103 protein-coding genes, 2 tRNA genes, 2 rRNA genes and 2 riboswitches are annotated in these 115,343 nt (G+C 55.2%); of the genes, 82 read left to right on the plus strand and 25 right to left on the minus strand.

Going from position 1 to position 115,343, the window contains the following annotated elements:
* From DFG60_RS04620 to ligA, 22 genes are all read left to right on the plus strand, one after another.
* Window positions 1-1,333 (plus strand): 23S ribosomal RNA (locus tag DFG60_RS04620); the annotation flags it as partial.
* Window positions 1,334-1,382: 49 nt separating this feature from the next.
* A 5S ribosomal RNA gene (rrf, locus tag DFG60_RS04625) occupies window positions 1,383-1,498 on the plus strand.
* A gap of 78 nt (window positions 1,499-1,576) precedes the next feature.
* Window positions 1,577-1,774 (plus strand): NETI motif-containing protein, encoded by a 198-nt coding sequence (locus tag DFG60_RS04630; protein ID WP_114570575.1) that lies wholly within the window; start codon window positions 1,577-1,579, stop codon window positions 1,772-1,774.
* Window positions 1,775-1,921: 147 nt separating this feature from the next.
* Window positions 1,922-2,023: riboswitch (purine riboswitch) on the plus strand.
* Window positions 2,024-2,114: 91 nt separating this feature from the next.
* Window positions 2,115-2,606 (plus strand): 5-(carboxyamino)imidazole ribonucleotide mutase, encoded by a 492-nt coding sequence (gene purE / locus DFG60_RS04635; RefSeq protein WP_114570576.1) that lies wholly within the window; start codon window positions 2,115-2,117, stop codon window positions 2,604-2,606.
* Window positions 2,603-3,706 carry a 5-(carboxyamino)imidazole ribonucleotide synthase gene (gene purK, locus DFG60_RS04640; protein ID WP_114570577.1) on the plus strand — a complete coding sequence of 368 codons (1,104 nt, stop codon included), beginning with the start codon at window positions 2,603-2,605 and terminating at the stop codon, window positions 3,704-3,706. The genes purE and purK overlap by 4 nt, the downstream gene beginning before the upstream one ends.
* Window positions 3,703-4,998 carry an adenylosuccinate lyase gene (gene purB / locus DFG60_RS04645; RefSeq protein WP_114570578.1) on the plus strand — a complete coding sequence of 432 codons (1,296 nt, stop codon included), beginning with the start codon at window positions 3,703-3,705 and terminating at the stop codon, window positions 4,996-4,998. The genes purK and purB overlap by 4 nt, the downstream gene beginning before the upstream one ends.
* A gap of 69 nt (window positions 4,999-5,067) precedes the next feature.
* Window positions 5,068-5,775 (plus strand): phosphoribosylaminoimidazolesuccinocarboxamide synthase, encoded by a 708-nt coding sequence (gene purC, locus DFG60_RS04650; RefSeq protein ID WP_114570781.1) that lies wholly within the window; start codon window positions 5,068-5,070, stop codon window positions 5,773-5,775.
* On the plus strand, window positions 5,772-6,020 hold the full coding sequence (gene purS, locus DFG60_RS04655; RefSeq protein WP_114570579.1) for a phosphoribosylformylglycinamidine synthase subunit PurS: 249 nt from the start codon (window positions 5,772-5,774) through the stop codon (window positions 6,018-6,020). Before purC ends, purS begins: the two co-directional genes overlap by 4 nt.
* Window positions 6,017-6,700 carry a phosphoribosylformylglycinamidine synthase subunit PurQ gene (gene purQ / locus DFG60_RS04660; protein ID WP_114570580.1) on the plus strand — a complete coding sequence of 228 codons (684 nt, stop codon included), beginning with the start codon at window positions 6,017-6,019 and terminating at the stop codon, window positions 6,698-6,700. The genes purS and purQ overlap by 4 nt, the downstream gene beginning before the upstream one ends.
* Complete coding sequence (gene purL / locus DFG60_RS04665) at window positions 6,681-8,888, plus strand: phosphoribosylformylglycinamidine synthase subunit PurL (RefSeq protein ID WP_114570581.1); 2,208 nt, start codon at window positions 6,681-6,683, stop codon at window positions 8,886-8,888. The genes purQ and purL overlap by 20 nt, the downstream gene beginning before the upstream one ends.
* Window positions 8,873-10,303: an amidophosphoribosyltransferase gene (gene purF, locus DFG60_RS04670; RefSeq protein ID WP_114570582.1), complete on the plus strand. Its 1,431-nt coding sequence runs from the start codon at window positions 8,873-8,875 to the stop codon at window positions 10,301-10,303. Before purL ends, purF begins: the two co-directional genes overlap by 16 nt.
* Window positions 10,300-11,334, plus strand: coding sequence for a phosphoribosylformylglycinamidine cyclo-ligase (gene purM, locus DFG60_RS04675; RefSeq protein WP_114570583.1), 1,035 nt, complete (start codon window positions 10,300-10,302; stop codon window positions 11,332-11,334). The genes purF and purM overlap by 4 nt, the downstream gene beginning before the upstream one ends.
* A complete protein-coding gene (purN, locus tag DFG60_RS04680; protein ID WP_114570584.1) occupies window positions 11,331-11,906 on the plus strand; it encodes a phosphoribosylglycinamide formyltransferase in 576 nt (191 codons plus the stop codon). The genes purM and purN overlap by 4 nt, the downstream gene beginning before the upstream one ends.
* A complete protein-coding gene (gene purH, locus DFG60_RS04685) occupies window positions 11,903-13,420 on the plus strand; it encodes a bifunctional phosphoribosylaminoimidazolecarboxamide formyltransferase/IMP cyclohydrolase (protein ID WP_114570585.1) in 1,518 nt (505 codons plus the stop codon). Before purN ends, purH begins: the two co-directional genes overlap by 4 nt.
* A 16-nt stretch (window positions 13,421-13,436) precedes the next feature.
* The gene (gene purD / locus DFG60_RS04690) at window positions 13,437-14,684 is read left to right on the plus strand and encodes a phosphoribosylamine--glycine ligase (protein WP_114570586.1); all 1,248 of its coding nucleotides are present in this window, start codon (window positions 13,437-13,439) and stop codon (window positions 14,682-14,684) included.
* 172 nt (window positions 14,685-14,856) lie between these two features.
* On the plus strand, window positions 14,857-16,596 hold the full coding sequence (locus tag DFG60_RS04695) for an adenine deaminase C-terminal domain-containing protein (RefSeq protein WP_114570587.1): 1,740 nt from the start codon (window positions 14,857-14,859) through the stop codon (window positions 16,594-16,596).
* A gap of 69 nt (window positions 16,597-16,665) precedes the next feature.
* Window positions 16,666-16,980: a YerC/YecD family TrpR-related protein gene (locus DFG60_RS04700; protein WP_114570588.1), complete on the plus strand. Its 315-nt coding sequence runs from the start codon at window positions 16,666-16,668 to the stop codon at window positions 16,978-16,980.
* Between the two features lie 36 nt (window positions 16,981-17,016).
* Window positions 17,017-18,396 (plus strand): TrkH family potassium uptake protein, encoded by a 1,380-nt coding sequence (locus DFG60_RS04705; protein ID WP_114570589.1) that lies wholly within the window; start codon window positions 17,017-17,019, stop codon window positions 18,394-18,396.
* Between the two features lie 11 nt (window positions 18,397-18,407).
* A complete protein-coding gene (locus DFG60_RS04710; RefSeq protein WP_114570590.1) occupies window positions 18,408-18,632 on the plus strand; it encodes a hypothetical protein in 225 nt (74 codons plus the stop codon).
* Between the two features lie 83 nt (window positions 18,633-18,715).
* Window positions 18,716-19,399: a heptaprenylglyceryl phosphate synthase gene (gene pcrB, locus DFG60_RS04715; RefSeq protein ID WP_456298204.1), complete on the plus strand. Its 684-nt coding sequence runs from the start codon at window positions 18,716-18,718 to the stop codon at window positions 19,397-19,399.
* A 41-nt stretch (window positions 19,400-19,440) separates the two neighbouring features.
* Window positions 19,441-21,651: a DNA helicase PcrA gene (pcrA, locus tag DFG60_RS04720; RefSeq protein WP_114570592.1), complete on the plus strand. Its 2,211-nt coding sequence runs from the start codon at window positions 19,441-19,443 to the stop codon at window positions 21,649-21,651.
* A gap of 19 nt (window positions 21,652-21,670) precedes the next feature.
* A complete protein-coding gene (ligA, locus tag DFG60_RS04725) occupies window positions 21,671-23,662 on the plus strand; it encodes an NAD-dependent DNA ligase LigA (RefSeq protein ID WP_114570593.1) in 1,992 nt (663 codons plus the stop codon).
* Window positions 23,663-23,740: 78 nt separating this feature from the next.
* Here ligA and DFG60_RS04730 read toward each other — a convergent pair whose 3' ends face one another.
* Complete coding sequence (locus tag DFG60_RS04730) at window positions 23,741-25,171, minus strand: bifunctional metallophosphatase/5'-nucleotidase (RefSeq protein WP_114570594.1); 1,431 nt, start codon at window positions 25,169-25,171, stop codon at window positions 23,741-23,743.
* 68 nt (window positions 25,172-25,239) lie between these two features.
* The gene (locus DFG60_RS04735) at window positions 25,240-25,827 is read right to left on the minus strand and encodes a class D sortase (RefSeq protein WP_114570595.1); all 588 of its coding nucleotides are present in this window, start codon (window positions 25,825-25,827) and stop codon (window positions 25,240-25,242) included.
* A gap of 145 nt (window positions 25,828-25,972) precedes the next feature.
* Between DFG60_RS04735 and DFG60_RS04740 the strand changes: the two genes are divergently transcribed.
* The 5 genes from DFG60_RS04740 to DFG60_RS04760 all read left to right on the plus strand — a co-directional run bounded on the left by DFG60_RS04740 (window position 25,973) and on the right by DFG60_RS04760 (window position 31,708).
* Entirely contained in the window at window positions 25,973-27,151 is a 1,179-nt protein-coding gene (locus DFG60_RS04740) for a CamS family sex pheromone protein (RefSeq protein ID WP_114570596.1), read from the plus strand.
* Between the two features lie 159 nt (window positions 27,152-27,310).
* Window positions 27,311-28,207 carry an N-acetylmuramic acid 6-phosphate etherase gene (gene murQ, locus DFG60_RS04745; RefSeq protein ID WP_114570597.1) on the plus strand — a complete coding sequence of 299 codons (897 nt, stop codon included), beginning with the start codon at window positions 27,311-27,313 and terminating at the stop codon, window positions 28,205-28,207.
* 3 nt (window positions 28,208-28,210) lie between these two features.
* A complete protein-coding gene (locus DFG60_RS04750; RefSeq protein ID WP_114570598.1) occupies window positions 28,211-29,641 on the plus strand; it encodes a PTS transporter subunit EIIC in 1,431 nt (476 codons plus the stop codon).
* 32 nt (window positions 29,642-29,673) lie between these two features.
* The gene (locus tag DFG60_RS04755; protein ID WP_114570782.1) at window positions 29,674-30,528 is read left to right on the plus strand and encodes a MurR/RpiR family transcriptional regulator; all 855 of its coding nucleotides are present in this window, start codon (window positions 29,674-29,676) and stop codon (window positions 30,526-30,528) included.
* 13 nt (window positions 30,529-30,541) lie between these two features.
* Entirely contained in the window at window positions 30,542-31,708 is a 1,167-nt protein-coding gene (locus tag DFG60_RS04760) for a M20 metallopeptidase family protein (protein WP_114570599.1), read from the plus strand.
* A gap of 65 nt (window positions 31,709-31,773) precedes the next feature.
* On the opposite strand, the gene DFG60_RS04765 is transcribed toward DFG60_RS04760, so the two are convergent.
* Complete coding sequence (locus DFG60_RS04765) at window positions 31,774-31,968, minus strand: YwbE family protein (RefSeq protein ID WP_114570600.1); 195 nt, start codon at window positions 31,966-31,968, stop codon at window positions 31,774-31,776.
* A 224-nt stretch (window positions 31,969-32,192) separates the two neighbouring features.
* Here DFG60_RS04765 and DFG60_RS04770 point away from each other — a divergent pair, with 224 nt between their 5' ends.
* From DFG60_RS04770 to glsA, 3 genes are all read left to right on the plus strand, one after another.
* Window positions 32,193-33,062 carry a DnaJ C-terminal domain-containing protein gene (locus DFG60_RS04770; RefSeq protein WP_114570601.1) on the plus strand — a complete coding sequence of 290 codons (870 nt, stop codon included), beginning with the start codon at window positions 32,193-32,195 and terminating at the stop codon, window positions 33,060-33,062.
* 2 nt (window positions 33,063-33,064) lie between these two features.
* Window positions 33,065-35,638 (plus strand): ATP-dependent chaperone ClpB, encoded by a 2,574-nt coding sequence (gene clpB / locus DFG60_RS04775; protein WP_114570602.1) that lies wholly within the window; start codon window positions 33,065-33,067, stop codon window positions 35,636-35,638.
* A gap of 188 nt (window positions 35,639-35,826) precedes the next feature.
* Complete coding sequence (gene glsA, locus DFG60_RS04780; RefSeq protein WP_114570603.1) at window positions 35,827-36,759, plus strand: glutaminase A; 933 nt, start codon at window positions 35,827-35,829, stop codon at window positions 36,757-36,759.
* Here the strand turns inward: glsA and DFG60_RS04785 are convergent.
* Window positions 36,756-37,526: a CHAD domain-containing protein gene (locus tag DFG60_RS04785; RefSeq protein WP_114570604.1), complete on the minus strand. Its 771-nt coding sequence runs from the start codon at window positions 37,524-37,526 to the stop codon at window positions 36,756-36,758. The two genes, glsA and DFG60_RS04785, sit on opposite strands and share 4 nt — an antisense overlap.
* A gap of 66 nt (window positions 37,527-37,592) precedes the next feature.
* Between DFG60_RS04785 and DFG60_RS04790 the strand changes: the two genes are divergently transcribed.
* The 5 genes from DFG60_RS04790 (at window position 37,593) to DFG60_RS04810 (ending at window position 44,769) form a co-directional block, all read left to right on the plus strand.
* Window positions 37,593-38,951 (plus strand): MATE family efflux transporter, encoded by a 1,359-nt coding sequence (locus tag DFG60_RS04790; protein WP_114570605.1) that lies wholly within the window; start codon window positions 37,593-37,595, stop codon window positions 38,949-38,951.
* Window positions 38,948-41,503, plus strand: coding sequence for a bifunctional lysylphosphatidylglycerol flippase/synthetase MprF (mprF, locus tag DFG60_RS04795; protein ID WP_114570606.1), 2,556 nt, complete (start codon window positions 38,948-38,950; stop codon window positions 41,501-41,503). The genes DFG60_RS04790 and mprF overlap by 4 nt, the downstream gene beginning before the upstream one ends.
* A 71-nt stretch (window positions 41,504-41,574) precedes the next feature.
* Window positions 41,575-42,720 carry an N-acetylglucosamine-6-phosphate deacetylase gene (gene nagA / locus DFG60_RS04800; protein WP_114570607.1) on the plus strand — a complete coding sequence of 382 codons (1,146 nt, stop codon included), beginning with the start codon at window positions 41,575-41,577 and terminating at the stop codon, window positions 42,718-42,720.
* Window positions 42,720-43,475, plus strand: a complete 756-nt coding sequence (gene nagB / locus DFG60_RS04805; protein WP_114570608.1) for a glucosamine-6-phosphate deaminase — start codon at window positions 42,720-42,722, stop codon at window positions 43,473-43,475. Before nagA ends, nagB begins: the two co-directional genes overlap by 1 nt.
* Window positions 43,476-43,653: 178 nt before the next feature.
* A complete protein-coding gene (locus DFG60_RS04810; protein WP_114570609.1) occupies window positions 43,654-44,769 on the plus strand; it encodes an LCP family protein in 1,116 nt (371 codons plus the stop codon).
* Between the two features lie 56 nt (window positions 44,770-44,825).
* On the opposite strand, the gene DFG60_RS04815 is transcribed toward DFG60_RS04810, so the two are convergent.
* Window positions 44,826-45,539, minus strand: a complete 714-nt coding sequence (locus tag DFG60_RS04815) for a GntR family transcriptional regulator (RefSeq protein WP_114570610.1) — start codon at window positions 45,537-45,539, stop codon at window positions 44,826-44,828.
* A gap of 142 nt (window positions 45,540-45,681) precedes the next feature.
* On the opposite strand from DFG60_RS04815, the gene DFG60_RS04820 reads away from it, so the two are divergent.
* From DFG60_RS04820 to DFG60_RS04880, 13 genes are all read left to right on the plus strand, one after another.
* Window positions 45,682-46,827, plus strand: coding sequence for an alanyl-tRNA editing protein (locus DFG60_RS04820; RefSeq protein ID WP_114570611.1), 1,146 nt, complete (start codon window positions 45,682-45,684; stop codon window positions 46,825-46,827).
* Window positions 46,824-47,261 carry a GNAT family N-acetyltransferase gene (locus DFG60_RS04825; protein WP_114570612.1) on the plus strand — a complete coding sequence of 146 codons (438 nt, stop codon included), beginning with the start codon at window positions 46,824-46,826 and terminating at the stop codon, window positions 47,259-47,261. Before DFG60_RS04820 ends, DFG60_RS04825 begins: the two co-directional genes overlap by 4 nt.
* 116 nt (window positions 47,262-47,377) lie before the next feature.
* Complete coding sequence (locus DFG60_RS04830) at window positions 47,378-48,580, plus strand: argininosuccinate synthase (protein WP_114570613.1); 1,203 nt, start codon at window positions 47,378-47,380, stop codon at window positions 48,578-48,580.
* Complete coding sequence (gene argH / locus DFG60_RS04835) at window positions 48,577-49,947, plus strand: argininosuccinate lyase (protein ID WP_114570614.1); 1,371 nt, start codon at window positions 48,577-48,579, stop codon at window positions 49,945-49,947. Before DFG60_RS04830 ends, argH begins: the two co-directional genes overlap by 4 nt.
* 70 nt (window positions 49,948-50,017) lie before the next feature.
* Window positions 50,018-50,194: riboswitch (Lysine riboswitch) on the plus strand.
* A 115-nt stretch (window positions 50,195-50,309) separates the two neighbouring features.
* Window positions 50,310-51,509: an aspartate kinase gene (locus DFG60_RS04840; RefSeq protein WP_114570615.1), complete on the plus strand. Its 1,200-nt coding sequence runs from the start codon at window positions 50,310-50,312 to the stop codon at window positions 51,507-51,509.
* 12 nt (window positions 51,510-51,521) lie between these two features.
* The gene (locus DFG60_RS04845) at window positions 51,522-52,511 is read left to right on the plus strand and encodes an aspartate-semialdehyde dehydrogenase (RefSeq protein WP_114570616.1); all 990 of its coding nucleotides are present in this window, start codon (window positions 51,522-51,524) and stop codon (window positions 52,509-52,511) included.
* A gap of 37 nt (window positions 52,512-52,548) precedes the next feature.
* Window positions 52,549-53,430, plus strand: a complete 882-nt coding sequence (gene dapA / locus DFG60_RS04850; RefSeq protein WP_114570617.1) for a 4-hydroxy-tetrahydrodipicolinate synthase — start codon at window positions 52,549-52,551, stop codon at window positions 53,428-53,430.
* Complete coding sequence (dapB, locus tag DFG60_RS04855; RefSeq protein ID WP_114570618.1) at window positions 53,427-54,170, plus strand: 4-hydroxy-tetrahydrodipicolinate reductase; 744 nt, start codon at window positions 53,427-53,429, stop codon at window positions 54,168-54,170. Before dapA ends, dapB begins: the two co-directional genes overlap by 4 nt.
* Window positions 54,157-54,864, plus strand: coding sequence for a 2,3,4,5-tetrahydropyridine-2,6-dicarboxylate N-acetyltransferase (dapD, locus tag DFG60_RS04860; protein ID WP_114570619.1), 708 nt, complete (start codon window positions 54,157-54,159; stop codon window positions 54,862-54,864). The genes dapB and dapD overlap by 14 nt, the downstream gene beginning before the upstream one ends.
* A 20-nt stretch (window positions 54,865-54,884) precedes the next feature.
* Window positions 54,885-55,814: a branched-chain amino acid transaminase gene (locus tag DFG60_RS04865; RefSeq protein ID WP_232818627.1), complete on the plus strand. Its 930-nt coding sequence runs from the start codon at window positions 54,885-54,887 to the stop codon at window positions 55,812-55,814.
* 2 nt (window positions 55,815-55,816) lie between these two features.
* Entirely contained in the window at window positions 55,817-56,869 is a 1,053-nt protein-coding gene (gene alr / locus DFG60_RS04870) for an alanine racemase (RefSeq protein ID WP_232818628.1), read from the plus strand.
* 13 nt (window positions 56,870-56,882) lie between these two features.
* Window positions 56,883-58,190, plus strand: a complete 1,308-nt coding sequence (lysA, locus tag DFG60_RS04875; RefSeq protein WP_114570621.1) for a diaminopimelate decarboxylase — start codon at window positions 56,883-56,885, stop codon at window positions 58,188-58,190.
* Window positions 58,190-58,717 carry a GNAT family N-acetyltransferase gene (locus tag DFG60_RS04880; RefSeq protein ID WP_114570622.1) on the plus strand — a complete coding sequence of 176 codons (528 nt, stop codon included), beginning with the start codon at window positions 58,190-58,192 and terminating at the stop codon, window positions 58,715-58,717. The genes lysA and DFG60_RS04880 overlap by 1 nt, the downstream gene beginning before the upstream one ends.
* Before the next feature lie 47 nt (window positions 58,718-58,764).
* Here the strand turns inward: DFG60_RS04880 and DFG60_RS04885 are convergent, their stop codons facing one another.
* From DFG60_RS04885 to DFG60_RS04895, 3 genes are all read right to left on the minus strand, one after another.
* Complete coding sequence (locus tag DFG60_RS04885; RefSeq protein ID WP_114570623.1) at window positions 58,765-59,766, minus strand: LysM peptidoglycan-binding domain-containing protein; 1,002 nt, start codon at window positions 59,764-59,766, stop codon at window positions 58,765-58,767.
* A 261-nt stretch (window positions 59,767-60,027) separates the two neighbouring features.
* Window positions 60,028-60,228, minus strand: a complete 201-nt coding sequence (locus DFG60_RS04890) for a hypothetical protein (protein ID WP_114570624.1) — start codon at window positions 60,226-60,228, stop codon at window positions 60,028-60,030.
* A gap of 116 nt (window positions 60,229-60,344) precedes the next feature.
* Window positions 60,345-60,884 carry a gamma carbonic anhydrase family protein gene (locus tag DFG60_RS04895; protein ID WP_114570625.1) on the minus strand — a complete coding sequence of 180 codons (540 nt, stop codon included), beginning with the start codon at window positions 60,882-60,884 and terminating at the stop codon, window positions 60,345-60,347.
* 123 nt (window positions 60,885-61,007) lie between these two features.
* On the opposite strand from DFG60_RS04895, the gene ade reads away from it, so the two are divergent.
* Both ade and DFG60_RS04905 read left to right on the plus strand, forming a co-directional pair.
* On the plus strand, window positions 61,008-62,735 hold the full coding sequence (ade, locus tag DFG60_RS04900; RefSeq protein ID WP_114570626.1) for an adenine deaminase: 1,728 nt from the start codon (window positions 61,008-61,010) through the stop codon (window positions 62,733-62,735).
* Between the two features lie 200 nt (window positions 62,736-62,935).
* Window positions 62,936-63,202, plus strand: coding sequence for a hypothetical protein (locus DFG60_RS04905; RefSeq protein WP_114570627.1), 267 nt, complete (start codon window positions 62,936-62,938; stop codon window positions 63,200-63,202).
* A 77-nt stretch (window positions 63,203-63,279) separates the two neighbouring features.
* On the opposite strand, the gene DFG60_RS04910 is transcribed toward DFG60_RS04905, so the two are convergent.
* Together DFG60_RS04910 and DFG60_RS04915 are read right to left on the minus strand one after the other, a co-directional pair.
* Entirely contained in the window at window positions 63,280-64,911 is a 1,632-nt protein-coding gene (locus tag DFG60_RS04910) for a peptide ABC transporter substrate-binding protein (protein WP_114570628.1), read from the minus strand.
* Window positions 64,912-65,014: 103 nt separating this feature from the next.
* Window positions 65,015-65,698, minus strand: coding sequence for an MgtC/SapB family protein (locus tag DFG60_RS04915; protein WP_114570629.1), 684 nt, complete (start codon window positions 65,696-65,698; stop codon window positions 65,015-65,017).
* 120 nt (window positions 65,699-65,818) lie between these two features.
* Between DFG60_RS04915 and DFG60_RS04920 the strand changes: the two genes are divergently transcribed.
* Window positions 65,819-67,213 carry a basic amino acid/polyamine antiporter gene (locus tag DFG60_RS04920; protein WP_114570630.1) on the plus strand — a complete coding sequence of 465 codons (1,395 nt, stop codon included), beginning with the start codon at window positions 65,819-65,821 and terminating at the stop codon, window positions 67,211-67,213.
* A 25-nt stretch (window positions 67,214-67,238) separates the two neighbouring features.
* Here the strand turns inward: DFG60_RS04920 and DFG60_RS04925 are convergent, their stop codons facing one another.
* Window positions 67,239-69,269, minus strand: coding sequence for a putative bifunctional diguanylate cyclase/phosphodiesterase (locus DFG60_RS04925; protein WP_114570631.1), 2,031 nt, complete (start codon window positions 69,267-69,269; stop codon window positions 67,239-67,241).
* 217 nt (window positions 69,270-69,486) lie between these two features.
* Here DFG60_RS04925 and DFG60_RS04930 point away from each other — a divergent pair, with 217 nt between their 5' ends.
* From DFG60_RS04930 to nagE, 4 genes are all read left to right on the plus strand, one after another.
* Window positions 69,487-70,695: an ornithine--oxo-acid transaminase gene (locus tag DFG60_RS04930; protein WP_114570632.1), complete on the plus strand. Its 1,209-nt coding sequence runs from the start codon at window positions 69,487-69,489 to the stop codon at window positions 70,693-70,695.
* 127 nt (window positions 70,696-70,822) lie between these two features.
* Window positions 70,823-71,017 carry a CsbD family protein gene (locus DFG60_RS04935; RefSeq protein ID WP_114570633.1) on the plus strand — a complete coding sequence of 65 codons (195 nt, stop codon included), beginning with the start codon at window positions 70,823-70,825 and terminating at the stop codon, window positions 71,015-71,017.
* A gap of 139 nt (window positions 71,018-71,156) precedes the next feature.
* Window positions 71,157-71,315 carry a hypothetical protein gene (locus DFG60_RS13620; protein ID WP_157964481.1) on the plus strand — a complete coding sequence of 53 codons (159 nt, stop codon included), beginning with the start codon at window positions 71,157-71,159 and terminating at the stop codon, window positions 71,313-71,315.
* Window positions 71,316-71,513: 198 nt separating this feature from the next.
* Window positions 71,514-73,019 (plus strand): N-acetylglucosamine-specific PTS transporter subunit IIBC, encoded by a 1,506-nt coding sequence (gene nagE / locus DFG60_RS04940; RefSeq protein ID WP_114570634.1) that lies wholly within the window; start codon window positions 71,514-71,516, stop codon window positions 73,017-73,019.
* 15 nt (window positions 73,020-73,034) lie between these two features.
* Here the strand turns inward: nagE and DFG60_RS04945 are convergent, their stop codons facing one another.
* The 4 genes from DFG60_RS04945 to yhfH form a co-directional block, all read right to left on the minus strand.
* The gene (locus tag DFG60_RS04945; protein ID WP_114570635.1) at window positions 73,035-73,916 is read right to left on the minus strand and encodes an EamA family transporter; all 882 of its coding nucleotides are present in this window, start codon (window positions 73,914-73,916) and stop codon (window positions 73,035-73,037) included.
* A gap of 102 nt (window positions 73,917-74,018) precedes the next feature.
* On the minus strand, window positions 74,019-74,651 hold the full coding sequence (locus DFG60_RS04950; protein ID WP_232818629.1) for a YkyA family protein: 633 nt from the start codon (window positions 74,649-74,651) through the stop codon (window positions 74,019-74,021).
* A 14-nt stretch (window positions 74,652-74,665) separates the two neighbouring features.
* Window positions 74,666-75,526 (minus strand): polysaccharide deacetylase family protein, encoded by an 861-nt coding sequence (locus DFG60_RS04955; RefSeq protein ID WP_114570636.1) that lies wholly within the window; start codon window positions 75,524-75,526, stop codon window positions 74,666-74,668.
* A gap of 157 nt (window positions 75,527-75,683) precedes the next feature.
* Window positions 75,684-75,827, minus strand: a complete 144-nt coding sequence (yhfH, locus tag DFG60_RS04960; RefSeq protein ID WP_114570637.1) for a protein YhfH — start codon at window positions 75,825-75,827, stop codon at window positions 75,684-75,686.
* Window positions 75,828-76,060: 233 nt separating this feature from the next.
* On the opposite strand from yhfH, the gene DFG60_RS04965 reads away from it, so the two are divergent.
* A tRNA-Val gene (locus DFG60_RS04965) sits at window positions 76,061-76,133 on the plus strand.
* 86 nt (window positions 76,134-76,219) lie between these two features.
* Here the strand turns inward: DFG60_RS04965 and DFG60_RS04970 are convergent.
* On the minus strand, window positions 76,220-76,774 hold the full coding sequence (locus DFG60_RS04970) for a YdhK family protein (protein ID WP_114570638.1): 555 nt from the start codon (window positions 76,772-76,774) through the stop codon (window positions 76,220-76,222).
* 134 nt (window positions 76,775-76,908) lie between these two features.
* On the opposite strand from DFG60_RS04970, the gene DFG60_RS04975 reads away from it, so the two are divergent.
* Together DFG60_RS04975 and DFG60_RS04980 are read left to right on the plus strand one after the other, a co-directional pair.
* Window positions 76,909-77,679 carry an alpha/beta hydrolase gene (locus tag DFG60_RS04975; protein ID WP_114570639.1) on the plus strand — a complete coding sequence of 257 codons (771 nt, stop codon included), beginning with the start codon at window positions 76,909-76,911 and terminating at the stop codon, window positions 77,677-77,679.
* Window positions 77,676-78,227 carry a histidine phosphatase family protein gene (locus tag DFG60_RS04980; protein WP_114570640.1) on the plus strand — a complete coding sequence of 184 codons (552 nt, stop codon included), beginning with the start codon at window positions 77,676-77,678 and terminating at the stop codon, window positions 78,225-78,227. The genes DFG60_RS04975 and DFG60_RS04980 overlap by 4 nt, the downstream gene beginning before the upstream one ends.
* Before the next feature lie 46 nt (window positions 78,228-78,273).
* On the opposite strand, the gene DFG60_RS04985 is transcribed toward DFG60_RS04980, so the two are convergent.
* On the minus strand, window positions 78,274-79,746 hold the full coding sequence (locus DFG60_RS04985) for a phytoene desaturase family protein (protein WP_114570641.1): 1,473 nt from the start codon (window positions 79,744-79,746) through the stop codon (window positions 78,274-78,276).
* A 17-nt stretch (window positions 79,747-79,763) separates the two neighbouring features.
* Window positions 79,764-80,300, minus strand: coding sequence for a methyltransferase family protein (locus tag DFG60_RS04990; protein ID WP_114570642.1), 537 nt, complete (start codon window positions 80,298-80,300; stop codon window positions 79,764-79,766).
* A gap of 171 nt (window positions 80,301-80,471) precedes the next feature.
* On the opposite strand from DFG60_RS04990, the gene DFG60_RS04995 reads away from it, so the two are divergent.
* The gene (locus DFG60_RS04995; protein ID WP_114570643.1) at window positions 80,472-81,269 is read left to right on the plus strand and encodes a D-alanyl-D-alanine carboxypeptidase family protein; all 798 of its coding nucleotides are present in this window, start codon (window positions 80,472-80,474) and stop codon (window positions 81,267-81,269) included.
* Between the two features lie 139 nt (window positions 81,270-81,408).
* Window positions 81,409-84,120 carry a cation-transporting P-type ATPase gene (locus DFG60_RS05000; RefSeq protein WP_114570644.1) on the plus strand — a complete coding sequence of 904 codons (2,712 nt, stop codon included), beginning with the start codon at window positions 81,409-81,411 and terminating at the stop codon, window positions 84,118-84,120.
* A gap of 66 nt (window positions 84,121-84,186) precedes the next feature.
* On the opposite strand, the gene DFG60_RS05005 is transcribed toward DFG60_RS05000, so the two are convergent.
* Window positions 84,187-87,276, minus strand: coding sequence for an efflux RND transporter permease subunit (locus DFG60_RS05005; protein ID WP_114570645.1), 3,090 nt, complete (start codon window positions 87,274-87,276; stop codon window positions 84,187-84,189).
* A 183-nt stretch (window positions 87,277-87,459) separates the two neighbouring features.
* Between DFG60_RS05005 and DFG60_RS05010 the strand changes: the two genes are divergently transcribed.
* The 4 genes from DFG60_RS05010 to DFG60_RS05025 all read left to right on the plus strand — a co-directional run bounded on the left by DFG60_RS05010 (window position 87,460) and on the right by DFG60_RS05025 (window position 90,627).
* A tRNA-Val gene (locus tag DFG60_RS05010) sits at window positions 87,460-87,532 on the plus strand.
* A 175-nt stretch (window positions 87,533-87,707) separates the two neighbouring features.
* Window positions 87,708-89,378 carry a DUF262 domain-containing protein gene (locus DFG60_RS05015; RefSeq protein WP_114570646.1) on the plus strand — a complete coding sequence of 557 codons (1,671 nt, stop codon included), beginning with the start codon at window positions 87,708-87,710 and terminating at the stop codon, window positions 89,376-89,378.
* Window positions 89,379-89,423: 45 nt separating this feature from the next.
* Entirely contained in the window at window positions 89,424-89,939 is a 516-nt protein-coding gene (locus tag DFG60_RS05020) for a GNAT family N-acetyltransferase (protein WP_114570647.1), read from the plus strand.
* A gap of 97 nt (window positions 89,940-90,036) precedes the next feature.
* Window positions 90,037-90,627 carry a zinc ribbon domain-containing protein gene (locus tag DFG60_RS05025; RefSeq protein ID WP_114570648.1) on the plus strand — a complete coding sequence of 197 codons (591 nt, stop codon included), beginning with the start codon at window positions 90,037-90,039 and terminating at the stop codon, window positions 90,625-90,627.
* Between the two features lie 53 nt (window positions 90,628-90,680).
* Here DFG60_RS05025 and DFG60_RS05030 read toward each other — a convergent pair whose 3' ends face one another.
* A complete protein-coding gene (locus DFG60_RS05030; RefSeq protein ID WP_114570785.1) occupies window positions 90,681-91,682 on the minus strand; it encodes a PTS transporter subunit IIC in 1,002 nt (333 codons plus the stop codon).
* A gap of 365 nt (window positions 91,683-92,047) precedes the next feature.
* On the opposite strand from DFG60_RS05030, the gene DFG60_RS05035 reads away from it, so the two are divergent.
* The 5 genes from DFG60_RS05035 (at window position 92,048) to DFG60_RS05055 (ending at window position 97,412) form a co-directional block, all read left to right on the plus strand.
* Window positions 92,048-92,782, plus strand: a complete 735-nt coding sequence (locus DFG60_RS05035) for a metallophosphoesterase family protein (protein WP_114570649.1) — start codon at window positions 92,048-92,050, stop codon at window positions 92,780-92,782.
* Window positions 92,783-92,919: 137 nt separating this feature from the next.
* A complete protein-coding gene (locus tag DFG60_RS05040) occupies window positions 92,920-95,055 on the plus strand; it encodes a malate synthase G (protein WP_114570650.1) in 2,136 nt (711 codons plus the stop codon).
* Between the two features lie 12 nt (window positions 95,056-95,067).
* A complete protein-coding gene (locus DFG60_RS05045) occupies window positions 95,068-95,361 on the plus strand; it encodes a hypothetical protein (protein WP_114570651.1) in 294 nt (97 codons plus the stop codon).
* 52 nt (window positions 95,362-95,413) lie between these two features.
* Window positions 95,414-96,691, plus strand: coding sequence for an isocitrate lyase (aceA, locus tag DFG60_RS05050; RefSeq protein ID WP_114570652.1), 1,278 nt, complete (start codon window positions 95,414-95,416; stop codon window positions 96,689-96,691).
* Between the two features lie 157 nt (window positions 96,692-96,848).
* On the plus strand, window positions 96,849-97,412 hold the full coding sequence (locus DFG60_RS05055; RefSeq protein WP_408608652.1) for a sterol desaturase family protein: 564 nt from the start codon (window positions 96,849-96,851) through the stop codon (window positions 97,410-97,412).
* A 44-nt stretch (window positions 97,413-97,456) separates the two neighbouring features.
* Here the strand turns inward: DFG60_RS05055 and DFG60_RS05060 are convergent, their stop codons facing one another.
* A complete protein-coding gene (locus tag DFG60_RS05060; RefSeq protein ID WP_114570654.1) occupies window positions 97,457-98,419 on the minus strand; it encodes a quinone oxidoreductase family protein in 963 nt (320 codons plus the stop codon).
* Between the two features lie 112 nt (window positions 98,420-98,531).
* Here DFG60_RS05060 and yidD point away from each other — a divergent pair, with 112 nt between their 5' ends.
* Window positions 98,532-98,816 (plus strand): membrane protein insertion efficiency factor YidD, encoded by a 285-nt coding sequence (gene yidD / locus DFG60_RS05065; protein ID WP_232818630.1) that lies wholly within the window; start codon window positions 98,532-98,534, stop codon window positions 98,814-98,816.
* A 47-nt stretch (window positions 98,817-98,863) separates the two neighbouring features.
* Here the strand turns inward: yidD and DFG60_RS05070 are convergent, their stop codons facing one another.
* Complete coding sequence (locus DFG60_RS05070) at window positions 98,864-100,333, minus strand: aldehyde dehydrogenase family protein (protein ID WP_114570656.1); 1,470 nt, start codon at window positions 100,331-100,333, stop codon at window positions 98,864-98,866.
* A gap of 166 nt (window positions 100,334-100,499) precedes the next feature.
* Between DFG60_RS05070 and DFG60_RS05075 the strand changes: the two genes are divergently transcribed.
* From DFG60_RS05075 to DFG60_RS05100, 7 genes are all read left to right on the plus strand, one after another.
* Window positions 100,500-101,738, plus strand: coding sequence for a DUF2254 domain-containing protein (locus tag DFG60_RS05075; RefSeq protein ID WP_114570657.1), 1,239 nt, complete (start codon window positions 100,500-100,502; stop codon window positions 101,736-101,738).
* Window positions 101,739-101,753: 15 nt separating this feature from the next.
* Window positions 101,754-102,236, plus strand: coding sequence for a DUF456 domain-containing protein (locus DFG60_RS05080; RefSeq protein WP_114570658.1), 483 nt, complete (start codon window positions 101,754-101,756; stop codon window positions 102,234-102,236).
* A 172-nt stretch (window positions 102,237-102,408) separates the two neighbouring features.
* Window positions 102,409-103,743, plus strand: coding sequence for a hemolysin family protein (locus tag DFG60_RS05085; protein WP_114570659.1), 1,335 nt, complete (start codon window positions 102,409-102,411; stop codon window positions 103,741-103,743).
* A gap of 172 nt (window positions 103,744-103,915) precedes the next feature.
* Window positions 103,916-105,223 (plus strand): branched-chain amino acid transport system II carrier protein, encoded by a 1,308-nt coding sequence (brnQ, locus tag DFG60_RS05090; RefSeq protein ID WP_114570660.1) that lies wholly within the window; start codon window positions 103,916-103,918, stop codon window positions 105,221-105,223.
* 130 nt (window positions 105,224-105,353) lie between these two features.
* Complete coding sequence (locus DFG60_RS05095; RefSeq protein WP_114570661.1) at window positions 105,354-105,791, plus strand: Ohr family peroxiredoxin; 438 nt, start codon at window positions 105,354-105,356, stop codon at window positions 105,789-105,791.
* A 13-nt stretch (window positions 105,792-105,804) separates the two neighbouring features.
* On the plus strand, window positions 105,805-105,975 hold the full coding sequence (locus DFG60_RS13725) for a hypothetical protein (protein ID WP_198661547.1): 171 nt from the start codon (window positions 105,805-105,807) through the stop codon (window positions 105,973-105,975).
* A gap of 29 nt (window positions 105,976-106,004) precedes the next feature.
* Window positions 106,005-106,514: a type 1 glutamine amidotransferase domain-containing protein gene (locus DFG60_RS05100; RefSeq protein ID WP_114570662.1), complete on the plus strand. Its 510-nt coding sequence runs from the start codon at window positions 106,005-106,007 to the stop codon at window positions 106,512-106,514.
* A 60-nt stretch (window positions 106,515-106,574) separates the two neighbouring features.
* On the opposite strand, the gene mce is transcribed toward DFG60_RS05100, so the two are convergent.
* Window positions 106,575-106,982 (minus strand): methylmalonyl-CoA epimerase, encoded by a 408-nt coding sequence (mce, locus tag DFG60_RS05105; RefSeq protein ID WP_114570663.1) that lies wholly within the window; start codon window positions 106,980-106,982, stop codon window positions 106,575-106,577.
* 251 nt (window positions 106,983-107,233) lie between these two features.
* Here mce and DFG60_RS05110 point away from each other — a divergent pair, with 251 nt between their 5' ends.
* From DFG60_RS05110 to DFG60_RS05130, 5 genes are all read left to right on the plus strand, one after another.
* Window positions 107,234-108,598 (plus strand): murein hydrolase activator EnvC family protein, encoded by a 1,365-nt coding sequence (locus DFG60_RS05110; RefSeq protein ID WP_114570664.1) that lies wholly within the window; start codon window positions 107,234-107,236, stop codon window positions 108,596-108,598.
* 197 nt (window positions 108,599-108,795) lie between these two features.
* Window positions 108,796-110,031, plus strand: a complete 1,236-nt coding sequence (locus tag DFG60_RS05115; RefSeq protein WP_114570665.1) for a murein hydrolase activator EnvC family protein — start codon at window positions 108,796-108,798, stop codon at window positions 110,029-110,031.
* 98 nt (window positions 110,032-110,129) lie between these two features.
* Window positions 110,130-110,543 (plus strand): hypothetical protein, encoded by a 414-nt coding sequence (locus DFG60_RS05120; RefSeq protein ID WP_114570666.1) that lies wholly within the window; start codon window positions 110,130-110,132, stop codon window positions 110,541-110,543.
* A 116-nt stretch (window positions 110,544-110,659) separates the two neighbouring features.
* Window positions 110,660-111,499, plus strand: a complete 840-nt coding sequence (gene zupT / locus DFG60_RS05125; protein WP_114570667.1) for a zinc transporter ZupT — start codon at window positions 110,660-110,662, stop codon at window positions 111,497-111,499.
* Between the two features lie 76 nt (window positions 111,500-111,575).
* Entirely contained in the window at window positions 111,576-111,941 is a 366-nt protein-coding gene (locus tag DFG60_RS05130) for an ArsR/SmtB family transcription factor (protein ID WP_114570786.1), read from the plus strand.
* 55 nt (window positions 111,942-111,996) lie between these two features.
* On the opposite strand, the gene DFG60_RS05135 is transcribed toward DFG60_RS05130, so the two are convergent.
* Both DFG60_RS05135 and DFG60_RS05140 read right to left on the minus strand, forming a co-directional pair.
* Window positions 111,997-112,608: a hypothetical protein gene (locus tag DFG60_RS05135; protein ID WP_157964482.1), complete on the minus strand. Its 612-nt coding sequence runs from the start codon at window positions 112,606-112,608 to the stop codon at window positions 111,997-111,999.
* 70 nt (window positions 112,609-112,678) lie between these two features.
* On the minus strand, window positions 112,679-115,309 hold the full coding sequence (locus tag DFG60_RS05140; RefSeq protein ID WP_114570669.1) for a putative bifunctional diguanylate cyclase/phosphodiesterase: 2,631 nt from the start codon (window positions 115,307-115,309) through the stop codon (window positions 112,679-112,681).
* Window positions 115,310-115,343 lie beyond the last annotated feature (34 nt).

Raw genomic sequence — 115,343 nt, forward strand, 5'->3', positions numbered from 1 at the left:
GGGACGAAGGTCACGATTTCACACTGCCAAGAAAAGCCTCTAGCGAGGTGGAAGGCGCCAGTACCGTAAACCGACACAGGTAGGCGAGATGAGAATTCTAAGACGCGCGGGATAACTCTCGTTAAGGAACTCGGCAAAATGGTCCCGTAACTTCGGGAGAAGGGACGCTCCGCCTCAGGCGGAGCCGCAGTGAATAGGCCCAAACGACTGTTTAGCAAAAACACAGGTCTCTGCTAAATCGCAAGATGACGTATAGGGGCTGACGCCTGCCCGGTGCTGGAAGGTTAAGGGGATGGGTCAGCGCAAGCGAAGCTCTGAACCGAAGCCCCAGTAAACGGCGGCCGTAACTATAACGGTCCTAAGGTAGCGAAATTCCTTGTCGGGTAAGTTCCGACCCGCACGAAAGGCGTAACGATTTGGGCACTGTCTCAACGAGAGACCCGGTGAAATCATAGTACCTGTGAAGATGCAGGTTACCCGCGACAGGACGGAAAGACCCCATGGAGCTTTACTACAGCCTGATATTGGGGCTTTGTGCATGATGTACAGGATAGGCGGGAGACGTCGAGCCCGGAGCGCCAGCTTCGGAGGAGTCACCCTTGGGATACCGCCCTTCATGCATAGAGTCTCTAACTCGCAGCCGTGATCCGGCTGGAGGACCGTGTCAGGCGGGTAGTTTGACTGGGGCGGTCGCCTCCTAAACAGTAACGGAGGCGCCCAAAGGTTCCCTCAGAATGGTTGGAAATCATTCGAAGAGCGCAAAGGCAGAAGGGAGCTTGACTGCGAGACCTACAAGTCGAGCAGGGACGAAAGTCGGGCTTAGTGATCCGGTGGTTCCGCATGGAAGGGCCATCGCTCAACGGATAAAAGCTACCCTGGGGATAACAGGCTGATCTCCCCCAAGAGTCCACATCGACGGGGAGGTTTGGCACCTCGATGTCGGCTCATCGCATCCTGGGGCTGGAGTAGGTCCCAAGGGTTGGGCTGTTCGCCCATTAAAGCGGTACGCGAGCTGGGTTCAGAACGTCGTGAGACAGTTCGGTCCCTATCCGTCGTGGGCGCAGGAAATTTGAGGAGAGCTGTCCTTAGTACGAGAGGACCGGGATGGACGCACCGCTGGTGTACCAGTTGTTCCGCCAGGAGCATCGCTGGGTAGCTACGTGCGGACGGGATAAGTGCTGAAAGCATCTAAGCATGAAGCCCCCTCCGAGATGAGATTTCCCTTTGAGCAATCAAGAAAGACCCCTCAGAGACGATGAGGTAGATAGGTCACGGGTGGAAGCATGGCGACATGCGGAGCTGAGTGATACTAATCGGTCGAGGCTTTGATCTAATCGATGTTGTTGTTGATGGCTTCAGTTTTGAGGGCGCGAGCCCGATCGTCTGGTGGCGATGGCCAGGTGGCCACACCCGTTCCCATGCCGAACACGGAAGTTAAGCACCTGAGCGCCGAAAGTAGTTGGGGGTTTCCCCCTGTGAGGATAGGACGTTGCCAGGCAAACGGTGGTTCTGGAGCATACGCTCAAGGGCCGCCGCTTTTTTGTACACTTTTTTGCACCGGGAAGGATTGTGAGATATGTCGAAGAAAAAGAAGCTACGGATTGCTGTTGAAGAACAGGAGACGATTAGCGAATGCTTGGACAGAATCGAGGCAATGGGTTACAGACCCACGGCGCGCCGCGAAGAACCGTTGTTTGGTCTTGATGCGAACGGCGAACCTTATCCGGTAAAGCAACAGATCGTCTTTGATTGTGTACCTAAAGCAACTGAATGATTTTGAGCTAGTTCAAGCGCACTCCGAAAGAGGGCGCTTTTTTATTTTCAAAAATCATTTGAAAACCGAACGTTAAATTTTCAGATAATTAAATTGTTCGCCTTTGATTGACTTGAGCTGTTTTCTCTTGTTAAGATGAAGGCGTGACAAGTGGACAATTTCACACCTCGTATAATAGCAGGGATATGGCTTGCAAGTTTCTACCCGACGACCCTAAATCGTTGGACTATGGGGTATATGGATGTTCGCCAGGCGTTATTTGGCGCACCTTTTTATACCCTAAGCCACCCTTTTAGATGTGGTTTGGGTTTTTTTTATGTGAAAAAAGGAGGAGAAACGCATGAGTACCATTCAAGTAGGCATCATCATGGGGAGCAAATCGGATTGGGTGACGATGAAAGCAACGTGCGAAGTTCTTGATAAACTGGAAATCGGTTATGAGAAAAAAGTCGTTTCAGCTCACCGTACACCGGACTTGATGTTCCGTTATGCTGAGACGGCACGTGATCGCGGCTTGAAGGTAATCATCGCAGGCGCCGGCGGAGCGGCTCATTTACCAGGAATGGTCGCAGCCAAGACGACGCTTCCTGTCATCGGCGTACCGATCGAGAGCAAGGTGCTCAAAGGGCTCGATTCTCTGTTGTCGATCGTCCAGATGCCTGCAGGTGTACCGGTCGCGACGGTCGCGATCGGAGAAGCCGGGGCGAAGAATGCGGCACTGTTCGCGGCTCAAATCCTCGGGACAGTCGACAATCAAATCGCTCGTAAACTTGACCACGCACGTGTCGAACTCGAGGGTCAGGTCATCGAGTCGGAGGAGACGTTGACGTGAAGCATATCGGAATACTCGGGGGCGGGCAACTCGGACGGATGATGGCACTGTCGGCGAAGCAGATGGGTTGCACCGTCGCGACTCTTGACCCGACGCCGGATGCACCATGCGCGCAGGTGGCGGACCGGCACATCGAGGCGGAGTTCTCGGATGTCGAGTCGGCACGGCTACTCGCCAGTGAGTCAGATGTCGTGACGTTCGAATTCGAGAACATCTCAGCAGAGACGGCGGAGGCCATCGACGAGAAGCTTCCGCAAGGGACGGAATTGCTGTTTCAAACGCAACACCGGCTGCGTGAGAAAGCACTCTTGTCCACACATGGTCTTCCTGTCGCCCCTTATCGAAGCGTACGTTCAATGGAAGAATTACATGAGGCGAAAGAAAAACTCGGTATTCCATTCGTCTTGAAGACGGCACGCTTCGGATATGACGGGAAAGGACAACACGTCGTCAAGTCGGAGTCTGATTTCGCTAAGCTGCTCGAGACGTTCGAAGTCGACGAGTATGTTGCAGAGAAATGGCTGACGTTCGAAAAAGAGCTCTCCGTCATCGTCGTCCGCAGTGAGAAGGAAGTCAGCGTCTTCCCCGTCAGCGAGAACGTCCATGAGAACAACATCCTTCACCTCTCGATCGTTCCGGCAAGGGTCGAGGACGCGACAGCGGACGAAGCCGTCGCATTGGCGAAGAAGTTCGCGGAAGCGATCAACCTGATCGGCACGCTCGCGATCGAGCTGTTCCTGACGCAAGATGGATTGATCGTCAATGAACTGGCGCCAAGGCCGCACAACTCCGGCCATTACACGCTTGACGCATGCGAGACGTCGCAATTCGAACAACACGTGCGGGCACTGATCGGTTTGCCGCTCGGAAAAACGACGCTCCTGACGCCAGTCGTCATGGTGAACATCCTTGGAGAACACGTCACAGCGCTCGAGGAGGAATGGTCGACACTCTCTCCCCGGACGAAAGTCCATCTCTATGGAAAGAAAGACGCAAAACGAGGGCGAAAGATGGGGCACTTGAACATCCTCGCCGACTCGATACCGGAAGCGCTCAAGGAAATCGAGCGCCTCGGAATATGGAAGGAGAAGGTCAAATGATCGAACGGTATACACGACCGGAGATGAAAGCCATCTGGACGGAACAGAATAAATTCGAAGCTTGGTTGAAAGTAGAGCTCCTCGCATGCGAGGCATGGAGTGAACTCGGAGTCATTCCGAAGGAGGATGTCGCTCTTTTGTTCGAGAACGCGACGTTCGATGTGAATCGCATCAACGAAATCGAGCAGGAGACGCGCCACGACGTGATCGCGTTCACCCGTGCCGTCTCCGAGACGCTCGGTGAAGAGCGGAAATGGGTACATTACGGCCTTACCTCGACGGATGTCGTCGATACGGCGCTGTCGTACCTGCTGAAGCAGGCGAACGACATCCTCGCGGCCGACTTGGATCGCTTCATCGAGATTCTGAAGGTGAAGGCGAACGAACATAAATATACGGTGATGATGGGACGGACGCACGGTGTCCATGCGGAACCGACGACGTTCGGTCTCAAGCTCGCACTTTGGTACGAGGAGATGAAGCGTAACAAGGTCCGCTTCGAGGCAGCGCGCGAGACGGTCGAATATGGCAAGATGTCCGGAGCAGTCGGGACGTTCGCGAACATCGATCCGTTCATCGAAAAGTTCGTCTGTGAGAAGCTCGGCACGAAGCCGGCGCCAGTCTCGACGCAGACGCTTCAGCGCGACCGCCATGCCCATTACGTCTCGACCCTCGCCCTGATCGCGACGTCGATCGAGAAGATGGCGACTGAGATTCGCGGTCTGCAGAAGACGGAGACGCGTGAAGTCGAGGAATTCTTCGCAAAAGGTCAAAAAGGATCATCCGCGATGCCGCATAAACGGAATCCGATCGGCTCGGAGAACATGACCGGTCTTGCACGCGTCATCCGCGGGCATATGGTGACGGCATTCGAGAACGTCACGCTTTGGCATGAACGTGACATTTCACATTCTTCGGCTGAGCGGATCATCTTGCCGGATTCGACGGCGCTGCTCAACTACATGCTCAATCGTTTCGGCAACATCATCAAGAACTTGACGGTCTTCCCGGAGAATATGAAGCGCAACATGGACCGGACGTTCGGGGTCATCTTCTCGGGTCACGTCCTGCTCGCTTTGATCGAGAAGGGCTGGTCACGTGAAGAGGCATACGACTTCGTCCAACCTCGTGCGATGGAGGCATGGGAAGAACAGATCATGTTCCGCGACCTGCTCGCGCAGGAAGAGGAAATCAAGAAGCTCTTCACGGAAGAGGAACTCGATGCCTGCTTCGATCCGACGTATCATACGAGCCGGGTCGATGAGATATTCGAGCGTTGTGGATTGAACTGACGACCAACACGGATGGTGAGGGGGAAGGACCCTCTCCCATCTCATCTTAGGATAATGGGGGACGAATTCATGCAACCACTGTACGAGGGCAAGGCGAAACAACTTTACGCGACGCAGGATCAGGACGTGCTCCGTATCGTCTATAAGGACGAAGCGACTGCGTTCAACGGAGAGAAGAAGGCCGAGTTCGAAGGGAAGGGCATCCTGAACAACGAACTGACGAGTCATTTCTTCAAGGTACTCCACGAGGCAGGCATACCGACACATTTCATCGAGAAGACGTCGGAGCGCGAACAGCTCGTACGTCGTGTGACGATCATCCCGCTCGAGGTCGTCGTGCGAAACATCGCAGCAGGAAGCATGAGCAAGCGACTTGGCATCGCGGAGGGAACACCCCTCGAGACGCCGATCGTCGAATACTATTACAAAGATGACGCCTTAGGCGACCCGCTGTTGACGCTCGACCATATCAATTTACTGAAGATTGCGACAAGTGAGGAGGTTGCACAACTCGCCGCATACGCAAAACGGGTGAATGAAGTACTCATAGCCTACTTCAAGGCGAATGGCATCACGCTCGTCGACTTCAAGCTTGAATTCGGTAAGACGTCGGGCGGAGACATCCTTCTCGCGGACGAGATTTCGCCCGATACTTGCAGGCTCTGGGACGCTGAGACCGGACAGCATCTCGACAAGGACGTCTTCCGCCGGGGCATCGGTTCACTCATTGACACATACCAATCACTTTTTGATCGTTTAGGGGGAAAATTATCATGAAGAAGGTCATCGTATTCGCAACACTTCGGGAAAGCATCCTGGATCCGCAAGGGGTCGCAGTCAAAGGAGGACTCGCACAGCTCGGTTTCACAGGCGTAGAAGAAGTTCGGATCGGCAAGCGAATCGAGTTGCTCGTCACCGACGAGACGACGGACATGATGGTGCGGGAGATGTGTGAACGTTTGCTCGTCAATCCGGTGATGGAGGACTATGAATTTTCGATCGAAGAGGTGGCGTCCGTATGAAGTTCGCGGTCATCGTCTTCCCAGGGTCGAATTGCGACCTCGACATGTATCATGCCGTGACGGACGCCCTCGGTGAAGAAGCGAGCTATGTCTTCCACACGGAGACGTCGCTTGACGGATTCGATGCGGTTCTGTTGCCGGGCGGCTTCTCTTACGGTGACTACCTGCGGTGCGGTGCGATCGCCCAGTTCTCCCCGATCATGGAGGAGGTCAAGCGTTTCGCTACGGAAGGAAAGCCTGTCCTTGGCGTCTGCAATGGATTCCAGGTACTCGTCGAAGCGGGTCTGCTGCCGGGCGTGCTGCTCCGCAACAAGGAACTGAAGTTCATGTGCCGCACGACGCGGCTCAAGGTAGCGAATGCCTCGACATGCTTCACGTCGGACTACGCGGACGGGGAAGTCATCGACATCCCGATCGCCCACGGGGAAGGCAATTACTACTGTGACGATGCGACATACGCGATGCTGAAGACACATGGTCAGATCGCCTTCACGTACGTCGACAATCCGAACGGGTCACGCGGCGACATCGCAGGCATCACGAACCGGACGGGCAACGTCCTTGGGATGATGCCGCATCCGGAACGGGCCGTCGAGGCGCTTCTTGGAAGCACGGACGGACTTCGACTCTTCACTTCACTCGTCAAACAGGGGGCCAATCATGTTAAAACGACAGTCTGAACCGACTACAGAGATGATCAAGGAACAACGGCTTTATGCGGAGATGGGATTGAGCGACGCGGAATACGGCCTCGTCGTCGACTTGCTCGGTCGCGAACCGAACTATACGGAAATCGGGCTCTTCTCCGTCATGTGGTCGGAGCACTGCTCCTATAAGACGTCGAAACCGGTGCTGCGCCAATTTCCGACGACCGGACCGCGCGTCTTGCAAGGTCCGGGCGAAGGGGCCGGTGTCGTCGACATCGGGGACGGCCAGGCGGTCGTCTTCAAGATCGAGAGCCACAATCATCCGTCCGCGGTCGAGCCGTACCAAGGGGCAGCGACAGGCGTCGGCGGAATCATCCGTGACATCTTCTCGATGGGCGCGCGTCCGGTCGCACTGCTCAACTCGCTTCGGTTCGGACATCTCGGGACAGCGAACGTCGACCGCTTGTTCGAACGTGTCGTCGCGGGCATCGCGGGATACGGGAACTGTGTCGGCATTCCTACGGTCGGAGGAGAAATCGCATTCGATCACTCGTACACAGGAAATCCGCTCGTCAACGCGATGTGCGTCGGATTGATCAAGCATGAGGACATCCAGAAGGGGCTCGCGAAAGGAATCGGCAACTCGGTCATGTACGTCGGGGCAGCGACAGGACGGGATGGGATCCACGGCGCGACATTCGCATCTGAGGATCTAGGTGAGGATACGGAAGCGAAACGTCCGGCCGTTCAGGTCGGTGATCCGTTCATGGAGAAACTGCTGATCGAGGCATGCCTTGAGATCGTCGGACATCCGGCGCTCGTCGGCATGCAGGACATGGGGGCGGCCGGCCTGACGTCGTCCTCGTCCGAGATGGCATCTAAGGCGGGAACGGGCATCGAGATGCACCTGGATGACGTCCCGCAACGGGAGACGGAAATGACACCGTACGAGATGATGCTTTCTGAATCCCAAGAGCGGATGTTGCTCGTCGTCGAACGGGGACGGGAAGCGGAAATCGAGCAGATCGTCAGCAAATGGGGACTGCATGCCGTCCATATCGGAGAAGTCATCGAAGAGAAGGTATTGCGCCTGATTCATCACGGTGACGTCGTCGCGGAAGTCCCGGTCGATGCTCTTGCGGAAGAGGCGCCGGTCTATAACAAGCCGGCCCGTGTGCCTGCATATTATGAAGAGTTCCAGTCGATGAAAGAGGAGACGCCGGTCGTCGAGGATACGCTCGACACGTGGCGAAAGCTGCTCCGTCAGCCGACGATCGCATCGAAACGCTGGGTCTACGATCAGTATGATCACATGGTCCAGACATCGACCGTCATCGCTCCGGGCTCGGACGCAGCGGTCATCCGCGTGCGCGGAACGGACAAGGCGCTTGCGATGACGACGGACTGCAACAGCCGTTACGTCTACCTCGATCCTTATGTCGGCGGTCAGATCGCCGTCGCAGAGGCGGCGCGGAACATCGTCGCGAGCGGCGGCTTGCCACTCGCGATCACGGATTGCCTGAACTTCGGCAACCCGGACAAGCCGGAAGGATTCTGGCAATTGAAAGAGGCGACGGCAGGGATGGCTGAAGCGTGTCGCATCCTCGAGACACCGGTCATCAGCGGAAACGTCTCTCTCTACAATGAATCCGGTCAGGCGATCAATCCGACGCCGGTCGTCGGGATGGTCGGTCTGATCGAACGGACCGAATGGATCACGACGCAAAGCTTCAAACAGGCGGGAGACCGGATCTTCCTGCTCGGTGAGACGATGAGCGAGTTCGGCGGCAGTGAACTGCAGTATATGTTGCACGAGAAATCATTCGGCAAAGCGCCGCGGATCGATCTGTCGCTCGAACAGGAGAGACTGACGAACCTGCGGGACGCGATCCAGTCCGGATATGTCAACACGATCCACGACGTGTCGGAAGGCGGAATCGCCGTCGCACTGGCTGAAATGACGTTCGGTACACGCTTCGGACTCGAGGCGGAAATCGACCTGCCTTCGGTCCTTCTGTTCAGTGAAACGCAGTCGCGTTTCCTTGCGGCAGTGCCCGCGGAACATGCGGACGCCTTCAAGGCATTGACGGGTGCGACCGAAATCGGTCGCGTGACGGAGGAGGACAAAATCCGCGTCAAAACGGCGGACGAGCTGATCGAATTGGAACGTTCAGTACTCGAAAGAGACTGGGAAGGAGCGATCGCGTGCTATATGAAATGAAAGGGTTGAATGAGGAGTGTGGCGTCTTCGGGATCTTCGGACAGCCGGAAGCGGCACAACTCGCCTATTACGGACTGCACAGCTTGCAGCACCGGGGGCAGGAGGGAGCCGGGATCGTCACGAGTGACAGTACGATGCTTCGTCCACACCGCGGGCAAGGGCTCGTCACGGAAGTTTTTTCAGCTGAAAAACTTGCGACCCTCAGCGGACACCATGCAATCGGGCATGTCCGCTACTCGACGGCAGGCGGCAACACACTCGAGAATACACAACCGCTTCACTTCAAATCCAAGACGGGCGACCTCGCACTCGCGCACAATGGGAACCTCGTCAACGCAGATTCTCTGAAACACCTGCTCGAGGCGGAAGGAGCCATCTTCCAGACGACGAGTGACACGGAAGTCGTCGCCCATCTGATCAAGCGGAGCCGATACGAATCGCTCGAGGACCGGATCGCAGACAGTCTCGCGCGCCTCGTCGGCGCATTCGCCTTCCTGTTCCTGACGGAGGATACGCTGTTCGTCGCGGTCGACCCGCATGGTCTTCGCCCGCTTTCACTTGGACGGACACCGGACGGCGGCATCGTCTTCACATCGGAGACGTGCGCCTTCGACATCGTCGGGGCGGAATATGTCCGTGACGTCCTGCCGGGAGAACTTCTCACCGTGACTGAGGCCGGCATCCAATCACGCCAGTACATGGAGCCGCGGGAACGGGCGATGTGCTCGATGGAGTACATCTACTTCTCCCGCCCGGATTCGATGATCGACGGTGTGAACGTCCATACCGCCCGGAAGAACCTCGGAAAGAAGATGTTCGAGGAGGCACCGGTCGAGGCGGATGTCGTGACCGGCGTCCCGGATTCGAGCATCTCGGCTGCGATCGGCTACGCCGAAGCGAGCGGGATTCCGTACGAGATGGGATTGATCAAGAACCGATACGTCGGTCGGACGTTCATCCAGCCTTCACAAGAGATGAGAGAACGTGGAGTCAAAATGAAGCTGTCTGCCCTGCGCGGTGTCGTCAATGGGAAACGGGTCATCATGGTCGACGACTCGATTGTAAGGGGAACGACGAGCCGTCGTATCGTCAAGCTCCTTCGCGAAGCCGGAGCGACCGAAGTCCACGTCCGGATCACGGCACCGCCGATCACGAACCCGTGTTTCTACGGGATCGATACGTCGTCGAAGGACGAGTTGATTTCAGCACGGATGACGCCAGGCGAGATCTGCGCGGAGATCGGTGCGGATTCTCTCGAGTTCCTGACGGTCGAAGGGATGGTCACAGCCATCGACCGGCCGTTCGAAGGGGAGCTCCGCGGACAGTGTGCCGCGTGCTTCACTGGAAACTATCCGACGCCGCTTCATGAGCAGGAACAAGATGGCGAATTTCTGAAACTGGGGGAGAGAACGTGAGTAAACAATACGAAGCAGCGGGCGTCAGCCTGACAGCCGGGTATGAAGCCGTATCCCGGATGAAGAAGCACGTCGCGCGGACGATGCGCAGGGAAGTGATGACCGGGCTCGGAAGCTTCGGGGCGATGTTCGATTTGAGTCAGCTCGGATTGAAGGAGCCTGTCCTCGTCAGCGGGACGGACGGCGTCGGGACGAAGCTAAAGCTCGCCTTCCAGCTCGACCAGCATGATACGATCGGTGTCGACTGCGTCGCCATGTGCGTCAACGACATCATCGTCCAAGGGGCGGAACCGCTCTACTTCCTTGATTACATCGCACTCGGAAAGGCGGAACCGGCGAAGATCGAACGGATCGTCGCAGGTGTCGCGGAAGGATGTGTCCAGGCAGGATGTACGCTGATTGGCGGCGAGACGGCCGAGATGCCCGGAATGTACGCCGATGGCGAGTACGACATCGCCGGTTTCGCCGTCGGTGCCGTCGAGAAGAAGGAACTCGTCACCGGAGAAGACGTGCGTGAAGGAGATGTCATTCTCGGGTTGGCGTCTTCCGGTGTCCACTCGAACGGCTTCTCGCTCGTCCGGAAAATCGTCGGGGAGAGCGGTCTTTCTTACGAAGATGAACTGATGATGCTTGGCAATACGCTCGGAAGTGCCCTCCTCATGCCGACCCGGATCTATGTCGAACCGGTCAAGGCGGCGCTTGAGACGGGAGCGGTCAAGGCGATGGTGCACGTGACGGGAGGCGGCTTCTATGAAAACGTGCCGCGTGTCCTTCCGGAAGGCTGCGGCGCCGATTTCAATCCGTCGAAGTGGCCGCGTCTGCCGGTCTTCGACTGGCTTGAACAGGAGGGACGGATTCCGCGGGACGAGATGTTCAACGTCTTCAACATGGGCATCGGCTACATGCTGATCGTCTCGCCGGAAGAAGCGGACAAGGTCATCAAACGTCTTGCGCGTGAGAACGAGACGGCCTACCGGATCGGTGAAGTGACGGCGAAAGGTGAAGTGCGCGTCTTCGGTGTCGACGCATGAGGATCGCCTGTTTCGCATCCGGCAGCGGTAGCAATGTCGAGGCGATTTTCGAAGCGATCGAAGATGGACGGATGTCAGCGCGCTGCGTCCTGCTCGTCTGTGATCGACCCGGCGCTCCGGTCATCGAGCGGGCCGTGCGGAGAGGGTGCGACGTCTTCGTCTTTGCAGCGAAGGAGTACCCCGACAAGGAGGCATTCGAACGCGAAATCGTCGCTGAACTTGAGCGGAGAGGGGTCGAACGAATCATCCTCGCCGGGTATATGCGCTTGATCGGTCAAGTGTTGCTCGAGGCGTATCAAGGTCGGATCGTCAACATCCATCCGTCGCTCCTGCCGTCATTCCCGGGGAAGGACGCAATCGCGCAAGCATTTCATGCCGGCGTCAAAATCACAGGTGTTACAATTCATGTAGTGGACGAGGGGATGGACACAGGACCGATCATCGCCCAGGAGTCCGTAAGACTAGATAATGATATGACGCACGAGGAGCTACAGAAAGCGATACAGCGAGTGGAACACGAGTTGTACCCGCGCGTCATCGAAGAGTGGATCAAAGAGGGGGCAAACGTATGAGAGCGTTGATCAGTGTATCAGATAAGACAGGCATCACAGAACTCGCCAAGGCATTTCACGCGGCTGGAATCGAGATCATCTCGACAGGCGGCACACACCGGACACTGGAGGAAGCGGGTATTCCAGTGATCGCGATCAGTGAAGTGACTGAATTCCCGGAGATGCTCGACGGACGTGTCAAGACACTCCATCCGATGGTCCACGGCGGCCTGCTCGGACGGCGTGACCTGCAGTCGCACGTCGATCAGATGGAGGAGCATGACATTGCGCCGATCGATTTCGTCGTCGTCAACCTCTATCCGTTCAAGGAGACGGTCATGAAGGATGATGTGACGTATGAGGATGCTGTCGAAAACATCGATATCGGCGGACCGAGCATGTTGCGCTCAGCGGCGAAAAATCATGCGAGCGTCACCGTCCTCGTCGATCCGGCCGATTATCCGGAAATCATCCGGGAACTTGCTGACGGGACGACGCTCGAGACACGGAAACGTCTCGCGGCGAAGGCGTTCCGGCATACGGCAGCCTACGACGCGCTGATTGCGGATTATTTCATGGGACAGACGAACGAGAAGTTCCCGGAACAGCTGACGATCACGCTCGAGAAGGTCCAGAATCTGCGCTACGGGGAGAACCCGCATCAGGAAGCGGCCTTCTACAAGGCACCGATCTACAAGGGAGCGTCGCTCGCGTCCGCGAAACAATTGCACGGAAAAGAGCTTTCCTACAACAACATCCAGGACGCGAACGCGGCGCTCGAGATTCTCGACGAGTTCCGTGAGCCTGCTGCGGTAGTCGTCAAACATATGAACCCGTGCGGTGTCGCGGTAGGCAGCACGATCGCTGAAGCATTCCGCCGAGCCCATGAAGCCGATCCGGTCTCGATATTCGGCGGCATCGTCGCCCTGAACCGGGAAGTCGACAGCGAAACGGCTGAGCAGCTGAGCGGAATCTTCCTTGAGATCATCATCGCGCCTAGCTTCACGGAAGAAGCGTTCGCGCTCCTGTCGGCGAAGAAGAATATCCGCCTGCTTGAACTCGAAGTGAAGCACGTCCAATCGGTCCGCTACACGGCGGTCGCCGGCGGGATGCTCGTTCAGGACGGGGACGAGGAGACGCTCGACGATGCACAGGCGAAGGTCGTCACGAAGCGGAAACCGTCTGCAAGTGAATGGGAGGACCTGAAACTCGCGTGGCGCGCCGTCAAGCACGTCAAATCGAATGCGATCGTCCTTGCGAAGGAGGAGACGACGGTCGGCGTCGGCGCGGGACAGATGAACCGTGTCGGTGCAGCGAAGATCGCGATCGAACAGGCGGGAGAGAAGGCACAAGGCGCGTCGCTTGCGTCAGATGCGTTCTTCCCGATGAAGGATACGGTCGAGGCAGCAGCGGCGGCGGGTATCACGGCAATCATCCAGCCGGGCGGGTCGATCCGTGACCAGGAGTCGATCGATGCCTGTGATGAACACGGCATCACGATGGTGTTCACGCACGTTCGTCATTTCAAACACTGATGGGAGGACTGTGACGATGAAGGTACTCGTGATCGGAAAAGGCGGACGCGAACACGCACTCGTCTGGAAGCTCGCGCAAGATGAACGGATCGAGGCGATTTTCGCGGCACCGGGCAACCCGGGGATCGGAGAGCTCGCGACCTGTGTCCCGGTCGGCGAGACAGAGATTGCTGAGCTCGTCGCGTTCGCGAAAGAGGAAGCAATCGACTGGACGATCGTCGGCCCAGAAGCCCCGCTCGTCGAAGGTGTCGTCAATGCCTTTCAGGCGGCAGGTCTGAACATTTTCGGACCGACGCGGGAAGCGGCCGCGATCGAAGGAAGCAAGCAGTTCGCGAAACAGTTGATGGACCGGGCGGGCATCCCGACAGCGGATTATGCGGTCTTTACAGACGAGAACGCTGCAATCGCTTATGTCGAGCGGCAAGGGGCACCGATCGTCATCAAGGCGGACGGCCTCGCAGCAGGAAAGGGCGTCACGGTCGCGGAGACGATCGAGTCAGCGCGCGAGGCGATCCGGCACGTCTTCTCCGGTGAATACGGAGAGCAGAGTTCCGTCGTCATCGAGGAGTGTCTCGTCGGTGAGGAATGCTCACTCATGGCGTTCGTCCATGAAGACATCGTCGTGCCGATGGTGCTGTCACAGGACCATAAGCGCGCCTTTGACGGCGACAAAGGACCGAACACAGGCGGTATGGGTGCTTATTCGCCGCTTCCGCAATTCAATGAGGAGCGCTTGACACAGGAAGCTGTAGAACGTATCCTGCAGCCGCTCGTCGACCAGATGGCACAGGAGGGGATTCCGTTCACGGGCTTCCTCTACGCCGGTCTGATGCTGACGGCGAACGGTCCGTCCGTCATCGAGTTCAACGCGCGCTTCGGCGATCCGGAGACGGAGGTCATCCTGCCTCGTCTCGAGACGCCGCTGCTCAGCGTGATCGAGACGTTGATGGAAGGGCGCGTACCACGACTTTCCTGGTCTTTACAGGCTGCTGTAGGTGTCGTCCTCGCGGCGGATGGATATCCTGAATCGCCGGAGACAGGAAGAGAGCTGACGCTTGCGTTCCCGAAAGACCTGCTCGTCTTCCACGCAGGTACGAAAAAGGCAGACGGCTTGCTCAAGTCGGCTGGCGGGCGTGTCTTCGTTTGTGTCGGACTCGGGGATTCACCCCGGGAAGCGGCAGAAAAGGTCTATGCGAACATCCCGGAACAATCCGGATTGTTCTACCGGAAAGATATCGCGCAAAAAGCGATACGAACGGTTTGATTCATCGACGACAAGGATTTCCCATCATGCGGTGGAGTCCTTGTCGTTTTTGTGTTATTTTTGCAAGATAACCTCGAAATGCGTCTGGAAGGCTTGAAACTTCAAGCTGGACATTTTAGTATAAGAACTATAAGAAAGCGTTTTCAATTTACATGAAGGAGGCTTTGCTTTCGTGAAAAAGAATTGTGGTCGTTCCCCGTGGACGAAATCTGAAGTACGGTCGCACCTGGATGTGATCGATGGAAAGCTTGCGCCGACGCTCGTGATTGAAAATGCGACCTACCTGAATCACGGCTTGAAGGCATGGAGAACGGCGAACATCTGGGTTTCTGGCGACCGGATCGCCTATGTCGGACCGGAATTGCCTGAGCAGGCAGACGAGTGGTATGATGCGGCAGGCAAATATGTCGTGCCGGGTTATATCGAACCGCATGCGCACCCGTTCCAGCTCTATAATCCGGCGACGCTCGCGAAATATGCGGCTGAGCGCGGAACGACGACTCTCGTCAACGATAACATGCTGCTTTTGCTTGAGCCGATCGAGCAAGCGTTTGCTCAACTGGAACGGCTGGCGGACTTGCCGACATCGATGTATTGGTGGGCACGGCTTGACGCCCAGACCGAGCTTGACCGGGATGCGATCCAGATCGACAACAAACGGGTACAGGCATGGCTGAAGCATCCTCAAGTCGTCCAGGCAGGGGAACTGACGGGATGGCCGCGGCTTTCTCAAGGCGACGACGAGCTGCTTCAATGGATGCAGGACACCGTCAAACTCGGAAAGCCGATCGAAGGCCATTTCCCGGGAGCCTCTGCGAAGACGTTGACGAAGATGGCGCTCTACGGTGTCGCGAGCGACCATGAGGCGATGACGGCCGAAGAGGCGATGACGCGGCTTGAACTCGGCTACATGACGACGATCCGCTATTCCTCGATTCGTCCGGACTTGCCGGACATCTTCCGTGGCATGCTTGAAGCCGGTCTGTCGAATTTCGATCAGCTGATGGTGACGACGGACGGTTCGACGCCGACTTTCTATTCGTCGGGCGTGATCGATGAAGTGATCCGCCTCATGCTCGAGGCAGGCGTCCCTGCTGAAGATGCTTACCGGATCGCTTCATTCAACGCGGCGCGACATTTCAATCTGGACCATCTGCTCGGCAGCATCGCGCCTGGACGTATCGCCCATTTGAACTTCCTGTCCTCGAAGGAAGAACCGTTGCCTGTCGATGTGCTCGCGCGCGGGACGTGGGTGCGGCGCGAGAACGTGCCGTGTTACCCATACGACAAAGTCGAGCAGGCAATGGAAGAGATGCCGGCGTCGTCGATCGGCGTCACGTTGACGGAAGGTGACTTCTCGTTCAGCATGCCGGTCGGTCTTGAGATGGTCAACTCCGTCATCATGAAGCTGTACCAGGTTCATCATGATACGAGCATGGAGACACTTCCATCGAATTGTGATGAATCGTTCCTGATGCTGCTCGACCGCGAAGGAAAGTGGCGCTTGAATACCGTCCTCAAAAACTTCGCGAAAGGCGTCGGAGGGCTCGTCAGCTCCTACTCGATCAGCGGAGACGTCCTGATGATCGGGAAGTCGAAGCGTGACATGCAGATTGCCTTCGAGCGGATGAAGGAGTTCGGGGGTGGCATCGTTCTCGTCGAAGACGGCGAAATCATATCTGAGATTCCGTTGACGCTGATGGGGCAGACATCGGATCTCGCACTCGAGGACTTGATTCGGGAAGAATCCGTGCTTCGGACAGCTCTGTTCGACCGGGGATATGCGTTCGATGATCCGATCTATACATTGCTCTTCCTCGCATCGACCCACCTCCCGTACGTCCGGATCACACCGCAAGGCATCTATGAAGTATTGCGCAAGAAGGTTCTCTTCCCCGCGATTCTGCGCTGATGCTTGAATTTTATATCGTCGCGCTTTAAACTATTAAAGAGCGATTCAAGTGGGAAAGGGAGTTACAATATGCAGCTTGATAAATTGCGCGGAAAAGAGCTTGACCAACTGTTCACGGCCATCATGAAGATGGATTCTGTCGAAGAATGTTATACGCTGTTCGATGACCTGGCGACGGTCAACGAGATCCAGGCGCTTGCCCAGCGTTTAGAAGTCGCGCGCCAACTACGGGAAGGCAGCACGTATCATAAGATCGAGAAGGCGACCGGAGCGTCGACTGCGACGATTTCGCGCGTCAAACGCTGCTTGAACTACGGTTCCGGCGGATATGACCTCGCCTTGACACGTCTCGGCGTAAAACAAGAAGAAGCGGCGGATAACTGAGGTTATCCGCTCTTTGTTTGAAGGGGGAGGCGCAAAGTGGATTATGCGCTGCAACATCGCATTCAGCATTTCATCAGGCGGCTGACGCCGATTCAGTCGCTCGTCATTCTATACAGCGTCGCAGTCGTCATCGGGGTCATACTGCTCGGTCTCCCGTGGTCGGTCAAGGAAGGATACGAGTGGGAGTTCACGGATCTCGTGTTCATGGCAGTCAGCTGTGTCAGCGTCACGGGACTGACGACGGTCCCGGTCGCGGACACGTTCACGACGTTCGGCTACTTCATGATCATGCTCCTCGTCCAAGTGAGCGGTATCGGGCTCATGTCGCTACATATCGGGATGTGGGTCCTGCTCGGGAAGCGGATTGGATTCCGCGAGCGGCAACTCGTCGTAAGGGACCAAAATCAGACGACGATGCAGGGGGTCGTCAAATACATCCGTGAGGTCATTTTGATCATCCTCGCGATTGAGGCGGTCGGAGCAATCATCCTCGGGCTCTACTACACGAAATATTTTCCGACGGTCGGGGAAGCGATGCTGCAAGGACTGTTCGGATCCGTCAGCGCGACGACGAACGCCGGATTCGACATCACGGGCGAGTCGCTCCTTCCGTTCCGTGGTGACCTGTTCGTCGTCTTCATGCAGATCGTCCTGCTGACGCTTGGAGCGATCGGCTTCCCTGTCCTCGTCGAGGTGCGGCGCTACATCTCGTACCACTTGACGCGCCAGGCGACGAAACAGCCGTATCACTTCTCGCTGTTCACGAAGCTGACGGCTTCGACGTTCTTCATCCTGATCCTGATCGGGACCGTCTTTTTGATGCTGTTCGAGTGGAACAACGCCTTCAAGGGACTTCCGATCGGCGAACAACTGGTCGATGCGCTCTTCCAGTCCGTGACGACACGGAACGGTGGTCTTACGACGGTCGACATCACGACGTTCTCGCAAGCATCGATCTTCCTGTTGTCGTTGCTCATGTTCATCGGGGCATCGCCGTCCTCGGTCGGCGGGGGGATTCGGACGACGACGTTCGCCGTCGCCGTGCTGAGTGTCGTCGCCTTCATCCGCGGGGAGCTCGGCATCAAGGTGTTCGGCCGCGAAATCGGTCTGTCCGACATTTGGAAAGCTTTCGTCGTCATCGTCGTCTCGGTCGCCGTGACGTTCGTCGGCGTCGTCATCCTGCTCGTCGCAGAGGATGCGCCGTTCCTGACGCTGTTCTTCGAAGCGTGTTCCGCGTTCGGGACGACAGGACTTTCCCTCGGGATCACGAGCGAATTGTCGAACGTCAGCAAGTGGACGCTCATCGTCCTCATGTTCATCGGACGGATCGGCGTCATCTCGTTCGTCCTCCTGCTGAAGGCGAACCAGCCGAAACGTAACTATAACTATCCGAAGGAATCCGTCATCATCGGTTAAGGAGGATTTCCATGCACCGCAAATTTTGGATCAATTTCGCCTACATCTTCTTCGTCCCGGCGCTGCCGTTCCTTGCACTCGTCAACGGAAGAGCCCTCTGTTCACCGGATTCGCCGTTGCTCGACGTCCCGGTGCTAGGATTCTTCCTTGCGAACCCATGGGCGTTCGTCCCGCTCTATGCGCTGTTCGCATTGTCGCTCGCGTCGATGTTCACGAGACGGGCGGAGACGGACTGAGAAAGTGACCTATCCTGCCGGCGCAGGATAGGTTTTTGTTTTATAATCGAGACAGGAAACTTCAAGGAAGGGTGAATGATTTGCTGTTACCATATAACGAATGGCGCCATGTGTTTAAGCTCGATCCCGCCAAGGAGATCGATGAGGACGCGCTGAAGCGGATCGCGACGTCAGGGACGGATGCGATCATCGTCGGCGGTACGGACGACATCACGCTCGACGCGACGCTTGATCTTTTGATGCGCTTGCGCCGTTACGCCGTTGCCGTCGCACTCGAGGTGTCGGAACTGAAGGCGGCGACGATGGGGTTCGACGCCTATCTCGCTCCTAGCGTCCTCAATAGCGGAAAGCTTGAGTACGTCGTCGGAAAGCAGGTCGAGGCGCTCGAAGAGGTCGGGCACATGCTCGCCCACGCGGACCTCGTCGGCGAAGGATACATCGTGCTCAATCCGGAGGCCAAGGTCGCACGTCTGACCGAAGCGAAGGTGTTGACGGAGACGGATCAAATCACGGCTTACGCGCAACTCGCGGATTCCGTCTTCCGTCTTCCGGTCGTCTATCTCGAATACAGCGGTGTGTACGGTGATCCGGAAGTCGTCCGTCAGGTGAAGGGTGTCCTGAGACAGGCGCGCCTCTTCTATGGGGGCGGAATCGATTCCGCGGAGCGTGCTCGCGAGATGGGAAAATACGCGGACACGATCGTCGTCGGCAACGTCATCTATGATGATCTCGAAGCCGCTCTTGCCACGGTGGCAGCGGCACGATAAAATAAGAACAAAAGTTCGTAAACAAGAAATGAGGATATCCTATGTATAACTTGAGTGAAGAACTCGTCAAGGGGTTGAACCCCGAACAGGCAGCAGCCGTCAAACATACGGAAGGACCGCTGTTGATCATGGCAGGAGCAGGGTCAGGGAAGACCCGTGTCCTGACGCACCGCGTCGCCTACTTGATGGCGGCGAAACAGGTCGCGCCGTGGAACATCCTCGCGATCACGTTCACGAACAAGGCTGCCCGCGAGATGAAGGACCGGATCAGCCGTCTCGTCGGCGGTGTCGCTGACGACATCTGGGTCTCGACGTTCCACTCGATGTGCGTACGGATGCTGCGACGTGATATCGATCAGCTCGGGTACGACCGGAACTTCACGATCCTCGACTCGAGTGATCAGCAGTCCGCGATCAAGCTCGTGCTCAAGGAGCAGAACCTCGATCCGAAAAAATGGGAGCCACGGTCGATGCTCGCCATCATCTCGAGCCAGAAGAACGAACTGCGCGGACCTGAGGCGTATGCAGCAATCGCTACAGGACCTTATGAGAAGGTCGTCGCTGATGTCTACAAAGGGTATGAAGCGGTTCTCCGCCGCAACAATGCGCTCGACTTCGACGACCTGATCGGCAAGACGACGGAACTGTTCAAGGCAAGCCCTGAGACGCTCGCCTTCTATCAGAAGAAGTTCCGCTACATCCACGTCGACGAGTACCAGGATACGAACAAGGCACAGTATGACCTCGTCAACCAGCTCGCTGCCGCGCACCATAACCTGTGCGTCGTCGGTGACTCCGACCAGTCGATCTACCGCTGGCGCGGTGCGGATATCGGGAACATCCTCTCGTTCGAAGAAGACTATCCGGAGACGGAAGTCATCCTGCTCGAGCAGAACTATCGCTCGACGAAACGGATTCTTGATGCGGCGAACCACGTCATCAAGAACAACAGTACGCGTAAGGACAAGAAGCTCTGGACGGACAATCTCGAAGGAGAGAAGCTTGTCGTCCATACGGCCGAGAACGAACGGGACGAAGCATTCTACATCGTCCAGCAGATCCGGAACGCGATGCGCTACGGGATGCGACTGAACGAAATCGCGATCCTTTACCGGACGAACGCCCAGTCGCGTGCGATCGAGGAGACGCTCCTCAAATCGAACGTCCCGTACAAGATGATCGGCGGGACGAAGTTCTACGACCGTAAAGAGATCAAGGACGTCCTTGCGTACCTTCGGCTCATCTCGAACCCGAACGAGGATCTGTCGTTCGCTCGGATCGTCAACGAGCCGAAGCGCGGCATCGGGGCGACGACGATCGATAAACTGCGCGATTTCGCGGACCTCCAAGGCGTGTCGCTGATGGAGGCGATCCGTGACATCGAGCTCTCGAGCATCGCGCCTAAGACGGCAGCCAAGCTGACCGACTTCCGTGACATGATCAACGGATTGCGCCAGATGCAGGAATTCCTCAGCCTGTCGGAACTCGTCGAGGAAGTGCTCGAGAAGACAGGTTACCGTGCGGTCCTCAAGGAAGAAAAGACGCTCGAGGCGCAGAGTCGGCTCGAGAACATCAACGAGTTCATCACGGTCGCTCAGAACTTCGAGAAGGAATCGGATGATAAGTCGATCATCGCCTTCCTGACGGACTTGACGCTCGTCGCGGACGTCGATTCGCTTGACGAGTCGGACCCGGGTGAGCAGGTGACATTGATGACACTCCACTCGGCGAAAGGTCTTGAGTTCCCGGTCGTCTTCCTGATCGGGATGGAAGAGGGACTCTTCCCGCACAGCCGTGCGCTTCAGGAAGAGGACGAGATGGAAGAGGAACGCCGCCTCGCCTATGTCGGGATCACACGGGCGGAAAAACGTCTTTACTTGACGCACGCCCGCATGCGCTCACTTTACGGAAAGACGAACGCGAACCGCGAATCCCGCTTCCTCGCTGAACTTCCGGAAGAGGTGCTCGAGCGGACCGGATCGAAACCGAAGCCGCTCCCGTGGGAGGACAAACCGCTTCCGCAAGCGAAGGCGATCGTCGGGCGGACGGCGACGAAGTCACGCACCATGCAATCGTCGGGTGCGGAAGGACTTGCCTGGAACGTCGGCGACAAGGCGGAGCATGGAAAATGGGGAATCGGAACGGTCGTGCAGACGCGCGGCACAGGTGATCAGCTTGAAATCGACATCGCCTTCCCTGCGGTAGGCGTCAAACGTCTGCTCGCGAAATTCGCGCCGATCAAAAAAGTGTGAAGTGGAAGGGGTGTTCAGGATGGAAGTGAAGGACCGGATAGAGGAACTGCGCCGGCTGCTCGAACAGTACGGCTATGAATACTACGTTCTTGACCGTCCGACGGTACCGGACAGCGAGTATGACCGTTTGCTCCGGGAACTGACGGAGCTCGAGGCTGAGAACCCTGAATGGATCACGCCGGATTCACCGACGCAGCGTGTCGGTGCGGCGCCGCTCGACGCCTTTAATAAGGTGACGCACGACTTGCCGATGCTGTCGCTCGGGAACGTCTTCGATGAGGAAGAAATCCGGGAATGGGTCGAACGGATCGAGCGGTCGCTCGGCCGTTCGACGACGTATGTGGCGGAACTGAAGTTCGACGGTCTGGCCATCTCATTGAAATATGAGGAAGGGCGATTCGTCCGCGGCGCGACGCGCGGGGACGGGACGGTCGGCGAGGACATCACGCAGAACCTGCGGACGATCAAGGCTCTTCCGCTTCGCCTGCGCGACGCGGAGACGGTCGAGGTCAGAGGCGAGGCCTACATGCCGAAACGTTCGTTCGAAGCTTTGAACGAGGAGCGGGAGGCAAATGAGGAACCGCTTTTCGCGAACCCGCGCAACGCAGCTGCCGGAAGTCTCCGACAGCTCGATTCCTCGATCACCGCTTCACGCAACCTGTCGCTGTTCGCTTACGGAGTAGGAATCAATACGCTCGCCGCCCGTTCGCACAGTGAGGCGATGAAGGAGCTCTCCCGGCTCGGCTTCCCGGTCAACCAGGAAATGCGGACGTGTGAGACGGTCGAGGAGATTCTCGATTTCATCCATCACTGGACGACGGAACGGCCGAACTTGCCGTATGAGATCGACGGAGTCGTCCTCAAAGTCGACCGCTACGACGATCAGGAGGAGCTCGGTTTCACGGCGAAGAGTCCCCGATTCGCGACAGCGTACAAGTTTCCGGCTGAAGAAGTGATGACGACGGTCGAAGACGTCGACTTCAGCGTCGGACGGACGGGGAAAGTGACGCCGCGGGCGCGCTTCTCGCCGGTCGTCGTCGCCGGGTCGACCGTGACATACGCGACGCTCCACAATGCCGACTTCATCAAGGAGAAGGACATCCGCCTGCACGACAAGGTCATCATCAAGAAGGCAGGAGATGTGATTCCTGCCGTCGTCAGCGTCGTGACGTCGGAACGTTCTGGAACGGAAGCGGAAATCGAGTTCCCTGAACGGTGTCCGGCCTGTTCGTCGGAACTCGTCCGGCTCGAGGGCGAGGCGGATATCCGCTGTGTCAGCCCGGAATGTCCGGCACAGCTCGTCGAAGGAATGATCCATTTCGTCTCGCGTACAGCGATGAACATCGATGGACTGGGCGAGAAGGTCGTCCGTCAACTTTATGATAAGGGAGCGATCCATACGGTCGCTGACCTTTACCGCCTCGACCGGGAGGAACTCTTGACGTACGAACGGATGGGTGAGACGTCGGTCGACAAGTTGCTCGCTGCCGTCGATGCCTCAAAAGGCAACTCGCTCGAGCGTCTTCTGTTCGGTCTCGGCATCCGGCTCGTCGGCCAGAAGGCGGCCTATCTGCTCGCGGAACGGTTCGAGACGATGGAAGGCATCGCACAAGCGACATATGATGATATCCTCGCGATCGAAGGCGTAGGAAGTAAAATCGCCGACTCGGTCAAGCAGTACTTCGACCATCCGGAGGCGCAACATCTCGTCGCGGACCTCGCCGGGCTCGGTCTCAACCAACGTTTCCTTGGTCAGAAAGTGGACCATGCGAACGCACCGCTCGCCGGCAAGACGATCGTCCTGACCGGAACGCTTGAATCGCTCAAACGTTCCGAGGCCGGGAAACGGCTCCAGGCGCTCGGAGCGGACGTCACGGGCAGCGTCAGCAAGAAGACGGACATCCTCGTCGCCGGTGAGAAGGCGGGTTCGAAGCTGACGAAGGCAGAGACGCTCGGCATCGAGATATGGGATGAGACGCGACTGTTGTCAGAGCTTGCGAAGTACGAATAACGAAAACGACATCAAAAACCGCTCGTGCACAGATACAGAGGGCCTGATTCCCATCTCTATCGTCTCGAGCGGTTTTTATCATATCGTATGGATCTGTTTCGTCGAATCGAGTTCCAGTCCGCTTGGATGTTCAGCCAAATAGTTACGGATTGCTGTATGGGCATCGACGCCGAGGACATGCCGGTCTTCCTGGAACTTCTTCAACACCTGTTCGCCGCCACCTGCGACCGTATAGCGCTTTTTCAAATCGATCGGAGATCCTCCGATTTCGAGGAATTGAATCCTCGCTCCGGCTGGATTGTATGGTTTGAAGGCCATCGACAAGTTTGACGACCGGAGGACGTAGCCGCCTTTTTGTTCGAAGGCATCCGCTGAAAAGATCTGCTCCAGGTTGTTCTCGAGGGCTCGCAGGATGTCACGCCCTTCAAGTTCCATTTGAAAAAGCTTTGGGTTGGTCGGGATGATGTTATACAAATCACCGGTCGTCAACGTTCCGGGAAGGACGGGCACACCGTATCGCCAGCCGTGGGAGAAGGTGACATCGGCTCCTGTCGCATGCAGATAGGAGTCCGTGATCAGCCGATCCATCGGTGCCTCCGTAAGCGTCATCCGGTGGAGAGGTGTCTTAATTGACCCGACCTCCTCCTGCAGACTCGCTTCGAACGGTCGGCGAAGGAAGCTGATCAACTCATCCATCTCCGGATCGGGCGGATGGGCCTCCGCATACAGCGGAATCAACTTATAGGAGAGGTCGGTGATCTTTCTTGATTCGATCGAAAGGTCGAGACGTCCGAGGAAGGAGGCACTCGATCCCGCCTGGACGATCCAGGTCTCACCGACTTGGACCGGCCGTTCGATCCGGTCATGACTGTGACCGCTCAGGACGATGTCGATGCCGGGAACGAGCGAAGCGAGCTTCGCATCAAGAGGAAATCCCATATGACTGATCAGAACGATGATATCGGCCTTCTCCTCAATCCTCAGTTTCGGCAGGAGACCAGCAAGCTCTTCCGTCCCGAGCGAGAATGAGAGCCCTTCCGAAAAAGAAGGAGGCATCGTTGCTGCGGTATGAGGGTAGGTCAATCCGACGAGCGCGACGCGAAGTCCTGAGAATTCCTTGATGACGTAAGGAGAAAGATAATCGGGCGAAGGAGCGACATTCGCCGCAAGGACAGGGAACTGCAGCCCCTTCGCGAGTTCAGCTAACCGCCCCGCCCCGTAGGCGAAATCCCAGTTTCCAGGCACCATCGCGTCGAGACCGAGCCGGTTCAGCAGCTCGACCATGACACTGCCTCTTGTGAGGAGGAGAGGCCCCGACCCATGGAAGACATCCCCTCCGTCGACATAGAGCAGGTGCTCCGACTCTTCGCGGGCCTCTTTGACATAAGCCGCGATGCGGGCGAGTCCTCCCGTCTCGCGGTACTCAGGTTGACCGGTCCGCCAGAAGAATTCCGGATGGCTTTGCAGCGCTCCGTGCGTATCATTTTGCTGGATGATCGTCAGTTTCATTGGGAATCGTCTCCTTTACAGATACTAGGTACGGTATTCCCGGTACGGTCCCGCTTCGAAACCCGTGTTCAATCGAGACGTTCCGTTTTGACCAGCGTCCCCTGTTTGATCAGACGGTTCGCCGCCGTGTCGGGCGGGTCGCAGGTGATGAGGGTGATCATCGGTTTTGCGACTTCCTGATCCAGCACTTCGATCGCGGTCGGCTTGACGAGGAACGAGCGGGAGATCCTGTATGTATGACGCGCCTTCTTCGTCGTGACGATGACCTCATCGCCTGCCTTGACCTCAGGCAAACGATTGAAATGGAGTCCTTCCGTGTAGCTGCGATGTCCTGCGAGCGCATAGTTGGCCTGGCCCGGCTTCCCTGCCTGTTCGACGTGCCCGATACTCTTGTCGAGCGTCGCGACGTCGGCCCCTTCGAGGATGACCTGTTCGAAATCGATCGAAGGGATGGTGAGCAGTGCATCACCCTTCGATGCTGTCTTTTTCTTCGTTTCCTTCGCCTCGACGTTCGCGAGGCTCTCTTCCCACTGCCGCTCGAGTTTCTGCTGCTTCTCTTGCGCGAAATGGCGTGAGACGGCAGGGGTGAGCAGCAGAGCGATGCCGATCAGGAGAAGTGCCGCTCCGACTATGCGGGGGCGTGTCCATCTTTTCATTTCGTATCCTCTCACTTTCGTATAGTCCTTACCATTATGATACGCTGGAACGTTTTTTGAAAAAAGGGGGAAAGTCTTCCTTCCCCGAGGGAAAAGGGTTCTGTTATGATAGAGGCAACGATTTTGAAACTAGAGGTGCGAGGAAATGAGACATAAGAAATGGGTGGCCATCACGATGATGAGCACACTGTTGCTAGGCGCGTGTTCGTTTGATCTATCTCAAGACGATACGAAAGAAGTCATCACCGAGAGTGAGCAGGGCAAGGAAGTCCAGGCGGTCGTCAGTCCGGCGATCGATACGACGGATTCCTATTACCGTACGGTTCTCCCGTTTCGTCCGAGCGTCGCGCGAGGGATGATGCAGAAACGGGTCAGTTCAAGGCTTGAGCTGGACGAGATCGAGACGGGATTGATGCGTCACTCGACAGATGTCTTCGCACCGGATAAGTACTATTATCAGGAAGGTCAGCTGCTTGAAGCGGAACAGATCGCAAAATGGCTTCTCCGTAAAGGAAAGACAGACGCTGAAGGCGCGAGCGATCCGGAAGGCCTGAATCCGGCCTATGCCGGGGGCAAGGACTACAAAGAGAAGAACCAGAAGACTCCGATGGTCCTTTCGCATATCCTCGAGCAGGACTACATGCTCGAGGAGGACAAGAAACTTGAGCTTGGCGGCGTCTCGGTAGCGCTCGTCCTGAACAGTGAGTACGTCTTCCAGGACGTGAACTACGGTCCGACGTATACGGTGAAGCTCGACCAGAAGAAGGTAGTCGAACAAGGGAAGGCGATCGCGAACGAACTCGTCAAGAAGATGCGAAAGACGGACGGATTGAAGACGGCGCCGCTCCATATCGCACTCTATCTTCAAGAGGCGCAGGGTTCCCCGGTCTCTGGTCATTATCTGTCTTCCGCCTTCATCGGACGGGGCAACAAGATCAGTGACAACGACTGGAAGAACTACGATGAAAAGTATTACTATTACCCGTCGGCAGAAGCGACGGACAAGGTCCGTGATGATGCCGCGAAGTTCGATCTGTTCAAGGACCGCCTCGAGGATTACTTCCCGAACTACACAGGGATGATCGGCGAAGGTTTCTATCAGGAAGGCGAGCTGAAGAAGCTTGAAATCAAAGTACCCGTGCAGTTCTACGGTAAGGCAGAGCTCGTCGCCTTCATTCAGTACATGACCTATCTGCTTGAGAAGCGATGGGAATACAGCCGTGAAGTCCCGACGACGATCACCGTGACGAACTTGAATGGTGATACGGAAGCGATGCTGTTCCTCGATCCGGACGAAAGTAAGGCACAAGTTCATATTCGCTGATCTACGAAGATAAGGAGGTATCCGTGAGAAATCATGGGTGCCTCCTTTTTTGTTCCTTTGGTGAAACATACAGCCTGAAATTTGAAATTTAGTTTTATGAAGCGTAGACTGGAGGAAACATACAGATTTTTCAGAAAAATCTGATCGGGGGCATTCAGGATGCGAAACAGATTGACGACGGAAGGGCCGAACACCCGGACGGCCGAGCTCGATCTGATGTCGACGAAGGAGCTGATCGAGGTCATGAACGAGGAGGATGCGAGCGTAGCGAAAGCGGTCAGACGGGTGTTTCCTGATATTGAAGCAGCAGTGGAACGCATCATCGCCCGTTTAAGGATCGGTGGAAGAATCATCTATATCGGTGCAGGAACGAGCGGACGGATCGCCACGCTCGACGCTGCAGAATGTCCGCCGACGTTCGGTGTCGGAAGCGGGGAAGTAGTCGCCCTGGTAGCCGGAGGAGATGCCGCCTTGTTTGAAACGGTCGAAGGAGCGGAAGATGACACGGATGCAGCGAGCGTTGATTTGACGGATATCGGACTGACCCGTGATGACGTCGTGATCGGAATCGCAGCAAGCGGCAGGACGCCTTACGTGCTGGCCGGACTGATTCACGCGAAGGCGGTCGGGGCAGAGACGATTGCCGTCTCCTGCAATCGGGACGCCTTGATCAGCAGGGAGGCACAAGTGGCGATCGAGGTCGAGACAGGTCCGGAAATTTTGACGGGGTCGACTCGGCTGAAGGCAGGGACTGCCCAAAAGATGATCTGCAACATGTTGTCGACGGCCTCGATGGTCGGGACCGGAAAGGTGTACGGGAATTTGATGGTGGATGTTCGACCGACGAACCTCAAACTCGTTGAACGCTCGAGAGCAATCGTCATGGAGGCGACGGGCTGTGACGCCCCGACGGCAGTCGCTGCATTGACGAAAACGAACGGTGTACCGAAGCAGGCGATCGTCATGCTGCTTGGGGATATCGATGCGGAAGAAGCGGGCGAGCGCTTGAGACTTGCGGGGGGATCGGTCCGCTCTGCGTTGTCCGGAAAGGAGTAGGCGATGGTGGATCATCTTCAGTTGGCCGAACGATTGCTCCATGCCCTCGGAGGGGCAGGGAACGTCAAGGAGGTCACTCACTGTATGACGCGTTTGCGGGTCGAGACGCACGACTTGGGAAAAATCGACGAAAGAGCAATCGCAGAGGAATCGGAAGTACTCGGAGTCGTCAAGGATGAACAGTATCAAATCATACTTGGACCAAAGACGGCTCAGCGCGTAGCGGAAGAAATCCGATCACTGCTCGAAGGGAGACGGGAAGGCGGTGTTGCCGGGATCTTTTCGAAACGGGGCGATACGGCAACGAGCCATTTTTTGCGAAGGATAGGCAACATCTTCATTCCGCTCATCCTTCCGCTGATCGGGGCTGGCCTGATCACGGGACTCGCAGGCATCTTGAAGAACGTCCTTGCCGTCAGTGGAGGCGGGCCATTCCTGTCTGCGCTTGCGTCGGTCGTGTCCGTCATCGGATCAGCTTTCTTCGCCTTCCTGACGATATTCGCAGGGGTCTTTGCGGCGAAGGAGTTCGGAGGGACGCCGGCTCTCGGTGGTGCGGTTGCTGCCATCATCGTCTATCCGGGCGTCTCAGACATCTCCTACAGTCTTCCGATGTTTGGGACGATCGTACTCAGTCCGGGACAAGGAGGGATGATTGGAGCCGTCCTTGCTGCAGTCCTGGTCTCGTTGCTCGAACAACGAATCCGGCGAAAAGTGCCGGAGACGCTCGATCTGCTCGTGACGCCAACGCTTGCGTTGCTGATTGCAGGAATCGTGACCCTGTTCGTTCTGATGCCTGTTGCAGGAAAGCTTTCAGAGCTGATTGGCGAGATGACGGTTTCGTTGCTTGCCCACGGCGGGGTGCTGACAGGGTTCGTGCTGGCGGCGACATTCTTGCCGGTCGTCATGCTCGGACTGCATCAGGCGCTCATCCCTCTTCACTTCGAGCTGATCAACCAGTATGGTTCGACGCCTCTCTTTCCGATTCTCGCGATGGCGGGCGCCGGGCAGGTCGGCGCTGTAATAGCTGTCTATCTGAAGCTGAAACATAACGATGGTATCCGTAAAAGAATACGCGGAATCCTGCCAGTCGGTCTGCTCGGAATCGGCGAGCCGCTCATCTACGGTATCTCCTTGCCGCTCGGCCGTCCGTTCGTGACAGCTTGCCTTGGCGGAGGATTTGGCGGGGCATTCATCGGCTTCTTCGCGATGCAGGGGGATCATATCGGATCGCTCGCGATCGGTCCGTCCGGATTGACGTTGATTCCGCTTGTTACGGGACCGCTCGGATCGTACACGTCCGCACTCTTGTACATCACCGGACTTTTGATTGCCTACGTTGCGGGCTTTATTCTGACATATCTGTTCGGTTTTACGAAAGCGATGCTTTCAATCCATAATACCCGGGAAGATGACACTTGGCATAATGGTGCTTGATGATTTTCGCAAAAATGAGAGGAATTGATGAAATGACTGGTGGAATTTTTTCGCAGATCGAGACGGTCGAGGCCGAATTGCCACTCTCTTCCCGCAAGGTGGCGCAGTATGTATTGGATCACACACAAGAGATTGCGGGAATGACGATACATGAACTTGCCTTGAAGTCCGGCGCAAGCGCGGCGGCAGTCGTCCGTTTTTGCCGTGCGCTCGGTCTGAAAGGGTACCCGGAGCTTCGTATGCGAATCTCCGCCGATACGGCTCGCACGGATTTTTATGGGTATCATGACATCGAGGAAGATGAAAAAACGAAGGATATTCTGCAAAAGACGCTCAGCAACAGCGTTCAAGCGCTTCAGGATACGGCCGATCTGATGAATGAGCGGAGAATCACTGAAGCAGTGGAACTTATCGAAGAAGCACGCGTGCTCTACTTCTATGGCATTGGCGGCTCATACGTCGTCGCGATAGATGCCGCACAAAAGTGGACGCGGCTTGGGAAGGTGAGTGTTCAGGAGTCCGATCAGCATCTGCTTGCGACGGCGCTCGCGAACGCAAGTACGGAGGACGTCCTGTTTGCGATCTCCTACAGCGGCGAGACGGAAGAAGTGATTGAACTGATGCGCCTTGCGCAGGAACGCGGACTGAAGATCATCAGCCTGACCAGATTCGGGGACAATCGGATCAGCAGCTTGGCCGACGTAGCGATTTGGACGTCACGGGCTCCGGAAGCGCCGCTCAGAAGTGCGGCACTCAGCTCGCGGCTTGCGCAGCTATTCGCAATCGACGTCCTGTTCCTGTCCTACGCCTCAAGACGATACAGCGATACGATCGAACGGCTGCAAAATACACGGGACGCCGTCAAGAGCCTGAACCGGAGAAAATAGGGGGGATTTCATCATGGATCGAAACAGTCTGCTTGAAGAACTGGAGGCGCTCTATCCGGAGATGGTCGGGACGAGGCGCTATCTGCACCAGCATCCTGAACTGTCCTTCGAGGAGGTCGAGACGCCGAAGTTCATCGCAGGGCAATTGAAGGAACTCGGAATCGAAGTGCAGACGGGCGTCGGAAAAAGGGGAGTCGTCGGACGTCTTCATGGCAAGCCGGGCAAGACTGTCGCACTGCGTGCGGATTTTGATGCCTTGCCGATCGAAGACGAAAAGGATGTGATCTACCGGTCGACGGTGCCAGGTGTCATGCATGCCTGCGGACACGACGGTCATACGGCGACGCTGCTCGCGGTCGCGATGATTCTCTCGCGGCATCGACAGGACTTGAAGGGAAACGTCGTCTTCATCCATCAGCACGCCGAGGAGGTCGTTCCCGGAGGGGCGCGCGAGATGATCGCGGATGGATGCCTCGACGGCGTCGATGCGATATTCGGTACACACCTTTGGTCGAAGACCGATTTCGGGAAAGTCGGATGCCGCACCGGCCCGGTGATGGCTGCGGCGGATAAGTTCACGCTGACGGTTCATGGAAGAGGCGGGCACGGCGCGAAACCGCACGAGACGATCGATGCCGTCGTACTCGGCGCGACGATCGTCAAGGAGCTCCAGCAAATCGTCAGCCGGCGTGTCGATCCCCTGAAACAGGCTGTCTTGACGATCGGCTCGTTCCATTCCGGGAACACGTTCAATGTGATCGCCGACAAGGCGGAACTCTCCGGGACCGTTCGCTCGTTCGAGCGGGCTGTCGCGGACCAAATCGCGATGGAGATGGAGCGGATCATCAAGGCGATGTGCGAGTCGGCAGGGGCGACGTATACGTTCCATTTCGAGAAGGGATATCCGGCCGTCGTCAATCACGCGGATGAGACGGAACTCGTCCGCAAAGCTGCGGAGCAGGTCGTAGGGGCGGAGAACGTGTTCGAGGTGACGCCGAGTATGGGGGGAGAGGACTTCGCCTACTATCTCGAGCAGGTTCCGGGGACCTTCTTCTTTACAGGTGCGGGTCACGCGGAAGCTTATCCCCATCATCATCCGAAGTTCGACATCGAGGAAGGCGCGATGCTGATCGCTGCGAAGACGCTTCTTCTTGCGACGCTCGACTACCTGGAAAGTTAAAAAGGACCACAGACGATGTCTGTGGTCCGTTGATGGCGTCTCCTTCGGGGACGCCATTTTCAGTTTCAACCGAGTATTTCCTGGACGCGCCCGACTTGACCGTCTTCCAAGCGGACCTTGATGCCGTGGGGGTGGTTCGGCGACTTCGTCAAGAGATCCTTGACGATGCCTTCCGTGCGCTTGCCCGTCCGCTGATCCTGCTTCAGGACGATGCTGACCCGCTGTCCGATTTTGACGTCGGTTCTTTTCTTTCCATCCATTTCGTTCAGTCCCTTCGTGTTGCTTCATATCAACAGTATAGCATCCGATCCGGTCGATGGAACTTGTTTCGTCCGGACGACGTAGAACATAGTGGATTTACGGTGATTCAAGGGTAAAGAGGGATGAGGATGAATCGTCAAAATATAGTTTGACCATATTTGACCAAAGGGTGACCTGCACTTTATACTTACCTTAATAGAAATGATGGAAGGACTGAAGTGAGATGGCGAAAGATTATTATCAAGCGCTCGGTCTGAGCAAAGAGGCGAGCACCCAGGATATCAAGCGGGCGTATCGGAAGCTCGCCAAGCAATATCATCCGGACGTCAACAAGGACAAGGGGGCTGACGCACGCTTCAAGGAAATCCAGCATGCATTCGACGTGCTCGGCGATGAGGAGAAGCGGGCTCAATATGACCGGTACGGTGCAGACTTCGAACGGATGGGAGCAGGTGGCGGATACGAGCAGCAAACAGACTACGAGGACCTGTTCCGGCAGTTCGGAGGCGGCCGCAGCCGCACGCAATCCCAGTCCTTCGGATTCGAGGACATGTTCGGCTCGTTCTTCAACCAGGCGCCGTTCGAGGAGGAGATTGACGAGTCGCTTGATGTGACCGTCACGCTCGGCCGGGTCAGCAGCGGAGAAAAAATCGCGATCCGTCTTCCGACCGGGACCGTCCACATGAACTTGCCGAAGGATCTGTATGACGGCAAGAAGATGCGCCTGCGCGGAAAGAGTTCGCAGCGCAACAGGCAGGGTGTGCACGGGGACGTCTACGTGACGATCCATTTGAAGGATGACGAGCAGTTCCGGCGTGATGGTGACGATGTCATCTCGACCGTCCGGGTCTACCCGACGACGCTCGTTCTCGGCGGAGACGTCCTCGCCTCGACGCTCGACGGCAAGAAGATCAAGCTGAAGGTCAAACCGGGTACGAAACCGGGGGCGCGCCTGCGCGTGCCGCATCGCGGGCTCAGCAACAAAGAGGGCCACAAGGGTGCGCTGCTCGTCCAGCTCGAGGTGAAGCTGCCTGAGATGGAGCGTTCGTTTTATGAGGAATGGGAACAACGATTATCTGTTAAGGAGCGATGAACATGGACTTTGAACGATTGACGGACCGGGCGCACGAGGCGATCGTCTCGGCACAGGCGATCGCAAAGCAGCGCCGGCACAGTGAAATCACGGAATGGCACTTATTGATCGCACTGCTCTCGCAGGACGAAGGCATAGCAAAAATCGTTTTCGAGAAGATGAATCAGGTCCCGCGTGATCTCGAACAGGGTGTAAACGAAGCGCTTGAGCGCCTTCCTGCGCTCGGGCAGGCGACGACCCCGCGAATCAGCAACTCACTCCTCCAAGTGTTCAACGAGGCGGAGGCGGAAGCTCAGGTCATGCAGGACGACTATGTATCGGTCGAACATCTCCTGCTTGCACTCAGCAAACTCAGCAGTCCGGCGAGCGAGTTCCTGCGGCGTAAAGGGATCACGGAAGAGTCGCTGCGCGAAGCGGTCAAGACGATGCGCGGCAACCGGAAAGTGACGACGAAAAATCCGGAAGCGACGTTCGACGTCCTGCGAAAGTACGGCCGAGACCTCGTCGCGGAATTCCGTGCCGGCAAGACGGATCCGGTCATCGGGCGCGACAGTGAGATCCGGCGCGTCATCCGCATACTCAGCCGGAAGACGAAGAACAATCCCGTGTTGATCGGAGAACCGGGTGTCGGGAAGACGGCGATCGTCGAAGGGCTCGCCCAGCGAATCGTGCGCGGGGACGTGCCGGAAAGCCTGAAGAACAAACAGCTGTTCAGTCTCGACATGAGCACGCTCGTCGCCGGGGCGAAGTACCGCGGTGAGTTCGAGGAGCGTCTGCAGGCGGTCCTCGCTGAGATCAAGGAAGCTGAAGGACAAATTCTGCTCTTCATCGACGAGCTGCACACGATCGTCGGTGCAGGGAAGACGGAAGGTGCGATGGACGCCGGAAACATGTTGAAGCCGATGCTCGCGCGAGGCGAGCTGCACTGCATCGGAGCGACGACGCTCGATGAGTACCGAAAGTACATCGAGAAGGATCCGGCGCTCGAACGCCGCTTCCAGCAGGTGCTCGTCGCGGAGCCTGACGTCGAGGATACGATTTCGATATTGCGCGGATTGAAGGAACGATTCGAGATCCACCACGGCGTGCGGATTCATGACAGCGCGCTCGTCGCCGCGGCAACATTATCTGAACGGTACATCACGGACCGCTTCATGCCGGACAAGGCGATCGATCTGATCGATGAGGCATGTGCGATGATCCGGACCGATATGGAATCGATGCCGACCGAGCTCGACACGCTCGTCCGGCGGGTCATGCAGCTTGAAATCGAGGAAGCAGCTTTGAAGAAGGAGACGGACGAAGCGTCGCGGAAGCGATTGTCCGCTCTCCAGCAGGAACTGGGATCGGCACGTGAAGACGAGAGCGCGCTCCGGTCGCGCTGGGAACATGAGAAGGAAAGTTCGCAAAGCGTCCACCTGCTTCGAGCAGAGCTCGAGAAGGCGCGGCTTGCTTTGCAGGAGGCGGAAGGACGCTATGATCTGAATGCCGCTTCTGAAATCAAATATGGTCAGATTCCGGCACTCGAGGTAAAACTCAAAGCGGCGGAGGAGACGGCAGAGACGGTCTCTCATGAACTCGTCCGTGAAGCGGTGACGGAAGAGGAAATCGCTGAAGTCGTCTCGAAGTGGACGGGAATTCCGGTGACACGCCTCGCGCAAGGAGAGCGCGAAAAGCTGCTGCATCTCGAGGATACGCTGCACAAGCGTGTATTCGGACAGGACGAAGCAGTCCGCCTCGTTTCGGACGCCGTCATTCGGGCGCGTGCCGGCATCAAGGATCCGAACCGTCCGATCGGTTCCTTCCTCTTCCTCGGCCCGACCGGAGTCGGGAAGACGGAGCTTGCGAAAGCACTCGCGTCGGCCATCTTCGACAGCGAGGAGCACATCGTCCGTGTCGACATGTCCGAGTATATGGAGAAGCACAACGTCTCGCGGCTCGTCGGGGCCCCTCCCGGTTACGTAGGCTATGAGGAGGGCGGCCAATTGACGGAGGCTGTCCGGCGGAGTCCGTATTCGGTCCTGCTTCTCGACGAGATCGAGAAGGCGCACCCCGACGTATTCAACATCCTTCTCCAACTGTTAGATGACGGGCGTTTGACGGACTCGCAAGGACGGGTCGTCGACTTCAAGAACACGATCGTCATCATGACGTCGAACCTCGGTGCGCAGATTCTGCTTGAGGCGGCGAAGGACGGTGTCATCGACGAGGCGGAGGAAGAAGCGGTACGCGAAGAGTTGAAGCACCGTTTCCGTCCGGAGTTCCTGAACCGGATCGATGATACGATCCTGTTCCATCCGCTTCAGCGGAAGGAGATCGAGCATATCATCGACAAAGCCGTCCGCAAGATGGGTGAACGGCTGGCCGGTCGCGGCATTACGATTGCCGCGACTGATGCCGCGAAGGACTTGATTTTCAATGAAGCGTTCGAGCCGCAGTTCGGGGCACGCCCGATCAATCGGTATATTCAACGGACCGTCGAGACGAAGCTTGCCCGTGCGATCGTTGCCGGACAGGTGTCGGACGGGGCTCACGTTGAAATCGATGCGGACGGTTCGGAACTGGTCATCCGCTGAGTGCCGGATGGCTGTAGCGGAGAAATATGAGATGAGGCCCCTGTTTCCGGATAAGATGACGGAAGAGGGGCCTCATGTCGCGTCCGGACGGTGAGTAGGGACAGCCGCTTTTTCAGAAGAGGCATATTCCACCGGTCGGCAGGCATGGTAAGCTTGAGTCATAAGCAGATTCAAGAGGAGGAGAGACCGTGAACGTCACACAAGAGGAGCTCGAAGCGCTCGTCGCAGAGTGCGGGCCTTACACGGTTCAGGGACAAGTCGCGACATACATCCCTGAACTCGCGAAAGTCGATGGCGGGTTGCTCGGCATCGCCGTGTGTAACTCCGACGGGACCTTCGTCTCGGCAGGGGATGCGGAGACGTTGTTCACCGTGCAGAGCGTGTCGAAAATCATCACCTTGGCTTTCGTGCTTGAGACGTTTGGAGAGGACTATGTTTTCTCACGGGTCGGGATGGAACCGACCGGCGACGCGTTCAACTCGATCGCGAAGCTTGAGGAGACGGTACCGACGAAGCCCCTCAATCCGATGATTAACGCCGGAGCGCTGGCCGTGACAAGCATGCTGCCGGGTGACGGGGCGGAAGACAAGTTCGACCGGCTGCGCGGTTTCATCGCAGATTTGCTCGACATCGAAGTGGAGATGGTGCGCTTCGATCCGGAAGTGGCACGGTCGGAGTATGAGACGACCGACTTGAACAGGGCGTTGCTATACTTCATGCGGCATCACGGTGTCATCGAAGGGGACGTCGAAGAAATCATCGACGTCTACACGAAACAATGTGCCATCCTGACGAATTGCCGTGGTCTTGCGATGATGGGGAAAATTCTCAGTCAATCCGGAAAGACGCCGGCAGGACGACAAGTGATCTCGAGGCGGAACGCGAGAATCATCCGGGCGATCATGACGACCTGCGGCATGTACGATGCGTCCGGCGAGTTCGCGGTCCAGGTCGGATTGCCCGGCAAGAGCGGGGTGTCAGGCGCGATCGTCGCGTGCGGGCGCAGTGACTACGACATGGGAGAGATCGGGATCGGCGTCTTCGGCCCGGCACTCGACATGAAAGGGAACTCGATCGCCGGAACGAAGATGCTCGAGTTGCTCGTCCAGCGTCATCCTTAGATGGGCAACATCTCGAGCTTCGCACGGAGCTCTTCCTCGAGCAATTCTATACGGTTAGACCGGCTGCCTTCCATGCCGCGCGGCGGCGAGAAGGATTGCCAGCGCTCGAGCAGATTGTAGGAATCATTCGCTTCGCCGAGTGCGGTCTGGAGACTTTTCAGCGAGGACGCTTCGTTTGGTATGTCTGCATACGGCTTCAGGTATTCCGTCGTATAGCGGTACATCTTTGTCGACAAGCGCAGTTTATGCATCTCCTTGATATGCTCTTTCGTGCGGGGGACATCAGCATAGCGTTTTTTACGCTTGCGAAAAGGCTTTGCGACTGCGTCGATCAACTCCTCCGGATCCGTACGGCGCAGTTTTCGTGCAAACAGACCGGCAAGGAAACGTCTGACGGTCGCTTCGAATTCGGGAGTCAGGATGAGCTGGAACGTTTCGGTCAGGGTCAGGCGCTTTCCTTGCAACTGGAGCGCGACGTGGTCTTTGAACGCTTGTTCGACCGGCGTATCGGTTCCGCTCGACTCAAGCAGTACATCAAGATCCCGAACTTCGCCTAACACATGCATGAGACGTCTCCATGTCTGATAGACTTCCGTCTCCTCGAAGGAGAGCAGTTTTCCGAACGTCAACAGTTTCCGGAGACGGACACGCGCCTGGTGGACGTCCTCGGAATCTTTGAATTTAACAGACTCACCTGCGTAATGGGTGAAGGTGGACCATGTCTCGAGCAGCTCGAAGACGAGCTTTTCTGAGTCGCGATGTTTCATCCGAAAACCCCCTTTTTGTAGAAAATGAATGAAGGCGTGAAGCCTCGGAATGTGGTGAAATGGACAATGTTCGAAACGTTTACGCTTCAAGAAAAAATGAAACAGTTCTTCAGGATTTTCTTTCCGATTCTCGTCACTCAGGTGGCGTTCTATTTGATCAGCTTCTTCGATACGATCATGGCCGGCAGATACGGCTCGGCGGATCTCGCCGGGGTCGGGGTCGGAGCGAGCCTTTGGGCGCCTGTCTATACAGGTTTGACCGGTATATTGCTTGCCGTCGCGCCGCTCGTCTCGCAGTCGATGGGGGCGCGCAAGGAGCGGGATGTGAAGCATATCGTCATGCAGGCGCTCTATGTGGCGCTTGCTGTCAGCGGAATCACATTCGTGCTCGGGTACTTCCTCGTCGATCCGGTCCTTTCCCGAATGGACCTCTCGGATGAAGGGCGCCGCGTAGCGCGATTCTATCTCGTCTCGCTCGCGTTTGGAATCGTGCCGATGTTCGTCTTCTTCGTCTTGCGGACGCTGATCGACGCGCTTGGGAAGTCGAACGTGACGATGATTCTGCTATTATTCTCTTTACCCTTAAATGTCGGCTTAAACTATCTCTTCATCTTCGGGAAACTCGGGATTCCGGCATACGGCGGTGTAGGTGCCGGAATCGCGACTGCGATCACGTACTGGATCCTCTGCGCCGCGGTAGTCTTCATCGTCCTCAAGGGGGAGTTGTTCCAGCGGCTCGGCGTACTCCGCCATCTCTACCGCCCGGACGGGAAGCGGATCAGGGAGATCGTTCGGCTCGGCGCGCCGATTGGCCTCGCCATCTTTTCCGAGGTGAGCATCTTCTCGGCCGTGACGCTTCTGCTCGGGGCGTATGGCGATGTCGTCATCGGTGCTTATCAGGCGGCCATCAACTTCGCCTCGTTCGTCTACATGATCCCGCTGTCCGCGGCCTCCGCTTTGACGATCACCGTCGGCTTCGAGGTCGGAGCGAAGCGGGTCAAGGACGCGGTCCAGTATATTTGGATCGGGCTTGGTCTCTGTCTTGCGGTCTCGCTCTTTTCCGGTGGTTTGCTTTTTTGGCAGAACGAGGCCGTCGCCGCCCTCTACAGCAATGATCCTGATGTCATTCGTACAGCGGCGCATTTCATGATTCTTGCGATTTTCTTCCAGCTTTCGGACGCGATCGCGGCACCGACGCAAGGCGCGCTCCGCGGGTTCAAGGACGTCAACGTGACGTTCCTGTTGACGATCACCGCATACTGGGTCATCGGATTGCCGCTTGGCTTCTATCTCGAACGGGAGACGGCGCTCGGACCGGACGGATATTGGTGGGGATTGATCGGCGGACTGGCCGTCGGGGCGACATTGTTGCTCGGGCGCTTGATCCAGATCGTCAAGAAAACGAAGGAGGAGGTGACGGAATGAGGAGTGTGAAGAATCGAATCCTGCGCGTCGCTAAGATCGTCCTTCCCGTCTTCCTGATTCTGTTCATCTTCTATCAGGGACAGAATGAGCTGCGTAACCTCTCGCTCCAAAAATCGATCCAGGCGATCCAGCATGTCCCGTCATGGCAGTTCGCCTTGCTCGTCGTCTCCGGTCTGCTCGCTGTCGCGACGATGTATTTTTACGATGTCCTGCTGCTCCGTTCCCTGAAGGCGGATGTACCGCGCGACAGGATTTTTCGGACATCGTGGATCGCGAACTCGTTCAACGGAATCATCGGGTTCGGCGGACTTGCCGGAATCGGTGTCCGCACGGCGCTCTATCGCCCGTACGTCGAAGGAGGGGCGCTGCTCAAGGCGATCGGATGGATGGCGCCGACGCTCGTCAGCGGCTTGTCGATTCTCTCCGGACTGTCGCTGCTGAACGTGTTCCCGGCGTTCGAGGTGCTTGAGATGAAGCGCTGGCTTTGGCCGGTGATCGTCGGCGTGGCGCTGTTCTTTCCGGGTTATCTACTGTTCTCCTTCCGGAGGGGACGGAGCATCCATCCGAAGCAAATCGCCCTCTACTCGCTCGTCTCGCTCGTCGAGTGGTTCAGCGCGGGTGTCGTCGTCTACTTCATCCTTTCAGCGCTTGGGACGGACGTCAGTTTCGCACAGCTGATGGGCGTCTTCATCATCGCTGCGACCGCAGGTTTGATTTCGATGGTCCCTGGCGGTTTCGGTTCGTTCGACCTCGTCTTCTTGATCGGGATGCAGCGGATCGGTGTAGGGGAAGGGATCGTTCTGACAGGACTGTTGATCTACCGCCTCGTCTACTACTTGCTGCCGTTTCTGCTCGGCGTCGTCTTCGCGGCCCGGGAGTTCAGCGGTCCCGTCGTCAAGATGATCGAGGATAAGCCGGTCGTCGGTCCGACGGTCGAAGTCGGCGGAATCATCTGGCGTCTGCAGCTTCGCTTCCTGAGCAGGATTCGCCACTTTGCCCTAGCGCTCATCCACCTCTTGGCGGGCATGTTCATCTGGGGGATTGCGCTGCTGCCGCCCGTTTCATCGCAGGCCGTCTACCTTGAAGAACTTTTTCCGCATGAGATGCTTCTTCTCGGGAACAGCTTCTTTCTCATGAGCGGACTGTTGCTCGTATTGCTTGCTCCGGGCATCTACCGCCACTCGAAACGTTCGCTCTACATGTCATACGGTGCAGCGGCATTCGGATTGCTCGGGGTGCTCGCGCGCGGGCTGAACGTGATTTCAGGAGCGACACTCATCTTCGTCTTCCTGCTGCTGTTCCTCTCACGTAAATCATTTCACCGGGAGCGAACGTTGATCACGTTCGGACGTTTGCTTCGTGCGCTGTTCGTCGTGATGCTCTATCTCGGCAGTTTCTCCTTTTTCGGCTACGCCTTTTGGTCGATTGGTCCGACAGAAGGAGCAGCCGTCTATCCGGCGGAAGAGATTTTCCTGTTCGCCGCAAGTTCGGCGATTTTTACGCTCGTCTACCTGCTTCTCTTCATTCGACTGTTCAACGCCTTCACGCACCCGGTGCTCGGCGAGCCGTACGATCCGGAGCGAATCCGGAGTTGTCTCGAGGAGTATGGCGGCAACTACTTGAGCCATCTCGCGTTCCTTGGCGACAAGCGGTTTTTCTTCTCGGAAAGCGGCCGTTCGTTCATCCAGTTCAGCCAGACGGGAAAACGCGTGATGGTGCTCGGTGATCCGAACGGCGATCCGTCGGAGAACCATCAGATCATCGCGGCCTTCCTCAGACGCGTCGAGGATCTTGGTTATATCCCGAACATCTATCAGATACAGGCGCAGAACATGCCGCTCTATCACGATTTCGGATTCAATTTCTTCAAGCTCGGCGAGGAGGCGATCGTCGATTTGACCACTTTCCATGTCACAGGGAGAAAGAAGGCGGGTCTTCGGTCGATCAAGAACCGGTTCGAGCGGGAAGGGATGACGTTCGAAGTTCTCGCTCCGCCCTATTCGGATGAATTGGTCGCGGAACTTGAAGGGGTCTCGAAAGCATGGCTCGACGGAAAGAGGGAGAAGGGATTCTCGCTCGGTTTCTTCTGTCCCTCCTATCTGGCGCATGCCCCGCTCGGTGTGATGCGCGATGCTGATGGAAAATTGCTTGGCTTCATGAGTCTCATGCCTGCCTATCAGGAAGGTGTGCTTTCGATTGATCTGATGCGTTTCTTGCCGGACGGTCCGAACGGAATCATGGACGCGATGTTCATTCGTCTGTTCGAGTGGGCGAAAGAAGAGGGATATACGACGTTCAACATGGGGATGGCCCCGCTTTCGTCGGTCGGCGAGGACGAGACGTCATTCTGGCAGGAACGGATCGCAGGCGACGTCTTCAACAATATCCGTTACATGTACAGCTTCACCGGCCTGCGCCGCTATAAGGAGAAGTACGATCCGAAGTGGGAAGGACGTTACCTGGCCTACCGGAAGAATCAGTCCCTTGCGATGGCCATCTGGAAAGTGACCCGGCTGATCAGCAGAAAGTCGGACAAAATCATTTTTCCATGAATGCGGGTAATGTATACTAACGGTTTTCTGAAACGTTGGGGGAATATGCCTGGACAGAGAGGAAGAGTGCTATGCCAGTTATCATCAATGCGCGAATCTACACGGGGGAAAGCGTGATACGAAACGGTTTCATCCATTTCAATGAGACGATCGAGGAAGTCGGTTCGATGGACCAGTATGCCGGACGGGAGGGAGAAGTCATCGATGCGGCCGGTCGCGACGTCATCCCCGGCATGATCGACATCCATGTACATGGCGGCTACGATGTCGATGCGATGGATGCGGATGCGGATGGATTGCGGCGGCTTGGACGGGAGATGCTCAAGGAAGGCGTCACGTCGTTCTTCGCGACGACGATCACCCAAGGGACGGAAGAAATCATGCGTGCGCTTGAAGAAGCTGGTCCACTCGTCGCAGATCCGTCGACGACGGTAGAAGGGATTCATCTTGAGGGACCATTCGTCAATCCGGACTACGCGGGAGCACAACCGAAAGAACATATCATACCGCCGGACGCCGAGCTGTTCAGACGTTTCCAGGAAGCGTCTGGGTATACGATCAGACTCGTCACATATGCACCGGAGCAGGAAGGTGCCCGATTGCTTGAAGCGGAGATGCGCAAGTCCGGTGCGATCGGATCGGCCGGCCACACGGCTGCGACGCTTGCTGAGAACCGGGCTGCCGGTGTGAAACACGGCACACATCTCTACAACCAGATGCGGGCGATGCATCACCGGGAACCCGGGACGGTCGGCTATTGCCTGCTTGAGCGCGACGTCAACGTCGAAATCATCCCGGACGGAGTCCACAGTGTCAGGGAGATGGTCGATCTCGCTTACCGGATGAAGGGCGCTGAACACCTGCTCGTCATCACGGATGCGATGCGGGCGAAAGGACTCACTGACGGTTCATATGAGCTCGGCGGACAAGCCGTCATGGTAGAGAACGGTGCCGCGCGCCTGGCGGAAGGGAATCTCGCGGGAAGCGTGCTGCGGATGGATACAGCGCTCCGCAACATCATCGATTATACGGGATGTACGCTCGAAGAGGCTGTCATGATGACGTCCGTCAATCAGGCCAAGGAATTCGGTCTTGCGCAAAAAGGTGGTATCGCTGCCGGGAAGGATGCCGATCTCGTCCTGCTCAATCAAGGGTATGTCGAATACACGATTCACCGCGGAATGATTCACCGTTTCACAGAAGGGGGAGAAGCATGATGAGATGGATGATCGTAAGGAACGACGAGGACCTGGCATGTGTCGCGTATAAAGTAATCAGGAACGAGATGATGGCGCATCCGGAAGGAATGACGATCGGGCTCGCGACCGGCAGCTCTCCGATGGGCGTCTACGAGGAATGGCGAAAGGATGACATCGACTGCAGCCATGTGACGACAGTGAACCTCGACGAGTATGTGGGATTGCCGCTCGATCATCCGAACAGCTACCACTCCTTCATGCAGGAGTATCTGTTCGATTATGTGAAGTTCAAGGAATCCTATATTCCGGACGGGACCGCCGATCCGGTTGAGGAGAGTGCACGCTATGAGGATCTGGTCCGCAAGCTCGGAGTCGATCTGCAACTTCTCGGCATCGGTTCGAACGGGCATATCGCCTTCAATGAGCCGGGAACGCCGTTCGATACGAAGACGCACGTGACGAGACTGACCGAATCGACGCGCAGGGCGAACCAGCGATTTTTCGAACGGATCGAGGACGTGCCGGTCGAGGCGATCACGATGGGAATCGGGACGATCATGCGGGCGAAGAAAATCGTCCTCGTCGCCTCGGGTGAAAGAAAAGCTGAAGCAGTCCGCCAGATGCTCGAAGGAGAAGAGACGACGGAATGTCCGGCGACGATTCTGAAGCATCACGAGGACACGCTCGTCATTCTCGATGAGGCGTCTGCCGCCTCTCTTTCGGAAGAAACGAAGCGAAGAGGAAGAGTGGCGTTCGAAGCGTTCGAGTGCTGAAGGCTTATTTCGAAGAGGTTGCGTTCTTGACGGACGCAGCCTTTTCTTATTGAAGTGTTTCAATGTTTCGTGTTTGTTACAGACGGGAATCAAACGTAAATTGACTTTTCAAGGAATGTACGGATAATGAATACTAGCGATTAAACACGAAAATCAATCAGAAAATGAGGATGACACTATGCAGACGAGATCCACCAGACGAAGGCAGCCGAGCGGAGGGAAGATTTTCCTGAAGATGCTTGCGGCTCTCCTGCTCATGCTGACGATTGCTGCCTCCGGCTACGCTGGGGCGGTCTTTTATAAAGCGCAAGAGACGATGGCGAAGACACAAATCAAATTCCCGGGTGCAAAGGAAAGTTCAGCCTTCGATGGCACACCTGCCGAATCTTTCCTTATCCTTGGGACGGATGAGACGAAGGCGAGCAAGGCACGGAACGAACCGGCACGATCGGATGTCATGGTCGTCGCGATTTTGAACAAGAAGACGAACCAGCTCGTCCTGACGAGCATCCCGCGCGATTCGCTCGTCGACATCGACTATACGAACTACGATGTACCTTACGGCAAGACGGGTCTCGAACAGGACAAAATCACGCATGCGCATTACTTCGGTTCGATGGATACGTCGAACTCATACAACGGGATCAAACTGGCCCGTGAGACGACGGAGAACCTTCTCGGTATTCCGATCAACCACGTCGTCAAGATCAACTTCCAAGGCTTCGTCCAGCTAATCGATGCGATGGGCGGGGTCGATATCGATGTCCGCTATGCGTTCAAGGAACAAGATTCCAATCGAAAAGCAGGTACGGTGACCGTCGAGAAGGGGATGCAGCATCTGACGGGCGAACAGGCACTCGCCTATGTCCGGAACCGGCACGATGATCCGCTCGGTGATATCGGCCGCGGACAGAAACAGATGCAGGTCATCCAGGCTGTCGCGAAGGAAGCGGCAAGCTTCAGTTCACTCGGCAAGTACCGTCAAGTTCTCGATGCGGTCGGCGACAACGTCGAGACGAACCTCGGGTCGAACGATTACACGCGTCTGATCGATTACGGATCAGCGCTCCGCAATACGATGCAGTATCAGTTGAGCGGTGAAGGTTACCGTGGAGTCACAGGGAAGTGGGAATACCATCTCGACGCCAACCAGCTGGAACAGGTGAAGGCTAACCTTTCAAAGGCAATGAACGGTCAGGAGGTCGCGCCAATCGAGGAAGCTGTTCCTGCGAACGAGGACGGGACGGAACAGGTACCGACAGAGGATGCGCCAGTAGAAGAGACGATTCAATGAATGAATAACTGAAAGAGGCTTCAGGTCCGAATAGACCTGAAGCCTCTTTTTCATCGTCAGCGGTGAACCGTTTCAAACGCCAGTCCCGGATCGCCACCTTCAAAGACAGTGAGGACATAGGCGAACGGCTGGCCCGAATCAAGGAACGCCTCCTGTGCGACGGACAGGACAGGTGCCGCCTTCGAGAGGGACAGCAGACGCGCTTCCTCCGTGTTAGCGAGACGCGCGGAAATGGTTTGCAGCGATCGACTGATCGGCAGTCCCCCGGCTTCCGCAATCGCAAGAAGCGGACGTGCTTTCATCGTTCTGTCGAGCTGCAGGAGGTGAAGCGAGACGAAGACCGACTCGATCGCTTGAGGGCGTCCGCTCTTGGAACAAAGGCGTCGCACCTCCTGGATGTTAGCGCCGACAGGTACCGCAAGTTTCCGGGCGAGAAGCGGATTTGCCGTCACGACCTCATCCGAAAGCAATTCGTACACTTCCGTTTCAGAGGCAGCGTCACTCCCTGAAAAGGTGAGCGGAGCAGAAGCGTGACTGTCCGCGACGAACGTCCCGCGCCCTTTTTGACGAATGAGCAGCCCGGAATGGACGAGATTCGAAATCGCCTGTCTGACGGTCATCCGGCTGATTTGATGGATTTCGGCGAATTCCCGCTCCGACGGGAGAAGGTCTCCCGGTCGCAATGTCCCTTCTTCGATTCGCTGCTTCAACTGCATCTCGATTTGATGATAGATGGGAAGCGGTGAATTTTTGTCGATTGGCTGGATCACTGTTTATTCATCCCTTCCCACGTATGCTTTTCTAATGACAGTGTACTAAGAAATGGAAAGACTCACCACTAAAAGGACGGGCACGGAACAGAAAAAATGTGGCATAATCATACGTATAGTTTCAAGAGGAGGAAATCATCACATGCGATTAGATCAACTGCATCCTGACGTAAGCTCATTCGAGACGACCGTCGCAGGAGAAAAAGAGCAGGCCGGCTACTGGGTCGCGCTCGACGAAACTTATTTCTATCCTGAGAGCGGCGGGCAGCCTGCGGACCGCGGCACGCTGAACGGTCAACAGGTGCTCGACGTGCAACAGGACGGGGGAATCGTCTGGCACAAGCTCGAAAAAGCGCTGTCCGGAAAGGTCAAAGGGGAAATCGACCGGACGACAAGGGTCGATCATGCTGCGCAACATACGGCCCAGCACGTCATTTCTGCGATTTTACAAGACGAGTTCTCGATTCCGACCGTCAGTTTCCGGACAGGCAGCGCGGAGTCGACGCTCGACATCGATTGTCCTCATTGGACAGAGGAGCTCGAAGTACGACTGATGCGACGTCTCCGGGAGGTCATCCGGGAGAATCTTCCCGTCACGACGCGCGACTATCCGGAAGAAGAAGCACTCGCCCTGCCGCTCAGAAAGGCACCGCAAGTGACCGGGACCATCCGTGTCGTTCAAATCGGTGAACTGGATTACAGCGCTTGCGGCGGCAGCCACCTGAAGTCGACCGCTGCGCTTGGGCTCGTCCTGTTGACCGGAGTGGAGAAAGTCAGGGGTAACGTCCGTCTGAGCTACGTCGCTGGAGAGCGTGCCTATACGCTACTTGACCGCGAGCGCTCAGCACTCGTGGCGGCGAGCCGGCTGCTCTCCTCGAAGAAGGAAGAAGTTCCGGATGCGATCCTGGCGCTGAAGCAGGAGGTCGCCACACTCGAAGGACAAGTCGATATTCTGCGCGAACAGCGGGTCGAACAGGATGTCAGCAGGTTGATGAACGAAGAATCGGTCATTCAACTTCATCACGCGAACGAGGACGTTGCTTATTCGGAACGGCTCGCGAAACGGCTCGCCGACGCCGGAAAAATCGCACTCGTCTGGAACGAGGCGGCTTTGAAGTTGTTCGTCGCAGGTGATTCGCAGCTTCATCTCGGTAAATGGGCGAAAGCGAACCTGTCGGCCTTCGATGGCAGAGGCGGAGGAAATGAACGGATGGCACAAGCCGTGTTCCCGAGCAAGGAGCAGGGATGGTCATGTGCAAGTACGTGGAGAGAGGAATTGGTCAAATGACAGTCATTCAAGTAAACACGGCAGAGCAACGGCGGGCAGTACGCTGGATTCGTGAGAGAGTATTCGTCGAGGAACAGGGGGTACCACGCGAGCTCGAGTACGATGAGCACGATGCGACGGCGATCCATCTGCTCGTCCTCGATGAGAATGGACGTCCGGTCGCGACCGGGCGCACCCGCCCATATGATGAGGATAAGATGAAAGTCGAGCGTGTTGCGACGATCGCGGCGCTGCGCGGAAAAGGATTCGGATACGAGTTGATGTCCGCGATGGAGCGTGTCGCACGCCGTGAAGGACGGATGATCCTGACGTTAGGGGCGCAAGTTCAGGCGATTCCTTTCTACGAACGACTCGGTTACTCAATCGTCTCGGAAGAATTCGAAGATGCCGGCATCCCGCATCGGACGATGGAGAAACGGATCGAGGAGAATTGATTTTCGAAAGAAATCCTTGAAAAAGGGTTTCTTTTTTTTGAAATCTATGTATATATATAATTCATAATGAATTTTTATACAGATACATGCATTCGCATCCAGGGAGGAAAATGAACATGAAACCAAAATTGATCCTAGCGTATTCCGGCGGTCTCGATACATCCGTCGCCATCAAATGGCTGAGCAGCACCCATGACGTCATCGCACTTTGTCTCGATGTCGGAGAAGGGAAGGACCTTGCGAAGATCAAGGAGAAGGCGATCCAGGTCGGAGCTGTCGAATCGATCGTCCTCGACGTCAAAGACGAGTTCGCGAAAGGATTCGTCCTCCCGGCGCTACAATACGGTGCGCATTACGAAGGCGCCTACCCGCTGATCTCTGCGCTTTCCCGCCCGTTGATCGCAGAGAAGCTCGTCCAGGTGGCGCACGAACACGGTGCATCCGCAGTCGCCCACGGCTGCACGGGAAAAGGGAACGACCAGGTCCGCTTCGAGGTGTCGGTCGCTGCGCTCGACCCATCACTCGAGGTCATCGCACCGGTCCGGGAATGGAAATGGTCACGTGAGGAGGAAATCGAATATGCGAAGGCGAACGAGATTCCGATTCCGATCGACCTCGACAGCCCGTATTCGATCGACATGAACCTCTGGGGACGCAGCAACGAATGCGGTCTGCTCGAGAACCCGTGGACGGAACCGCCTTACGACGCGTATGCGCTGACGGTCGCACCGGAGGAAGCGCCGGATACACCGGAAGAGCTGATCATCGGTTTCGAGCAGGGTGTTCCGGTCTCAGTCAACGGCAAGGGGTATCCGCTCGCTGAACTGATTTCCGAGCTGAACGAAATCGCAGGAGCACACGGTGTCGGTCGGATCGACCACGTCGAGAACCGCCTCGTCGGCATCAAGTCGCGTGAAGTCTACGAATGCCCGGGAGCGACGGTCCTGCTCAAGGCCCATGCAGCGCTCGAGACGATCACGCTGACGAAGGACGTCGCACACTTCAAACCGCTCCTCAGCAAACAATATGCAGAGACGATCTATAACGGCTACTTCCATGCGCCGCTGACGAAAGGGCTGCTTGCCTTCCTCGAAGCGACGCAAGCAGACGTCACCGGTGAAGTGCGTATCAAACTGTACAAGGGCAGCGTCACGGTCACAGGACGCAAGTCGCCTGTCTCACTCTATGATGAGAAGCTTGCGACGTACACGAAAGAGGACGCATTCGATCACGATGCAGCGAAAGGATTCATCAAGCTGCATGGTCTCGCGATCGAGACACATGCCTCCGTTCACCGGAAGGAAGGCGTGACGAAATGACGAAACTTTGGGGAGGACGCTTCACGGAACAGGCTTCGGCACAGGCGGAACAGTTCGGAGCCTCGATTGGCTTCGACCAAAAACTGGCCAGCGTCGATCTGCGCGGCAGCCTCGCCCACGCCCGGATGCTCTATGAACAGGGCATCCTCGCGAAGGAGGAATGGGAGCAGATCGAGCAGGGGCTGAATAAGCTGACCGAGACGCTCGATACGCATGTTTATACGATTCAGGATGAGGACATCCATATGAATCTCGAGCGCCTTCTGACCGAAGAAATCGGACCGGTCGCAGGCAAGCTCCACACGGCGCGTAGCCGGAACGACCAGGTCGCGACCGACCTCCATCTTTGGATGGAGGAGCACATCAATGCACTGATCGAGGCGATCGAGGGACTCCAGTCTGTGATGACGGTCCAGGCAGAGACGCATGTCGAGACGATCATGCCGGGTTATACGCACCTGCAGCGGGCACAACCGATTTCGCTCGCGCATCATCTGCTCGCCTACTTCTGGATGCTCGAGCGGGACAAGGAACGCCTGAAGGACAACTTGAAGCGTGTCCGTGTCTCGCCGCTCGGAGCCGGTGCGCTCGCCGGGACGACGTTCCCGATCGACCGGTTCCGCTCAGCAGAACTGCTCGGCTTTGAAGCGGTCTACCCGAACAGCCTCGATGCCGTCTCGGACCGAGACTTCGTCATCGAGTACCTCGCCATCGCTTCGACCATCATGATGCATCTGTCGCGCTTTTGTGAGGAAATCATCTTATATGCGACACAGGAATTCTCGTTCATCGAGTTGTCGGATGCCTTCTCGACCGGATCGAGCATGATGCCGCAAAAGAAGAATCCCGACTTCGCTGAATTGATTCGCGGAAAGACGGGACGGGTATATGGAAACCTGATGGGGTTGCTTACGACAATGAAGGGCTTGCCCCTTGCCTATAACAAGGACATGCAAGAGGACAAGGAAGGTGTTTTCGACACGGCAGACACGGTGTTGCAATCCGTCCAGATTTTCACAGGAATGCTTGAATCCGCACGGTTCAAGACCGAAGCGCTTGAGAAGGCGACGACGCAAGACTTCTCGAATGCAACGGAACTGGCGGATTATCTCGTGACGAAGGGCGTACCATTCCGAAACGCGCATGAGATCGTCGGGAAGGCTGTCCTTCACTGTGTGGGACAAGGATGCTACCTGAAGGATCTGCCGCTTTCGACCTATCAGTCCTTCCACCCGGACATCACGGAAGAAGTCTACGACCTGCTCACCCCAGAGCAGGCAGTCGCCCGCCGCGCGAGCTACGGCGGTACGGGGTTCGATGCGGTGCGCACACAGCTCAGTGAAGCCAAGGCAAAAATCGCGAATTGACTGAAAATCAGAAAAATCGGTTAAAGCACTGGATTTTCATGAATTTGTTTGCTATAACTGTAACTAACAACCGACAGATAGAGGCGCGGATGACATCAGTAGCTCGTTCAGACAGGCAAGCATGCCGAACGGAGTGAAAGGGGAAATCCGCCGAAGTGAACGAAGAAATGCTTTTCTTCGCTTGCTGGTACACCGGTTAAGAGCCGTCGTACTGCCGAAACACATGTTTCGGAGCGCTATCTTACGTAAAAGAACGGAAGACGATGTCTCCGTTTGTCCGGACGTGTAAGCGACGGGCCGTAGGAACGCTCCTACCGGCCCGTCGTTTTTTTCTGTTTCGGGACAAAAAGGAGACTAGGATTGTGACAACTGTACTCAAATTCGGGGGGAGCTCGGTCGCGACGGTCGAGCAGATCCAAGCAATCGCAAGTTACTTGAAAGGGCGGGCGGATGCGGGCGAGAAACTCGTCGTCGTCGTATCCGCGATGGGTAAGATGACGGATTCTCTGATCGCGCAGGCAAGGACGATCACGGATCGGCCGGAACGGCGTGAACTCGACCGGCTTCTTGCGATCGGAGAGGAGCAGACGATCTCGCTCCTGAGCATCGCGCTCAATTCGCTCGGGACGAAGGCGCTGTCGCTGACCGGCGCACAGGCCGGCATCAGCACGATGGGACTTCACACGAAGAGTAAGATCAAGCAAATCAACGGGGAGCTGCTCCGCGAGAAGCTCGTCGTAAACGACGTCATCATCGTCGCCGGTTTCCAAGGCGTCAATGAACACGGAGACGTCACGACGCTCGGGCGTGGCGGTTCGGACACGACGGCTGTCGCGCTCGCTGCGGTCCTCGACAAGCGGTGTGAAATCTACACGGATGTCGACGGCGTCTATACAGCCGATCCGCGCGTCCATAAGACGGCGAAGGCGATCGACCGCATCTCATACGATGAGATGATGGAGATGAGCGCCCTCGGGTCGAAAGTGATGGAGATGCGCAGCGTCGAGCTCGGGAAAAAATACGGAGTACACATTTTCGTCGGGAAGACACTCGACTCACAAAAGGGGACATGGATCATGGAAGCAACGGAAACGATGGAACAGAAGGTCGTCTCGAGCGTCAGCGTCACGAAGAACGTGCTCAGCGTCTCGATCAAGCACGTGCCCCAGACGGATTCGGCTGTCGCAGATATCTTCGAACTCTTGTCGAATCGCCATGTCAACATCGATATGATCAGTCAGACGACGTTCGACGGGGATGTCTTCCTTTCCTTCACTTGCCCGCTCGATGAGGAGGAGTTCCTTGAGGAAGCGCTCGGAGACATCATGAACCGCTTCACGACGGTCAAGGTCGACCGGCACGATCAGCACGCGAAGCTGTCTGTCGTCGGCATCGGGATGCGGGACGCGACAGGAGTCGCATCGCGACTGTTCGCGATCTTCCGCGCCGAGGCGATCCCGTTCTATCAAGTCACGACTTCTGAAATCAGCATCTCGTACACGATTGCCCAGTCCGATGTCGAGCGGACGGTCGCTGCGATCGCGCACGCATTCGAACTGTAAGGAGGAAACAAGATGTATCACGTAGCAGTCATCGGCGCGACAGGCGCCGTCGGTCAAAAAATGTTGCAAGTACTCGAAGAGTTGGACTTCCCGGTCAGCACGCTTTCGGCCTACGCTTCGGAACGTTCTGCCGGGGGGACGGTCTCCTTCAAAGGACAGGACGTCACGATCAAGGCACTCTCACCTTCGATCACGGAAGACGGCATCGATGTCGCCTTGTTCGCGGCGGGCGGAACGGTCAGTGAACAGTACGCGCCGCTGCTCGCAGAGAGCGGTACACTCGTCGTCGACAACTCGAGCGCGTTCCGGATGCGGGATGACATCCCGCTCGTCGTACCGGAAGTCAATCCGGAAGTGATCACGGCTGAGAGCCGCCTGATCGCGAATCCGAACTGCTCGACGATCCAGTCGGTCGTCGCGCTCGCGCCGCTGACGCCGCTCGGCATCACGCGCGTCAACTATACGACGTATCAGGCCGTGTCGGGCTCAGGACAAAAAGGAATCGAGGACCTCGCGCGCGGCGAACGCGGTGAGGAGCCGGTCAACTATCCGCATCCGATCTACGACAACATTCTGCCGCACATCGACGTGTTCCTTGAGAACGGGTATACGAAGGAAGAGCAGAAGATGATCGACGAGACGCGAAAAATTCTGCAGATGCCGGAATTACCGGTCTCAGCGACATGTGTCCGCGTCCCGGTCAAGAATGCCCATTCGGTCGCGATCAACGTCACGTTCGAGCAGGAGACGACGGTCGAGGCGATCCGCAGTCTTCTCAGCGGTGCCCCGGGCGTCGTGCTCATCGACGACGTTCGAAACAACGCCTATCCGATGCCGCTCGACGCGAGCGGTACTGACGACGTCTACGTCGGACGGATTCGCCGGGATGACAGCATGAAGAACACATTCCATCTCTGGTGCGTCGCCGACAACATCCGAAAAGGCGCAGCGACGAACGCAGTCCAAGTCGCCCTCCAAGCGGCTGGGACGACGATCCGCTGACAAACACGGAAGATGAATACAGAAGGAGGAGAATGATATGTTTACAGGAGCAGGGACAGCACTCGCGACACCTTTCAATGAAGAAGGAAACATCGACCTTAAAGTGTGGGAACAATTGATCGAACAACAAATCGAAGCCGGGATCCAAGCGCTCGTCGTCGGCGGGACGACCGGGGAAGGTTCGACGCTCACCGCGGAAGAATTCGAGACGCTTCTCAAGGAAGCGGTCCGTATCACTGCCGGCCGGGTGCCGGTCATCGCGGGTACAGGGACGAACAATACAGCCCAGACGATCGAAAAGACGAAAAAAGCGTCAGAACTCGGCGCGGACGCGGCGATGCTCGTGACGCCTTACTACAATAAGACGTCTCAAGCCGGACTCGTCGCACACTTCACGGCTGTCGCGGATGCGGTCGATCTCCCGATCATGCTCTACAACGTCCCTTCACGGACCGGCGTAGCCATCTCGGTCGATACGGCCGTGACGCTCGCTGCCCATCCGAACATCCAGGCGTTCAAGGAGGCGAGCGGTGACGTCAGCTACATGGGGGAACTGATGAGCCGGATCCCGGTCGACTTCGCCGTCTTCTGCGGGAACGACGATCAGATCCTGCCGTACATGGCATGGGGCGCACAAGGTGTCATCTCGGTCTTGTCGAACCCTTACCCGAAAGAGACGCAGGCGCTTGCGACGGCCTTGCTTGAGGACGACTACAAGACGGCCCGGAAGATTCAGGGAGATCTGATGCCGGTCATCGCTGCTCTATTCAACGACGTCAATCCGATTCCGGTCAAGGCGGCGCTCGAGGAGATCGGGATCCCGGTCGGTGCCCCTCGCCTGCCGCTCGTCCGGCAGTCGGAAGAAGGTCTTGCTCACTTGCTCGAGACGATGAAGGCATACAAGGGCGTGGCGCAATGAGGCTCGCGATCCACGGATTCGGTGCGACGGGACAACATATCCTCGAGCTTGCCCGCGACGAGGTCGTCGCGGTCGTCGATCGCTCACGGGAAACAGAAGTCCCGACGTACCGGACTCTCGGCGAGATGAAGGAGACGGTCGACGCAGTGATCGATTTCTCACATCCGAGTCAGCTGACGAACCTGCTTGCGTACGGCATCGAAAACGGGACGCCGCTCGTCATCGCGACGACCGGTTACTCGGAAGCGGAGCTCGGACGGATAAAGAAGGCGGCAGAACAGATTCCGATCTTCCAGTCGTACAACATGTCATACGGCATCGCACTGATGCAGCAACTGCTCAAGCTGATCGTACCGCTCGCTACGAACTACGACATCGAGATGATCGAGAAGCATCATAACAAGAAGGTTGACGCTCCGAGCGGGACAGCTGAATTGCTCCTTCGGACGATTCAGGAGCTCCGTACCGTCCACCCCGTCTATGAACGCGAGTCGACGCGCGAGAAACGCGGAACGGATGAAATCGGGATGCACTCCGTTCGTGGCGGGACGATTTTCGGCGAACACGAAGTGTTGTTTGCCGGAACGGACGAGCTGATCGAACTGAAGCATACGGCACTATCGAAGAAGGTATTCGCAGCGGGCGCCATCAAGGCGGCGGCAGCACTCATTCAAAAACCAGCCGGTCTCTACACGTTGGAGACGCTGTACACACAGGAGGATTCCCATGCTACTAACTGATGCTTATGAAATCGCGAAATTCATCAAGGACGCAAAAAAACAGACTCCGGTCAAACTCTATGTCAATGGTGATCTTGCAGGCCTCTCGATCGAGGGCGCGACAGCTTTTGGAACAGATTCTTCGAAGATTTTCTTCGCTGATGCAGGACTTGCGGCAGAGTTCTTAGAAAAGTATTCAGATCGCATCACGGATGTACACGTCGAATATGACCGTCGCAACAGTGCCGTGCCGATGCTCGACACACGCAACATCAACGCGCGGATCGAGCCGGGCTCATGGATTCGGGACCACGTCCAGATCGGTGACAACGCCGTTATCATGATGGGTGCGATCATCAACATCGGTGCCGTGATCGGTGACGGGACGATGATCGACATGAACGCTGTCGTCGGTGCGCGCGGAACGATCGGAAAGAACGTACACGTCGGCGCAGGCGCAGTGGTCGCAGGAGTTCTCGAACCGCCTTCGAAGACGCCGGTCATCATCGAGGATGAAGTGTTGATCGGAGCGAACGCCGTCATTCTCGAAGGTGTCCGCGTAGGGAAAGGAGCGGTCGTCGCAGCAGGCAGCGTCGTCACAGAAGACGTCCCTGCAGGCACTGTCGTCGCCGGTACTCCAGCACGTGTCATCAAACAGAAAGATGCGAAAACAGAAGAGAAAACTCAACTGGTGGACGATCTTCGTTCACTCTGATTGACGAGGAGGAAACACACATGGCAATGGAACAATACGGAGAAGCAATCTGGCTTGATGGGGTCTTTCATGATCCGAAGGACGCGAACACGAGCGTCATGTCGCACGCTATCCACTACGGAAGCGGATTCTTTGAAGGGATCCGGGCGTATGCGACGCCGGACGGTCCGGCGATTTTTCAACTGAAGGAACACATTGAACGACTCTTCCGAAGTTGTGCCTATTACCATGTCACGATTCCTTACACTGTGGATGAACTCGTCCAAGCGACGATCGATTTGGTCGATCGGAACGGATTCGAAGCGTGCTACATCCGTCCGTTCGTCTTCCTTGGCACGCCATGGCAGGCGCTGATGGCGAAAGATACGGAAGTACACGTCGGCATCTCCTGCTGGCAACTCGGTGAGTATTTCGAAAAAGGAACGGGCATCCGGGCGAAAGTCGCGTCCTACCGCCGCGTCTCCTCGACGATGATGCCGATGCAGGCGAAGGCGGCAGCCAACTATATGAACTCCCAGCTGTTGAAGGGGGAGGCGCTTCGTGACGGCTTCGACGAAGCAATCGCACTCGATATGAACGGGAACGTCAGTGAGGCGAGCGTCGCGAACCTGTTCCTCGTCAAAGGAAACAAAATCTCCACACCGTCGCTCGACTGCTCAGTCCTCGACGGCATCACGCGCCAGGCGATCATGCGGATCGCCCGCGATCAAGGATACGAAGTCATCGAGCGTCATATCGGACGCGATGAGCTTTACGTCGCGGACGAGATCTTCCTGACAGGGACGGCCGCTGAAATCACGAGCGTCGCAGAGATCGATCATATCTCGATCAACGGCGGACGCAACGATGTCGCGAACGAACTTCTCGGCCTCTATCGCAAAGCCGCGACAGGCCATCTTGAAGAATATGCAGGCTGGCTGACATATGTGACGCCAGCTGTGGCGGAATGACGATGCGTACGCTCGTCACGATCAACCGGGAGGCGGTGCGTCGTAATGTCGCATCCGTCTACGACCGGTCGAACAAGGAAATCTTTGCCGTCGTAAAAAACAACGCCTATAACCTCGGGATGCGCGAGATGGTCGAGACACTCATGGATGCTGGAGTACGGCATTTTGCTGTCGCCGAGATGTATGAAGCAATTGAAATCAAAACGAATTTTCCGGACAGCTATTGTCTCGCGATGAATCCTGTGGACACGTTCGATGATGCTCGCAAGTACGGCATCGCGCTTGGTATCGCTTCAAGTGAATGGGTCGAACGCCATGCGGATGAATTGTCTGGCATCGAGCTTCATCTGAAGGTCAACGTCGGGATGAACCGTTTTGGTATCAGTTCGCTCGAAGAGGCGGAAGCGGTGCTTGCGCTTTCCGTGAAGCATGATTTGAAGCTGACGGGGCTCTACACGCACTTCCCGCTTGCTGATGAGCCGGAGGCGGACCACGACAGTCAGGTTGATGCCTTCGTAACGATCGCGGACGCGCTTCGTGCGCGGCATGTATTCGACTACATCCATTCCGAGAACAGTGCGACGTTGGTCAAACGGGATCCGCGTCTCGCCTTCTGCAACTATGTACGCCCCGGCATCTTCCTGTTCGGCTATTCGCCGATTGAAGCGATGGACTGGCTCGTCCCGTCGCTCCGGATGACGACCGAGGTCGTCATGATCCGGGACGTCGCACCGGGGAAACACGTCGGATACGGGACATCGTTCACGACGGAGACGGCGACGCGGGTCGCGATGCTTCCGGTCGGATATGGTGACGGTGTCGTCCGGGCGAGGAAGGCGCTTCCTGTCATCATCAATGGGAAAACGTATCCGATCATCAGCAAACTGTTCATGAGCCACACGTTCGTCGCCGTCGACGATGATGTCGCCGTCGGAGACGAGGTCGTACTGTACGGGGACGGGATCGAAATAGACGACATCACGCGGACGGGTGCCGCGAACAATTCGGAACAGATGTGTGCGCGCTCCTGGCGCCTCGCACATCGCTATATCTAAGGGGGATGCAACCATGTATGGAAGCAGGTATTTGACGGAACACGAGAACACCTTGATGATCGACGGGGTCGCGGCGAGCGAGCTGGCTGCGAAATACGGAACGCCGCTCTACGTGATGGCGGAGCGTGAGCTGACGGATCGCCTCGCGCTCGTCCGGGATGCGTTTCTCGCCAAATATCCGGATACGTATGCTTCCTACGCCTCGAAGGCACTGTCGATCGGCGCCGTGTACGAGCAGGTAGTCAAACATGGCCTTGGCATCGACGTCGTCACGGGCGGCGAGCTCTACGTCGCTCGTGCGGCAGGTGTACCGGCTGAACGGATCTACTTCCACGGTTCGAACAAGACGGATGAGGACTTGCGTTACGCGCTTTCCGAGAACGTCGGGACGATCGTCATCGATCATGCGGGAGAAATCGCTCAGCTCGAACGTTTGGCTGCGGAGGAACGAAAGACGGCCAATGTCCTCATCCGCATCGTCCCGCAAGTGATCGGGGGAGCGCACGCGAAGATCCAGACGGGCGGCGTCGATACGAAGTTCGGTTTCTCGACGCATGACGATTCCTACCTGGAAGCAATCCGTAGCATTCTCGATTGCGGACACCTTTCGCTGCAGGGCATCCACTGCCATGTCGGCTCACAGATCCAGGACACGTCGCTCTTTACGAAGACGGCCGAGACGATGATGGACTTCGTCGGGACGATCCGGGAGCAGACGGGCTTCACACCTGCTGAGGTCAACGTCGGAGGAGGCTTTGGCATCGCCTATACGGAAGCGGACATCCCGCTCGTCTTCGCCGATACGATCGATCAGGTGATGGCGATCATCGAGCGCCGCTCGTCAGAGCTCGGAATCAAACGTCCGCGGGTCGGGATCGAACCGGGGCGCTGGATTGTCGCGAACGCCGGAACGACGCTCTACACGGTCGGTGCGATCAAGACGGTCGAAGGCGTCCGGACATATCTGTCGGTCGACGGCGGGATGGCGGACAACATCCGACCGGCTCTGTACGGCGCAGTATATGAGACGGTCATCGCGAACCGTCTCGCCGGATCGATGACGGAGGTCACGGTCGTCGGAGCGGCTTGCGAATCCGGCGACCTCGTCGCTGAGAAGGCGCATCTGGCAAAACCGCAGACGGGAGACACGCTTGCCGTCTTCGCGACCGGTGCCTACAACTATTCGATGGCGAGCAATTATAACCAGTTCCGCCGTCCGGCTGTCGTCTTCGTCAAGGACGGAGTGGAACGCGAAGTCGTTCGCCGTCAATCGTATGCTGATCTCGTGAGGAACGACCTCATGATCCACCAGCCGAATTGATGGGGCGCGGTATCGAAATCCGGCGTTTGACGGCCGACGATGCGCAGATTTGTTGGCAGTTGCGCCTTGAGGCGCTCAAGGACAGTCCGTCGAGCTTCCTGACGAGCTATGAGGAGGCGGTCGCGCGCGAGAATCCGATCGAAGGCGTCACGAACAATCTGTCTGCCGAAGAGAATGCGACGTATGGTGCTTGGAAGGAAGGCGTCCTCGTCGGCGTCGCGACGTTCGTCGCCGAGACACGGCAGAAGACAGACTTCAAAGGACAGATCGTCGGCGTCTACGTGACACCGGGCGCACGGGGGAAAGGGCTTGCGAAACGCCTCCTGCAAGCATTGCTTGGACATGTCGAGAAGGAGTCGAAAGTAGAGAAGCTGACGCTCGGGGTCATGACGGAGAACCTCCCGGCGATTCGGCTCTACGAGTCCCTCGGGTTCACCATATATGCGAAGGAAGAACGGGCGATGCGCCTATCCGGACAATACATCGATGAATATCTGATGGAGAAGTGGATCGAACGGACGACATGAAGAAGGCCGGCAGCTCAAGACGATGAGCTGCCGGCTTTCTTCTTGCTTCATTTCGGGATGACCAACACTTGTCCGACATTGATGAGACTAGGATTCGTGATGTTGTTCGCCTTGATGATCGCATCGACCGTGACCCCATACGTCTGGGCGATGCTATAGAGCGTATCCCCAGATTTGACGGTGTATTTGATGACGGTCGGTGTAGATGACGGGATGATCAGCACTTGTCCGACTTTGATCAGACTCGGGTTCGTGATGTTGTTCGCTTTTATCAGCGCGTCGACGGTAACACCGTACGTCCGGGCGATGCTGTAGAGAGTGTCGCCGGATTTGACGGTATACGTCTTGACGTTCTGGAGTTTGAGGAGTTCCGAGATGGTGACGAACTTGTAGCCTTTCGCTTTCAGCTGCTTGATGATGGTCGGAAGGGCTACTGGAGTGCCGGGCGCGCCCGCACCTGTATGCATCAGGACGATTGAACCGGGAACGATGTTAGGGACGACACGGTTGATGATCTGGGTGGACGTATAGCCTTTCCAGTCGATCGTGTCGATGTTCCACTGGATCGTACGGGTATAGCCGGCTGCACCGACGCCATTGAGCACCGTGCTGTTGACTGCTCCGAATGGTGCCCGGAAGATCGGTTTCGTCGTCTTGCCGGTGAGTGATTTCGCAAGCGCCTCCGTCTTGTCGAGTTCACTCTTCATCTGAGTCGCTGTCAATTTAGTGAAATCAGGGTGTGTATAGGAGTGGTTGCCAATCTGGTGACCTTTCGCTGCGATGTTCTTGATTGACTGAGGATGGTTTTTCATGCCGGTGCCTGTCAGGAAGAAAGTTGCCTTGACGCTGTTCGTCGAGAGGATGCTGAGAATCTTCGCGATGTTCGCTCCGTCTGCGCCGTCGTCGAATGTGAGCGCGACGACCTTGCTCGTCGTGCTGCCCTTTGTTACGAAGATGGAAGCCGCTGCGTCTGCCGAGTGGGGATACGAGAGGAGAGGAAGCATCAAAATCACGGCAATCATCAGGATGCGGACGATTTTCGACTTCATTTGGATTCGCCTCTTTTCTTGGATGCCTAGTGCGCTAAAGCTTGTGAGCGACGAACGGAGCTTAGTTATTATTTACCCTTTTTTTAGGGGAAACCTCGTTCGAAGGAAAAAGAAAAGCAAAAAAATACTGGCTGAGTCATGTGACTTCAGCCAGTTCTCTATGCGCTTCGACGCGCTATATCGTTTTGGAAAAGAATTAATCGTGGGTTAATTATTTTTTGATGCGACTAGCGAGCCAAGCGCGAACAGTTTGTTGCGTGATCATACTGATTGTTCCTCCTTCAGATACTGAGTAGTTCCGTTACTCAAGGAATTTTGCTCGGCATCATTCAGAATACGAGTTCGGAGCTCTATTGTCAAGTGCTCTGTCTCGTCGTCCGGCAAAGTCGGCATACCGTAACTCGGATTGACGGAAGAAGAAAACAGGTCGCGCATCAGATGGCCTTCATACGTAGCGAACATCAAAAATCCCCCTTTAACAAGATAGCACAGCGTCGCTCTTACATCTTTAGTATAGAGCCGCTATGTAAAGAGAAAAGGGGGGAACTGTTAAAAACAGGTGAACATTGTAAACGTTTTCACGAAGTTGTCACGTCTGAATCGAGAGGGACGCAACCTTCGGCATACTGCTTGCCGCGGGCGGAGTATTTGCGAATCGTCCGTTCCATGATGAAGCGGTCGTGGTCATTCAGTTCGCGGACGACCTTCGCCGGAACACCCATCACCATCGTGTTCGGCGGGACGACCATGTTCGGCGGGACGAGTGCGCCGGCCGCGATGAACGCACCTTCTCCGATTTCCGCGTCATCGAGTACGGTTGCCGACATGCCGACGAGGACGCCTCTGCGGATTTTCGCACCGTGAATCATCGCCATATGTCCGATCGTGACGTCATCCTCGATGATCGTCGGCGATCCTTCATACTGGTGGATCATCGAACCGTCCTGGACGTTGACACGCTCGCCGATGATGATCGGTCCTTCATCGCCGCGGATGACCGTGTTGAACCAGACCGTCGAATCCTTTCCGATTTTCACCTCGCCGACGACTTTCGCACCGGGGGCGATATAGACGGAAGCATCGACTTCCGGAATGAGGTCTCCTACACGATATTGCATGATAATCCGCTCCTTTTCGTTCGTTTCCTTGCCCTTCCATCTTCTCGTTCCCGAAAATAAATTGCAACGCTTTCAACTTAGATTGTAAGATAGTCTAAATACCTTCGAAAAGGGGACAGCAAGATGGAGACTAACGTTAGAAAAAGATTGATCGCGATCGCAGCGAAAAAAGAGAAGGCTGCGATCGTCTATCAGAACATCCAATTGATCGATGTCATGACGAGGGAGACGTACGCGACCGATGTGGCGATCGATTCAGGGTACATCGCGGCGACCGGATACGGCTATGAGGGCATCGAGACGATCGACGGGACAGGGAAGTATCTTGCCCCGAGCTTCATCGATGGCCACGTCCATATCGAGTCATCGATGGTCACGCCATCCGAGTATGCCAAGGCCGTCCTGCCGCTCGGGGTGACGACGGTCATCGCTGATCCGCATGAGATCGCGAACGTTAAAGGCGCTGAAGGTCTTCAGTTCATGCTTGATGATGCAGCAGGGCTTCCGCTCGATGTCCGGATGATGCTCCCGAGTTGCGTCCCGGCGACATCGTTCGAGCATGCCGGTGCGACGCTCGACGCCGAAGCGCTCGCGCCATTCGTCGACCATCCTGGCGTGCATGGACTCGGGGAAGTGATGGACTATCCCGCCGTCGAACGGGCAGACTCCGACATGCTGAAGAAAATCGAGATGGTGGAGACGGCAGGGAAAATCGTCGACGGTCATGCAGCCGGCCTGAAACCGCGTGAGTTGAACATCTATGGCGTCGCGGGGATCCGGACGGACCATGAGGCGGTATCGAAGGAGGACGCGATCGAACGCGCAAGGCGCGGCTTGTACGTCGAAGTGCGCGAAGGCTCCGCCGCCCGCAACCTGAAAGAAGTGCTTCCTGCCGTCACCGAGGGGAACGCGAGCCGCTTCCTGTTCTGTACGGACGACAAACATCTCGACGACACGCTCGTTGAAGGGACGATCGACTACAACGTCCGCTACGCGATCCGGTCCGGCATCAAGCGGGAGACGGCCTACGCGATGGCCTCTCTCCACGCTGCGAATGCCTATGGGCTCTCTGACCGCGGTGCGGTCGTTCCAGGGAGACGTGCCGACTTCCTCATTCTGACGAACGCTGATCAGGTCGAGATCGAAGCCGTCTTCGCCAAGGGGGAGGAGGTCGCACGGAACGGCAAGGTGATTGGAGACTTCAAGAAGGCGATCGTCCCGTCATCTCTGAAGGGGGAGCTGAAAACGAAGCCGATCACGGATGAACTGTTCCGGCTGCCGATCGCAGGAAAGGCGCACGTCATCGGAGTCATCCCGAAGAGTATCGTCACGGACCATCTGATTCTCGACGTCCCGACGAAGGAAGGGTTATTCGTTCAGGACACCGCGCGGGATCTTTTGAAGATCGCCGTCATCGAGCGCCATGCTGCAACTGATTTCTCGGCCGTCGGTATCGTTCGCGGGTTCGGGTTCAAGCGCGGGGCAATCGCTGCGACCGTCGTCCATGACTCGCACAACCTGATCGTCGTCGGTGCGTCAGATGCCGAGATGCAACTTGCGGCTGAAGTACTCGTCAAGTCAGGCGGAGGTGTCGTCGCAGTCAACGGGACGGAAGTGCTCGCTGAACTACCGCTCGAAATCGGCGGGTTGATGACAAGCCGGCCGTACGTCGAGGTCGGCGAGAAGCTCGAGGCATTGAACGATGCGCTTGACGTCCTAGAGGCTGATCGTTCGTTCAACCCGTATTTGACGATGTCATTCCTCGCGCTTCCGGTCATTCCGAAGCTGAAGCTGACGGACAGCGGGCTGTTCGATGTTGAGAAGTTCCAGCATATCCCGGTCGAAGATTGATCGAGTACGCCTTTTTCTCACGACGGTGAGAGGAAGGCGTTTCTTCATGAAATCATTACCTAAACTAAATTATTTTTACGTTGAAAGGAAAGGGTGATGCTGGTATAGTAGAAATTATTATTTTGAAAACAATTTCAAGAATGATGAAACCGCCAGTCGACTTTCTTCGTAAAAACTATCATGAGAAAGGGGGAGTCGAGATGAAACACGACCACCAGTACTATTTCAATGGACATGAGCAGCTGATTGCCGATGTCTACCGGATGTTCGCGGAGCGATTCAACGAGTTGCCTGTTCACCGGCGTACGAAGCGCCAACTGAGGAATCTCGCATTTGCCGTCATCCGTCAGGCAGGACCGTCGTATGAGGAACGGACCGTCTTATATGAATTCTTTGCCGCGTTTTTCCGCGCCGTCGAGGAAGGCAGGACGGAAGATATCGCATTCTATAAGCGCATCGCACAATAAAGACCCCGATCGGCTCCGGCAGAAGGGGTCTTTGTTTTGGGCAAAAAAAGACCTGCGCAATGGCAGGTCCAGATTGATTATTTTACTTCCATCCACTTGAAGCTCATATCTGCTCCGAATGGGTGGCGGTAGAGTTTGTCGATCGTCGTGCGCTGGAGGTATGCTTCCCCTTTTTGGTAGATCGGTGCGATCGCATAGTCTTCTGCGAGCAGCATCTTCTCTGCCTCCTGCAGGCTAGACCAACGTTTCGCTTCGTCCGCTTCCATCTTCGCGTCCTTGATCAGCTTGTCGAACTCTGGGTTCGAGTAGCCCATCCGGTTGAAGCTGCCGTCAGTCAGCCACATGTCGAGGAACGTCATTGGATCCTGATAATCAGGTCCCCAGCCGGCAGCTGAGATGTCGTACTCGCCCTTCGATTCGAGGTCGAGGAAGTTTTTGAACGGCTGTTGCTTGATGTTGACCGTGAGGCCAGGGAGGTTCTTCTCGAGTTCGCCTTTGAGGAACTCAGAAACCTTCTTGAAGGCATCTTCGTCACGTGAGAGCATCGAGAGTTCGACCGATTTGACGCCGAGTTCCTTCAGGCCGGCTTCCCAAGCCTTTTTCGCTTCTTCAGCGTTGTAAGACTGGAGGTCTGGATATTTCGCACGGAAGTCTTCTCCGTCTGGAGTGAACGTGAAGTCTTTTGCGACGATGAAGTTCGCCGGTTGCGATCCATCGTTCAGGATGACGTCCGTTACGCCTTGTTTCTCGAATCCGAGCGCAAGCGCCTTACGGATGTTCTCGTTTTTGAGAGCCTTGTTCTTCTGGTTGAAGCGGAGGAAGTTGATGCGCGCGTCAGGACGCGTCTTGTAATCCTCAGAGCTTTCGAACTGGGAGACGAACTCAGACGTGATCGGTGCGAAATCGACTTCCTTCGATTCGAACAGGTTGACGCCAGTCGAGATTTCTTTTACGACCTTGACGTTGATCTGGTCCATCTTGACTGCCGCGTTGTCCCAGTAGTCCTTGTTCTTTTTATATGTCCAGCCTTGGTTCGCTTTCCAGTCAGCAAGGACGAATGGTCCGTTGAAGAGCATCGTGTCGACGCTCGTCGCGAACTTGTCGCCTTGTTTCTCGACGAACTCCTGCTTGAGCGGAAGATACGTCGGGAAACTCGTCAGACCGAGGAAATAAGGAGCTGGAGCCTCAAGTTGAACCTCGAGCGTGTTATCGTCGATTTTCTTGACACCGAGGTCATCGAGTGACGCTTCGCCTGCCATGATTTTGTTAGCGTTTTTCAAGTCTTGCAGAATGTATGCATACTCAGCAGCCGTCTTAGGATCGAGGGCACGCTTCCATGAGTAGATGAAGTCATCAGCTGTGACGTTCGAGCCGTCCGACCATTTCGCGTCCTTGCGGAGTTTGAATGTGTATGTCTTCTTGTCTTCCGAGACTTCGACGCTTTCCGCGATTCCAGGCGTCGGCTTGTTCTCACCGTCGAGGCGATAGAGACCTTCGAAGACGTTGTTCGTGACGATGATTGAAGTCGAGTCCGTCGTTTTCGTCGGATCGAGCTGCGGGACGTCCGTCGTCGAGATGAGTGTTACTTCCTTCTTTTTGCTGCTTGATGATGTGTCTTTTGACCCTTGGTCGTCTTGACCGCAAGCCGCAGTTGCAAGCAGCGCGATGCTTGAAAGTCCTGCAAAAGCAATTTTCGTCTGTTTCTTCATGTTAGGATGACCCCCCTGAAATGTGTAAAAGTCAGAAAAATGTGAACTTATTGTAAATTTACGTTGTCTCGAATGAAAATGCAAGATAAATTTTCAGATAATTTCATTCGTCTAGGTCTATTTTCTTAATTCCAAGTTTCTCTAAATAGGAAAAAAGCATGAATATCGTGAACTGGTGGGGCGAATACATCCGAAGCGTCAATTGTCTCGGATTGTTCTGGAGTCGAATGTTCGTGATCAGAATCCCTTTCTTCCGCAGTGCCGCGACGACCTCCTCGCCGCTTAAATTTTCCGGCAGGAGCAAGTGGGCGACGACGACGTTCGCCTCGAAGCGGCTATTATAGAAACGTTTCATGACGCGCGTGATGACTTCGAGTGAGACGAAGAGGAACAGGACTAGGAAAGCTGACTCCCAGATGAACCCTGCGCCCACCGCGATACCGATGCCGCTCGCTCCCCAGATGATGGCTGCGGTCGTCAGGCCGCTGACGATGTCATGGGGACGACGAAGAATCACGCCGGCTCCGATGAATCCGATGCCGGCTACGATTTGCGCGACGAGCCGCATCGGGTCCATGACGACGTTCTCATGGATGTCCCCATAAATCAGGACGGCTCTGATCGAGACGATGGTTAACAGACAGCTGATCAGGGTAATAACGAGGCTAGTGCGTATTCCGACGGGCTTATTCTTGATTTCACGTTCGAATCCTAAAATGATGCCGAACACGGCAGCTATCAGCAGTTTTAGCAGCTCATCGAGATGGAAGGCGCTGACCCATGTCACATTCACCACTCCTTTCTTTACTTTGATAGCTTATTTGTTATAATGGATTTTGTGTCTTTCGAATGAATATACGTCGGAGATGAATAGATATACAGATTTTCGATAAGGAAGTGGTTTTAGATGAAACAACAAAAAATCGGGTTCATGGCACTGGCTGCGATGGTCGTTGGCTCCATGATTGGCGGGGGAGCCTTTAACCTGCCGGGTGCGATGGCCCAGAAGGCCAGTGCTGGTCCGATCCTGATCGGCTGGCTGATCACGGGTATCGGCATGATCATGCTCGCGCTCGTCTTCGAGCATCTGGCGAACTCTAAGCCTGAACTTGAAGGCGGCATCTACGCCTACGCCCGGGAAGGGTTCGGAAGATTCGTCGGATTCAACAGTGCTTGGGGCTACTGGGTATCCGCATGGATCGGTACGGTAGCGAACATCACGCTCGTCTTTAATGCAATCAGCTATTTTTTCCCGATTTTCGCTGCGGACAACCGCATCTTTTTACTTGGAATGAGCGCGGTCGTCATCTGGGGACTGTTCTGGCTCGTCTCGAGCGGAATCCGGGAAGCGGCCCTCGTCAATCTCGTGACGACGATCGCGAAACTCGTCCCGATCTTGATCTTCATTCTTCTCGTCGCGATCGCCTTCAACTTGAAGACGTTCAATCTTTCGTTCTGGGGAGAGGGTGACGCGCTCGGCAGCATCTTCGAACAAGTGAAGGGGACGATGCTCGTGACGCTTTGGGCGTTCGTCGGTATCGAAGGTGCCGTCGTCCTGTCCTCGCGGGCGAAGAATCGCCGGGATGTCGGAAAGGCGACCGTGACTGGGCTCGTCGGGGTGTTGCTCGTCTACATCCTCATTTCCGTCCTGTCGCTCGGCGTCATGTCGCAAGCTGAACTTGCAGGCCTGAAGGAGCCGACGATGGCCTACGTCCTTGAGGCGACGATGGGTCCTGCAGGCGCGACGATCATCATGATCGGGCTCATCATCTCCCTGAGCGGCGCGTTGCTTGGCTGGACGATTCTCGCGTCAGAGATTTCTTATCTCGTCGCGAAGGACGGCGCCTTCCCTAAACTGTTCGCGAAGACGAACAAGAACGGTGCACCGGTCGGCGCCTTGCTCGTGACGCAGATCGCGACGCAAATCGTCGCGGGAGTCGCCCTGTTCTCGGAACAGACTTATCTTGTCTTATCGAGCATCGCCGGAATTTGTGCGCTTCTTCCGTATCTGTTGTCTGCACTCTATAGCGTGCGATGGTCGAAGGCGGAGAGTAACCGGAAGATGCTGATTTTCTCAGTCATCGCAGCGGCGTATTCACTCTGGCTCGTCTACGCGTCAGGCATCTGGTACATCGTCATCGCGGCGCTCGTCTATACGCCCGGGATCATCGCCTATATGATCGCCGAGCGTGAACAGTCCCGCGGACAGATGTCCCGTTATGAGATGATCGCGAGTCTCGTGCTCGTCGCGCTCGCGGCCATCGCCGTCTACGGCATCTGGTCACAGGAAATCCAGTTATAAAAAAAGAGTGGGATCCGCACGGATCCTACTCTTTTTTTGATGCGTACTGCTGCTCGACCTGTTCGGCGGACAGTGGTTTCGAGAAGATGAATCCTTGCATCTGCTGGCATTTCGTCTGTTCGAGATAGGAGAGCGCGCTTTCCGTCTCTACGCCTTCAGCGACGAGATTGAGACCGAGGCTGCATCCGAGATGGATGATCGAATCGAGCAAGGCACTATCGTTCTGGTCGATGCCGTCGATGAACACCTTGTCGATTTTCAGCTCGTCGACCGGAAACGCCCGAAGATATTGAAGGGACGAATAACCGGTCCCGAAATCGTCGAGTGAAAGACGGAAGCCGAGACTCTTGATCAGACGCATCCGTTCGACCGTCTCCTTCGTCCGCAGCATGGCGACATTCTCGGTCACTTCGAGAATGAGGCTGGCAGGCTTGATGCGTCCTTCCTTGACGATCAATTGGAGCGTCCGCATGAGCGTTTCGCTCTGGAACTGCTGTGGAGACAGGTTGACGGCCATCGTCAGTCCGGGATCGATCGTCTCGTGCCACTTCTTGAGCTGATCACATGCTTCCAGCAGTACCCAGTTGTTGATTGGGATGATCAGTGCGGCTGCTTCTGCGAGCGGAATGAACTCACTCGGCGGTACATCTCCAAGCTCCTTGTGTCGCCAGCGGAGAAGAGCTTCGAATCCTGCCAGTCTCTTGTCTTTCAAATCGACGATTGGCTGGAAATGGAGGTGGAACGAGTGTTCGTCGAGTGCCGTGAAGAGCGCACGTTCGATTTGGACCTTTCGTGTATATGTCGTGTCCATCTCCTCCGTCAAATACTGGATCGTACCGGCTCCGATCGCCTTCCCGGCGAATAGTGCCAGTTCTGCCCGGCGGTAGAGTTCGAACAATGTCGTTGATTCGGACGGATAGAGCGCGATACCGAACGTACAAGTGATAAAGAGTGTATGGCCATTGATATAATACGGGCGCTGGAGCGCTTGTTGAAGCTTACGCGTAAAGCGGAAGGCTGATTCGTGGCCATGAGAGCTTATGAGGAGGCCGAATTGATCGCCGCCAGGATGACAGATGATCGCATCCTCGGCATGATTTTCAATCCGCTCTGCGACTGACGTCAGCAAAAGATCCCCGATTTGCGGTCCGAACGAATCGTTGATCACCTTGAAGCGGTCGAGGTCAAATAGAAGGAAGGCGATCGGATTCTCCTTGCCCGCCAAATCGAACATCTCCTCCCCGGTATCGAGGAAGCCGCGTTTATTGAGCAGACCCGTCAGTTCGTTATGGTTGGCGACGAAGTTCAATTGGCGCTCGTGACGTACTTTTTCCGTGATATCAATCCCGATGAAAATGAATTGATAGGGCACGTCATAGATATCACGAAGCGGGATGAGGGTGGCCTGGATTTGTTTGACGACGCCGCGGCGTGTCAACACGTCGACCTTCCCTGACCAGGCATTGCCGCTCTTCAACGAGTCGCGAATCGCCGGGAGCTCCTTCGCCTCGGACGGCAAGAGGCTTCTCCATGATTGGGAGACCAGTTCCTCCGGCCGATATTCGAAGAGTCGGCTGAATAAGTCGTTGACGTAGGTGATCGTACCTTTTGCGTCGAATACGGTCACATTTGCCGTCTCGTCAAAGGCCGTTCTCAAATCGATCAGCTCTTGGAAGACAGGTTTCGAAGTGATGTCTCGTCTGTGCCGCTCAGGAAGACAACAGAACACGGCGCCGATGACCAATCCGTCCTCGACGACGGGCGAGAGCTCGATATCTCGGAACAATGTACCGTCCTTCGCGAGCATTCGAACGTTTTTCAGGTGAAGCGTCTCCTGCTTTTCGAGAAAAGAGAACCAGAGCGTTTCAGTGAATACGATGTCTTCCGGATGGATGAGCGGCGGCAACTGTCCGTCGACCTCTTCGAACTTCCAGCCGAACAGCGCTTCGGCATGTTCGTTCCATATTCGAACACGTAGGTCACGACTAAGAAAGAACGTTGGCAAGGGCAAGTTCGTCAAGGTGGATTCGTATAGGCTGGGATTCGAACGTTTCATTTGGTTGCGCACGCTCCTTCGGTCAAATCATCTGTGGAAAGAATTAAAAAATTTACGGAAAATGATACAAGAACTTTTCTTTTTCTTTTCCCACTTATTTCAATTGTCAAGCGCCCTTCTCCTCTATCCTGTGAAAATTTCTTAGCCTCTCTAAAATTCATGTATCTGCTATAATATCATTGAAAGCGGTTTCTATTTGCAAAAGGGGGACGACATAATGAACAAAACAGAAAACATCATCGAACAGACAGAGAAATATGGAGCGCACAACTATCATCCGCTCCCAATCGTCATCTCGGAGGCGGAAGGCGTCTGGGTCAAAGATCCGGAAGGCAGAAAGTACATGGATATGCTCAGTGCCTATTCGGCAGTCAACCAGGGGCACCGTCATCCGAAGATCATTCAGGCGCTGAAGGATCAGGCAGACAAAATCACGCTCACGTCCCGTGCCTTCCACAACGATCAGCTCGGTTTCTTCTATGAGAAGGTCGCGAAGCTGACGCATAAAGAGATGGTCTTGCCGATGAACACTGGGGCCGAGGCTGTCGAGACTGCCGTGAAGGCGGCCCGTCGCTGGGCTTATGAAGTCAAAGGTGTCCCAGGTGACGCTGAAATCATCGTTTGTGACGGCAACTTCCACGGTCGGACGATGACGGCTGTCTCGATGTCGACGGAAGCGGAATATCAACGCGGTTTCGGTCCACTTCTGCCAGGAATCCGGACGATTCCGTACGGGGACCTCGACGCGCTGCGCGCTGCGATCAACGAGAACACCGCAGCATTCATACTCGAGCCGATCCAAGGGGAGGCCGGCATCTTGATTCCAAGTGAAGGCTTCTTGAAAGAGGCGCAAGAAATCTGCCGCGAAGAGAACGTTCTTTTGATCTCGGATGAAATCCAATCGGGTCTCGGGCGTTCAGGCAAATGGTTCGCCTCGGACTGGGATGGTGTCATTCCGGATATGTATATCCTCGGCAAGGCGCTTGGCGGCGGAGTATTCCCGATCTCATGTGTCGCAGCGAACCGCGATATCCTCGGTGTCTTCAATCCCGGCTCACACGGATCGACGTTCGGCGGAAACCCTCTCGCGTGTGCCGTTTCAGTCGCTGCACTCGAGGTGCTCGAGGAGGAACGACTTCCTGAACGCTCACTCGAACTCGGGACGTATTTCATGGATAAGCTCAAGACGATCGACAACCCGCTCATCAAGGAAGTGCGCGGTCGCGGACTCTTCATCGGCGTCGAGCTGACAGAAGCGGCACGCCCATATTGTGAGGCGTTGAAGGAGAAGGGACTGCTCTGCAAGGAGACGCACGACACGGTCATCCGCTTCGCTCCGCCGCTCGTCATCACGAAGGAAGAGCTCGACTGGGCATTCGAACGAATCGAGGAAGTACTCGGTGTGTCTGCACCGGCTGAAGTATAAGCAGTGCGAAGGATGACCGCTCTCGTGGTCATCCTTTTTTGCTGTCTGTCCGACGATATGTGATGTTTTGTTTTAATCATCAGGGGAACAACTACACTATGTTGAACAATACGAAGGAGTGATGGAAATGCCAAACGACGGACTTGGTAAGAAAATTGAAGGTGCAGTGGATAAAGCAGCTGGTAAAGCGAAGGAAGCAATCGGCAAGTCGACGGATGACCGTTCGCTCGAACGTGAAGGTAAAAAAGATCAGCTGAAAGGCGACGCGAAGAAGACGGTCGGGAATGCGCAACAGAATCTCGACGACCTGACGCGCCGCTAATTATTAATTCAAGCATATAGAGATGGCACCGGGTTCCGGTCGCCATCTTTTTTTGTTCAGAAAATAAGATATACGAATCACTCGAACAGGAGATGAAGCAAAAAAGCCGAATACTTCTTAAAGAGAAAGGAGGAAAAAGATGGATGGAAGGGTCCTTGCCTTAGGGGGGATGTTCCTGACTTGGTTCTTACTTTATTCGCTGCACGTCCTTCGTCCGGACGCAAGAAAGACGATGTTTGGGGTTCCATCCTTGCTGTTGCTTCTTGGCACCGGTGGATGGCTTGTCGTTTGGTTGTAGACAGGATTTTTGCTCCGTTCAATCATCAGTACGTACTTGATTGGTTTCGGTCTGTTCGGATTCATCATTTTCTTTGGCTGCGCTATGCACAGCGTCTAAAGCTGAAATAGTGTGTCCTGAATGGTTTGCGCAATATGACATATAGGAAAGCGTTTGATTCGTCTTCATCATTCATTATTTTGGAAAGGGTGACAGTATATGTTGCAATTCCTACAGAAAATCGGTAAAGCGCTCATGCTCCCGATTGCTGTCCTTCCGGCGGCAGGGATCGTCCTGCGGCTAGGGTCGGCCGACATGCTCGATATTCCGTTGATGGTAGCGGCGGGCGGGGCGATCTTCGATAACCTGCCGCTCATCTTCGCCATCGGTGTCGCGATCGGTCTATCGATCGATGCAAGCGGGGCTGCGGCCTTATCCGGCGCCGTCGGCTATCTCGTCTTGAAGAACGGTGTCGACTCCATGAACAAGGATTACTCGGGATCCGAGATCCAGACGAGGTATGATTCGATCACCGCCCTCGTCAATGAGGCAGCGACAAAGGTCGATGCCGGGACGCTTGGGGCGATCGCGAAACAAGCGACGCTCGGTTCGAAAGTGAACATGGCCGTCTTCGGCGGAATCATCGCCGGTATCGTCGCAGGTCTGCTCTACAACCGCTTCTATAACATCAAACTTCCGGAATGGCTTGCGTTCTTCGGCGGACGCCGTTTCGTTCCGATCATCACATCAGGTGTCATGTTGATTCTTGCCTTCCTGTTCGGTTATCTATGGCCGTATATCCAAGACGGCATCAATTCCGCGGGTGAATGGATGGTCAGCCTCGGGGCGACCGGAGCTGCGCTGTTCGGATTCTTCAACCGTCTGTTGATTCCGGTCGGTCTCCATCACGTCTTGAACAACATCTTCTGGTTCGTCTTCGGTTCCTATGAGAAGGCGGACGGAACGGTCGCGACGGGAGACATCGCACGCTTCTTCGCAGGAGATCCGAGTGCCGGAATCTATCAGGCTGGCTTCTTCCCGATCATGATGTTCGCTCTTCCGGCAGCAGCAGCTGCAATGGTCATGGCGGCGAAGAAGGAGAACCGGAAAGCGATCGCGGGGGCGATGTTCGGGCTCGGTTTGACGTCCTTCCTGACCGGCATCACGGAGCCGATCGAGTTTTCGTTCCTGTTCCTCTCGCCGGTCCTCTACGTGACGCACGCGATCTTGACGGGACTCTCGATGGCTGTCGTTCACCTGTTCGGTGTACTGCACGGGTTCTCGTTCTCGGCAGGGTTCATCGATTACGCGCTCAACTTCAACATCGCGACGAAGCCGCTCCTGATCATCCCGATTGGTCTCGCGTTCGCAGCACTCTACTACATCATCTTCTACTTCATGATCATCAAGTTCGATTTGAAGACGCCAGGGCGTGAGGACGAGGCGCTCGTCACGGACGCAGGCCCTGTCACGGTTTCGGATGACAAGTATGAAGAACAGGCGGCACGGATTCTTGCCGGTCTCAAAGGACCGGACAACGTGACGTCGATCGACAACTGTGCGACGCGACTGCGCCTTCAGGTCAAGGATGCGAGTATTATCGACGAGGCTGCGATAAAGGCGGCCGGAGCGAAGGGCATCATGAAGATGGGAGCTAAAAACGTCCAGATCATCATCGGAACGGATGTCGAGTTCGTCGCTGACGCGATGAAACGCCAAACCTGAAAAAACTGCCGCATCTCAAGTGGATGCGGCAGTTTTTGTGCTGGCTCGATGAATCGGCAGGTAGATGCCGAATAGGATGAGCAGGATGCCGAACCATTGGAGCGGTGTAAGCACTTCCTGCAGGATCAGGACCGAGCAGACGATCGCCGTCGGCAGTTCGGCTGCGCCGAGCAGTGAGACGGACGCCGGTGAAAGATGAGGCGCTCCTGCAGCGAACAATAGCGGCGGCAGGATCAGGGCGAACAGACCGAGCGGGATGGCATATAGCAGTAATCCGTTCGAGAAGTTCTCCGCCGTCAGGAAGGTCGCGGGCGGATACATCGCCATCACGAAGAGCAATCCGCCCGTCATCAGGTAGAAGCTCTTCTGGATGACCGGAAGATGGTTCGCGGCCTTGCCACTTGCGCGAAGGAATATTGAGAAGCTGAGCGCGGCACCGAGGCCGAACAGCGTTCCGCGCACGTCGATGTATGAAGCGAGCGCCTGGCTTGCAAGTAATGCCCCCATGATCAAGAAGAGCGCGGCGACCAGGTGGATGCGTTCCGGTCGTCTGCGCGACAAGAGCGATTCGATGAGGACGCCGATCCAGGTGAACTGGAACAACAGGATGATCGCGACAGACGCGGAGACGGTCTGGAGACTTTGATAGTAGAGATAGCCGGTCGCACCGCTCGACGTGCCGACAAGCATGAGCCGGAAGGCGAGGGCAGGGGACAATTTGAAATTACGGGTGGACAGTGTGAGCAGCAACAAAAGCAACCAGCCGAAGAAGAACTGGCCCCCTGAAACCGCGGCGGGATTGAACCCTGCCGCATAGGCGAATTTGACGATCGTCGACAGGACGCCGTAGCTGACGGCGCCGATCAGGACGAGTAGCGTCGCTTTGGAACGGATCATGATTTTTCCTCCTAATTATGAAAATGAACGCACAAAAAAGGCTGCCACGAAAACGATGTCCAGGTTTTTTGGACAGGGTTTGGTAGCAACCTGTATGTTTCATTATTTGATATTGAGTCCTGCCGCTTTGTAGAAGGCAGGTTTTTGTTCGTTATATCGTTTCGTCGCAGCATTGAATTCCTGTTGCGCCTTATTCGTCTGACGCAGCTGGCGATTAAGCTCTGCTGTCGCTTCATCAATCTTAACGAAGTCCGGTTTCTCAGTCAAGAGACGGAGCAACTCCTCCTCCGCTTCCATCGCTGCGCCGTATCTCTCCTCATACGTCAAAAAAGCCTTATGACGAATCTCGAGTGAACGCAAGGTGGCTTCGCCGAGGGTCCGGGGCTTCTCGTCGAGCTCCTCGATCGTTGACCGCATCTCTTCGAAATCGACTTCCTCCATCGCATTCTTACGAAGTTCGGTCTCCTTTCGCATCAGTTGCTGGCGCGATTCATTCAAGGCGACGAGTTCCTCCCGTTCGTTCTCGGAACGTTTGATTTCGTCGCTGCCTGCGTCAAGTACTGCCTGATACGTGTTGACGGAGAGCTCGTCCTGGCTGCTTCGTTCGAGCGAGACTTCCTCCGCCTTTTGATCCGCGCGGGCATGAGCTTCGAGCTGTTCATAGACATCCATGGCAGGAGCACTGCCACATCCGGCAAGCAGGAGGACGAGGGTAGTCATGATGATTTGTTTCATATCGGAATGTCCCCTTATAATTCTGGATGTTTTGCAAAATTGAACGGAGTATGGAGGTCCTCGTCGTAGACGGCGAACTGATACCCTTTCTTCTTGAGACCTGCGACGATGGCGGGGATGGCGCGGACGGCCTGCGGCTGTTCGTGCAGCAGGATGATCTCAAAAGGCTCAGTCGCCCGCGAGATGACCGTCTTTGCGACTTCCTTCGCGCTGTCTTTGTAATACCAGTCCATCGAATCGATCGACCAGTCCCAAACCCGTAAGTTCGCCTTTGCGATGTCCTTCGCCATCGATTTCGTCAAGTAGGGCGATGAGCCGAACGGCGGGCGTGAAAGAAGCGGCTGCTTATCCGTCAACTGCTTGATCCGTTTCTGGACTTGATGCATCTCCTTGATGTAGGTGTCTGCCTTTTTCGAATCGTACAGCGTCTCGCGGGAGTGAGTCATGCTATGGAGTCCGGGATAATGTCCTTCTTCGACGATGCGTTTGACGGAGTCGGGATAGAGGTCGATTTCCGTACCGACAAGGAAGAACGTCGCGTGTACCTGTTCCTTTTTCAACTGGTCGAGGATGGCGGGTGTCAAGGCGGTCGGTCCGTCTTCGAACGTCAGGTAGGCGACCTTCTTCGTCACACCGTTCCATCGTTCGATCCGATTCTTCTCCATATTGACGACCGGCGACTCGGCGAGGGAGGTGACAGAGTATGTCGTGTCGGCCTTTGCAGCCGCGATGCGCTGGAAGGCGACCCATCCACCGGACGAAAGAAGCAGGAGTGCCAATATGGTCAGCAACGGGCCTCGGATTCTTCGTTTTTTTCGATAGGTGTGACCTCTTGGGCCGAGGCCGATCGGGTTACCCGTGTTGTATGGATCCATGCTGTTCGTTTCCCTTCTTTTTCGAAAATTCATTCATCTCAAATGTAACATTTTAACTGTTTCAATTGTAACAGAAATGTTACAAAAAGATTTCTGTGAGAGAAAATGAGAAATTCGACCTAAAGAAAGAAGCGGCCCGGGAAGGCCGCTTCGAGGATCAATGTTCAGTTGACGAACATGAATCACATTCTGTCTGGTAGGATTCGCACTGTTCGCTCATCTCATTACCGCAGTGCGAGCATGTTTTGACAGGGAGTTGACGATAAAACTCAGGTGAGGTTTCTTGGTAGACAGATTCCATTGTAGATACATCCTCCTTAAGGTTAGCCTGACTCCCCACGTATGTACTGCACTTGCGGGGAACAACGATTCAACTAGTGGTGTTACTTGTATTGTATTAGTACAGATAGAAAAAGTCAATTATTGTTTTATAACAGATTCAGATAAATTTATTTTAATTATTTTCACTAAACCTGTTGCCAAGTCTTTAGTTTCTTGCTATATTAATAACTATCCTAGCAGTACTTACTACGTGATTCTGTAGCTCAGCTGGGAGAGCGCTACCTTGACAGGGTAGAGGTCGCTGGTTCGAGCCCAGTCAGAATCATACCGAAATCCCGTTCGCCAACCGGCGAACGGGATTTTTTTTGTGCATCAAAAGTCCGCCTGCGCAAGCGAGGCGGACTGGATGGATTATTCAGCGGACAACTCGTCCTCGGTGACCCATTTGTGGTTCGTGACCTTCTCGCTTCCATCAGTCGGCTCAAAGTCGACCATGTAGACGGTCGTCTGCTCCGCGCTGTCGATCGTCGCCTTCGCCCCATCCATGCCTTCCATATGGTCAGCTTCAATCGTCGCTTCGTCGCCTTTCTTGAGCGGCGAGTCTCCCGCGTCCTTCAATTCCTCATGGATGACCCACTTGTGATCCTTGACGAGTTCTCCTCCGTTCGCCGGTTCGTAGCTGACACTGTAGACGGTCGTGTCGTAAGCGCCGACAATCGTCGCCTCCGCGCCGTCCATACCTTCCATGTGGTCAGATTTGATGATCGCTTTCGAATCGACCGGGTACGTCGGATTGCTCGCTTCCTTCAATCCGCTCGGGACGTCGCTTGATCCGCTGTGGTCCATCCCTTCGTGTGTCGATTCCGTCTCATGGCTCGCTGTTTCATGACCCGCGTCTCCTGCGCATGCTCCGAGCAGGAGCGTGGTCGAGAGAAGTGCACTGCTTAATACATATTTGTGTTTCATCGTTTAAGAACCTCCTTGAATCTGTCTTTTTGATTTTACCCTCTATTGCATGGGGAATTGCATAAAGTTTTGGTTACAGAAGGAGATTTCCTTTGGGAGCAGAAAGAAGTTCGTATAGGATTGGAGCTGAGGGAATGATTGAAACGATCACAATGAATTTGACGGCGGACATCAAGGATAGGATGGTCCATGTCTATCTGCCGAAGCGATATGGACAGACGGAAGGGCGGTACCCCGTGCTTTATCTGCATGACGGGCAGCATGTCTTCGGAAATGATGTCGAACAGTCGCTACGACTGGATGAACACCTGGATGAGGGCGAGGCAGCTTTCATCGTCGTCGCGATCGAAAATGATCCGGCGAGACGAAAAGAGGAGTACTGTCCGTTTCGGACCGGTACGCTGAGTGAGAAGATGACAGGGGACGAAGCGTTCGGCGGCGGAGGAATCGCCTACATCGATGGCCTCGTGTCCCACCTGAAGGCGGAAATCGACAGACGTTACCGGACGATACCGAAAGAGAACGTGATGGCGGGTATCTCGCTCGGTGGATTGATTTCCTTGTACGCGATGTGTGCGTATCCGGACATTTTCAGCCGCGGAGCGGCCTTCTCTCCGGCGTTCTTCCGTAACTTCGAGGAGATGGAATCCTTACTCGCGGCGAGTCGCCTGACTGGGGACGAGTCCTTCTTCATGGATTGCGGAGATACGGAGGTCAGTGCGGATTCGACGCTGTCGAATGCATTTCTTCGAAGCAATGAAACGATGTATGGGCATATCAAAAAAAGGGTGCCGAGAGCCGAGTTCGAGATCGTCCGAGGCGGGACGCATGACTATGAGGCATTCAGAAGTCGTGTCCCGGCGGCGCTTCTTCGACTGATGGCTGAAAGGGGAGTTGGAGAATGACGACGATGTTTTTGGTGCGGCATGCCCATTCCGTATATACGCCGGACGAGCGGGAACGTCCGCTCTCTGATTCAGGGAAAAAGGATGCCGAACGCGTAGCTCGTGTCCTCGAGATGGAGCATGTCGACCATATCTATTCGAGCCCGTACGTTCGGGCGATCGAGACGGTGGAGCCACTCGCAAAAGAGAGAGGCATCGAGATCATCCTCGAAGAGGACCTGCGGGAACGCCTTCTCGCGCCAGGTGAGGTACCGAACTTCGCCGAGGCCGTTCGACATGTATGGGAACATCCGGATGAGAATCCGTTTGGCGGCGAGACGAACGAAGAGGCGGGGAGACGCGGCAAGGAAGTGGTCGAGCGGATTCTCGCGCTTCATTCGAACGAGTCGGTCGTCATCGGGACACACGGCAACTTGCTTGCGCTGATGCTTCAGCAGTATGACGACCGGTATGGCCATGATTTCTGGAAGGCGCTCGACATGCCGGACGTCCACAAGGTGAGCTTTGAAAGCGGACGGATGACCGTCGAGAAACTGTGGGTGAAATGACGAACGAGGGAGAAGGACTCAAGCAGCGAGTCCTTCTCCCTCGTTTTTAGTTCTCGTGTTTTTGAATCAGGTCTGCCGTCAGCTGGCCGGACAACGTGACCATCGGGACGCCGCCTCCCGGATGCGTCGATCCGCCGACGAAGTAGAGTCCGTCGTATAGCGTGCTTTTCGACGGAATCTTGAACCCGCCGTTCTTCTTCTTATCCGCGGCGACACCGTAGATCGAACCGCCATTCGGTCCATACAGCTCCTGCAGGTCCTCCGGAGTGAATCGATACTCGAACTCGATCGATTCCCGCAAACCTGTCAACCCCATCCGTTCAAGCTTGTCGAGGACGACCTCGCGGTATACGTCCCAGTCGATCCGTCCGTTCTTTTTCGACAGTGGAGGGACGTGTGTCAGGATGAACAGGTTTTCCTTCCCTTCAGGTGCCTGTGTCGCGTCCGATTTCGAAGAGACGCCGACATAGATGGTCGGATTTTCAGGCGGGACGCCATCCTTGAACATCTGTTTGAATTCCTGTTCGGGATCGTTCGAGAAGAAGAAATTATGATGCTTCAAGCGGTCGAATTTTCGGTCGACACCGAGGAGCAGGACGAGTCCGGACACTGAAGGGATGAAGCTCTTGTTCAGGAGTTTGGCCTGTTTCGATGCCTTCTTCTCCGGCACGAGGTTCGTATAGGCCGGGATGACCTCGAGGTTCGAGACGACGACATCTGCAGGATAGAAGTTTCCGTTCGACTTGACGCCGACCGCCCGCTTGCCGTCGAGGACGATCTCGTCGACCGGTGAATCGAGATGGACCGTCACGCGCAGCTCGTCGAGCAGCTTCTTCATGCCGCGAGCGATGTTGTACATTCCACCCTTCACATAATAGATGCCAAGCCCCATTTGGACGTAGATCATCTGGTTGAAGACTGCCGGCGCGCTGTAGGGATTCGATCCGACGTACATCACCATGTAGTTGAACAGTTGTTCGAGATGTGGATTTTTGAGACGCTTGCGCGTACTCGAAGCGACCGTGTTCATCGGGTCGAGCAGCATGAGTTCGGACAATGTATGATACTTCTTCAAATCCTTCAGATCCTCAAGACTGTAACGGTAGAAGCTCTTGAGGCAGAGGTCGTACATCTTCTCTGAGTAGCTGAGTAATTCGCCAAAATCGGCGTCTTTCGAAACCTTCTTGGTTTCAGACAGCATCGTCGGCAAGTCGCCGCTGACGTCGATTTCGACACCGTCCTCGAAGAACGTCCGCCACTGGGGTTCGACGCGTTCGATTTCAATATAGTCCTCGAGCCGGCGGTGGACGCTTGCGAACAACTGCTCGAGCACCCACGGCATCGTCAAGATCGACGGTCCGGTATCGAACGTGTACCCTTTGCCGCTCCGCTGGTTCAGCTTCCCTCCGATATTTCCGTTCTTCTCGAGCATCGTCACATCATAACCGTCTCCTGAAAGGCGAATAGCGGCCGACATGCCTGCGAGACCTGCTCCAACGACTACTGCTTTTTTCTTCAAACGAACCACATCTCCTTTTAATAGATGAATGGAATCAAGCGCTTCCGCTCCTTTGCCCAGTCCGTATAAGCACTGCCAAAGCTGTCCGTAAGCATCTCCTCCTCGAGTTTGATTCGATGATGGAGGGCGAGGAACATCGCCAGGAATCCGATACAGGTGAGGGCGTAGAGGCCGAAGTAGAGCGGGAAACCGGCCGTGATCAGCAAAAGACCGGCATAAAGAGGATGTCGCACATAGCGGTAAGGACCTGAGCTGACGAGTTCATCGCCCGGTTCGACGCTGACGTGACGCGTGAACTGCCGTTTCAGTTGAACGATTCCGGCATAGCGGAGAAAAACGCCTCCGTAAAGCAAGAGGAGTGCTGAGATGCGGATAGCATCACGCGCAGGGGAGCCCTGAAAGACGAGGCTCAGCCCGATGATAATCAGCATCGTCCAGAATATTAACGAAAAACTGTGGCGTTCCTCCGCTTTTTCCCTTCTGCTGCGGAATAAAATCCCTTCAAACAGCCAGACGACGGCGAAGAAAATGAAGAAAGAGCCGAGAATGTCCATGCGTCACCCCCTTTTTGGCAATCTCTTTCCTATTCCCACAGTCAGCCATTTAGAACCTCGAAACATACATCCGAAAATATGGAAAAATGATTACAATATAGTAATAGTCTGCATTGACCTCATTTGGAAATGGTATGCTAAAAGAAAACAGCTTGAAGGAGAACTTACATCATGAAGCAACTACGACTCAGATACATCCTGCCGGCCATCCTGCTCAGTACGGCGATCGCGCCTACTGCTGAAGCGGCGGAGTACCGTCAGGCCAAGACCCCGCTGCACCTGCGTACGGCGCCGACGGCGAAAGCGACGTCTGTCAACGTCATCCCGACAGGTGTCTACATCAAAGAGCTCGGACGTCTCGGGGATTGGTCGAAAGTCCGATACGGAGCGAAGACGGGATATGCGAGCAGCAAATATTTGCTGACGGAGGCGCAAATCGGCGGGAAACGATTCGGTTCGGTCCTGCTCGTCAATAAGCAGTACGCATTGAAATCGACATATGCACCGGGAGAGAACGTCGTCGCTCGCGGGGAGTTCGAACGCATGAAGGCTGACGCGAAAAAGGACGGCATCCATCTCGTCGCATTCAGTACATACAGATCGTATGCATACCAAAAGAATCTGTTCGCGAAATATGTGGAGCAGGACGGGATCGTCAAGGCAAGCACCTATAGCGCGAGAGCCGGCCGGAGTGAACATCAGACGGGGCTCGCGTTCGATCTCGGCGGAAAGGACAGCACGCTCTTTGCGAAGGCGGCTTTCGCGAAGACGAAGGAATCGAAATGGCTCGAGCAGCATGCCCATGCATACGGATTCCACCTGCGCTATCCAAAAGGCAAGGAAGCTGAAACAGGGTACACGTACGAAAGCTGGCATTACCGGTACGTCGGAAAGGCGATCGCCTCACATCTCAAACTTCGGGACATGACGATGGAGGAATACTACAAGGTAGTCCCGACGCTCCACTGAATACCGCAAGAAGACCTCTCCCTTCGAGAGGTTTTTTTGTGCGCAGATGTTCATCGCTGGAAATGATATGTTCCTGACAAAGGGGGAAAGGATACTAATGGAAGGGAGAACGCGACTCTAGCGAAGGAGGCGGGCGCTGATGGCGCAAAGTTCGTCACGGATTGAACAAAAACACATTCCAATCGCTTGGCACAGCCGGGAAGTGGAGATGATCGAACAGGAACTCGATGTAAGGCGCGAGGAAGGTCTGGCGGACGAAGAGGCAACCCGGCGTCTTGAACAGTCGGGCTTGAACGTCTTGCCTGAAGGAAAAAAGGAGCCGTCCTGGCGGAAATTCCTGAAGCAGTTCAATGATCCGCTGATCTATGTCCTGATTGGGGCGGCTGTCGTCACGGGAGGGCTCGGCCATGTCGTGGATACGGTCATCATCGCCCTCGTCGTCTTCTTGATGGGGCTCGTCGGATATCTCCAGGAGAGCAAGGCGGAGCGTGCGCTTGAAGGAATCAAGGAGATGCTCTCTTTGCGCGCCCTCGTGCTCCGGAGAGGACAACGTCTCAAAATCGATGCCGCACACCTCGTCAGGGGCGATGTCGTCTATCTCATGCCGGGTGACCGGATACCAGCCGATCTGAGGCTTTTCGTCTCTGATAACCTGAAGGTCGAGGAATCGGCGCTGACCGGGGAAGCGGCCGTGATCGAGAAGACGACTGAAGCCTTGCGGGAGAAAATAGGACTCGGCGACCGGACGAATCTCGCTTTTTCAGGTACGTCAGTCGCTGCCGGAACAGGGATCGGAATCGTCGTAGAGACGGGAAGTGATACCGAGCTCGGGAAGATCAACGCATCGATCGCGGAGGTCGAACCGATCAGGACACCCTTGATCGAACAGACGGCACAATTCGGCAAGATGGTCGCCTTCGCCATCCTCGCCGTCTCGATCGCGACGTTCCTCTTCGGCTATTACTGGCGCGACTTCGAACCGGGGCTGCTCTTGCTCGCCGTCATCGGGCTTGCTGTCGCTGTCATTCCGGAAGGATTACCGCCGATCATCACGATCATCCTCGCGATCGGGGCGCGGGAGATGGCCAAACGCAAAGCGATCGTTCGAAATCTGCCATCCGTCGAGACGCTTGGTGCGGTATCGGTCATCTGCTCGGACAAGACCGGAACGTTGACGAAGAACGAGATGACCGTCGTCGACATCGAGACGGTCAGCCGCAGGTATCAAGTGACCGGCACCGGATACGCGCCGGAAGGAGTCATCAAGGCGGAAGCCGGAGAAATCAGCGATGACGATGAGCTCGCGGAGCTGCTTGAAGCTGCCGTGACCTGCAACGAGGCTGGACTCTATTTCGATGAAGGAAAGGGACGATGGCGCATAACGGGCGACCCGACGGAAGGGTGTCTCGTCACGCTCGCGAGGAAAGCGGGACGACCGGTGGAGAAGCTGCCGGTGATCGCCAAAATACCTTTCGACTCCGCTCATAAATATATGGCGACACTGTCAAAAAGAGACGGAGGTCACGTCATCTATCTGAAAGGTGCGCCGGACCGGTTGTTCGCGATGGCCCGGTCGAGCGATCCAACCTTCGATCTTGCGCGCTGGGAGAAGAAGCTGCTCAGTCTCGCCAGGAGGGGCGAGCGTGTGATCGGGATCGCGAAACGTGTCATCCCGGACGGAAAGACGGAAATCGATCCGGAGGACTTGCGAAGCGGGGTCGAGTTCCTCGGATTGTGCGGAATCCGGGATCCGTTGCGCCCGGAAGCTCACGAGGCCGTCAAAGCCTGCCGGGGTGCAGGGATACAGGTCAAGATGATCACAGGGGATCATAAGGAGACGGCACTCGCGATCGGTCAGGAGCTCGGTATCGCGAAGGACGGTCTCGCCCTCGAAGGGACGGAGATGGATGAGATGGACGACGAGCAGCTGAAGCTCGCCGCTGAGAAATACAATATCTTCGCCCGGACGAGCCCGACGAACAAGACACGGCTTGTCAGCGCGTTGCAGGCGAACGGGGAAATCGTCGCGATGACCGGGGATGGCGTCAACGATGCGCCGGCGCTCCGACGGGCCGATATCGGCGTCGCGATGGGGATAAAAGGGACCGAAGTGTCGAAGGAAGCGGCTGAGATGGTACTCGTCGACGACAACTTCCGGACGATTTTCGAGGCGGTCAAGGAAGGCAGGCGCGTCTATGACAACCTGAAGAAGACGATCCTGTTCATCCTGCCGACGAACGGCGGGCAAGGATTGTTGATTCTCGCAAGCATCCTGTTCGGGGTCGCGCTCCCGCTTACGGCACTCCAAATCCTTTGGGTCAATATGGTCGTCGCAGTGACACTCGCCTTCGCGAATGCGTTCGAGCCGCTTGAAGCGGGGTCGATGCACCGGAGTCCTCGACCGAAGCATACACCGTTGCTCAGCCGTTATTACGTGTTTCGCGTGACGCTCGTCTCGATCCTGATCGGTGTCGGCACGCTGCTGATCAACGCCTATTTGCATCGCCAGGGCGCATCGAGCAACTTCATCCATACGATGACGCTCAACACGATCGTGTTCGGTCAGCTCTTCCATCTGTTCAACACGCGCGTCGAGACGGCTCCTGCGTTCAACGCGGCATTTTTCCATAACAAGGTCGCGTTCTATATGTCGTTTCTGTTGATCGTACTTCAGCTTCTGATCACCTACCTGCCGCTCATGAACAAGGCGTTCGGGACGGTTCCGCTCTCGCTTTCTGATTGGATCATCCCGATCGGCTTCGGTCTTGCGATCTTCCTGTTGATCGAGGTCGAGAAGGTGATTGCAGCCCGCTTCCGCTGGGCGGAGTGGAAGGTGAGGGAACGGAATTGAATTCGAGTAACGTTTTGCGACACCACGAAAAAATCGCCCCTTTCAAAATGAAAGAGGCGATTTCTTTTAGGATTTTCGTTCTGACTTCGCTTTTTTGAAGAAGAACAGTTCATAGACGACAGGCACGATGATCAGCGTCAGCAAGGTCGACGTCGTCAACCCGCCGATCACGGTCAGGGCGAGCCCCTTCGAGATGAGCGTTCCGGATGACGTCGTCAATGCGAGCGGCACGAGTGCCATGATCGTCGCAAAAGCCGTCATCAGGATTGGACGAAGCCGTGTCTTTCCGGCCTCGATCAACGATTCGCGGATCGGAAGACCGCGTTTCGTATTCTGACCGATCCGGTCGACGAGCACGATCGCGTTCGTCGTGACGATTCCGATCAGCATCAGGAAGCCGATCATCACACTGACCGATAGCGGTTCGCTTGCGAGATAGAGTGTCACGAGCGAACCGATCGGAACGAAGATGAGCGAAGACAAGATGATGAACGGGGTACGGGCCTTGCCGAACGTGATCAACATCGTCAGGTAGACGAGTCCGATCGCGACGACGATGGCGATACCGAGCGACTGGAAGATTTCGACCGTCTCATCGTTTCCGCCGCCGCTCGTCAGTGACACGCCTTCAGGCAGATCGAGCTTCTTGACATCTGCCTCGACCGTACTTGAGACGGCCTGGACGTCGTCGCCTTTCACCTGTCCGGAGACTCGTGCATAGACGCGGCCGTCGAGTTTTTGGATGGATGTGAACGAGTCGACTTCTTCGACGACAGCGACGTCCTTCAGTGACACAGGACCCGTCGCGCTGAACAGCTGCACGTCCTCCAGATTCTTCTTCGATTCAAGCGACGCGTCGTAGGAGAGTTGGACTTCCTGCTCCTTGCCGTCGAGGTCGAGCGTACCGACCGTTACCGGACGCGTCTGATCGCTCACCGTACCGAGGATCTGGAATCCGGACAGGCCGCGGTCACTCGCTTTTTCCGGGTCGATCACGACGCGGTATTGTTTCTGTTTATCGCTGAAGTTGTTCGTGACATACTTCAGATCGTTGTTTTGCTGCATCGATTTCTCGACGAGAGCGGCTGCTTCCTGAAGCGCTTCCGGATCGTTCGAGAAGAGGTCGATGTCGACGTTGTTGTTCGAAGGCGGACCGCCTGTCTGCAGTTCGGCGATGCTGATTTTCGCGTCCGCACCGTCCTCTTCTGCGATCTGCTCCATCTTGCTCTCGAGCGAGCGGATTGTCTTTTCGACGTCAGCGCCATCCTTCAGACCGAGGAAGTAGCTTGCCTTGTTGTCGAGTCGGAGCCCGGTCGAGAAGTCACGGGCACCGACGGATGTCGTGACATCGCCGATCGCGTTCTCCTCTTCGAACATCTCCTCCATCTGAAGGGACAGATCGCTCGTCGTATCGAGCGACGAAGCGGCTGGGAGTTCGATGGTCGCCGTCAACGTCTTCGATGCCTCGTTCGGGATGAAAGTGAAGCCGAGTTGAGGCACGATGGCGAGTGAACCTCCAAGCAGGAGGAACGACAGGGCGAGGATAATCGCCTTGTGGGAAAGCGAACGCTCGATCAGACGCCCGTACCAGCGTTGAAGCGCACCTTCCTTCTCCTCTTTCGGCACCTTCTTGAAGGAGAACTTAGCAAGAATCGGTACGATCGTGATTGCGACGAGCAATGACGCGAGGAGTGAGAAGATGATCGTCAGGGCGAACGGGAGGAAGAACTTCCCTGTGATGCCGCCAACGAAGCCGATCGGCAGGAAGACGACGACCGTCGTCAGCGTCGAGGACGTGATCGCCTTCAGGATTTCCTTCGTCGACTCCTCGATGATCTCGTCAGTCATGCCGCCAGGTGATTTTCGGACGCGGCGGAAGATGTTCTCGATGACGACGATGGAATCATCGACGACCCGGCCGACAGCGACAGCCATACCACCGAGCGTCATGATGTTAAGCGAGATGTCCTGCCAGTTCAGGAAGATGGCCGCGATCAGGAGCGACAGCGGAATCGAGATGATGGCGATGATCGTCGCACGCAGATTGCGCAGGAACAACAGGACGGCGAGCGAGGCGAACAACGCGCCGAGCAGGCCTTCCTTGACGAGCGTCGTGACCGACTCCTCGATGTCCTTCGCAGAATCGATCCCGATCGTATAGTCGACCTGATCCTTGTACTCGTCGAGGACCGCCATGACTTCGTCCGCGATTTCGACCGTGTTCGCATCCTGTTTCTTCGTGATGGCCATCGAGAGCGAGTCCTTCGTATTGAAACGTGTCTTCTCGCTCTGCTTCGAGACGGCCTCGATCTTCGCGACGTCCTTCAGGCGGACCGGTGCTGCTTGCGTTGCCGGTTCGGGTGACGTGCCAGGTTGTCCGCTTGGGGGACCGGCGTTCGTCTGAGGCGGGCTTGACGCTCCTGCAGCCGGTGTCAGCTGAAGGTTCTCGAGCTTATTGATCGTCTCGAGTTTTTCTTCGACCCGGACAGGGATTTGCGATTCACCTTCCGTCAGCTGGCCTGCAGGGAACGACAAGTACTTCGCATTGACTTGTTCTTTGATGGCGGACAGCGAAAGGCCGGCTGCTGTCGCTTTTTCTTTGTCGACCGTGATTTGGACGAGATCGTTCTTATAACCGCCGACCGAGATGTTGTTGACACCATTGATCTTCTCGAGCTTCGGCTCGATCTCTTCCTTGAGCAGCGTGTCGATGTCTTCTCCGTCTTTACTGAAGAAAGAGATGTTGTAGATCGGGAATGCGCCGAAAGACAAGCGGTTGATTTTCGTCTCCGCTTCCTCCGGCAGGTTCGCATCCGCGATGACAGCGTCGACCTGCTGCTCGACGTTGTCCATGTCTGTATCGAACGGAAACTCGAGGTTGATGATACCGATGCTCTCATATGAAGAGCTCGTCAGATTCGTCGACCCTTCGATGCCTTTCAGGCTGGTTTCGAGCTTCGAGACGACCTGCTCGTCGACGTCACCAGGTGAGGCGCCAGGGTAGACGACTTCGATAGAGATTTGCGGAAACTCGATTTCCGGGAACTGATCGACCTTCAGTTTAGTGAAGGAATAGACGCCTCCTAGAACGAGCAAAAATGCGATGATGAAGACCGCGACCGGGTTCTTCAGACTGAACCTCGTCAAAAAATTCATGATGATCCCTCCTTATTTTTATATGTGATTAATTACATAGTAGGTGACCTGTGCGATGGGTGCAAGTTCTAACTGTACGAAGATCGATTACGGGGGCGAAAAACAAAATAAAAAAATTTTAAAAAAAGCTTTACTCTTTTCGATATGTTGATATAATAAAAGTATCCCAGAAAGACATCACGTGATTCTGTAGCTCAGCTGGGAGAGCGCTACCTTGACAGGGTAGAGGTCGCTGGTTCGAGCCCAGTCAGAATCATACCGGAAGAGCTCCATGGCATATGCCGTGGGGCTCTTTTTTGTTCATCCCTCTAAGATCGAACGGCAGGACGTGTTCCCTTCTTACACCGAAATGAATGAATGTTTCGCAAATAGGATATACTCAAAGAAGAGACACGGCACAATGAGATTCATTCGGAAAAGAGGGGACATAGATGAAAAACACGTTAACGGCACAGGAGACACCGCTCCACAAGGTGTTCTCGGACGATTACCTGTTCACGATCCCGCCCGTCCAGCGGCCTTATTCGTGGACGACGGACGAAGCCGGGGAGCTGCTCGACGATTTGTTGAACTACATCGATCATTATAAAATCACGGAGTCGAACATCGGGGATATCGACGAACCGTACTTCCTCGGGAGCATCGTCCTCGTCAAACAGGACGGCCCGAAGGCGGAGGTTCTCGACGGACAGCAGCGTCTGACGACGCTGACGATATTGCTCGCGGCTCTTCGCGATCACCTCGACGAAGACTATGCGGCGGAGATCGAGAGCCTGATCCTTCAGAAGGGGAGCCGTATACGGGGAATCGAGGATACATACCGGCTCGAACTGCGTAACCGGGACAATGACTTCTTCAAGAACTACATCCAAAAGAAGGATGGCATCAGGAAACTCCAGAATGCGACGGTCAAGACGGACAGCCAGAAGATGATCAAGGAGAACGCGCTCTACTTCATGGAACGTTTCGAGAGCCTTGACGCATCGACATTGAAGGTATTACCGGGGACGGTGGCGACGCTCTGCTACATCGTCATCGTATCGACGCTCAACTTCGATTCGGCGTTCCGCATCTTCACGGTCCTGAATGACCGGGGTCTCGACCTGCTGACGAGCGACATCTTCAAGGCGCGCGTCGTCGGGGAGGTCGCTACACGCGAACAGGGGAACTACACGGCTAAGTGGGAGGACGTCGAGGTTTCGCTCGGACGCGAACGGTTCAATAAGCTGTTCGAACATCTACGGATGATCCTGCAGATGCGTAAAGGCAGCGCGAACCTGAAGGAAGAGTACGATGAGATCTTCAAAAAGGTGACCGGCAAGACATTCATCAACGATGTCCTGATCCCGTACAGCGAGATCTATCTTCGGCTGACGGACTACTACTCCTACTACGGGGACAAGCCGGAATTGATCAAGATCCTGACGCTGCTCAATCGGGTCGACAACGTCGACTGGCTTCCGGTCGCGATGTTCTACATCCATAAGAACGGCGAGTCGCGGCTCGAGGAGTTCCTCGTGCGGCTCGAGACGCTCGCGGGAACGAGCATGGTGCTGCGCAAAAACTACAACTGGCGTCAGGGAAGATATCCGCAGATCCTCAAAGAGATCGAGGCTGGGCAAAACGTCTTCTCGCCAAAGAGCGCGCTCGAAGTGCGGGAAAGCGACAAGAAGGACGTGATCACGAAGCTCGAAGGCGACGTCTACACGGAGTTGAAGGACTCTGCGAAGCGTTACGTGCTGCTCAGACTCGACTCGATCCTCTCGAACGGACAGCCGCACTACGACCACTCGATCATCACGGTCGAACACGTCTTGCCGCAACGTCCGGCTGCGAACAGCGAATGGCTGAAGAACTTCGACGAGCCTGAAGCTTATGTCCATAAGCTCGGCAACCTCGTCCTGTTGACGCGGGCGAAGAATGCGCAGGCGCGCAACTACGATTTCGCAAAGAAGAAGTCGGCCTACTTCCAGTCGAAATCAGGCGTGACCTCGTTCGCGCTGACGACGCAGGTCATCGGCGAGAAGAAGTGGACGCCGTCCGTCCTCGAAGAACGTCAGCAGAAGCTGATCGGGTTGTTGAAAAAGGCGTGGAAGCTCTAATCCGGCCAAGTAAATAACGTTCAAAAAAAGGGGGAGTCGGACGGGATGAACCTGAAAACGAATCATCTATTGATCCGTCCTTTCGATGAGAGGGATGCGGATGCATTGCATGACTACGTCTCTAATCCTTCCGTTATGACCTATTTGCCGGAGGACGTCTTCGACTTTGAAGCGACACGTGTCTTCATCGCGGATCAAGCCGAGAAAGCTGAAAAGTATGCAGTCACGCTGCAGGAAGAGCTGATAGGCCATATCGCGTTCCATCCTTATTTCGGGGAGCATACGTATGAAATCGGCTGGGTGTTCCATCCGGATCATCACGGAAAAGGATATGCGTCAGAAGCGGCGTCCCGGGTACTTGAATACGGTTTCGAGACACTCGGACTTCACCGGATCATCGCGACGTGTCAGCCGGAGAACATCGCCTCCTGGCGCGTGATGGAGAAGATCGGCATGCGACGCGAAGGGCATTTCAAAAAATGTATTCCGGCAGGAGACGACTGGTGGGACGAATATTACTATTCGATTCTGCAGGAAGAATGGAAAAGGCCTCAAGCGTGAGCTTGAGGTTTTTTTTATGCCTATGAATAAATTTAGACTGGGTTAAACTTCCAATTGATGTATAATCGGTTCAATCATTCTGAAAGAGGCGAGAAAAATGATAGAGAGAATCCGAGTAGCTCCACCATGTCCGAAATGCGGAAGCAAGGAAACGTACGATATCATCCCGGAGCTCGAAGATGATCATAATGTGCAAATTGATGAATCTCTTTTGATCGGGCTTGAGGAGTACAGCCTCGGGAACGCCTGTTACGCATGCATCGCGTGCGGTCATAAATGGAAAAAGTTCCGCGGTCGCAGGCCTTATCTGGATTTAGAAAGCTTCAAGGCGTATGTCGGAGGATTTCATGGACCGTGTTACACGATCGGAATCGATTTTCGAACGGGGGAGCTGACGTGGGACTCTGAACCGGACAGCTATTACGAGATCGATGTTCTTCAAAACCGGGAAGAGCGTGTTTTGACGGAATCCGAGCTCGATTGGCTGCGAGAAGGACTTTACAAATGCGATGTCTTGAACTGGGCCGACAACTATCAGATGTTTGCGATCATGGACGGCACGCAGTGGAATGTCATCCTTGACGGGGAAGCGTATCACGAAGTCAAGCAGGGGAGTAACCACTTCCCGAAGCAGTGGAACCGTTTCTGCAAACTGATGGAGAAGGTCAGCACGAGAAGTTTCCGCTGATCAAAAACAGCCGCAATTCCCTACACGTTCGTAGGGGACTGCGGCTGTTCGACTTACTGGATTTCGAGTGCGAGATCGCCCTTCTTCGTCCATCCTGCATGTTTGATTGCGCGATAGAGAACGAACGTGATGACAGCCGGCAGCAAGACGCCGGCGCCAAAGAAGATGGAGAACGCAGTCAGCCCTTGGTCGACCCAGATGCTGAGGGGAGCGATCATCGAGTTCAACCCGAGACCTGCCAGCTCGTAAGGGACTTGCAACGAGAAGATCAGGGTAGCGATCGGCGCAGAGACCATCGCGGCGAGGAACGGCGGGACGACGAGACGCGGATTCTTGACGATGTTCGGGAACTGGACTTTCGGCGTGACGAAGAACGAAGCGATCAATGCACCCGGTTCAGCTTGGCGGTATGCCATCAGGGTGAATCCGACGAATTGGGCCGTACAGCCGATCAACGCAGCGGCACTTGCGACGGGATCGAGCTGAAGTGCGATCGCGAGGGCGGCTGATGATGCCGGAGACATGAGCAACGCACTGAAGACGAGTGCGATCAAAAGTGATGTCGCGATTGGTGACGTGGCCACCGACGCTGTAACGCCAGCGCTGACTTTCGTCAAGAGGGGCGTCGTGACAGCTGCGGCACCCGTCCCGATGATTCCTCCTCCGAGGACGGCAGAGACAGGGATGGCCATCATGTCGAACTTCGTCTTTCCTGTCACCCGTTTTCCGATCCAGACTGCAGCTGCTGCGGCGATCAAGGCACTGATCGGCTGACCGGGGACGAGGGTCAGCCCCGCTTCGGACGCCTGTAAGGCAGCACCACCGATCGTCGCCGAAATCATCGCGCTGAACAGGATGAGTGTGTTCCCGCCGAGCTGATAGGCGACGCCGGCACCTAGAGCAGGTGCGAGCAGCGCTTTCGCGACCGCTCCAATCATCATCAGCATCTCGCTTCCAATCATCTTGCCGATCGTCTCAATCAACAAGCCAACCCCTAAAGTCACGAGTACGGCATTCGCCATCCCGGCAGACACTTTGACCATCCGGTCCATCATATATTCCTTCACTCTTCCTCATCCTCTCTGTTTCTCTCTTTGTCCATGAAAAAAGCCTATCCGTCATCGGATAGGCGACCTTTATGATACAGGCGCCTCATCCGTTCCATCGGAAGAAGGGCCCAAGCGTATTCCAGCAGCTGGAATCGTCTCAGTCCCTCTTCTTTAGAATAATGAGTAGCGCACGGCGTTCGAATGTCACGGTAGTCATCGCTTGGTCCCTCCCTTGAATTGTGATTAAGAGTAACACGTGTGAAATGAATAATCAATATTTTCTGAAAATTATCAGTCGAGAATTTTTGAGTTGTATCGAGGGTATTGATTGAACTACGATTGTACACTGTAAAGGGAAGGGGGGAATCAGGATGAAATTCGCAGTTTTGACGGACGTCCATGGAAACGCAGCAGCACTTTCCGCGGTGCTCAAGGAAATCGACCGCATGGGGGACGTCAAGCGGATCTACTGCCTAGGAGATTTGGTCGGCATCGGTCCGGAGCACAACGAAGTGCTCGAACTTGTGACGAAGCGGCAAGACATGAGGACGGTATCCGGCAATCACGATGAGGCGGTGCTTGCGCTCATCCATGGCGAGAAGTACCCGGAGAGCTATCTCCATGCGAAGGAGCATCATCAGTGGGTAGCGGATACGCTTGATCCCGAGTACGTCGCGTGGCTTGAAGCGTTGCCGCGTACGCTCCGCGGGTCGTTCTCTGGTTCAGAAGCATACTTCACACACTATGCGTATCGTGACGAGGAGGCTTTGATCGGGGACGAACCGCTCGCAAGCGCCGTCGACGGAACGGAAGAAAGCTTGCCGCAGCTGTTTGAAGGAGAAGATGCGACGCTGATCTGTTTTGGCCACCATCATCCCGTCCAGCATATAGAAGCAGATGGCGTCACCTATCTCAATCCGGGAGCGCTCGGATGCCAGCCGACGGCGGTCGCACCTTATGCGATCGTCGAGAAGAGGAGTTCCGGATGGGACGTCGAATTGCTGGAAGCCCCGTACGACGACACGGAATTTCTAAAAAAATATGAGGAACGCGACGTCCCATCGAAGGCACTGTTGCGCCGGTTGTTCCATGGGGACCGAAAGTGAGAGGAGACTCTCGCTTTTTTTTTTGTCAAAAAATTGGATTGACAGTACACATACATGCTGTTATATAATACAATCATAAATAATAAACTGTTATATAACAAAAGGGTGGAACGGAAATCGAAAGGGAGGTTTGGCGATTGGAAGGATATCGGCACTTTGGAGATCATCAATTTTCGGAAGCACTTGTCGAATTCGTAGAAGGCGAAGTATTGCCGGGCCTTGATATCGAGAGCAGCGTCTTTTGGCGCAGGGTGAGCGGTCTGTTGACAGAACTCGCCCCGGCGAACCGTCTGCTCTTAGTGGAGCGGGACGGCATGCAGGAGCAGCTTGATCATTGGTACCGCGAATTCAAAGAGGGTGCGGAGATCGAGGAAGTGTTCTTGCGTGAAATCGGATACCTCGAGGAGGAGACAGGCCCCTTCCGGATCGAGACGGAAGGCGTAGACCGGGAAATCAAGGAGCAGGCAGGTCCGCAGCTCGTCGTCCCGCTCGATAATGCACGTTATGCCCTCAACGCGGCGAACGCGAGGTGGGGAAGCCTTTACGACGCGCTGTACGGGACGGACGTCATACCGGGCGAAAGCTCGAATGTTGGAGGATACGACCCGGTGCGGGGAGCGCAAGTCATCGCATATGCGAAACAGTTCCTCGACAGTGCCATCCCGCTCGCGGAAGGAAGTCACACCGACGTGACGGGATACAAGGTAGAGGAAGGTCGTCTCCTGGTCGAACTCGCAGGTAAGACGACTGTATTAAAACAGCCCGAACAATGGGTCGGGAGGCGGGACGGTGCGTTACTGTTCCGACACAGTGGTCTCCATATCGAGCTGCAATTCGATCCGAAGCATCCGGTCGGCATGACGGACCCGGCATCGCTCAAGGACATCGTCGTCGAGGCGGCGACGACGACGATCGTCGATTGTGAAGACTCGGTCGCAGCCGTCGATGCCATCGACAAGATCGGTGTCTACCGCAACTGGCTCGGGCTGATGAACGGGACGCTCGAAGCGACTTTCGAGAAAAACGGGCACATGTTCAAACGGCGTTTGAACAAGGACCGTCAGTACGAGGGGCCGGATGGAAGGCTGTTCGACCTGCCTGGAAGATCGCTTCTCTTCATCCGAAACGTCGGTCATTTGATGACGACGGAACTCGTCAAAGACGAATCCGGCATGGAGATGCCGGAGGGGATCATCGACACCGTCCTGACGAGCTTGATCGCGAAGCATGATCTGATGCGTTCAGGAGAGCGGAATTCGAGAGCCGGATCAATCTACATCGTCAAGCCGAAGATGCATGGCTCGACGGAGGCCGCCTTTACGAACGAGTTGTTCGACCGGGTCGAGGACCTGATCGGTGTCCCGCGCCATACGATCAAGGTCGGCGTGATGGACGAAGAACGCAGGACATCGCTCAATCTCAGAAACTGTATCCATGCCGTGAAGAAGCGGATCGTCTTCATCAACACAGGATTCCTTGACCGGACGGGTGACGAGATCCATAGCGTGATGGAGGCAGGACCTGTCGTGCGGAAACAGGAGATGAAGCAGGCGGAGTGGTTGAACACCTACGAAGATTCGAATGTCGCGACCGGCCTGAACTGCGGTTTCGAAGGGAGAGCACAGGTAGGAAAAGGGATGTGGGCGATGCCGGACTTGATGCTTGAGATGATGCGGCAGAAGATCGCTCACGTCGAAAGCGGCGCGAGTACGGCGTGGGTCCCGTCGCCGACGGCAGCGACGCTCCATGCGCTTCATTATCATACGGTCGATGTCAAATCCGTTCAGCGCAGGGAGAGACCGGCAGTCGACCGGCTCCGGATGCTTTCCGTCCCGATGATGGCTTCGTATTCGGACGATGAGATCCAGGAAGAACTCGAGAACAACTGCCAAAGCATCCTCGGCTACGTCGTCCGCTGGGTCGAACAAGGCATCGGTTGTTCGAAGGTGCCGGACATCCATGGAGTCGGTCTGATGGAGGACCGGGCGACGCTGCGCATCTCCAGCCAACATATCGCGAACTGGCTCAAACACGGAGTCGTCACTAAGGAACAAGTGAGGAGCGCGATGGAACGGATGCGGGACATCGTCGACGAACAGAATGAAAAGGACCCGGACTATCGCCCGATGGCCGGCCACGATTCGGTCGCCTTCGAGGCGGCGCTCGAACTGGTATTTGAAGGGCATCGTCAGCCGAACGGTTATACCGAGCCGATCCTGCACCGACGCAGGAAGGAATTCAAACGTCAAGCGAAACAGGCGCCTGTCAACTAAGGAGGAATGAACATGAACGCTTACCGACTGGAACAAGAAGAGATGATCAAAGGATGGATCACGAAGAAGGAGACGGCAGGCGCGACGCTTGATGAGCTGTCTGGAACTGTCGTCGTCTGCGGCAATGAACTCGTCCGGCTCGTTCCGGGAGCGAACGGTCAGCTTGAAGTCAGCGCGGAACGTTTCACAGAGGTCGTCGTCCTTTCCCGCCGTGAACGATTCGAGGACCCGAAGTCATGCCTCGTCTGCGGGATGGAGCATGAACATGCGAAGGCGGCGACGGAATGCTGCGCGGAAGTCGAGTGATCAGAACTACCTTTCATTGACCAAATACATCTATTCTAAGGAGAGAATGAGGATGCAAAAAGAGCAAATCGGGATGTTGCAAGAGCAGTGGGGAACGGAGCGGTTCGAGGGAGTTGAACGCCCCTATTCGCCGGAGGATGTCATCCGCCTGCGTGGTTCGGTCATGATCGAGCAGACGCTCGCCCAGCTCGGAGCAAGACGGCTGTGGGAGTTGCTCGAAACGGAAGATTATGTCCCTGCACTCGGCGCATTGACAGGTAACCAGGCGATTCAGCAGGTGAAGGCGGGACTCAAGGCGATCTACTTGAGCGGCTGGCAAGTGGCGGCAGACGCCAACCTGTCAGGACAGATGTACCCGGACCAGAGCCTTTATCCGGCGAACAGCGTCCCGGCCGTCGTCAAACGGATCAACCAGGCGTTCCAGCGGGCGGATCAGATCCAGCAGGCGGAAGGCAAAGGGGACACGTATTGGTACGCCCCGATCATCGCCGACATGGAAGCAGGGTTCGGCGGGACGCTCAACGTGTTCGAGCTGACGAAGGCGATGATCGAGGCGGGGGCGAGCGGCGTCCACCTCGAGGACCAGCTGTCGTCGGAAAAGAAGTGTGGGCACCTCGGCGGCAAAGTCCTTCTGCCGACGCAGACGGCGGTCAAGAACTTGATCGCGGCACGCTTGGCAGCTGATGTCATGGGTGTACCGACCGTCATCATCGCCCGGACCGACGCGAACGCGGCGAACCTGATCACGAGCGATGTCGACCCGGTCGATCACCAGTTCTTGACCGGGGAGCGGACGCCGGAAGGGTTCTATGAGACGAACGCCGGCATCGAACAGGCAATCGCCCGCGGTCTCGCTTACGCACCGTACGCGGACCTCGTCTGGTGTGAGACGTCTGAGCCGAACCTGGACGAGGCGCGGCAGTTCGCGGACGCGATCCACGCCGAGTTCCCGGGCAAGCTGCTCGCATACAACTGTTCTCCATCGTTCAACTGGAAAAAGAAGCTCGACGAGGAGACAATCGGACGCTTCCAGCAGGAACTCGGAAAGATGGGCTACAAGTTCCAGTTCGTCACGCTCGCAGGCTTCCATGCGCTCAACCACAGCATGTTCGAGCTCGCCCACGCCTACAAGGACCGCGGGATGGCCGCCTACTCAGAACTGCAGGAGGCGGAGTTCGCTTCCGAGGTGAAAGGATACACGGCGACTCGCCACCAGCGCGAAGTCGGGACAGGGTATTTCGATGAAGTGTCCCTCGTCATCTCGGGAGGCATGTCGTCGACGATGGCTTTATCAGGGTCGACGGAGGCAGAACAGTTCACGAATCATTGAGCGGAAGGAGGAGGGAATCCTCCTTCTTTTTTTCATGGTTGAAGGAAGAAAGGGGAATGAACGAGAATTCATCTTTGAGCTAGGAAAATGAAAAAGGGGATGTCATACATTGAAAACCGTCTATCGCAATTTTTTCTTCTTCCCGGATGTACTGATCATGTCAGGCCTGTTGCTCGCGATGGTCATCTACGTGTTGACGACACCGCTGAGCTGGTGGCTGCCGGTCAGCTTCGTGCTCGGTCTGTTCGTCTTTGCGTTCAGTGAATACCTGACCCATCGATTCCTGTTCCATCTGAAGACCCCGAAAAACAAGTTCATGCTGAAGTTCCTGAAACGTCTTCATTACGATCATCATGCGAAACCGAACGAGCTCCATTTGCTGTTCCTCCCTGTCTGGTACAGCATTCCGAACCTCGGCGTCCTCGCGGTGATCGCCTACTTCGCGACAGGCTCGCTGCCGCTGACGCTTGCCTTCGCAAGCGGTCTCGTTGCGATGTTGCTCGTGTATGAATGGAAACATTACGTCGCGCACGTCCAGCTGAAACCCCGGACCCGGTTCGGGAAATGGATGAAGAAGACGCACCTGCTGCATCACTTCAAGAACGAGAACTTCTGGTATGGGGTTTCGAACCCGCTCGGTGACCTCGTCTTCGGCACGCTGAAGGACGAGAAGGATGTGCCGATGAGCAAGACGGCGAAAGACTTGGAAGCACGCCGCTGAACACAAAAAATCCGTCCCTTTTCAAGTGGGGACGGATTTTGGTTTCAGGGGCGCAGGAGGATTTTACCGGTGCTCTTGCGGCTTTCTAGCAGATCATGAGCGAGCGCGCCGTCCTCTAAGCTGAATATGGTCGGCGTCTCGAGTGACAATTGGCCGGACAGGACCCAATCGAACAGCTCGCCGCTCCGGCGAATCCGTTCCTCGTGCGATGTCAGGACGTTCCATAGATCGCCTCCGGTAAGCGTCTTCGATGTGTCCATCAGCATCCTTGGGTCGATCGCGACCGGATCACCGCCCGCCATGCCGTAGAAGACGACTGTTCCACCCGTCCGTGCAGCAGCGAAGCTGTCGAGGATCGTCGAGCCGATCGATTCGTAGACGACGTCGACGCCGCGTCCATTCGTCTTCGAGCGGACTTCCTCGACCCAGTCCTCGCTGTACAGATAGACGTCCGTGCAGCCGTTCGCCTTCGCGACAGCTGCCTTTTCCTTCGACGAGGTCAAGCCAATCACGATGCCGCCCTGCAGACGGATGATCTGCGTAAGCAATTGACCGACGCCGCCGGCTGCCGCATGGACGAGCGCGATATCGCGCGGGCGGATCTGATAGCTGTCACGCGTCAGGTAATGCGCCGTCAATCCTTGAAGCAGGAGGGAGGCGGCCGTATCGAAAGAGATGCCGTCCGGAAGCGGAATGACCTTATCAATCGGAGCCGCGACGAACTCTGCGTTCGCGTTCGGGACGTCAGCAAAAGCGACGCGGTCGCCGGCCGTAAACGGCGAATCTGCCGCAGCCTCGACGATGATGCCTGCTCCCTCATAGCCGAGGACGTAAGGAGGAGTGCCTTCGAGGTGATAGTTTCCTTTGCGGCGATAGATGTCGGCGAAGTTCAAACCGATCGCCTTCATCTCGATCAGCACCTCACCTGCCTTAAGGGATGGCTTCGGGATTTCCTGATAAGAGAGGACGTTTGAACCTCCGAACGTACTGAATGTCAATGCGTGCATGCGATCACTTCCTTTTGTCTGTTATCTACATTCAGTATAAGACAAACGACGGGAAATGAAGCGGACGATGGCTTATACTTGTCTCAAACGCATACGGAAGGAAGAAAGAATGATGAAACAAGTGATGATTGGCGGCATCCGCTTCTATCAACGGTTCATATCTCCCGTCAAACCGGCCACCTGCCGCTTCTATCCCTCCTGTTCCCATTACGGGAAGGAAGCGATCGAGAAGCATGGCGCAGTAAAGGGCGGCTATCTGACGACGCGCCGTCTCCTGCGTTGTCAACCGTTCCACCCCGGCGGACTTGACTTCGTGCCGGAGACGTTCGACTGGAAGGCACCGCTGCAACGCGAGAATCCGAATGAGAAAACGGAAGATGAAGATGCCACTGAATGAGAAGAAGACTTGCGATCCGATCGTCGGAACGCAAGTCTTCTTTTGTATCAAGGGAAAAATGGTTTATAAGCACGCTGTTCATGCATGACCGATACCCACTGGATCGTCGTGAACTCTTCGAGCACCCATTCACCGTTGAAGCGGCCGAGTCCCGAATCCTTCTCGCCTCCGAACGGGATGTGCGGCTCGTCGTTGACGGACTGATCGTTGACGTGGATCATGCCGGTCTCGATATCGAGCGCGAATCGTGTCGCCCGTTCGATTGATCCGCCGTGTACTGCACCGCTTAGACCGTAAGGCAGCGAGTTCGAGATTTCAATCGCTTCCTCGTCACTTTTGAACGGAATGATGACCGCGACCGGTCCGAAAATCTCATTCTTCGCGAGCGGCATGTCGTTCGTCACGCCGGTCACGACGGTCGGTGCGATCACGTTGCCCTCGACGCTCCCGCCGACCAGAACCTTTGCGCCTTCCTGCTTCGTCTTCTCAAGTTCGTCCATGATGCGTTCGATCTGGTCCTTGTTGATGAGCGGGCCGACCTGCGTCCGTTCGTTCGAAGGATCTCCATACTGAAGTTGTTTGACGCGCTCGACGTAGCGCTCGACGAACGTGTCATGGATCGATTCAGCGACGAGAATCCGGTTAGTCGCCATGCAGATCTGGCCTTGGTGATAGAACTTGCTGTAGACGGCCGACTCGACGGCGCGATCGATGTCCGCGTCGTCGAGGACGACGAAGACGTTGTTCCCACCGAGCTCGAGCGCTGTCTTCTTCAGGTGTTTCCCCGCAAGTTCGCCGATGTGGCGTCCGACCTCGGTCGATCCCGTGAAAGAAATCAGGCGGGGGACGGGATGCTCGACGATCGCGTCGCCGATCTCAGAACCGCGTCCAACGACGATGTTCAGCAGTCCTTTCGGAAGCCCGGCTTTCTCGAACAGATAAGCGAAAATCAATCCGCCTGTCACAGGCGTGTCGGTCGCCGGCTTGACGACGACCGCGTTTCCGATCGCGAGGGCCGGTGCAATCGAGCGAACGGCCAAATGGAACGGGAAGTTCCACGGGCTGATCACGCCGATGACACCGAGTGCTTTCCGGTAGAGCCGGTTTTCCTTGCCCGGGACGACGGAAGGGCGAATCTCGCCGTGCATCCGGAGCGGGAACGTCGCAGCCTCCTTGACGATCAGAAGTGACGCCTTGAACTCGCCTTCCGCCTTGATTCGCGTACTGCCTGATTCCTTGACGAGCCAGTCGATGATCAATTCCTTCTCCTGCTGCATCACCTCGATGAAACGCTCGATCAATCCCTGTCGTTCGAGCGCAGGACGTTTCGCCCAGTCCTTCTGCGCCCGCTTTGCCGACTGGTAGGCATCATCGAGATCCTCCTCGCTGGCTGCCTTGATGTCGAAAAGCGTTTCCCCTGTGAAAGGGTTCGTATTCGTCATCGTGCGCTCGCTCTTCCCTAAACGCCATTCTCCATCGATAAAGATTCTTGTGAAATCGAATGTTTCTTTATTCATTCTCTCTTCATTCCCTTCCTGTTCAAATCAACAATCAACTATTCACCTAATAAGGGAAAATGAAACGTTTCAATGTAGGGGAATGATTGCCGCAACGCGTTTTAAAGAAGGCAGGACAAGGAAAAAGAAGTATTAGCAGAATAATGATTGAAGGGGAGCAGAGACGATGCGAAAACAATGGAAAGTGCTGTTGCGTGAGGCGAATTGGTGGTGGCCGCTTCTCTATGGAATCGGAGGGGCAGTGTTGACGGCGGCAGTCCTCTTCGTCGATACATACGACCTGTTCCCGAAAAGTTTCCGGACGACGACGAGTCTTGCCCAGACGATTCACAGCTCCGTCTTCACCGGATTGTTGACGATGATGACGTTCACGTTCTCGACGATCCTTGTCGTGTTGACGACCTACTCCTCACAGTTCTCGCCACGGACACTGCCGACGTTCATCGAGAACAAGAAGATTCAGCATATTTTCGGCGTCTTCATCGCTGCGGTGACCTATAGCATCACGAGTCTGCTTTTCATGAAGCCGTCGTTCAAGGAGACCGTCGTCGCTTCAGGCGTCGCCGTATTAGTCGTGCTGATCGCGGTGATCGCCTTCGTCCAGTTCGTCCACATCGTCAGTCAGTCGATTCAGGTTGGCCGGTTGCTCGATACGTTACACGATGAAGGCATCGCGCTGATCGAGGAACAACTGGAACATTTTACTGAAGGACGCCATAAGGTCACGTTCGACATACCGTCCTACGCGCAGCCGCTTCTCAGTCCCGCGACGGGGTATGTCCGCTTGATCGACCACGATGAAATACTGGAATCGGGGAATGTCTCGATCGATGTGCCGATTGGCGATTTCGTCACGGAAGGACAGATCATCGGCACGGTGAACGGAGGCGAGACGGAAGGAATCGTCGTCGGTCTTTCGCGTTCGGCCGAGCAGGATCTTCCGTTCGTCCTGCAAAAACTGGCAGAAGTCGGTTTGCGTGCGATTTCTCCAGGCATCAACGATCCGAATACGGCTCGTCACGCCATCCGCTATATCGGGGATCTGTTCCGGCGTCACGCCGCCCAGCCTGACGGGCATCTCGAAATCGAACGAGACGGCAAGCGGTTGGTGATGCGACGCGAGTCTTTCGATCGCTTGCTTTATCTGACGTTCCATCAGTTGCGGCATTACGGAAAAGAGGACGTTTCCGTAATTGCGACGATGCTCGAGGCACTTATGCTCGCAAAGCGCCAGGCGCTTCCGGAGCATGCGAAGGCGATCGATGACTTCATTCCTTTCATCCTCAGCGGCATCGAATTTTCGGGACTGAATGAATGGGATGCCCGCTATTTGAGGGACTGGGAGGAAAAAGCCTTGAAACCTATCAGTCCTTCATCACGTAACAACGGAGTAGACAACTTTTAGAAAGCAGGTAGAAAAATGACAGCAGTACTTTGGCTACTTATCGTAGCTTGTTTCATCGCAGCATTCGCAGGACTGGTCTATCCGGTCATCCCGAGCGCACCGCTCCTGATCATCGGGTTCCTGATCTACGGTTTCGGTTTCGGCTTTTCGGAGTTGACATGGACGTTCTGGGTCATCCAGTCGATTTTCATCTTCCTGTTGTTCACACTCGATTATCTCGTCAGTGCCTATACGGTCGACAAACGCGGTGGATCGAAAGCCGCCAAGGTGGCGACGACGATCGGACTGATCGCTGGTCCGTTCATCCTTCCGGGGATCGGTCTTTTGATCTTCCCGTTCGTCTTCGCGATCCTTGCCGAGAAGCTGATCGACAAGAAGACATGGCAGGCATCTGTTTCGATTGGAATCGGGACGGTCCTCGGCATCTTGTCGAGTGCGCTGCTGAAGGGTCTTGCGATGCTCCTCATGATCGCGATCTTCATCCTCTACATCGTGTGAGGAAGGCGGATTCTACACTTTAGGCCGGAATTCCGTTATAGTAGGGATAATACACAAAAAAATAAGAGACACGTTCTCTTGGCGACCGGAAGGCATTTTTTGCCCTTCCGGCAGCGACGGCTTCACGCCGCCGCGAAAAAAATGGAGGTGAATCCCCTGGAAGGGGAAACGATTGGACAGTATACTTTTACTCAACTTATTCTTGGTAGCGTTATTGATTTTGTTGACGGCATTCTTCGTAGCAGCCGAATTCGCAGTCGTCAAAATGCGGATGTCACGAATCGATCAATTGATCACGGAAGGTAACAAGAAGGCGAAAATCGCAAAGCAATTGCTCGAGAATCTGGATTACTATCTCTCGGCTTGTCAGCTCGGTATCACGGTGACAGCACTCGGTCTCGGTTGGCTGGGTGAGCCGACGGTGGAGAAGATTCTTCACCCGGTGTTCGAGAACTTCGAGATTCCAAGCTCGCTTTCAACGATTCTCTCGTTCGTCATCGCGTTCTCACTTGTGACATTCCTGCACGTCGTTTTAGGCGAACTGGCACCAAAATCACTCGCGATCCAGAAGACAGAGTCCATCACCTTATTGCTCGCCCCTGCTCTTTACCTGTTCGGTAAGGTCATGAAGCCTTTCATCTGGCTCTTGAACGGGTCGGCACGTGTCTTCCTTCGGACTTTCGGTGTGGAGCCGGCAGGGCATGAAGAAGCCCATTCCGAGGAAGAGCTCAAGATCATCATGACTCAGAGTTACAAGAGCGGTGAGATCAACCAGACCGAACTGTCCTACATGCAGAACATCTTCTCGTTCGACGAGCGTGTCGCGAAAGATATCATGCTGCCGCGGACGGACCTCGTCACGTTGCCTTCGACTGCGACGCTTGAGGAAATCATCAGTATCGTCGAAGAGCACCAGTTCACGCGTTATCCTGTCGCAGAGGACGGAGACAAGGACAAGGTCCTCGGCTTCATCAATGCGAAACAACTCTTCACGGATCACATGGCCAAGAAGGGCAAGGCCCTCAGCTATTACATCCATAACTTGCCGATCATCTCGGAGTACTCGCCGCTTCAAGACGCGATGCTCAAGATGCAGGTCGAGCGTACACCGATGGCACTCGTTATCGACGAGTACGGTGGGACGGCAGGTGTCATCACGATGGAGGACATCCTCGAGGAAATCGTGGGAGAGATTCGTGATGAATTCGACAAGGATGAGAAGGCGGACATCGAACAAATCCACGAACGCCTCTATCGTGTCTCCGGCCGCGTACTCATCGACGATCTGAACGAGCGCTTCAACCTCGGAATCGAGGAAGAGGACATCGACACGATCGGCGGATGGGTCATGGCCCAGGATACGGAAGTATCGAGCGGTCAGGAATTCCGCTTCGATGCCTACACCATCAAAGTGATGGAGGTCGATAATCACCAAGTGAAATCGATCTATCTGCAAATCGCTGAACATCCTTCCGGGTCATCGGAAGACGATGAAGCGACTAGCTGATTTTTTCAAGACCGCCCCTGGGGCGGTCTTTTTTTGGATTAAACCGATGATAGCGTTTTCAATATGTCTAAATTGTGAACTTAACCGAATTATCTGACAATTATCATGTCATTCATGTTACGATTGCACCTATCTTCTTCGTTTTACAAAACAGAGAGAAAAAGGGGGAATCATGGTGACATCTGCAAATCGTATCGTTTTGACCAGTTTAATGTTATTTTCTATGTTTTTTGGGGCAGGGAACTTGATTTTCCCGCCGTTACTTGGACAATCCGCCGGTGACGCGACAAGTCTCGCGATGATCGGCTTCATCGCTTCTGCCGTCGGCCTGCCGATTCTAGGAGTCGCCGCTATCGCAAAGACCGGCGGCTTCGAGCAGCTTGCGGGACGCGTCCATCCATTGTTCGCGATATTGTTCCCGCTCGCGGTGTATCTTGCAATCGGGCCGTTGCTCGCCATTCCACGCGCAGGCAGCCTCGCCTACGAGATGGGTGTTGCACCATTCCTTCCTGAGGGTTGGAACGGAGCGTTGCCATTGTTCATCTACACGCTCCTCTTCTTCGGATTCGCCTACTTCCTTGCGCTTGATCCGGATAAGCTTGCGAAGCGCTTCGGCGCGATTTTGACGCCGGCCCTTCTCTTGTTGATCGGTGCGATCATCACGCGCTCCTTCTTCGTCGATTTCGGAGAGACGGGAAGTGCGACCGGCGCGTACGCCGCTTCACCAATCGCTCAAGGGTTCCAGGACGGCTACTTGACGATGGACGCCCTTGCTTCGCTTGCCTTCGGGATTGTCGTCCTCTTTGCTTTGAAGAATCAAGGGGCTCCAAAAGAACGTCTCGTCAAGGAGACGATCTATGCTGGAGCGATTGCCGGTTCGGTTCTGCTTGCAGTCTATCTCGTCCTCGGTTACCTTGGTGCGAAGAGCACTGGATTGTTTGCGCCGGCTGAGAACGGGGCGGGGACGCTGACGAACCTGATGCTCCACTTCTTCGGTCAACCGGGAGGAATCCTGCTCGGCCTTCTCTTCACACTGGCCTGCCTGACGACGTCCGTCGGTCTGATCACGTCATGTGCGCAGTATTTCGCGAAACAGTTCCCGCGCGTCTCCTATCGTTCGTGGATGACGATACTGACGGTTTCGAGTCTTTTCACGTCGAACCTCGGCTTGAGCAAAATCTTGCAGGTCTCTGTACCGGTCCTGACGTTCGTCTATCCGGCAGCAATCGTCCTGATCCTGCTCGGACTCGTTGACGATTACCTTCGCATGAAGCGTCTCGCATACGCCGGGGCAATCAGCTTCGCTCTTGCGGTCGGTCTGTTCGATGCCCTGCAAGCGATGCAGGTGCTTGATTCACCGCTCTCGTTCATGCCGTTCGCTGAACAAGGGTTTGCCTGGGCGACACCGGCAGTCCTGTTCATCCTCATCGGTATGACAGGACGGAAGGAAGAAGTGCAGGTGCAGGAAGAAACAGCATGATGATGCTCTATATGAACACTTGCGGCTCCGGCCGCAAGTGTTTTTTTGTTTACCGTCTAAATCAGAGTGGTATTACAGACTATGTGGCTAAGCGCCAACAGCTAATCTCGACGAAAAGGGGTAGTTTAAAATGGGGAAAACGATACTCACTTCAAGAGCAAGAGCGAACGGTGGACGGGAAGGGCGTGTCGTCTCTGATGACAACGTCATCGATTTGGAACTGGAGATGCCCGGCACGAAGGGCAAGGAAGATGTGAAGACATCGAATCCGGAACAGCTTTTCGCATCCGGTTATTCGGCCTGCTTTGACGGGGCGTTCAAGTTGATGGCCCGTCAAGCGAAGAAACGGGTCGAGTCGCACACGACGGCCGAGGTCCATCTCCACGAGGATGACTCGGACGGCGGTGTCAAAATTTCAGCAAAACTGCTCGTCGAAGTTACAGGGGTGACGCAGGAAGAAGCGGAAGAGTTGCTTGAAAAAGCACACGGGTTCTGTCCGTATTCGAAGGCAACGCGCGGCAACATCGACGTCGAACTGAGCGTTAAAGCAGTCGAGACGTTAAGCTGAGGAGGAGAAGCGCATGGCACCTAAAGAGACGGATGCACCGAACCGTGATCTCGAGGACGAACGGAAGCGACTGACGGAGAAGGAACGTAAGCTTTCCGAAGATCAGCAGGAACGAATCCTTGAAGGCAAGGATCAGATGCCTGACGATCCGGTCTCTCCTCGGGACCGCGGCGAGAATAGATGAAACTTCAATCAACAAGGAGTGAAGATACAATGGGCAGGAAAGTAGCGGTAGTACTCGCAGATCATTTTGAAGACGTGGAATTCACGAAACCGGCCGATGCTTTGAAAGAAGCGGGGCATGACGTCGTCGTGATCGGTGTAGAGGCTGGGAAGGAACTGACTGGAAAACAGGGAGAAGCAAAAATCAAGACGGATCTCTCGATCGCTGACGCGAAACCGGACGAATATGATGCCCTCCTCATACCGGGCGGATTCTCGCCGGACCTTCTGCGCGAAGACGAACGGTTCCTCGACTTCGTCAAGGCGTTCGACCAAGATAAACGACCGGTCTTCGCCATCTGTCACGGACCTCAGTTGATGATCAATGCGAAGGTGGTCGAGGGGCGTAACATGACGGGATATAAATCGATCCGTATCGATATGGAAAACGCCGGCGTACGCTTTGAGGACAAGGAAGTCGTCGTCGACGGCAACTATGTCACAAGCCGGCAGCCTGACGATATCCCGGCTTTCAATAAGGAAATGCTTGCCCAGTTGTAAATTAACGACGAACACCTCCCGGACCAGGACGGTTCGGGAGGTGTTTTTACGTTCGTATCCTCAGTTTCCCGGATAGTCACAAAGTTCCGTGATCACTCCGTGGGAATGCCTCGGGTTCATGTAGATGAGGCGACGTCCGTGTGCAGTCGTCCGGTATGTTTCTTCGAGGAAGGTGATGCCCTTTGCTCTTGCTTCTGCGATGGCCACGTCGAGGTCCTGTACGCGATATGCGATATGATGAACCCCTTTTCCGCGTTGCTTCAAGAAACGGGCGATCGGACTTTGATCATCCGTCGGCGTCAACAGTTCGATCTTGTCGCCCTCGAAGTCGATGACGGCAACATTAGAGGCGACTCCCGGCGTCTCATTCGAAAAGCGATCAATCAAGACGCCGCCGAGTACTTTCGTATAGAATTCGATCGCTTCGTCCATGTCGCGGACGGCGACTCCTGTGTGGTCTAAAATCATGCCATCACGTTCCTTTCATATTCAAATTCCTCATACTATAAGTGTGCGACGAAAGAAGAACTGATGCAATTTTTTCGCTCTATTACGAAAGACCCCTCCTTTTTTTGTCAGAATGAAATATCTCTGAAACATAATATCGAGAAAATGAATGCTATAATCAAAAACGTTCGATTAACATTTAATTTACGCTACTTATATAGAAATTCAAACGATCGATATAAATTCTAACAAGAAAAAGAGGGAATAGCAGAATGAAGAAAACGCTCGCGTCGCTCGTCGTCTCGGCTCTCATCATCACATCAGCTCCATTTGGTGCAGAGGCGGAAAGCCTTAAAGAAAAAGAGGCACGCAATGCCCAAGAACAACGTCAAAATAAGAAAAAACAATCTCAACTCGAATCACACGTCCATTCAGAGGGCGAAAAAATCTCAAAAACGCAAGAAGAGGTCAACCGGATCGACACCGCATTGAACGAGAAAATCTTTGCGATTGCCGCAAAGGATCGCGAAATCAAAACGATTGAGCGTGAAATCGCTGAACTTGACCGCAAAATCAAGGCCTATCAGCTCAAACTGAAGAAGCAGGAAGCATTGCTCGGCGATCGTCTGCGTGTCATGCAGGAAAACGACGGAAACTCGATCAAATGGGAAGAAGTCATCTTCGGTTCGAAGGATGTCGGTGACCTTGTCAGCCGCGTTTTCGCAGGTAAATCAATCGCGGAGCAAGACAACAAGATGATCGTTGATTACCGTACGACCCAGGAAAAGCTTTCGAATGCGCAAGCAGAGCAGAAGCAAAAGAAAGCGAAGCTCGTCACGGAAAAAGAAAATCTCAAAGCTCAAAAAGCTGATCTCGAGAAACAACTTCAAGCACGCAATGAGAAATTGAAGGAACTTAGAAAGCGTAAAGCCAAGTTCGAGACACAGCTCGTCTCGACACGCGAAGCGTCTCAAATCCTGATTGCACAAGAACGTGCCATCGCGGCAGAAAAAGCGGCGCAGGCACGTGAAGCGCGCGAAGCGAAGGCTCGTGCGGCCCAAGCAGCCCGCGAAGCGAAAGCCCGTGCGGAAGCTGAAGCGGCCCAGGCAGCACAAGCGAAACAAGCAGCGAAGCAATCGGCCAAGCAATCTTACACGCCGAGTGCGCCGAGTGCACCGAAAGCGGCGCCGGCGGCTCCGAAAGTGGCAGCACCTGCAGCGTCGTCTTCACTCTTCATCCGTCCGACAGGCGGCGGAACGACACAAGGGTATGGCGCGGCAGGCGGCGGAAACGGCTATACGTTCCATAACGGTCTCGATTTCGGCGGACCGGTCGGGTCACCGATCGTCGCTGCAGCGACCGGGACAGTCATCCTCGCACAAAGCGGCGGTCCTTACGGAAACCACGTCATGATTGCTCATCAGTTGAATGGTCAGACATACACGACGGTATATGCACATATGAACTCGCTGAACGTCAGCTCCGGCCAGCGTGTCAGCCAAGGACAGCAAATCGGGACACTCGGCAGCACAGGGAACTCGACAGGTCCACACCTTCATTTCGAAATCCATGTCGGCGGTTACGTTTACAGCGGAACAGGCCCTGCGAACTCGGTCAATCCAAACAGCATGCTTTGATCAGCAAGAACCCACTGCTATGCGGTGGGTTCTTTTTTTGTTGAACCGTTTCCATTTGAAATGAAAATGAAATTTTTTCGTAACCGTTAGGGTGATATAATCAATCTCGCAACATGTAAATGATTTTCCAACATGATTTGATTTCTGCCATACATAATCCAGTTCAATTGAATCTACATAGTGAGGAAGTAGTATACATGATCAAAAAAATCATCTCGGCATTCATTGCGGGGACAATGCTCATCAGTGGCGCATCATTCGCGGAAGCAACATCGATCAAGGAAAAGAAGGCGAAAAATGCGGAAGAACAACGTAAGTTGAAAAAGTCGATTCAGAACCATGAACATAAAATTTCAAAAGAACAAGAGACGATCAATAAGCTCGATGCCCGGGTCAACGAAAAAATCTTCCAGGTCGCAGAGAAGAACAAACAAATCGAGCAGCTTGAAAAGAAAATCACGGAACTCGAGAAGGAAATCAGACTGTACGAAGAAGAATTGAAGTCGAAGGAGCAGGAGCTCGGTGATCGTTTGCGCGTTCTGCAGGAAAACGACGGAAATTCGATCAAGTGGGAAGAAATCATCTTCGGAGCGAAAGATCTCGGGAATTTGATCAGTCGCGTCATGGCTGGTAAGAAAATCACTGAACAAGACGACAAGCTGATCACGGAATACCGGGAGATGCAGGAAAAATTGACACGTGCTAAGGAAGAACTCGACGAGAAGAAGGTTGAACGCCTGTCTGAGAAGAAGGTTCTCGAACAGCAAAAAGCTGAGCTCAAGTCGGAGATGAGGCTTCGGAGCGAGAAGTTGAAGAAACTTCGTAAAGGCAAGACGAAAATCACGACGCAACTCATGAAGGCGAAGGACGTCCAGGCCATCCTCGAAGCGCAAGAACGGGCCATCGCTGCGGAGAAGGCCGCGGCTGCGGCTGCGGCTAAAGCTGCCAAGGCGGCGGCAGCGCGTGCGAAAGCGAACAGTGCGAATTCTGTTGCCTCGTCCATCAGCGTCCCAAGCAACCCCGGAAAGTTCATCCGTCCGGTCGGCGGCGGCATCTCGCAAGGGTTCGGTCCTGCGAGCGGACAGTACGGCTATACGTTCCATAACGGGACGGACTTCACGGGATCAGTAGGTACGCCGATCGTCGCAGCGGCGACAGGGACGGTCATCACGGCTCAAAGCGGCGGCCCGTACGGAAACCATGTAATGATCACTCATTTGATTGACGGACAAGTCTATACGACGGTCTATGCGCATATGAATTCGTTGAACGTCAGTGCAGGACAACGTGTCAGCCAAGGACAACAGATCGGTACGCTCGGTAATACCGGAAATTCGTCTGGTCCGCATCTGCATTTTGAGATCCATGTCGGAGGTTATCAATTCAGTGCCTCTGGACCTGCGAACACCGTCAACCCGCTAGCTTATCTATGATAGGAACGTCCGGCTGCCTTGCAGCCGGGCTTTTTTATATGACTGGCGTGAATCGGCGTCGTTCCGGGTAACATACAAAAACAGAGAGGTGAAGCTTGATGAGGTGGCAAACTATCCGCTGGAATGGGAAAATGGTTCGGTACAGGATCGAGCCGCAGATCGTCCGTTTGGCGAACTACGGTCCATATCACCTCGGGCATACGTTGTTTCCTTCCCCGCATAGAAGATCAATCGAACTCGCAGAACTGCTGAAGAACAAATATGCAAAGCGATACAAGCGCCCGCTCGCAGTGAAGACGGAGTCATTCGCGACTGAAATCTGGGGACATGCGCATCTTGACATCTGGTACCGGACTTGCCTGCTGTTTCCTTTGCCGCGGACTGTCCGGGACCATTGTAAAAAGCAACTTGTCCATACCCGAATCGTCGACATCGGTGTCAAGGCGGTCGATACGAACCGGTGGGTATGGGATGTGGGAAGCCGATTGGGCGGATGGTTTGTCTTTCGCTGAGGGGGAACCATCCTTTACCTGACCGGGCTAGCAGATTTCAGGAATTTTTCGTTCGAAAAGTTGCACTAGAGCAAAACAATAGTATAATGGAAAAAAAGATGTAAGGAGACAAGCTCATGGAACAATCTACATTATGGTTCGCGTTTGGACTTACCGTGTTCGCCGGACTTGCGACGGGGATCGGTAGTCTGATCGCCTTATTCGCAAAACAAACGAACACGAAATTCTTGTCTATCGCCCTTGGATTCTCAGCAGGGGTCATGATTTACGTCTCGATGGTCGAAATCTTCCAGAAAGCGAAGGATGCGTTAACACCGGAATACGGACTACAGATGGGGACACTCTATACGGCACTCGGCTTCTTCGGCGGGATTTTCCTGATTGCCTTGATTGACAAGCTGATTCCGAGCAACGGGAATCCGCATGAGGTAAAACGAGTCGAGGAGCTTGAGGAGATGGAGGCGGCTGCCGCTGCTGAGGTCTTGGTCGAGACACAACGGCGAGAAAGGCTTTACAAGGTAGGTATATTCTCAGCTCTTGCAATCGCGATTCACAACTTTCCGGAAGGACTCGCTACGTTCGTCGCAGCGGTGCAGGATCCTGCACTCGGCATCCCGATCGCGGTAGCGATCGCGATTCATAACATTCCTGAAGGGATCGCTGTTTCGATTCCACTGTTTTATGCGACTGGATCCCGGATCAAGGCGTTTCGCTATTCGTTCTTGTCAGGGCTTGCAGAACCGGTCGGTGCGGCAATCGGCTTTCTCATCCTTATGCCGTACATGAGTGATACCGTCTTCGGCATCCTGTTCGCCTCAGTGGCCGGGATCATGGTGTTCATCTCGCTTGACGAGCTTCTCCCGGCAGCACGGGAGTACGGAGAAGCCCACTTATCAATCTATGGATTGATCGCAGGGATGATGGTGATGGCTGCAAGCCTGATTCTCTTCCTGTGAAGACGCGCTTCTCTTGCAATTTTTAAGCGGAGATGGTGGAATGGAGGGAGAAGCAATCGGAAAGGACTGAAGGATGATGCATGCTCCCCGTTGTGAAACGATTGCAATCAATCAGAGCAGGGCGGACGAAATCCAACGTGAGCTCGAAGATATACCGACCCAGGATATCGGTGCACTGTTCAAGGTGCTCGCGGATCCTACGAGACTCAGGATTGCCTATGCACTGACGGTCGAGACAGAATTGTGCGTGTGTGATGTCTCGGCGTCCGTCGACTGTTCAATCGCGACAGCTTCCCACCACCTTCGGACTTTGCTAAAACAAGGACTCGTCAAATACCGAAAAGAAGGAAAAGTCGTCTACTATTCGCTTGACGATTTTCATGTCTCTTCGTTGATCACGATGGCGATGGAGCACGTGGCTGAAGGAAAAGCAGTCCGATGACAAGAAAATGGAAAACGAAAAGACCGTGTTCGCCGAACACGGTCTTTTCGTGCAGTCACCGGCTTCTCCTGAGAAAGAAGACGACCGTGACGAGGATGAGGATGGACGAAAGAAGAGCGAGGCTCAGGCTGGTCTCTCGGAAGCCGGTTGCAGTCTCGCGCGTATTGATCATATCCCGCTCCATATGATCGTAAAGCTCCTGCTTGACCCGCTCTAAATCTTCGAGCAGCGTCTGAGTCGTCTTCGTCGAGTTTTCTGCGAGCCGTATCGCTTCCTCAGCGGATCCATTCTCGTAGGATCTGAAGACGGCTTCGATTTGGAGTTCCCAGACCTGGTTCTTATCGAGAAGGTCGAGCAGTGTTCCCGGTGTGTCAGGCGATGCTTGCAATTGATTGCGAAGGCGGTGAATCTCACTTGTGGCATGATAATACTCCCGCGCATAGGATGTATCGTGGTAGAGAAGAAGGCCACGAACCGCATTCGCCCGGTCCCTGTTCCTTTGAATCAACAAATCGACTCGTTTGATCATCGGCATGTCGTTCACATAAGTGTCTTCGCTCAATTTTCCCATGACCTCATAACCGGAAAGTGAATGGACCAAAGGGATAGAAGCGAATGCGAGAATCAATCCGACGAGCATTGAACGATGGAACCAATCCCTTTTCATGAATAAATCAATCCTTTGATGATGATAAGTGGATTATATACCAATAATTGCTTGATTGGTTGATTCGCTTTCAAGAAACTGGCTGATTGATATAAAAATCGACGAATTCGGTCAGCGGCATCGGTTTCGCATACCGAAAGCCTTGCATTTGTGTACACCCTTCCTCACGAAGGAAATTTTCCTGGTAAGCGGTCTCGACGCCCTCAGCGACGAGCGTCATGTTGAGCTGTTTAGCCATTGCTACGATCGTCGCCGTGATCGTCCTGTATTCCGGATAGTCTTCGAGGCGCATCGTGAACTCACGCGGGATTTTCAGCTCGTCGAGCGGATAGCTGACGAGATATGCGAGAGAAGAATAACCTGTACCGAAATCATCAATCGACAGGCTGATGCCGAGCTCCTTCAACTCGAGGATACGCTCAAGCGCGTGTTTCGAGCGGTTCGCTGCGATGGTCTCCGTCAACTCGAACCGAAGAAGTTCCTTTGAAATCGGATATTTTCTAAGGACTTGTTGAAGGAAGGATACGAGATTGTCGTCAAACAGCTGCCTGACTGAGATGTTGATGGACAACTTCGGCAGCCTGATATTTTGCTGGCCAAGTTCAAATAGCGTCATCACAGCTTTTTCGATCGTCCAGCGTCCAAGGTCGATGATGTGCCCCGTTTCTTCGGCGATAGGAATGAAGGTCGTCGGAGGGATGAACTCGCCGTCTTTCTTCCAACGCATGAGTGCTTCCGCACCAATCACCTTTTGGGTATGTGCATCTATTTGCGGCTGGAAGTGAAGGCTGATCTCATCACGTTCCAAAGCCTTGTCCAGTCCGTCGATCAGTCGTTTACGTTCTTCCTTCTTCGTTCGCAGTGTCGGGTCGAATCGGACGCTTTGATTCTTGCCGCTTTCCTTTGCCTTGTACATCGCGAGATCTGCATTTGCGAGCAGCGTTTTTGAGGTCGTACCGTCTTCCGGATAGGATACGATGCCGATGCTTGCGCTCAAATGGAGAATCGACTGATTAATATAGTAAGGAGGAAGGAACACGTGGTCGAGGATCGCCTGATTGATGCGATCGGCATCATCATGACAAGCGAGTACGACGAACTCATCTCCGCCAAGGCGGGCTGTGAACTCCTCTGGTCCAAGAGCCCGTTCAAGGCGTTGGCCGACGTGATGAATCAACTCGTCACCTACATCATGACCATATTGATCGTTCAATTCCTTGAATCCGTCGAAGTCAAAGAACAGAAGCGTAAACGGCTTTTGCTCAAGTAGAAACGAGTCGAGACGCTCATGGAACTGAAAACGGTTCGGAAGTCCAGACAAGGCATCGTGCGTTGCCTGATATCTGATTTTTTGCTCTTGTTGCACGTTTTGGGTGACGTCCTTGACTATTCCGTAGACACCGGTCACTTGACCGTCGATGATCATCGGGACGCTGATCAAGTCCCAAAGATGGGTCTCTCCCGAACGAGAGATGGCACGGGCGATATACTGGTGCGGTTCCCCTGCGACGACCCGATGATAGATTGGCTCGTATTCCTCAAGGTCGGATGGATCGAAGAAACTTTTGATATCCTGTCCGATCAGATCACGGATCGAATAGCCAAGAAGCTCACTTCCGGCGGCATTGATGGAAAGGATCTTGCCGCTCAAGTCATGAAGATAGATTGGTTCCGTATTATATGCGAACAGAGAGCGATACTGTTGTTCCTTTACTTCGAGCTGTCTCGTCTTTGCCTTGACTGTAGTCTCGAGTTTTTCGTTCGAAGTGCGCAGGCTGCTACTTAGCTGAGCATTCTGCTTCGTGACGAAGAACTGGCGAATCACGATAAGGACAAGGGCGGTCCTCGCGATGAAATCGATGACATCATTCGGCAGTTGGATCGATCCAATGATGAAGGCGATCAGTAACAAGGAGAACACGATGAAGTCGGTCGTCACCTGTCTGTTCACGGTGACCTTGCGCTGCGATTTCGGTTCGAAGACGCTCGCGAGCGTAAGGCTTGCAAGAAAGACGAGACGGAACAGTGCGACGAAATAGAGGATCGTCTCACTTGCTCCATACATCTCCCCAACCATGCTGATGAAAAAAGTGGCGAAAAAACCAGTGATGCTAAGTAAAGTCATCGTCCGGTAAAGACGGCCTGTTCGAGCTTGGCGCTGGATATGCAGAAGTGTCCACCCAATGTACAAGCCGATAAGGCCGATCGGATCAATCAATCTCTCGAACCACTCCGTATTGAGACCGGTCAGTTCAAGCCTCGGCAAAATGAGCATGTGCCAGAAGGTGACGAGTAAAAGGCTCAATACGGCAAAGACGTCGTAGACACGCGTCCTGAACGAGGGATGGGTCAAAGATGGATTGATGACAAGGATCACGATGAGAAGACATAGGATCAATTGACCCAAGAAGACGCTGTAAGAAAGGGAAGTATCCCATTCAAACCAGCCGATCCTTTCCCCGCTTACGAGCAGCTGACAGCTCAGTACGAAGAAGAGCAACCCATGGACGGTTCGCGATGCGCTCTTGCGCTTCGACAAGGAAAAGACCGTGTGAAGGGCGAGGGAAAACATTGTCATGAAGGTGAAAAGGTGAAACAACTGGAACAATAAATCATTCGGCGACAGGGTGATGAAGACGCTTCCGATCCCGAGGATAGATATCAGGATGTAGGCGACGGGTGATTGAAAAAAACGTTTCAATCGTGGACCTCCGTTCTTGGTATAGACATATGCA

Origin of the sequence: Exiguobacterium flavidum (genome assembly GCF_003344535.1) — a bacterium.
Lineage (GTDB): Bacteria > Bacillota > Bacilli > Exiguobacteriales > Exiguobacteriaceae > Exiguobacterium_A > Exiguobacterium_A flavidum.

Excerpts from the sequence above, each read along its gene's own strand:
- DFG60_RS05030 (WP_114570785.1), bottom strand. The coding sequence starts at position 91,682 with ATGATGGACCGGATGGTCAAAGTGTCTGCCGGGATGGCGAATGCCGTA.
- purB (WP_114570578.1), top strand. The coding sequence starts at position 3,703 with ATGATCGAACGGTATACACGACCGGAGATGAAAGCCATCTGGACGGAA.
- purH (WP_114570585.1), top strand. The coding sequence starts at position 11,903 with ATGAGAGCGTTGATCAGTGTATCAGATAAGACAGGCATCACAGAACTC.
- DFG60_RS05035 (WP_114570649.1), top strand. The coding sequence starts at position 92,048 with ATGAAATTCGCAGTTTTGACGGACGTCCATGGAAACGCAGCAGCACTT.
- DFG60_RS04935 (WP_114570633.1), top strand. The coding sequence starts at position 70,823 with ATGCCAAACGACGGACTTGGTAAGAAAATTGAAGGTGCAGTGGATAAA.
- purN (WP_114570584.1), top strand. The coding sequence starts at position 11,331 with ATGAGGATCGCCTGTTTCGCATCCGGCAGCGGTAGCAATGTCGAGGCG.
- DFG60_RS13725 (WP_198661547.1), top strand. The coding sequence starts at position 105,805 with ATGGCACCTAAAGAGACGGATGCACCGAACCGTGATCTCGAGGACGAA.
- DFG60_RS05045 (WP_114570651.1), top strand. The coding sequence starts at position 95,068 with ATGAACGCTTACCGACTGGAACAAGAAGAGATGATCAAAGGATGGATC.
- purD (WP_114570586.1), top strand. The coding sequence starts at position 13,437 with ATGAAGGTACTCGTGATCGGAAAAGGCGGACGCGAACACGCACTCGTC.
- DFG60_RS04945 (WP_114570635.1), bottom strand. The coding sequence starts at position 73,916 with ATGATCCGTTCCAAAGCGACGCTACTCGTCCTGATCGGCGCCGTCAGC.
- nagE (WP_114570634.1), top strand. The coding sequence starts at position 71,514 with ATGTTGCAATTCCTACAGAAAATCGGTAAAGCGCTCATGCTCCCGATT.
- DFG60_RS05060 (WP_114570654.1), bottom strand. The coding sequence starts at position 98,419 with ATGCACGCATTGACATTCAGTACGTTCGGAGGTTCAAACGTCCTCTCT.
- DFG60_RS04810 (WP_114570609.1), top strand. The coding sequence starts at position 43,654 with ATGCAGACGAGATCCACCAGACGAAGGCAGCCGAGCGGAGGGAAGATT.
- DFG60_RS04755 (WP_114570782.1), top strand. The coding sequence starts at position 29,674 with ATGACTGGTGGAATTTTTTCGCAGATCGAGACGGTCGAGGCCGAATTG.
- mce (WP_114570663.1), bottom strand. The coding sequence starts at position 106,982 with ATGATTTTAGACCACACAGGAGTCGCCGTCCGCGACATGGACGAAGCG.
- DFG60_RS04750 (WP_114570598.1), top strand. The coding sequence starts at position 28,211 with ATGGTGGATCATCTTCAGTTGGCCGAACGATTGCTCCATGCCCTCGGA.
- purQ (WP_114570580.1), top strand. The coding sequence starts at position 6,017 with ATGAAGTTCGCGGTCATCGTCTTCCCAGGGTCGAATTGCGACCTCGAC.
- DFG60_RS05135 (WP_157964482.1), bottom strand. The coding sequence starts at position 112,608 with ATGAAAAGGGATTGGTTCCATCGTTCAATGCTCGTCGGATTGATTCTC.
- purL (WP_114570581.1), top strand. The coding sequence starts at position 6,681 with ATGTTAAAACGACAGTCTGAACCGACTACAGAGATGATCAAGGAACAA.
- DFG60_RS05130 (WP_114570786.1), top strand. The coding sequence starts at position 111,576 with ATGCATGCTCCCCGTTGTGAAACGATTGCAATCAATCAGAGCAGGGCG.
- purS (WP_114570579.1), top strand. The coding sequence starts at position 5,772 with ATGAAGAAGGTCATCGTATTCGCAACACTTCGGGAAAGCATCCTGGAT.
- DFG60_RS04820 (WP_114570611.1), top strand. The coding sequence starts at position 45,682 with ATGCGATTAGATCAACTGCATCCTGACGTAAGCTCATTCGAGACGACC.
- DFG60_RS04845 (WP_114570616.1), top strand. The coding sequence starts at position 51,522 with ATGTATCACGTAGCAGTCATCGGCGCGACAGGCGCCGTCGGTCAAAAA.
- DFG60_RS05095 (WP_114570661.1), top strand. The coding sequence starts at position 105,354 with ATGGGGAAAACGATACTCACTTCAAGAGCAAGAGCGAACGGTGGACGG.
- DFG60_RS04735 (WP_114570595.1), bottom strand. The coding sequence starts at position 25,827 with ATGAAAAGATGGACACGCCCCCGCATAGTCGGAGCGGCACTTCTCCTG.
- DFG60_RS04950 (WP_232818629.1), bottom strand. The coding sequence starts at position 74,651 with ATGAAACAAATCATCATGACTACCCTCGTCCTCCTGCTTGCCGGATGT.
- DFG60_RS04980 (WP_114570640.1), top strand. The coding sequence starts at position 77,676 with ATGACGACGATGTTTTTGGTGCGGCATGCCCATTCCGTATATACGCCG.
- DFG60_RS04930 (WP_114570632.1), top strand. The coding sequence starts at position 69,487 with ATGAACAAAACAGAAAACATCATCGAACAGACAGAGAAATATGGAGCG.
- DFG60_RS05080 (WP_114570658.1), top strand. The coding sequence starts at position 101,754 with ATGACAGCAGTACTTTGGCTACTTATCGTAGCTTGTTTCATCGCAGCA.
- DFG60_RS05100 (WP_114570662.1), top strand. The coding sequence starts at position 106,005 with ATGGGCAGGAAAGTAGCGGTAGTACTCGCAGATCATTTTGAAGACGTG.
- DFG60_RS04830 (WP_114570613.1), top strand. The coding sequence starts at position 47,378 with ATGAAACCAAAATTGATCCTAGCGTATTCCGGCGGTCTCGATACATCC.
- DFG60_RS04825 (WP_114570612.1), top strand. The coding sequence starts at position 46,824 with ATGACAGTCATTCAAGTAAACACGGCAGAGCAACGGCGGGCAGTACGC.
- purE (WP_114570576.1), top strand. The coding sequence starts at position 2,115 with ATGAGTACCATTCAAGTAGGCATCATCATGGGGAGCAAATCGGATTGG.
- DFG60_RS04890 (WP_114570624.1), bottom strand. The coding sequence starts at position 60,228 with ATGTTCGCTACGTATGAAGGCCATCTGATGCGCGACCTGTTTTCTTCT.
- DFG60_RS04730 (WP_114570594.1), bottom strand. The coding sequence starts at position 25,171 with ATGAAACTGACGATCATCCAGCAAAATGATACGCACGGAGCGCTGCAA.
- DFG60_RS04630 (WP_114570575.1), top strand. The coding sequence starts at position 1,577 with ATGTCGAAGAAAAAGAAGCTACGGATTGCTGTTGAAGAACAGGAGACG.
- yhfH (WP_114570637.1), bottom strand. The coding sequence starts at position 75,827 with ATGGAATCTGTCTACCAAGAAACCTCACCTGAGTTTTATCGTCAACTC.
- DFG60_RS04990 (WP_114570642.1), bottom strand. The coding sequence starts at position 80,300 with ATGGACATTCTCGGCTCTTTCTTCATTTTCTTCGCCGTCGTCTGGCTG.
- DFG60_RS04885 (WP_114570623.1), bottom strand. The coding sequence starts at position 59,766 with ATGAAGTCGAAAATCGTCCGCATCCTGATGATTGCCGTGATTTTGATG.
- lysA (WP_114570621.1), top strand. The coding sequence starts at position 56,883 with ATGTATGGAAGCAGGTATTTGACGGAACACGAGAACACCTTGATGATC.
- dapB (WP_114570618.1), top strand. The coding sequence starts at position 53,427 with ATGAGGCTCGCGATCCACGGATTCGGTGCGACGGGACAACATATCCTC.
- DFG60_RS05115 (WP_114570665.1), top strand. The coding sequence starts at position 108,796 with ATGATCAAAAAAATCATCTCGGCATTCATTGCGGGGACAATGCTCATC.
- ligA (WP_114570593.1), top strand. The coding sequence starts at position 21,671 with ATGGAAGTGAAGGACCGGATAGAGGAACTGCGCCGGCTGCTCGAACAG.
- DFG60_RS05075 (WP_114570657.1), top strand. The coding sequence starts at position 100,500 with ATGCGAAAACAATGGAAAGTGCTGTTGCGTGAGGCGAATTGGTGGTGG.
- DFG60_RS05005 (WP_114570645.1), bottom strand. The coding sequence starts at position 87,276 with ATGAATTTTTTGACGAGGTTCAGTCTGAAGAACCCGGTCGCGGTCTTC.
- aceA (WP_114570652.1), top strand. The coding sequence starts at position 95,414 with ATGCAAAAAGAGCAAATCGGGATGTTGCAAGAGCAGTGGGGAACGGAG.
- DFG60_RS04865 (WP_232818627.1), top strand. The coding sequence starts at position 54,885 with ATGGCAATGGAACAATACGGAGAAGCAATCTGGCTTGATGGGGTCTTT.
- DFG60_RS04925 (WP_114570631.1), bottom strand. The coding sequence starts at position 69,269 with ATGAAACGTTCGAATCCCAGCCTATACGAATCCACCTTGACGAACTTG.
- dapD (WP_114570619.1), top strand. The coding sequence starts at position 54,157 with ATGCTACTAACTGATGCTTATGAAATCGCGAAATTCATCAAGGACGCA.
- argH (WP_114570614.1), top strand. The coding sequence starts at position 48,577 with ATGACGAAACTTTGGGGAGGACGCTTCACGGAACAGGCTTCGGCACAG.
- yidD (WP_232818630.1), top strand. The coding sequence starts at position 98,532 with ATGAAACAAGTGATGATTGGCGGCATCCGCTTCTATCAACGGTTCATA.
- DFG60_RS05070 (WP_114570656.1), bottom strand. The coding sequence starts at position 100,333 with ATGAATAAAGAAACATTCGATTTCACAAGAATCTTTATCGATGGAGAA.
- DFG60_RS04740 (WP_114570596.1), top strand. The coding sequence starts at position 25,973 with ATGAGACATAAGAAATGGGTGGCCATCACGATGATGAGCACACTGTTG.
- DFG60_RS04910 (WP_114570628.1), bottom strand. The coding sequence starts at position 64,911 with ATGAAGAAACAGACGAAAATTGCTTTTGCAGGACTTTCAAGCATCGCG.
- alr (WP_232818628.1), top strand. The coding sequence starts at position 55,817 with ATGCGTACGCTCGTCACGATCAACCGGGAGGCGGTGCGTCGTAATGTC.
- DFG60_RS04700 (WP_114570588.1), top strand. The coding sequence starts at position 16,666 with ATGCAGCTTGATAAATTGCGCGGAAAAGAGCTTGACCAACTGTTCACG.
- nagA (WP_114570607.1), top strand. The coding sequence starts at position 41,575 with ATGCCAGTTATCATCAATGCGCGAATCTACACGGGGGAAAGCGTGATA.
- DFG60_RS05020 (WP_114570647.1), top strand. The coding sequence starts at position 89,424 with ATGAACCTGAAAACGAATCATCTATTGATCCGTCCTTTCGATGAGAGG.
- DFG60_RS04970 (WP_114570638.1), bottom strand. The coding sequence starts at position 76,774 with ATGAAACACAAATATGTATTAAGCAGTGCACTTCTCTCGACCACGCTC.
- ade (WP_114570626.1), top strand. The coding sequence starts at position 61,008 with ATGGAGACTAACGTTAGAAAAAGATTGATCGCGATCGCAGCGAAAAAA.
- purC (WP_114570781.1), top strand. The coding sequence starts at position 5,068 with ATGCAACCACTGTACGAGGGCAAGGCGAAACAACTTTACGCGACGCAG.
- nagB (WP_114570608.1), top strand. The coding sequence starts at position 42,720 with ATGAGATGGATGATCGTAAGGAACGACGAGGACCTGGCATGTGTCGCG.
- DFG60_RS04905 (WP_114570627.1), top strand. The coding sequence starts at position 62,936 with ATGAAACACGACCACCAGTACTATTTCAATGGACATGAGCAGCTGATT.
- DFG60_RS04975 (WP_114570639.1), top strand. The coding sequence starts at position 76,909 with ATGATTGAAACGATCACAATGAATTTGACGGCGGACATCAAGGATAGG.
- DFG60_RS05000 (WP_114570644.1), top strand. The coding sequence starts at position 81,409 with ATGGCGCAAAGTTCGTCACGGATTGAACAAAAACACATTCCAATCGCT.
- DFG60_RS04920 (WP_114570630.1), top strand. The coding sequence starts at position 65,819 with ATGAAACAACAAAAAATCGGGTTCATGGCACTGGCTGCGATGGTCGTT.
- brnQ (WP_114570660.1), top strand. The coding sequence starts at position 103,916 with ATGGTGACATCTGCAAATCGTATCGTTTTGACCAGTTTAATGTTATTT.
- clpB (WP_114570602.1), top strand. The coding sequence starts at position 33,065 with ATGGACTTTGAACGATTGACGGACCGGGCGCACGAGGCGATCGTCTCG.
- murQ (WP_114570597.1), top strand. The coding sequence starts at position 27,311 with ATGCGAAACAGATTGACGACGGAAGGGCCGAACACCCGGACGGCCGAG.
- DFG60_RS13620 (WP_157964481.1), top strand. The coding sequence starts at position 71,157 with ATGGATGGAAGGGTCCTTGCCTTAGGGGGGATGTTCCTGACTTGGTTC.
- DFG60_RS04955 (WP_114570636.1), bottom strand. The coding sequence starts at position 75,526 with ATGGATCCATACAACACGGGTAACCCGATCGGCCTCGGCCCAAGAGGT.
- DFG60_RS04770 (WP_114570601.1), top strand. The coding sequence starts at position 32,193 with ATGGCGAAAGATTATTATCAAGCGCTCGGTCTGAGCAAAGAGGCGAGC.
- DFG60_RS05055 (WP_408608652.1), top strand. The coding sequence starts at position 96,849 with ATGTCAGGCCTGTTGCTCGCGATGGTCATCTACGTGTTGACGACACCG.
- DFG60_RS04710 (WP_114570590.1), top strand. The coding sequence starts at position 18,408 with ATGCACCGCAAATTTTGGATCAATTTCGCCTACATCTTCTTCGTCCCG.
- DFG60_RS04880 (WP_114570622.1), top strand. The coding sequence starts at position 58,190 with ATGGGGCGCGGTATCGAAATCCGGCGTTTGACGGCCGACGATGCGCAG.
- DFG60_RS05025 (WP_114570648.1), top strand. The coding sequence starts at position 90,037 with ATGATAGAGAGAATCCGAGTAGCTCCACCATGTCCGAAATGCGGAAGC.
- DFG60_RS04765 (WP_114570600.1), bottom strand. The coding sequence starts at position 31,968 with ATGGATGGAAAGAAAAGAACCGACGTCAAAATCGGACAGCGGGTCAGC.
- DFG60_RS04895 (WP_114570625.1), bottom strand. The coding sequence starts at position 60,884 with ATGCAATATCGTGTAGGAGACCTCATTCCGGAAGTCGATGCTTCCGTC.
- DFG60_RS05110 (WP_114570664.1), top strand. The coding sequence starts at position 107,234 with ATGAAGAAAACGCTCGCGTCGCTCGTCGTCTCGGCTCTCATCATCACA.
- pcrA (WP_114570592.1), top strand. The coding sequence starts at position 19,441 with ATGTATAACTTGAGTGAAGAACTCGTCAAGGGGTTGAACCCCGAACAG.
- DFG60_RS04785 (WP_114570604.1), bottom strand. The coding sequence starts at position 37,526 with ATGAAACATCGCGACTCAGAAAAGCTCGTCTTCGAGCTGCTCGAGACA.
- DFG60_RS04760 (WP_114570599.1), top strand. The coding sequence starts at position 30,542 with ATGGATCGAAACAGTCTGCTTGAAGAACTGGAGGCGCTCTATCCGGAG.
- DFG60_RS04790 (WP_114570605.1), top strand. The coding sequence starts at position 37,593 with ATGTTCGAAACGTTTACGCTTCAAGAAAAAATGAAACAGTTCTTCAGG.
- zupT (WP_114570667.1), top strand. The coding sequence starts at position 110,660 with ATGGAACAATCTACATTATGGTTCGCGTTTGGACTTACCGTGTTCGCC.
- DFG60_RS04995 (WP_114570643.1), top strand. The coding sequence starts at position 80,472 with ATGAAGCAACTACGACTCAGATACATCCTGCCGGCCATCCTGCTCAGT.
- mprF (WP_114570606.1), top strand. The coding sequence starts at position 38,948 with ATGAGGAGTGTGAAGAATCGAATCCTGCGCGTCGCTAAGATCGTCCTT.
- dapA (WP_114570617.1), top strand. The coding sequence starts at position 52,549 with ATGTTTACAGGAGCAGGGACAGCACTCGCGACACCTTTCAATGAAGAA.
- DFG60_RS05120 (WP_114570666.1), top strand. The coding sequence starts at position 110,130 with ATGAGGTGGCAAACTATCCGCTGGAATGGGAAAATGGTTCGGTACAGG.
- DFG60_RS05015 (WP_114570646.1), top strand. The coding sequence starts at position 87,708 with ATGAAAAACACGTTAACGGCACAGGAGACACCGCTCCACAAGGTGTTC.